At 67.8% G+C, this 113,931-nt stretch carries 102 protein-coding genes and 4 pseudogenes (1 of these 106 only partly in view); 49 read left to right on the top strand and 57 right to left on the bottom strand.

Annotated elements, in window-relative coordinates; genetic code table 11:
* Together ACFVJ3_RS18555 and ACFVJ3_RS18550 are read right to left on the bottom strand one after the other, a co-directional pair.
* Positions 1-381, bottom strand: the 5' portion of a protein-coding gene (locus ACFVJ3_RS18555) for a class I SAM-dependent methyltransferase (RefSeq protein WP_378453405.1). The gene continues 447 nt to the left of window position 1, outside the view; 381 of the gene's 828 nt are visible here — the first part of the coding sequence; its start codon is at positions 379-381; its stop codon lies beyond the left edge, outside the window.
* Positions 374-496, bottom strand: a complete 123-nt coding sequence (locus ACFVJ3_RS18550) for a hypothetical protein (RefSeq protein WP_378453404.1) — start codon at positions 494-496, stop codon at positions 374-376. Before ACFVJ3_RS18550 ends, ACFVJ3_RS18555 begins: the two co-directional genes overlap by 8 nt.
* Before the next feature lie 122 nt (positions 497-618).
* On the opposite strand from ACFVJ3_RS18550, the gene ACFVJ3_RS18545 reads away from it, so the two are divergent.
* The 5 genes from ACFVJ3_RS18545 to ACFVJ3_RS18525 are packed head-to-tail and all read left to right on the top strand — an operon-like array spanning position 619 to position 6,439.
* A complete protein-coding gene (locus ACFVJ3_RS18545; protein WP_378453403.1) occupies positions 619-825 on the top strand; it encodes a heavy-metal-associated domain-containing protein in 207 nt (68 codons plus the stop codon).
* 30 nt (positions 826-855) lie between these two features.
* Positions 856-1,746, top strand: coding sequence for a hypothetical protein (locus tag ACFVJ3_RS18540; protein ID WP_378453402.1), 891 nt, complete (start codon positions 856-858; stop codon positions 1,744-1,746).
* The gene (locus tag ACFVJ3_RS18535) at positions 1,746-4,016 is read left to right on the top strand and encodes a heavy metal translocating P-type ATPase (protein WP_378453401.1); all 2,271 of its coding nucleotides are present in this window, start codon (positions 1,746-1,748) and stop codon (positions 4,014-4,016) included. The genes ACFVJ3_RS18540 and ACFVJ3_RS18535 overlap by 1 nt, the downstream gene beginning before the upstream one ends.
* Complete coding sequence (locus ACFVJ3_RS18530) at positions 4,013-4,333, top strand: metal-sensitive transcriptional regulator (RefSeq protein WP_378453400.1); 321 nt, start codon at positions 4,013-4,015, stop codon at positions 4,331-4,333. Before ACFVJ3_RS18535 ends, ACFVJ3_RS18530 begins: the two co-directional genes overlap by 4 nt.
* A gap of 36 nt (positions 4,334-4,369) precedes the next feature.
* Positions 4,370-6,439 carry a heavy metal translocating P-type ATPase gene (locus tag ACFVJ3_RS18525; protein WP_378453399.1) on the top strand — a complete coding sequence of 690 codons (2,070 nt, stop codon included), beginning with the start codon at positions 4,370-4,372 and terminating at the stop codon, positions 6,437-6,439.
* Between the two features lie 33 nt (positions 6,440-6,472).
* On the opposite strand, the gene ACFVJ3_RS18520 is transcribed toward ACFVJ3_RS18525, so the two are convergent.
* Positions 6,473-7,687 carry a peptide MFS transporter gene (locus ACFVJ3_RS18520; protein ID WP_378453398.1) on the bottom strand — a complete coding sequence of 405 codons (1,215 nt, stop codon included), beginning with the start codon at positions 7,685-7,687 and terminating at the stop codon, positions 6,473-6,475.
* Positions 7,688-8,033: 346 nt separating this feature from the next.
* On the bottom strand, positions 8,034-8,357 hold the full coding sequence (locus tag ACFVJ3_RS18515; RefSeq protein ID WP_378453397.1) for a hypothetical protein: 324 nt from the start codon (positions 8,355-8,357) through the stop codon (positions 8,034-8,036).
* A gap of 49 nt (positions 8,358-8,406) precedes the next feature.
* On the opposite strand from ACFVJ3_RS18515, the gene ACFVJ3_RS18510 reads away from it, so the two are divergent.
* On the top strand, positions 8,407-8,736 hold the full coding sequence (locus ACFVJ3_RS18510; protein WP_378453396.1) for a cupin domain-containing protein: 330 nt from the start codon (positions 8,407-8,409) through the stop codon (positions 8,734-8,736).
* A gap of 39 nt (positions 8,737-8,775) precedes the next feature.
* Here the strand turns inward: ACFVJ3_RS18510 and ACFVJ3_RS18505 are convergent, their stop codons facing one another.
* The 3 genes from ACFVJ3_RS18505 to ACFVJ3_RS18495 form a co-directional block, all read right to left on the bottom strand.
* On the bottom strand, positions 8,776-10,428 hold the full coding sequence (locus ACFVJ3_RS18505) for an FAD-dependent monooxygenase (protein ID WP_378453395.1): 1,653 nt from the start codon (positions 10,426-10,428) through the stop codon (positions 8,776-8,778).
* A gap of 36 nt (positions 10,429-10,464) precedes the next feature.
* Positions 10,465-11,427 (bottom strand): MBL fold metallo-hydrolase, encoded by a 963-nt coding sequence (locus ACFVJ3_RS18500; protein WP_378453394.1) that lies wholly within the window; start codon positions 11,425-11,427, stop codon positions 10,465-10,467.
* A 199-nt stretch (positions 11,428-11,626) separates the two neighbouring features.
* Positions 11,627-12,682: a YeiH family protein gene (locus tag ACFVJ3_RS18495; protein WP_378453393.1), complete on the bottom strand. Its 1,056-nt coding sequence runs from the start codon at positions 12,680-12,682 to the stop codon at positions 11,627-11,629.
* A gap of 101 nt (positions 12,683-12,783) precedes the next feature.
* Here ACFVJ3_RS18495 and ACFVJ3_RS18490 point away from each other — a divergent pair, with 101 nt between their 5' ends.
* A complete protein-coding gene (locus ACFVJ3_RS18490) occupies positions 12,784-13,689 on the top strand; it encodes a LysR family transcriptional regulator (RefSeq protein ID WP_378453392.1) in 906 nt (301 codons plus the stop codon).
* 7 nt (positions 13,690-13,696) lie between these two features.
* On the opposite strand, the gene ACFVJ3_RS18485 is transcribed toward ACFVJ3_RS18490, so the two are convergent.
* The 3 genes from ACFVJ3_RS18485 to ACFVJ3_RS18475 form a co-directional block, all read right to left on the bottom strand.
* Positions 13,697-14,428 (bottom strand): sulfite exporter TauE/SafE family protein, encoded by a 732-nt coding sequence (locus tag ACFVJ3_RS18485; protein ID WP_378453391.1) that lies wholly within the window; start codon positions 14,426-14,428, stop codon positions 13,697-13,699.
* A 49-nt stretch (positions 14,429-14,477) separates the two neighbouring features.
* Positions 14,478-15,506: a phosphotransacetylase gene (locus ACFVJ3_RS18480; protein WP_378453390.1), complete on the bottom strand. Its 1,029-nt coding sequence runs from the start codon at positions 15,504-15,506 to the stop codon at positions 14,478-14,480.
* Between the two features lie 88 nt (positions 15,507-15,594).
* Positions 15,595-16,965, bottom strand: a complete 1,371-nt coding sequence (locus ACFVJ3_RS18475; protein WP_378453389.1) for an aspartate aminotransferase family protein — start codon at positions 16,963-16,965, stop codon at positions 15,595-15,597.
* A 220-nt stretch (positions 16,966-17,185) separates the two neighbouring features.
* On the opposite strand from ACFVJ3_RS18475, the gene ald reads away from it, so the two are divergent.
* Together ald and ACFVJ3_RS18465 are read left to right on the top strand one after the other, a co-directional pair.
* Entirely contained in the window at positions 17,186-18,307 is a 1,122-nt protein-coding gene (gene ald, locus ACFVJ3_RS18470; protein WP_378453388.1) for an alanine dehydrogenase, read from the top strand.
* A gap of 103 nt (positions 18,308-18,410) precedes the next feature.
* Positions 18,411-19,874, top strand: a complete 1,464-nt coding sequence (locus tag ACFVJ3_RS18465) for a PLP-dependent aminotransferase family protein (protein WP_182624174.1) — start codon at positions 18,411-18,413, stop codon at positions 19,872-19,874.
* A gap of 73 nt (positions 19,875-19,947) precedes the next feature.
* Here the strand turns inward: ACFVJ3_RS18465 and ACFVJ3_RS18460 are convergent, their stop codons facing one another.
* The 3 genes from ACFVJ3_RS18460 to ACFVJ3_RS18450 are packed head-to-tail and all read right to left on the bottom strand — an operon-like array spanning position 19,948 to position 23,302.
* The gene (locus ACFVJ3_RS18460) at positions 19,948-21,552 is read right to left on the bottom strand and encodes an amidohydrolase (protein ID WP_378453387.1); all 1,605 of its coding nucleotides are present in this window, start codon (positions 21,550-21,552) and stop codon (positions 19,948-19,950) included.
* On the bottom strand, positions 21,552-23,048 hold the full coding sequence (locus tag ACFVJ3_RS18455; protein WP_378453386.1) for a sodium:solute symporter: 1,497 nt from the start codon (positions 23,046-23,048) through the stop codon (positions 21,552-21,554). The genes ACFVJ3_RS18460 and ACFVJ3_RS18455 overlap by 1 nt, the downstream gene beginning before the upstream one ends.
* Positions 23,045-23,302, bottom strand: coding sequence for a DUF3311 domain-containing protein (locus tag ACFVJ3_RS18450; protein ID WP_378453385.1), 258 nt, complete (start codon positions 23,300-23,302; stop codon positions 23,045-23,047). The genes ACFVJ3_RS18455 and ACFVJ3_RS18450 overlap by 4 nt, the downstream gene beginning before the upstream one ends.
* Positions 23,303-23,481: 179 nt before the next feature.
* Here ACFVJ3_RS18450 and ACFVJ3_RS18445 point away from each other — a divergent pair, with 179 nt between their 5' ends.
* Positions 23,482-24,708, top strand: coding sequence for a PucR family transcriptional regulator (locus tag ACFVJ3_RS18445; protein ID WP_378453384.1), 1,227 nt, complete (start codon positions 23,482-23,484; stop codon positions 24,706-24,708).
* Here the strand turns inward: ACFVJ3_RS18445 and ACFVJ3_RS18440 are convergent.
* Positions 24,658-25,413: a TSUP family transporter gene (locus tag ACFVJ3_RS18440; protein ID WP_378453383.1), complete on the bottom strand. Its 756-nt coding sequence runs from the start codon at positions 25,411-25,413 to the stop codon at positions 24,658-24,660. The two genes, ACFVJ3_RS18445 and ACFVJ3_RS18440, sit on opposite strands and share 51 nt — an antisense overlap.
* A 162-nt stretch (positions 25,414-25,575) precedes the next feature.
* The gene (xsc, locus tag ACFVJ3_RS18435; RefSeq protein ID WP_378453382.1) at positions 25,576-27,384 is read right to left on the bottom strand and encodes a sulfoacetaldehyde acetyltransferase; all 1,809 of its coding nucleotides are present in this window, start codon (positions 27,382-27,384) and stop codon (positions 25,576-25,578) included.
* 199 nt (positions 27,385-27,583) lie between these two features.
* Between xsc and ACFVJ3_RS18430 the strand changes: the two genes are divergently transcribed.
* From ACFVJ3_RS18430 to ACFVJ3_RS18415, 4 genes are read left to right on the top strand one after another with little or no spacing between them, the layout of a single operon-like run.
* Positions 27,584-28,417: an IclR family transcriptional regulator gene (locus tag ACFVJ3_RS18430; protein WP_378453381.1), complete on the top strand. Its 834-nt coding sequence runs from the start codon at positions 27,584-27,586 to the stop codon at positions 28,415-28,417.
* A 10-nt stretch (positions 28,418-28,427) separates the two neighbouring features.
* Positions 28,428-29,396 carry an AAA family ATPase gene (locus ACFVJ3_RS18425; RefSeq protein WP_378453380.1) on the top strand — a complete coding sequence of 323 codons (969 nt, stop codon included), beginning with the start codon at positions 28,428-28,430 and terminating at the stop codon, positions 29,394-29,396.
* Between the two features lie 10 nt (positions 29,397-29,406).
* On the top strand, positions 29,407-31,113 hold the full coding sequence (locus tag ACFVJ3_RS18420) for a cobalt chelatase (protein WP_378453379.1): 1,707 nt from the start codon (positions 29,407-29,409) through the stop codon (positions 31,111-31,113).
* Between the two features lie 44 nt (positions 31,114-31,157).
* Positions 31,158-31,841 carry a phosphonatase-like hydrolase gene (locus tag ACFVJ3_RS18415; RefSeq protein ID WP_378453378.1) on the top strand — a complete coding sequence of 228 codons (684 nt, stop codon included), beginning with the start codon at positions 31,158-31,160 and terminating at the stop codon, positions 31,839-31,841.
* Positions 31,842-31,919: 78 nt separating this feature from the next.
* Here ACFVJ3_RS18415 and pdxS read toward each other — a convergent pair whose 3' ends face one another.
* Both pdxS and ACFVJ3_RS18405 read right to left on the bottom strand, forming a co-directional pair.
* Entirely contained in the window at positions 31,920-32,810 is an 891-nt protein-coding gene (gene pdxS / locus ACFVJ3_RS18410) for a pyridoxal 5'-phosphate synthase lyase subunit PdxS (protein WP_378453377.1), read from the bottom strand.
* The gene (locus tag ACFVJ3_RS18405) at positions 32,807-34,354 is read right to left on the bottom strand and encodes an amino acid permease (RefSeq protein ID WP_378453376.1); all 1,548 of its coding nucleotides are present in this window, start codon (positions 34,352-34,354) and stop codon (positions 32,807-32,809) included. The genes pdxS and ACFVJ3_RS18405 overlap by 4 nt, the downstream gene beginning before the upstream one ends.
* A gap of 647 nt (positions 34,355-35,001) precedes the next feature.
* Between ACFVJ3_RS18405 and ACFVJ3_RS18400 the strand changes: the two genes are divergently transcribed.
* The 4 genes from ACFVJ3_RS18400 to ACFVJ3_RS18385 all read left to right on the top strand — a co-directional run bounded on the left by ACFVJ3_RS18400 (position 35,002) and on the right by ACFVJ3_RS18385 (position 41,110).
* On the top strand, positions 35,002-36,405 hold the full coding sequence (locus tag ACFVJ3_RS18400; RefSeq protein WP_378453454.1) for an amino acid permease: 1,404 nt from the start codon (positions 35,002-35,004) through the stop codon (positions 36,403-36,405).
* 141 nt (positions 36,406-36,546) lie between these two features.
* On the top strand, positions 36,547-37,893 hold the full coding sequence (locus ACFVJ3_RS18395; protein WP_378453453.1) for a hypothetical protein: 1,347 nt from the start codon (positions 36,547-36,549) through the stop codon (positions 37,891-37,893).
* The gene (locus ACFVJ3_RS18390; RefSeq protein WP_378453375.1) at positions 37,893-38,903 is read left to right on the top strand and encodes a glutamate ABC transporter substrate-binding protein; all 1,011 of its coding nucleotides are present in this window, start codon (positions 37,893-37,895) and stop codon (positions 38,901-38,903) included. Before ACFVJ3_RS18395 ends, ACFVJ3_RS18390 begins: the two co-directional genes overlap by 1 nt.
* Positions 38,904-38,941: 38 nt before the next feature.
* Positions 38,942-41,110, top strand: a complete 2,169-nt coding sequence (locus ACFVJ3_RS18385; protein WP_378453452.1) for a tetratricopeptide repeat protein — start codon at positions 38,942-38,944, stop codon at positions 41,108-41,110.
* A gap of 20 nt (positions 41,111-41,130) precedes the next feature.
* On the opposite strand, the gene ACFVJ3_RS18380 is transcribed toward ACFVJ3_RS18385, so the two are convergent.
* Complete coding sequence (locus ACFVJ3_RS18380; RefSeq protein WP_378453374.1) at positions 41,131-41,340, bottom strand: hypothetical protein; 210 nt, start codon at positions 41,338-41,340, stop codon at positions 41,131-41,133.
* A gap of 199 nt (positions 41,341-41,539) precedes the next feature.
* Here ACFVJ3_RS18380 and ACFVJ3_RS18375 point away from each other — a divergent pair, with 199 nt between their 5' ends.
* Together ACFVJ3_RS18375 and ACFVJ3_RS18370 are read left to right on the top strand one after the other, a co-directional pair.
* The gene (locus ACFVJ3_RS18375) at positions 41,540-42,307 is read left to right on the top strand and encodes a thiazole synthase (protein WP_378453373.1); all 768 of its coding nucleotides are present in this window, start codon (positions 41,540-41,542) and stop codon (positions 42,305-42,307) included.
* Positions 42,308-42,348: 41 nt separating this feature from the next.
* The gene (locus ACFVJ3_RS18370; protein ID WP_378453372.1) at positions 42,349-43,158 is read left to right on the top strand and encodes an MBL fold metallo-hydrolase; all 810 of its coding nucleotides are present in this window, start codon (positions 42,349-42,351) and stop codon (positions 43,156-43,158) included.
* A gap of 2 nt (positions 43,159-43,160) precedes the next feature.
* Here the strand turns inward: ACFVJ3_RS18370 and ACFVJ3_RS18365 are convergent, their stop codons facing one another.
* Positions 43,161-44,039 carry an alpha/beta fold hydrolase gene (locus tag ACFVJ3_RS18365; protein WP_378453371.1) on the bottom strand — a complete coding sequence of 293 codons (879 nt, stop codon included), beginning with the start codon at positions 44,037-44,039 and terminating at the stop codon, positions 43,161-43,163.
* Between the two features lie 82 nt (positions 44,040-44,121).
* Here ACFVJ3_RS18365 and ACFVJ3_RS18360 point away from each other — a divergent pair, with 82 nt between their 5' ends.
* A complete protein-coding gene (locus tag ACFVJ3_RS18360) occupies positions 44,122-46,044 on the top strand; it encodes a BTAD domain-containing putative transcriptional regulator (protein ID WP_378453370.1) in 1,923 nt (640 codons plus the stop codon).
* Positions 46,045-46,077: 33 nt separating this feature from the next.
* Here the strand turns inward: ACFVJ3_RS18360 and ACFVJ3_RS18355 are convergent, their stop codons facing one another.
* Both ACFVJ3_RS18355 and ACFVJ3_RS18350 read right to left on the bottom strand, forming a co-directional pair.
* Positions 46,078-47,076 carry a PHP domain-containing protein gene (locus tag ACFVJ3_RS18355; protein ID WP_378453451.1) on the bottom strand — a complete coding sequence of 333 codons (999 nt, stop codon included), beginning with the start codon at positions 47,074-47,076 and terminating at the stop codon, positions 46,078-46,080.
* A gap of 45 nt (positions 47,077-47,121) precedes the next feature.
* Positions 47,122-47,997, bottom strand: a complete 876-nt coding sequence (locus ACFVJ3_RS18350; RefSeq protein ID WP_378453369.1) for a LysR family transcriptional regulator ArgP — start codon at positions 47,995-47,997, stop codon at positions 47,122-47,124.
* A 72-nt stretch (positions 47,998-48,069) separates the two neighbouring features.
* Here ACFVJ3_RS18350 and ACFVJ3_RS18345 point away from each other — a divergent pair, with 72 nt between their 5' ends.
* The 5 genes from ACFVJ3_RS18345 (at position 48,070) to ACFVJ3_RS18325 (ending at position 50,948) form a co-directional block, all read left to right on the top strand.
* Complete coding sequence (locus tag ACFVJ3_RS18345) at positions 48,070-48,690, top strand: LysE/ArgO family amino acid transporter (protein WP_378453368.1); 621 nt, start codon at positions 48,070-48,072, stop codon at positions 48,688-48,690.
* A 47-nt stretch (positions 48,691-48,737) separates the two neighbouring features.
* Positions 48,738-49,319 carry a hypothetical protein gene (locus ACFVJ3_RS18340; RefSeq protein ID WP_378453367.1) on the top strand — a complete coding sequence of 194 codons (582 nt, stop codon included), beginning with the start codon at positions 48,738-48,740 and terminating at the stop codon, positions 49,317-49,319.
* The gene (locus ACFVJ3_RS18335) at positions 49,319-49,729 is read left to right on the top strand and encodes a TIGR03668 family PPOX class F420-dependent oxidoreductase (protein ID WP_378453366.1); all 411 of its coding nucleotides are present in this window, start codon (positions 49,319-49,321) and stop codon (positions 49,727-49,729) included. The genes ACFVJ3_RS18340 and ACFVJ3_RS18335 overlap by 1 nt, the downstream gene beginning before the upstream one ends.
* A gap of 55 nt (positions 49,730-49,784) precedes the next feature.
* Positions 49,785-50,453: an SDR family oxidoreductase gene (locus tag ACFVJ3_RS18330; protein WP_378453365.1), complete on the top strand. Its 669-nt coding sequence runs from the start codon at positions 49,785-49,787 to the stop codon at positions 50,451-50,453.
* 153 nt (positions 50,454-50,606) lie between these two features.
* Positions 50,607-50,948 (top strand): hypothetical protein, encoded by a 342-nt coding sequence (locus tag ACFVJ3_RS18325; RefSeq protein WP_378453364.1) that lies wholly within the window; start codon positions 50,607-50,609, stop codon positions 50,946-50,948.
* 3 nt (positions 50,949-50,951) lie between these two features.
* Here the strand turns inward: ACFVJ3_RS18325 and ACFVJ3_RS18320 are convergent, their stop codons facing one another.
* Complete coding sequence (locus tag ACFVJ3_RS18320; RefSeq protein ID WP_378453363.1) at positions 50,952-51,602, bottom strand: maleylpyruvate isomerase N-terminal domain-containing protein; 651 nt, start codon at positions 51,600-51,602, stop codon at positions 50,952-50,954.
* A gap of 149 nt (positions 51,603-51,751) precedes the next feature.
* Between ACFVJ3_RS18320 and ACFVJ3_RS18315 the strand changes: the two genes are divergently transcribed.
* Positions 51,752-52,612: a TIGR04222 domain-containing membrane protein gene (locus tag ACFVJ3_RS18315; protein ID WP_378453362.1), complete on the top strand. Its 861-nt coding sequence runs from the start codon at positions 51,752-51,754 to the stop codon at positions 52,610-52,612.
* A complete protein-coding gene (locus ACFVJ3_RS18310; protein ID WP_378453361.1) occupies positions 52,609-53,454 on the top strand; it encodes a DUF692 domain-containing protein in 846 nt (281 codons plus the stop codon). Before ACFVJ3_RS18315 ends, ACFVJ3_RS18310 begins: the two co-directional genes overlap by 4 nt.
* A gap of 242 nt (positions 53,455-53,696) precedes the next feature.
* Here the strand turns inward: ACFVJ3_RS18310 and ACFVJ3_RS18305 are convergent.
* Positions 53,697-54,721, bottom strand: a pseudogene (locus ACFVJ3_RS18305) (alpha/beta fold hydrolase).
* Positions 54,722-54,843: 122 nt separating this feature from the next.
* Between ACFVJ3_RS18305 and ACFVJ3_RS18300 the strand changes: the two are divergent.
* Positions 54,844-55,599, top strand: coding sequence for a GntR family transcriptional regulator (locus ACFVJ3_RS18300; RefSeq protein ID WP_378453360.1), 756 nt, complete (start codon positions 54,844-54,846; stop codon positions 55,597-55,599).
* Between the two features lie 22 nt (positions 55,600-55,621).
* Here ACFVJ3_RS18300 and ACFVJ3_RS18295 read toward each other — a convergent pair whose 3' ends face one another.
* Both ACFVJ3_RS18295 and ACFVJ3_RS18290 read right to left on the bottom strand, forming a co-directional pair.
* Positions 55,622-56,323 carry a phosphonatase-like hydrolase gene (locus ACFVJ3_RS18295; RefSeq protein WP_378453359.1) on the bottom strand — a complete coding sequence of 234 codons (702 nt, stop codon included), beginning with the start codon at positions 56,321-56,323 and terminating at the stop codon, positions 55,622-55,624.
* A gap of 41 nt (positions 56,324-56,364) precedes the next feature.
* The gene (locus tag ACFVJ3_RS18290) at positions 56,365-57,510 is read right to left on the bottom strand and encodes a TIGR03364 family FAD-dependent oxidoreductase (RefSeq protein ID WP_378453358.1); all 1,146 of its coding nucleotides are present in this window, start codon (positions 57,508-57,510) and stop codon (positions 56,365-56,367) included.
* Between the two features lie 184 nt (positions 57,511-57,694).
* Between ACFVJ3_RS18290 and ACFVJ3_RS18285 the strand changes: the two genes are divergently transcribed.
* Complete coding sequence (locus ACFVJ3_RS18285; RefSeq protein WP_378453357.1) at positions 57,695-58,504, top strand: CPBP family intramembrane glutamic endopeptidase; 810 nt, start codon at positions 57,695-57,697, stop codon at positions 58,502-58,504.
* 22 nt (positions 58,505-58,526) lie between these two features.
* On the opposite strand, the gene ACFVJ3_RS18280 is transcribed toward ACFVJ3_RS18285, so the two are convergent.
* The 7 genes from ACFVJ3_RS18280 to ACFVJ3_RS18250 form a co-directional block, all read right to left on the bottom strand.
* Positions 58,527-59,624 (bottom strand): DUF6777 domain-containing protein, encoded by a 1,098-nt coding sequence (locus tag ACFVJ3_RS18280; RefSeq protein WP_378453356.1) that lies wholly within the window; start codon positions 59,622-59,624, stop codon positions 58,527-58,529.
* A gap of 68 nt (positions 59,625-59,692) precedes the next feature.
* A complete protein-coding gene (locus ACFVJ3_RS18275; protein WP_005262400.1) occupies positions 59,693-60,067 on the bottom strand; it encodes a nuclear transport factor 2 family protein in 375 nt (124 codons plus the stop codon).
* 159 nt (positions 60,068-60,226) lie between these two features.
* Complete coding sequence (locus ACFVJ3_RS18270) at positions 60,227-61,639, bottom strand: MFS transporter (RefSeq protein WP_378453355.1); 1,413 nt, start codon at positions 61,637-61,639, stop codon at positions 60,227-60,229.
* Between the two features lie 74 nt (positions 61,640-61,713).
* Positions 61,714-62,442: an enoyl-CoA hydratase/isomerase family protein gene (locus tag ACFVJ3_RS18265; RefSeq protein ID WP_378453354.1), complete on the bottom strand. Its 729-nt coding sequence runs from the start codon at positions 62,440-62,442 to the stop codon at positions 61,714-61,716.
* A gap of 4 nt (positions 62,443-62,446) precedes the next feature.
* A complete protein-coding gene (locus ACFVJ3_RS18260; protein ID WP_378453353.1) occupies positions 62,447-63,646 on the bottom strand; it encodes an acyl-CoA dehydrogenase family protein in 1,200 nt (399 codons plus the stop codon).
* Between the two features lie 21 nt (positions 63,647-63,667).
* Positions 63,668-65,740 (bottom strand): acetate--CoA ligase family protein, encoded by a 2,073-nt coding sequence (locus ACFVJ3_RS18255; RefSeq protein WP_378453352.1) that lies wholly within the window; start codon positions 65,738-65,740, stop codon positions 63,668-63,670.
* Positions 65,737-66,570 carry an SDR family NAD(P)-dependent oxidoreductase gene (locus tag ACFVJ3_RS18250; RefSeq protein WP_378453351.1) on the bottom strand — a complete coding sequence of 278 codons (834 nt, stop codon included), beginning with the start codon at positions 66,568-66,570 and terminating at the stop codon, positions 65,737-65,739. Before ACFVJ3_RS18250 ends, ACFVJ3_RS18255 begins: the two co-directional genes overlap by 4 nt.
* 254 nt (positions 66,571-66,824) lie before the next feature.
* Between ACFVJ3_RS18250 and ACFVJ3_RS18245 the strand changes: the two genes are divergently transcribed.
* Both ACFVJ3_RS18245 and ACFVJ3_RS18240 read left to right on the top strand, forming a co-directional pair.
* A complete protein-coding gene (locus tag ACFVJ3_RS18245; RefSeq protein WP_378453350.1) occupies positions 66,825-67,454 on the top strand; it encodes a TetR/AcrR family transcriptional regulator in 630 nt (209 codons plus the stop codon).
* Between the two features lie 36 nt (positions 67,455-67,490).
* Positions 67,491-68,438, top strand: a complete 948-nt coding sequence (locus tag ACFVJ3_RS18240) for a DMT family transporter (RefSeq protein WP_378453349.1) — start codon at positions 67,491-67,493, stop codon at positions 68,436-68,438.
* A 3-nt stretch (positions 68,439-68,441) separates the two neighbouring features.
* Here ACFVJ3_RS18240 and ACFVJ3_RS18235 read toward each other — a convergent pair whose 3' ends face one another.
* The 5 genes from ACFVJ3_RS18235 to leuS form a co-directional block, all read right to left on the bottom strand.
* Positions 68,442-68,900: a DUF5994 family protein gene (locus tag ACFVJ3_RS18235; protein WP_378453348.1), complete on the bottom strand. Its 459-nt coding sequence runs from the start codon at positions 68,898-68,900 to the stop codon at positions 68,442-68,444.
* Positions 68,897-69,406, bottom strand: a complete 510-nt coding sequence (locus ACFVJ3_RS18230; RefSeq protein ID WP_378453347.1) for a DUF5994 family protein — start codon at positions 69,404-69,406, stop codon at positions 68,897-68,899. Before ACFVJ3_RS18230 ends, ACFVJ3_RS18235 begins: the two co-directional genes overlap by 4 nt.
* 123 nt (positions 69,407-69,529) lie before the next feature.
* On the bottom strand, positions 69,530-69,979 hold the full coding sequence (locus ACFVJ3_RS18225; RefSeq protein ID WP_378453346.1) for a DUF5990 family protein: 450 nt from the start codon (positions 69,977-69,979) through the stop codon (positions 69,530-69,532).
* A gap of 54 nt (positions 69,980-70,033) precedes the next feature.
* Positions 70,034-70,417, bottom strand: coding sequence for a hypothetical protein (locus tag ACFVJ3_RS18220; RefSeq protein ID WP_378453345.1), 384 nt, complete (start codon positions 70,415-70,417; stop codon positions 70,034-70,036).
* 61 nt (positions 70,418-70,478) lie between these two features.
* On the bottom strand, positions 70,479-73,343 hold the full coding sequence (gene leuS / locus ACFVJ3_RS18215; protein ID WP_378453344.1) for a leucine--tRNA ligase: 2,865 nt from the start codon (positions 73,341-73,343) through the stop codon (positions 70,479-70,481).
* A 115-nt stretch (positions 73,344-73,458) separates the two neighbouring features.
* Here leuS and ACFVJ3_RS18210 point away from each other — a divergent pair, with 115 nt between their 5' ends.
* Positions 73,459-73,860: an SdpI family protein gene (locus ACFVJ3_RS18210; RefSeq protein ID WP_005249154.1), complete on the top strand. Its 402-nt coding sequence runs from the start codon at positions 73,459-73,461 to the stop codon at positions 73,858-73,860.
* Between the two features lie 22 nt (positions 73,861-73,882).
* Positions 73,883-74,854 carry a DUF1648 domain-containing protein gene (locus ACFVJ3_RS18205; RefSeq protein ID WP_378453343.1) on the top strand — a complete coding sequence of 324 codons (972 nt, stop codon included), beginning with the start codon at positions 73,883-73,885 and terminating at the stop codon, positions 74,852-74,854.
* A gap of 32 nt (positions 74,855-74,886) precedes the next feature.
* Here ACFVJ3_RS18205 and ACFVJ3_RS18200 read toward each other — a convergent pair whose 3' ends face one another.
* The gene (locus tag ACFVJ3_RS18200) at positions 74,887-75,564 is read right to left on the bottom strand and encodes a FadR/GntR family transcriptional regulator (protein WP_378453342.1); all 678 of its coding nucleotides are present in this window, start codon (positions 75,562-75,564) and stop codon (positions 74,887-74,889) included.
* A 68-nt stretch (positions 75,565-75,632) separates the two neighbouring features.
* Here ACFVJ3_RS18200 and ACFVJ3_RS18195 point away from each other — a divergent pair, with 68 nt between their 5' ends.
* Positions 75,633-76,919: an MFS transporter gene (locus ACFVJ3_RS18195; RefSeq protein WP_378453341.1), complete on the top strand. Its 1,287-nt coding sequence runs from the start codon at positions 75,633-75,635 to the stop codon at positions 76,917-76,919.
* Between the two features lie 9 nt (positions 76,920-76,928).
* Positions 76,929-77,711: a Mut7-C RNAse domain-containing protein gene (locus ACFVJ3_RS18190; protein WP_378453340.1), complete on the top strand. Its 783-nt coding sequence runs from the start codon at positions 76,929-76,931 to the stop codon at positions 77,709-77,711.
* Here ACFVJ3_RS18190 and ACFVJ3_RS18185 read toward each other — a convergent pair.
* The 3 genes from ACFVJ3_RS18185 to ACFVJ3_RS18175 all read right to left on the bottom strand — a co-directional run bounded on the left by ACFVJ3_RS18185 (position 77,699) and on the right by ACFVJ3_RS18175 (position 79,331).
* Positions 77,699-77,875, bottom strand: a complete 177-nt coding sequence (locus ACFVJ3_RS18185; protein ID WP_179220060.1) for a hypothetical protein — start codon at positions 77,873-77,875, stop codon at positions 77,699-77,701. The genes ACFVJ3_RS18190 and ACFVJ3_RS18185 overlap by 13 nt on opposite strands.
* A gap of 87 nt (positions 77,876-77,962) precedes the next feature.
* Positions 77,963-78,568: a YqgE/AlgH family protein gene (locus ACFVJ3_RS18180; RefSeq protein WP_009476712.1), complete on the bottom strand. Its 606-nt coding sequence runs from the start codon at positions 78,566-78,568 to the stop codon at positions 77,963-77,965.
* 67 nt (positions 78,569-78,635) lie between these two features.
* Positions 78,636-79,331, bottom strand: coding sequence for a TetR/AcrR family transcriptional regulator (locus ACFVJ3_RS18175; protein ID WP_378453339.1), 696 nt, complete (start codon positions 79,329-79,331; stop codon positions 78,636-78,638).
* 145 nt (positions 79,332-79,476) lie between these two features.
* Between ACFVJ3_RS18175 and ACFVJ3_RS18170 the strand changes: the two genes are divergently transcribed.
* A complete protein-coding gene (locus ACFVJ3_RS18170) occupies positions 79,477-80,418 on the top strand; it encodes an NAD-dependent epimerase/dehydratase family protein (protein ID WP_378453338.1) in 942 nt (313 codons plus the stop codon).
* 10 nt (positions 80,419-80,428) lie between these two features.
* Positions 80,429-81,727: an MFS transporter gene (locus ACFVJ3_RS18165; protein ID WP_378453337.1), complete on the top strand. Its 1,299-nt coding sequence runs from the start codon at positions 80,429-80,431 to the stop codon at positions 81,725-81,727.
* An 8-nt stretch (positions 81,728-81,735) separates the two neighbouring features.
* Here ACFVJ3_RS18165 and ACFVJ3_RS18160 read toward each other — a convergent pair whose 3' ends face one another.
* Both ACFVJ3_RS18160 and ACFVJ3_RS18155 read right to left on the bottom strand, forming a co-directional pair.
* On the bottom strand, positions 81,736-82,146 hold the full coding sequence (locus ACFVJ3_RS18160) for a PaaI family thioesterase (RefSeq protein WP_378453336.1): 411 nt from the start codon (positions 82,144-82,146) through the stop codon (positions 81,736-81,738).
* 164 nt (positions 82,147-82,310) lie between these two features.
* Positions 82,311-82,559, bottom strand: a pseudogene (locus ACFVJ3_RS18155) (hypothetical protein); the annotation flags it as partial.
* Between the two features lie 212 nt (positions 82,560-82,771).
* Between ACFVJ3_RS18155 and ACFVJ3_RS18150 the strand changes: the two are divergent.
* Entirely contained in the window at positions 82,772-84,307 is a 1,536-nt protein-coding gene (locus ACFVJ3_RS18150; protein WP_378453450.1) for a DUF4185 domain-containing protein, read from the top strand.
* A 21-nt stretch (positions 84,308-84,328) separates the two neighbouring features.
* Here ACFVJ3_RS18150 and ACFVJ3_RS18145 read toward each other — a convergent pair whose 3' ends face one another.
* The 6 genes from ACFVJ3_RS18145 to ACFVJ3_RS18120 all read right to left on the bottom strand — a co-directional run bounded on the left by ACFVJ3_RS18145 (position 84,329) and on the right by ACFVJ3_RS18120 (position 93,360).
* Positions 84,329-85,408 carry a sulfate/molybdate ABC transporter ATP-binding protein gene (locus ACFVJ3_RS18145; protein ID WP_378453335.1) on the bottom strand — a complete coding sequence of 360 codons (1,080 nt, stop codon included), beginning with the start codon at positions 85,406-85,408 and terminating at the stop codon, positions 84,329-84,331.
* On the bottom strand, positions 85,405-86,211 hold the full coding sequence (locus ACFVJ3_RS18140; RefSeq protein ID WP_005263520.1) for an ABC transporter permease: 807 nt from the start codon (positions 86,209-86,211) through the stop codon (positions 85,405-85,407). Before ACFVJ3_RS18140 ends, ACFVJ3_RS18145 begins: the two co-directional genes overlap by 4 nt.
* Positions 86,208-87,017 carry a molybdate ABC transporter substrate-binding protein gene (gene modA / locus ACFVJ3_RS18135; protein WP_378453334.1) on the bottom strand — a complete coding sequence of 270 codons (810 nt, stop codon included), beginning with the start codon at positions 87,015-87,017 and terminating at the stop codon, positions 86,208-86,210. The genes ACFVJ3_RS18140 and modA overlap by 4 nt, the downstream gene beginning before the upstream one ends.
* Positions 87,014-87,418, bottom strand: coding sequence for a molybdopterin-binding protein (locus ACFVJ3_RS18130; RefSeq protein WP_009476721.1), 405 nt, complete (start codon positions 87,416-87,418; stop codon positions 87,014-87,016). Before ACFVJ3_RS18130 ends, modA begins: the two co-directional genes overlap by 4 nt.
* Positions 87,419-87,504: 86 nt before the next feature.
* Positions 87,505-91,650 carry a molybdopterin-dependent oxidoreductase gene (locus tag ACFVJ3_RS18125; RefSeq protein ID WP_378453333.1) on the bottom strand — a complete coding sequence of 1,382 codons (4,146 nt, stop codon included), beginning with the start codon at positions 91,648-91,650 and terminating at the stop codon, positions 87,505-87,507.
* A gap of 258 nt (positions 91,651-91,908) precedes the next feature.
* Positions 91,909-93,360 (bottom strand): CCA tRNA nucleotidyltransferase, encoded by a 1,452-nt coding sequence (locus tag ACFVJ3_RS18120; RefSeq protein WP_378453332.1) that lies wholly within the window; start codon positions 93,358-93,360, stop codon positions 91,909-91,911.
* 149 nt (positions 93,361-93,509) lie between these two features.
* On the opposite strand from ACFVJ3_RS18120, the gene ACFVJ3_RS18115 reads away from it, so the two are divergent.
* From ACFVJ3_RS18115 to ACFVJ3_RS18095, 5 genes are all read left to right on the top strand, one after another.
* Positions 93,510-94,085 (top strand): NUDIX hydrolase, encoded by a 576-nt coding sequence (locus ACFVJ3_RS18115; RefSeq protein ID WP_005572816.1) that lies wholly within the window; start codon positions 93,510-93,512, stop codon positions 94,083-94,085.
* Between the two features lie 2 nt (positions 94,086-94,087).
* Positions 94,088-96,478, top strand: a complete 2,391-nt coding sequence (locus ACFVJ3_RS18110; RefSeq protein WP_378453331.1) for a DUF6049 family protein — start codon at positions 94,088-94,090, stop codon at positions 96,476-96,478.
* Positions 96,479-96,591: 113 nt separating this feature from the next.
* On the top strand, positions 96,592-100,470 hold the full coding sequence (gene murJ / locus ACFVJ3_RS18105; protein WP_378453449.1) for a murein biosynthesis integral membrane protein MurJ: 3,879 nt from the start codon (positions 96,592-96,594) through the stop codon (positions 100,468-100,470).
* Between the two features lie 47 nt (positions 100,471-100,517).
* Positions 100,518-101,099, top strand: coding sequence for an RNA polymerase sigma factor SigM (gene sigM / locus ACFVJ3_RS18100; protein WP_378453330.1), 582 nt, complete (start codon positions 100,518-100,520; stop codon positions 101,097-101,099).
* Positions 101,100-101,177: 78 nt separating this feature from the next.
* Complete coding sequence (locus ACFVJ3_RS18095; RefSeq protein ID WP_378453329.1) at positions 101,178-101,927, top strand: hypothetical protein; 750 nt, start codon at positions 101,178-101,180, stop codon at positions 101,925-101,927.
* A 3-nt stretch (positions 101,928-101,930) separates the two neighbouring features.
* Here ACFVJ3_RS18095 and ACFVJ3_RS18090 read toward each other — a convergent pair whose 3' ends face one another.
* A complete protein-coding gene (locus tag ACFVJ3_RS18090) occupies positions 101,931-102,506 on the bottom strand; it encodes a helix-turn-helix domain-containing protein (RefSeq protein WP_378453328.1) in 576 nt (191 codons plus the stop codon).
* A gap of 89 nt (positions 102,507-102,595) precedes the next feature.
* On the opposite strand from ACFVJ3_RS18090, the gene ACFVJ3_RS18085 reads away from it, so the two are divergent.
* The 5 genes from ACFVJ3_RS18085 (at position 102,596) to ACFVJ3_RS18065 (ending at position 107,613) form a co-directional block, all read left to right on the top strand.
* Entirely contained in the window at positions 102,596-103,567 is a 972-nt protein-coding gene (locus ACFVJ3_RS18085) for an NAD-dependent epimerase/dehydratase family protein (RefSeq protein WP_378453327.1), read from the top strand.
* 36 nt (positions 103,568-103,603) lie between these two features.
* Positions 103,604-104,791 (top strand): 4,4'-dithiodibutanoate disulfide reductase, encoded by a 1,188-nt coding sequence (gene nox, locus ACFVJ3_RS18080; protein ID WP_378453326.1) that lies wholly within the window; start codon positions 103,604-103,606, stop codon positions 104,789-104,791.
* Between the two features lie 111 nt (positions 104,792-104,902).
* Positions 104,903-105,886 carry a thioredoxin-disulfide reductase gene (trxB, locus tag ACFVJ3_RS18075; protein WP_378453325.1) on the top strand — a complete coding sequence of 328 codons (984 nt, stop codon included), beginning with the start codon at positions 104,903-104,905 and terminating at the stop codon, positions 105,884-105,886.
* 39 nt (positions 105,887-105,925) lie between these two features.
* On the top strand, positions 105,926-106,249 hold the full coding sequence (gene trxA / locus ACFVJ3_RS18070) for a thioredoxin (RefSeq protein WP_005249122.1): 324 nt from the start codon (positions 105,926-105,928) through the stop codon (positions 106,247-106,249).
* 164 nt (positions 106,250-106,413) lie between these two features.
* The gene (locus tag ACFVJ3_RS18065) at positions 106,414-107,613 is read left to right on the top strand and encodes an N-acetylmuramoyl-L-alanine amidase (protein WP_378453324.1); all 1,200 of its coding nucleotides are present in this window, start codon (positions 106,414-106,416) and stop codon (positions 107,611-107,613) included.
* An 18-nt stretch (positions 107,614-107,631) separates the two neighbouring features.
* On the opposite strand, the gene ACFVJ3_RS18060 is transcribed toward ACFVJ3_RS18065, so the two are convergent.
* The 7 genes and pseudogenes from ACFVJ3_RS18060 to ACFVJ3_RS18030 form a co-directional block, all read right to left on the bottom strand.
* On the bottom strand, positions 107,632-108,330 hold the full coding sequence (locus ACFVJ3_RS18060; protein ID WP_378453323.1) for a GNAT family N-acetyltransferase: 699 nt from the start codon (positions 108,328-108,330) through the stop codon (positions 107,632-107,634).
* 158 nt (positions 108,331-108,488) lie between these two features.
* Positions 108,489-109,586, bottom strand: a complete 1,098-nt coding sequence (locus ACFVJ3_RS18055) for a ParB/RepB/Spo0J family partition protein (protein WP_378453322.1) — start codon at positions 109,584-109,586, stop codon at positions 108,489-108,491.
* Entirely contained in the window at positions 109,583-110,596 is a 1,014-nt protein-coding gene (locus ACFVJ3_RS18050; protein ID WP_378453321.1) for a ParA family protein, read from the bottom strand. Before ACFVJ3_RS18050 ends, ACFVJ3_RS18055 begins: the two co-directional genes overlap by 4 nt.
* A gap of 68 nt (positions 110,597-110,664) precedes the next feature.
* Entirely contained in the window at positions 110,665-111,348 is a 684-nt protein-coding gene (rsmG, locus tag ACFVJ3_RS18045) for a 16S rRNA (guanine(527)-N(7))-methyltransferase RsmG (protein ID WP_378453320.1), read from the bottom strand.
* A 692-nt stretch (positions 111,349-112,040) separates the two neighbouring features.
* Positions 112,041-112,416, bottom strand: a pseudogene (locus tag ACFVJ3_RS18040) (nuclear transport factor 2 family protein).
* Positions 112,417-112,762: 346 nt separating this feature from the next.
* Positions 112,763-113,533, bottom strand: a complete 771-nt coding sequence (istB, locus tag ACFVJ3_RS18035) for an IS21-like element helper ATPase IstB (protein ID WP_319617780.1) — start codon at positions 113,531-113,533, stop codon at positions 112,763-112,765.
* A pseudogene (locus tag ACFVJ3_RS18030) lies at positions 113,530-113,931 on the bottom strand (IS21 family transposase); the annotation flags it as partial. The gene istB and the pseudogene ACFVJ3_RS18030, both read right to left, overlap by 4 nt.

The following is a 113,931-nucleotide window of genomic DNA, read 5'->3' as shown; positions in this document are numbered from 1 at the left end:
GTCCGGCAGGAGTTGTGTGCGCAGGGCGACCACCTCGGGCAGGTCGATCGACACCCACCGGACGTCGGGGTCGCCGATCCGCCAGTAGCTGGTCTGCAATCCTTCACCGAGGGCGACGACCGTTCCGCCGGGGTGGTCGGCGAGGAACGCCCGTATCTCGTCGTCGAAGGCCCGAGCGCGCAGTGCGTGGGATTGGCCCGGTTTCCCGAAGTTCTCGTACGGATAGTCGAGGGTCTCGTAGAGCGTCACTGCAAGCGGGTCGGCGAACGTGCTGCCCGGACGCGACGCCTCGACGGCACGGTTGCGGAGCGTCCACATCATCGTCGCGGGAACACCGGTCAGGGTGGTGGCATCCACCCGTTTCCGGCCGTCGTCAGGCATTCCGCACCAGGTCGGAGTTCTCGGTGAGCGGTTTGCGGCGCAGCATCAGGGTGCGCAACGTGTCCATCGACATTGCCAGGCTCCGTTTCCCGGTGAGATGCGGTACCTCACTCAATCACTTTTTTCGGGTCCGCGTGGGAGAGGAACGCGGACTCGGCACACGCTTGCGGGAATACGGTAGGGGGGTATGGTAGCTCTCAGAGAAGACATCGATACCCCGAAGAGAGGCGAACCCCCGTGAGCACCTCCAGCGTTACCGTCACCGGCATGACCTGCGACCACTGCGTGTCCTCGGTAACCGAGGAGATCAACGAACTCCCCGGCGTCACCGCCGTGAACGTCGATCTGGCCACCGGCAAGGTCGTCATCGAGAGCACCACCGACCTCGACCCGGGCGCCGTCGCGGATGCCGTCGCGGAAGCCGGATACTCAATCGCCGGCTGAGCCGGCAAACTCCAGCACAGGAGCCCCATCATGAACGCAACCGGCAAGTTCGCCGGATTCACCGTCGGACTCGTCGTGATCTTCGGTGCCGCGCTCGCCCTCGGGTCGGTTGTCGGCCCGGATGTGGCCGAGCCCGCCGCGCACACGGCCGAGGACGACGGACACGGGGCGGCAAGCCACGACGCCGCCGCCGACCCGACCCCGGGCGGACTGACGCCCACTGCGAACGGCTACACCCTCGAACTCGCATCCGACCAGGTCACCGCCGGTGCCGGGGTCCCGGTGCAGTTCCGGATCACGAACCCCTCGGGGGTACCCGTGACGGATTACGCCGTGGAGCACGAGAAGCTGCTGCACCTGATCGTCGTCCGCCGGGACCTCGCCGGATTCCAGCACGTGCACCCGACGCTCGACGCGGCCGGAACGTGGAGCATCCCCCTCGACCTCGCCCGCGGCGGCGACTACCGCGTGTTCGCGGACTTCACCCCGGCAGGCGGGGAAGGCGTCACCCTGGGCACGGACCTGCGCGTCGCGGGCACCTACGACCCGCAGGAACTGCCCGCTCCCGCACCGACCACCACCGTGGACGGGTACACCGTCACCCTCGACGGCACGCTCCGACCGGGAGAGACGTCGAACGTGACCCTCGCGGTGAGCCGCGACGGACAGCCCGTCACCGATCTGCAGCCCTACCTCGGCGCGTACGGTCACCTGGTGGCGCTGCGCACCACCGACCTCGGATACCTGCACGTGCACCCGGACGGACATCCCGGCGACGGCGTCACCGCGGCGGGTCCCGGGATCGATTTCGCCGTCACGGCGCCCGGCGCGGGCGACTACCGGTTGTTCCTGGACTTCCAGCACGCCGGCGCCGTCCACACCGCGGAGTTCACCGCCACCGCCGGACCGGAGGAGAAGTGATGACCCGCGGGGCCGACATCGCGGCACTGCCCGATTCCCAGATCGAACTGGCCATCGGCGGGATGACCTGCGCGTCGTGCGCCAACCGCATCGAGCGCAAGCTGAACAAACTCGACGGCGTCACCGCGACCGTCAACTATGCGACGGAGAAGGCCCGCGTCCATTACGACGCCGCCGACGTCTCGCCCGAAGACCTGGTCGCCACAGTCGAGCAGGCCGGGTACACGGCGCGACTGCCCGAGGTGAAGCCCCCGGCCCCGGAGGAAGAGGACCCAGCGGCGGCACTGCGGCAGCGGCTGCTCGTGTCGGCGGTGCTGACGGTCCCCGTCATCGCGATGGCGATGATCCCGGCGCTGCAATTCACCAACTGGCAGTGGCTCTCGCTCACCCTCGCGGCCCCGGTCGTGGTCTGGGGTGCGTGGCCGTTCCACAAGGCCGCCTGGACGAATCTGCGGCACGGCACCGCGACCATGGACACCCTGGTGTCGATGGGCACGCTGGCCGCGTTCGGGTGGTCACTGTACGCCCTGTTCTGGGGTACCGCCGGCATGCCGGGGATGACGCACCCGTTCGAGCTCACGATCGCGCGGGTCGACGGCACCGGCAATATCTATCTGGAGGCCGCGGCAGGCGTCACCACGTTCATCCTCGCCGGCCGTTACTTCGAGGCCCGCGCCAAACGCCGGGCGGGAGCGGCACTGCGGGCGCTACTCGAACTGGGCGCCAAGGAAGTGTCGGTGCTGCGGGACGGCACCGAACAGCTGATCGGCATCGACCGACTCGAGGTCGGCGACCTCTTCGTGGTCCGTCCCGGCGAGAAGATCGCCACCGACGGCGTCGTCGTCGAAGGTTCGTCGGCGGTGGACGCGTCGATGCTGACCGGTGAATCCGTTCCGGTCGAGGTGTCGCCGGACTCCGAGGTGGCGGGTGCGACGGTCAACGTCGGCGGCCGAATCGTGGTTCGCGCCAGCCGGATCGGAGCCGACACCCAGCTCGCGCAGATGGCATGGATGGTCGAGGACGCGCAGACCGGCAAGGCCGAGGTGCAACGCCTGGCCGACCGGATCTCCGGCATCTTCGTCCCGATCGTGATCGCATTGTCGGTCGCGACCCTCGGTTTCTGGATCGGGACCGGCGGTTCGGTCGCCGCCGCGTTCACCGCCGCGGTCGCCGTCCTGATCATCGCGTGCCCGTGTGCGCTCGGACTCGCCACCCCGACCGCCCTCATGGTCGGCACGGGACGCGGGGCCCAGCTGGGCATCCTGATCAAGGGACCCGAAGTTCTGGAATCGACGCGGCGAGTCGACACCGTGGTGGTCGACAAGACCGGCACCGTCACCACCGGCACGATGTCGCTGCACGATGTGGTCGCCGCGGACGGCCAGGACGAGGAGCAGGTTCTCCGGTTCGCCGGCGCGCTCGAGGACGCGTCCGAGCACCCCATCGCGCGGGCGATCACCCGCGGTGCGAAGGAGCGGCTGCACACGCTCCCCGACGTCGAACAGTTCACCAACATCGCGGGGCTCGGCGTCCAGGGCATGATCGGCGGACACGCGGTGGTCATCGGCCGCGCGAAACTGCTCCGCGACTGGTCGCTGCACCTCACCACGGAACTGCAGCGCGTCATCGACGCGGCCGAGTCCGAAGGCAAGACGGCCGTCGGGATCGGCTGGGACGGCAAGGCACGCGGCGTGCTCGTGGTCGCCGACACCGTGAAACCCACCTCCCGCGAGGCGGTGTCGCAGTTCCGCGAACTGGGTCTCACCCCGATCATGCTCACCGGCGACAACAAATCCGCGGCCCGGGCAATCGCCGCCCAGGTCGGCATCGACGAGGTGATCGCGGAGGTCCTGCCCCAGGACAAGGTCGACGTGATCAAGCGTCTGCAGGCCGAGGGCAAGGTGGTCGCGATGGTCGGCGACGGGGTCAACGACGCCGCCGCTCTCGCGCAGGCCGACCTCGGTCTCGCCATGGGAACCGGCACGGACGTGGCCATCGAGGCCAGCGACCTCACGCTCGTGCGCGGCGACCTCCGGGCCGCCGCCGACGCGATCCGGTTGTCGCGCAGGACGTTGAGCACGATCAAGGGCAACCTGTTCTGGGCCTTCGCCTACAACGTCGCGGCGTTGCCGCTGGCGGCGGCGGGCCTGCTCAACCCCATGCTGGCCGGCGCCGCCATGGCATTCTCATCGGTGTTCGTCGTGAGCAACAGCCTGCGACTGCGTCGCTTCCAGCCCCTGACCACTCCCACCCGAGGGGAACACTCATGACCGAGCAACCGACCACCGACCACGATCACACAACCGGTCACGGGTACATCAGCGCGAAGGACGACTACCTCAAGCGACTGCGCCGTATCGAGGGCCAGGCGCGGGGTCTGCAGCGGATGGTCGAGGACGAGAAGTACTGCATCGACATCCTCACCCAGGTCTCTGCCATGACCAAGGCGCTGCAGGCTGTGGCGCTTGGTCTGCTCGAAGACCACATCAGCCACTGCGTCGTCGACGCCGCCGTCGCGGGCGGCACCGAGGCGGACGCGAAGATCAAGGAAGCCACCGACGCCATCGCACGACTGGTGCGTTCCTGAAACCAGACCACGAGAGCAGCTTCCGAGGGAGCAGGCATGTCTCACGATCACCAGCAGCAGGAAGTGGAACAGGTTCGGCACACCGGACACACCGACAACGCCGATCGGCATGCCGGTCACGGGTCCCACGGTGAGGTGTTCCGGCAAAAATTCTGGATCAGTCTCGCACTGTCGGTGCCGGTGGTGGTGTTCAGCCACATGTTCGCCGACCTCCTCGGCTACACCGTCCCCGACTTCCCCGGTGCGTCGTGGATTCCGCCGGTGGTCGGCACCGCGATCTTCTTCTACGGCGGCGCGCCGTTCCTCACCGGCGCGTGGAGTGAGCTGAAGTCGCGGCGGCCCGGCATGATGCTGCTGATCGGCATGGCGATCACGGTCGCGTTCCTCGCGTCGTGGGTGACGACCCTGCAAATCGGCGGCTTCAACCTCGACTTCTGGTGGGAGCTGGCGCTTCTCATCGTCATCATGCTCCTCGGCCACTGGCTGGAGATGCGGGCGCTGGGGTCGGCGTCCGGCGCCCTCGACGCGCTCGCCGCGCTGCTCCCGGACACCGCCGACCGGGTCACCGACGACGGCGTCACCGAGGTGCCCGTCTCCGAACTCGCCACCGGCGACCTGGTGCTGGTACGGGCCGGTGGCCGCATCCCCGCCGACGGCACCGTCGAGGACGGCCGCGCGGAGGTGGACGAATCGATGATCACCGGCGAATCCAACCCTGTCCCACGGTCGGTCGGCGACACCGTGGTGGCCGGCACCGTCGCCACCGACAGCGCGCTGCGGATCCAGGTGGGCGCGGTGGGGGAGGACACCGCCCTCGCCGGGATCCAGCGACTGGTCGCCGACGCGCAGTCCTCCTCGTCCCGGGCGCAGGCCCTCGCCGACCGCGCCGCGGCGTTCCTGTTCTACTTCGCCTCGATCGCAGGGCTTCTCACGTTCGTGGTGTGGTCGCTGCTCGGCAACGTGGACGAGGCCGTGGTGCGGACCGTCACCGTTCTGGTGATCGCCTGCCCGCACGCGCTCGGCCTGGCGATACCCCTCGTGATCGCCATTTCCACCGAGCGCGCCGCGAAGGCCGGTGTCCTCGTGAAGGATCGACTGGCACTCGAACGCATGCGCAACGTCGACGTCGTCCTGTTCGACAAGACCGGCACCCTGACCCAGGGCAGGCACGTCGTCACCGGAGTGGTCACCACCGCGGGTGTCACCGAGAGCGAACTGCTCGCGCTCGCCGGCGCCGTGGAGGCCGACAGCGAGCACCCGGTCGCTCGGGCCATCGTCGCCGAGGCGGCGTCGAAGGTGCCCGCGGATGAGCGACGCACCGCATCCGACTTCCGGTCGTTGCCGGGCCGGGGAGTGCGCGCGAACGTCGACGGCGACGAAGTGACCGTCGGCGGACCGGCGATGCTCGCCGAACTGAACGTGACGGTCCCCGGCGACGTTGCCGCGCAAACGAAACGGTGGGTCGAACGCGGCGCCTCCGTCCTGCACGTTGTCCGCGACGGGCGGGTGCTCGGCGCGGTGGCGCTCGAGGACGCTGTCCGCGAGGAGTCCCGGCAGGCGATCGACGCCCTGCACAAGCGCGGCGTGAAGGTCGCGATGATCACCGGAGACGCCCGCCAGGTGGCCGACGCCGTCGCCGCCGATCTCGGCATCGACGAAGCGTTCGCCGACGTGCTGCCGGAGAACAAGGACGCCGAGGTCGCCGCACTCCAGACCCGTGGCCACCGGGTGGCGATGGTCGGCGACGGCGTCAACGACGCTCCCGCACTCGCCCGCGCGGATGTCGGCGTCGCGATCGGGGCCGGCACGGACGTCGCCATCGAATCGGCGGGTGTCGTGCTCGCTGCCGACGACCCCCGCGCCGTGCTCTCGATCATCGACCTGTCCCAGGCGAGCTACCGCAAGATGTGGCAGAACCTGGTGTGGGCCACCGGATACAACATCATCGCCGTCCCGTTGGCCGCCGGTGTCCTCGCGTTCGCCGGGGTCGCGATCTCACCCGCGGTGGCGGCGATCCTGATGTCCGTCTCCACGATCGTCGTCGCACTCAACGCGCAGCTGCTGCGACGACTCGATCTGGATCCGGAACGGCTGAGTCGACCCTGACCGCGGTCTGCGTCGCCCCTGCCGGAGCCCTCGCTATCTGCTGTCGGTCAGTGCTTCGATCGTGCGGGAGAGGACGAACAGCACCGCTCCCAGTAGGACGGCTCCGGACCCGACGACGAGGAAGAACGTTCCGGTGGAGATGGTGGTGAACAGTCCGCCGAGAAGGCCGGAGAGCGTCGATCCACCGGCGAGAGTCAGGAAGAGCAGTGCCACGGTTTGCGCCTTGAATCGATCGGGTGCGATGCGCGTGGCCAGTGCGAGTCCGACCGGTCCGACGAAGATTTCGGATGAACCGGCAACGGCCATGCTGACGAGAACCAGGAGCGGCGGCACGGTCTTGTCGGGAAAGAACTGCGAGAGCAGCAGCAGTAGGTAGGCGCAGCCGACCATGGTCAGGCCGATGGCGAACTTCGCGGACGTAGTCGGTTGGCGAGTACCGAGTTTCGTCCACAACATGGCGACGAGAGGGGTGAGCAGGACCGCGGAGACCGGGCTGATCGTGGTCAGCCAGGGGGCGGGTACCTGCCAGCCACCGACGTCGAGATCGACCCGATCCTTGATGAACACCGAGATGGTGGTGAACTTCTGGAACAGGAATCCGAAGTACAGCAGGCTTGCGATCCACAGGGGGATGAAGCCCCTCATACGACGCTTCTCCGCCGGTGTCACGTTCTGCGAACGCAGGATCACGGTAAAGTAGATGATCGCGGCGACGAGGATGACGGCCCCGACGAAGCGCGAGAGGTTGGTGTTGTCGACGAGCCCGAACTGCCAAAGGGCGACCACGAACGCCGTCACGGCGGCGACGGTAGCCAACGCGTAGGGCAACTGGGTGCGGGCGATGGGATTCTTGACGACGCCGGCCTCGGCGGGGAGGTCGCGCATCTTCCACGAGTACTGGATCAGCGCGCCGACCATTCCGACGGCGGCGAGGCTGAAGGCTGCGTGGAATCCCCATCTGCTCTGAGTGAATCCGGTGAGCAGCGGTCCGAATGCGGAGCCGGTGTTGATGGCCATGTAGAAGTACGAGAAACCGGCGTCGCGCGCGGGGCGATTGTCGGCATAGAGCATGCCCACTATCGAGGTGATGTTCGTCTTGAGCGCGCCGGTACCCAGGACGATGAGTGTGAGCCCGAAGGCCAGGCCCGAGAGGCCGTCGAGTACCGCGAGGGTGACGTGGCCGAGGGTGATGACGATGGCGCCGTAGAGGACCATTCGCCAGGCGCGATCAGCCGATCGGCGATCCATGCCCCGAGGATTTGAGACAGGTACACCGAGCCGCCGTAGGCGCCGACGATACTGACCGCGGTCGCCGGCGCGAGATCGAGTCCACCGTCGCTGAGCGAGTACAACAGATAGAAGCTGAGAACTCCTTGCAAGCCGTAAAAGCTGAAACGCTCCCACAGTTCGGTGAACGCCAGGTTCCATAGACCCCTGGGTTGCCCGAATGAGTCGGACCTCTTCCGCTCCACCGTGGGGTGGTACTCGGTTGCGACGCTCTTGTCGATCTCGGTCATGTCTCTCCCTGGGTTCGGGGAAGGGGATGTAGTTCGTACCGGCGCCTCGGCGCTGAGCGCGTGCTGGTGGTGAGAGATCAGCGCCCGGCGATCTTGTCGGCCATCAGCGCGAGTCGGGAGGTGCGAGGGCCGGCCGCTCGAGCCTCGAGAACGTCGGCGATCGAGTAGATGCGATAGAGGCCGTGTGCGCCGATCCACCGGAGCGGTTCGGGTTCCCAGCGTCTGGGCATCTGGCGAACCCAGGGCAACGTGGAGAGCTTGGTATCGCCCTGCAGGATCAGGTCGGAAGCGATGCGGCCGGCGAGATGGTCGGCCGTCAGACCTTGGCCGGCGTAGCCGCCCATGCGCAGGATCTTGCTGCTGGGGTCGTTGTCGATGACCGGTGACCAGTCGCGGGTCACCCCGAGCACACCGCACCACGCGTGAGCGGCGGCGAGGGGGACAACCGCTGTGCACCGGTACCGCACCGCCCATTTCAATGCCTTCGGCACCAACGCGCGCAAGGTCCGCATCACGCCGACCACCCATCGCCAGCTCGAATCGTTCATCGGGGAGTTCGACCCGTACGGAACCTCCGGCGACGAGCTGTACGCACACGGCGACTCCGAAGAAGTTCTGCTGGTCATCTCCGGCCGCATCGAGATCACCGTCGGTGAGCACACCGACGTGCTCAACGCACTCGACAGCGTCGCGTACGCGAGCGCCAGCCCGCACCGCGCCCGGGAGATCGACGGCAATCCGGCGGTAGCGCTCTGGATGATGTCGCTACCGAGCTACTGACGGCGATCCGTCGATACGGGAGCAGCCCGCGGCGCCCCTCTACGACGCCCGAGGCGCGGAGGTGATCACGTCGACGACGGATTCCGTTGCGGTGGCACCGGGTTCGGTGATCCGGCACAACGCGGACACCAGCCCGTCGACCGTGTCGGTGACCGCCGCGATGTAGGCGTCGGGGCGGATGACCCACACCTCGCCGGGCTTCGCGTCCAACGCGGCGGTGAGGGCGCCGGTGCCGTCGACCTCCGACAGCCGGACGAGGCGGAGCGGGGTATGCACCGCGCCGAGGGCCGCGCTGCGGATCTCGTCGACGTCCACGCCGTCACCCGCGAGAAGCAGGATTCCGTGCCGGGCGATGTCACGGAGACGGGTGCCGGCACCGCCGCGCAGCGTCACCGGCGTGTCCGGCACGAGGATTCCCGGCGCCGCAGCCGGGGTGCATCCACGCTCGGGGCGACCGGCGAAGGGTCTTTCCGGATCCATTGTGGTCAGGGCCGATTCGACGTACCAGAACGGCTCGGCGAGGCGACCGCTGTCGACCTGTGCCCGCGCCTGCGAGTCGGTGACCGCCGCGGTGAGCACGTCGCGCCGGTGCCGATGCTGGTCCTCGGACTGTGGGACGAGGAAATCCATCGTCGCCGTGGTGACCGCAATATTCTCGACGGCCGCCGCGTGCCGCTCGGTGTGATACGTCTCGAGCAGCGACTCGTCGGCCCAGCCCCGCAGGACGAACGCGAGCTTCCACGCCGCGTTCTCGGCGTCGGCGACACCGGAATTCAGGCCTCGCGCCCCGAACGGGGACACGACGTGCGCGGCGTCCCCGGAGAGCAGCACCCGGTCGACGCGCATCCGGTTCGCGACCCGGGAGTGGAAGCGGTACACCGATTTCCACACGATGCGGTAGTCGGTGTCGCCGATGATCTTCCGGATCCGCGCGTCCAGCGCGCCCGACTTCTCCTCGGCCTCGAGATCGTACTCGCCGGGCACCTGCCAGTCGATGCGGAACGTCGAGTCCGGGCACGGGTGGATGAGCACCTGCCTGCCCGGGTTCCACTCGGGGTCGAAGTAGAAGCGGCGCTCGTCGGCCCAGCCCGGGATGTCAGCGGCGATGTCGCAGATCAGGAACTTGTCGTCGAACGAGCGACCGTCGAACGTGACACCCAGCTGCCGCCGGATCGCGCTGCCCCGCGACCCCACGGCCACCACCGCGTAGTCCGAGGTGACGGTCTGCTCCCCGGAGCCGGTGCGGCAGGTGATGGTGACGCCGGTCTCGTCCTGATCCACGGACGTGGCCTCGTATCCCCACCGGACGTCGATCGACGACGTGGCCGCGATCCGCTCGTCGAGCAGTTCCTCGGTCCGGGCCTGGGAGATGTTGACGAACGGCGGGAACGACGAGATGCCGCGGTCGACGAACGTCTGCGCGAACAATTCGTGGTCGCGGTGGAACGTGCGGGCGCACCCCCACGTCACGCCCTCGTCGGCCAGCTGCCTGCCGACGCCGATCGCGTCCCACACCTCGAGGACATCCCGCTGCTGGCAGATGGCCTTCGATCCGATCGGGTCGCGTTCGGGCCGGGCGTCGAGCAACGTCACCGGTATGCCCCAGCGCGCCAGCAGCAACGCCGTCGTCTGCCCCACCGGGCCGTTGCCCACGACGGCGACCGTGCCGCCGCGGGTGTGTCGTCTTCCCATGATCCTCGCCTTGTCAGTGTGAAACGGTGACGGACTTCAGCCCTGCAACTGGTCCCAGACCTCGCGGTCACGCTCGGCGGTCCAGATGACGGGCCGTTCGATGCCCGACAGCTCGTCCCACACGCGGGAAACGTCGAACGGGAGGCAGTGTTCGAAGATCGGCCAGTGCCCGTACTGCTCGTTCAGTGCGGCGTGGGTGGCTTCGAACGCCTCCTTGAGGGTGCCGCCGCGCTGCTGCACCGCCCCGACCTCGGCCAGCATGACCTCGATGAAGTGGCGGGTCTGCTCGATCGCGGCATCGACGGCCTCCCGACCGTGGGAGACGGCGCCGCGTCCGCCGATCAGGATCTCCGCGCCGAGCGCCTTGATCCGGTCGAGTGTGCCGGTGGACCAGTCGCTGTGGAAGGCGTCGCCGGTGTAGAGCGCGGCCTGCGCCTCGACGAGGTCGCCGGCGAAGAGGATCTTCTGCTTCGGCAGCCACGCGGTGATGTCGCCCTCGGTGTGTCCGCGGCCGAAGTGCTGGAGCACGAGGTCGCCGCGTCCGCCGCCGAGATCGATGGTGAGTTTGTCGGCGAACGTCAGGGTGGGCCACGTCAGTCCGGGCACCGAGTCGGCAGCTTTGGCCAGCCGCGGCATGCGGCCGAATTCGCTTGCCCAGTCTTCCTTTCCACGCTCCTCGATGAGGGCGCGGGTGGTCTCGTGCGACACGATGGTCTCGGCGTCGAACGCGGACGCACCGAGCACGCGGACGGCGTGGTAGTGCGAGAGCACCAGGTACCGGACCGGCTTGTCGGTGTGCTCGCGCAGCTTGCGCAACCAGTCCTGAGCGGCCACCGGGGTGGCGAGCGCCTCGAAGCAGACGACGAAGTCCTCGCCCTCGATGGCGCCGATGTTGGGATCCCCCTCGGCCGTGAGGGCGTAGACACCGTCGGCGAGGACCTCGAGGGTCTGCTCCTTCTCACCAAGGTCGGCCGACGAAGCGAAGTTCGTGGGGCTCATGCGATCCACCTAACTAATCAAAGGTTTGATTGATGGTGGCCACAGTAGCCCGGATCACAAAATAATGAAAGCCTTGATCAAAAATTGGCCAGGGCTTCCACTGTCCCGACCGAACGAACGGGACGCTCGTTCGATCTGACGCAACGAGCGTCCCGTTCGTCGCGACGGGGGTGGGGTAGACGGCGGTGGGGTAGCGGTATCACCCCGCGAGCAACACCCCGACCAGCGCGATCGACGCGACCCAGACGGTGGAGATGCCTGCGAGCACGAAGGGTCGTGCGCCGACCTTCTTGATCGTCGCGATCTGGACGCCGGCGCCCAGGGCGAACATCGCGGCGGTAAGGAGGGCGGTCTGCACGATCTTGGCGTCGGCGAGCAGGCCGGCAGGCAGTAGGCCGGACGACCGCAGGCCGACGCAGGCGAGGAAGGCGAGGACGAAGAACGGGACGAGCGGCGGCCGCTTCACGTCGGCGTCGGTGCCGGCGAGCCTGCGCTGACGCACGCTGAGCACGGCCATGACCGGGGCGAGCATGAGGACGCGGGCGAGTTTGACCACCGCGGCGACGCCGAGGGCGGCACCGCCGATCGCGCCGCCCGCGGCGACGACCTGCGCGACCTCGTGGATCGACCCGCCCGCCCACAGGCCGGCGTCGGTGTCGGAGAGTCCCAGCGCCCGCGACAGCAGCGGGATCGCGGGGATCATGAGCGTGCCGAAGATGACGACGAGGGCGACCGCGGTGATCACCTCTTCCTCGTCGGCGTCCACGACACCGTCCACCGCCGCCACCGCGGCCGCACCGCAGATCGAGAATCCGCAGGCGATGAGCAGTCGCTGGGTCCAGCTGAGGCCGAGCAGCTTGCCCGCAAACATCGTTCCCACGATCCCCAGACAGACGATCGACACCACCACGACGATGACGCCCCAGCCCAGTCCGAGAATGTCGCTCAGCATCAACTGGAGTCCGAGGAGGGCGATACCCACCCGCAACAGCTTCTTGGCGGAGAACTGCAGTCCCGGGCGCAGGCGTTCGGGCAGATGCACGACGTTCGACAGCACGGCGCCGAGCACGATGGCGATGAGCAGCGGACTCACCGTCGGAAGGAACCGGCCGACACCCATCGCGACGGCGGTGGCGACGGCGCACAGCGCCAGACCCGGCAGGAGAGTGGCCGTGGCGGTCTGCAGTCGCGGCAGCGTTGCCGGGCTCTCGACGCGCTGTTCCCCGGACTTCGAATCGCTCAGTTGACTACTCATGGATCCACGGTCCGTCACCGCGGCCGTCTCCGGTAGCCGTCATCTCGACATGAACATATATCAGAGTGATATGTCTTGCGCGAGGGTCATATACTCAGTGCATGTCCCGCAGATGGCCCGAGTTCCCCGTTCTCGAGTTGCTCGTCGGCGTCGACGACCACGGAAGCCTCAGCGCTGCCGCCAGACTCGCCGGAATGGCGCAGCCGAATGCAAGTCGCGCCATCAAGCAACTCGAGCGTCAGTTCGGCATGACACTGTTGCAGCGCAGCCCGACGGGCTCGATACTGACACCGCAGGGAACCGTGATCGCGCACTGGGCACGTCGGGTGCTCTCCGACACACGCAGGCTGCTCGACGTGGCCGAGGGACTGCGCGCGGAACGCGCCGCCGAGTTGACGGTGGGTGCGAGCATGACGGTCGCGGAACACCTGATGCCGGGGTGGCTGGGCCAGTTTCGCCGCTTGCACTCCGACGTGACCATTCACCTGCAGGTGCACAACTCGACTCAGGTGTTCGAGCGGATCAACAGCAGGATCTGCGACGTCGGGTTCGTCGAATCGCCGACGGTGCCGCGACCGTTGAAGAGTCTCACAGTCGCGCGTGACCGGTTGGTCGTCGTCGTTCACCCCACCCACCCGTGGGCACGGCGACGGAAGGCGCTGTCCGTCGCCGAGTTGGCGCTGACACCGCTCCTGGTCCGCGAGCCGGGATCGGGCACGCGGACCACGCTCGACGTGGCACTACAGGAGTACGACCGGGCGGCACCACTTCTCGAGCTCGGCAGTGCCGCCGCGATTCGCACCAGCGTGCTGGCCGGAGTCGGTCCCGCGGTGATGAGCACCCTCGCGGTGGCGGAGCAGGTCGGCGCCGGAGAGCTGAAGGTGATCGACGTCGACGGTCTCGAGCTCGACAGGGTGCTGCGGGCCGTGTGGCGGGGCGCACGTCAGCTCGACGGTCCCGCAGGCGAACTGGTGCGTCTGGTCCGCCGGGTCGGCGTCGAGCCCTGAGCGGCTGTCATCCGAGAATGCAGGTGGCCGCACCGGCGGCGATCACCAGCACGATGACCGCGGAACGAAACACCCCCGGCGGGAGTCGGCGGGCGATCGCCAGCCCGGTGACGTTGCCGATCAGCGCGGCAATGACGAAAACCGGGAGTCGCGGCCAGAACATCGACTCCGTGATTTCGTCGCGGAACCACAGCACAGCGAGCGCCATGACGTTCGCGACGATGAAATAGCCTGCGAGATCGGCAATGAAAGCCAGCGGTGGCAACCGCGCTCGCATCAGCAACAGGACCGGTGGCGGTCCGTTGAGCGATGTTGTTGTTCCGAGGTAGCCACCCACGGAGCCGGTGAGGACGTGCGCGGTCGTGGACGGCGCACGCGTGCCTTCCGCCCGGGTCGGGAGCGCCATCGCAAGCCCGCACAGCATCACCACGGCTCCCGCTGCCGGCTTCAGATACTGCTCCGGCATCAGACCGAGAGTGACCGCGCCCAGCCAGGCGCCGGGCAGGCTGCCACCACCGAGCAGTGCCACTCGTCCCCAACTGATGTGTTCTCGCAACTGATACGCGGCGCCGATCCGGGTGATCAGCCCCGCCACAAGATTGACGAATACCACTTCGGGAACGGCGAATCCGACCATCAGCATCACCGGCGTCGCGATCAGTGCCGTCCCGAACCCGGTGGCGCCTCCGATGACCGACGCGATGCCGATGCACAGGGCGCCCACGAGGAGCATCGTCATCGCGACTCCCTTCTCGATCCGGTGGCACGTTCCCGCGCAGGTCTGATGTTCAGGTGGCCAGGGACTGGACTGCGCTCACCAGCGCCATCAGTTCGATGTCGCTGCCGGTGCATCCGCGGGACAGGTCGTTCCACGGTGCGGCCAAGCCTTGCAGGATAGGCCCCAAGGCTATTGCACCCCCGAGCCGCTGGGCAATTTTGTACCCGATGTTACCGGCATCGAGATTGGGGAAGACCAGCACATTCGCCCGGCCGGCGACCCGCGAACCGGGCGCCTTGGACGCGCCGATCTCGGCGACCAGCGCGGCATCGAATTGCAGGTCACCGTCCACGTGCAACTGCGGATCCCGGACGCGCACCAGTTCAGCGGCCTCGCGGACCTTCTCCACTCGCGGGTGGCTGGCGCTGCCCTGGGTGCTGAACGACAACATCGCCGCGATCGGAGTCTGCTCGGTGAGCTGGAAGTGGGTGGCGCTGGCGGCCAGCGCGATGTCGACCAGTTCCTCGACTGTCGGGTCGGGTACGACGGCGCAGTCGGAGAACGTCAGCTGCCTGCCGTCCGGCAGCAACATCAGGATCGAGCTGGAAAGGGTGCTCGAACCCGGTGCGAGCCCCACGATGCGCAGTCCGGCCCGCAGCACGTCGGACGTCGGCCTGCTCGCACCCGCGACGCAGGCATCGACCACCCCGGCCCGCAGTGCCGCCGCGGCGAGGCACACCGGGTCGGACAGCGCCGACTCGATCCGATCGGGGTATTTGGCGAACCCCGATTCGACGGCGTCACGGATCGCGGGGTCGGCAGCCGCGTCGGCGAGGTCGACGACGAGTTCCTCGGCCAGGGGGATCCCCGCGGCGTCGGCGATACGCCGGATGACGTCCCGCCGCCCGAACAGCCGCGGCGAGACGACACATTTGTGGTGCAGATGGTGGGCCGCACGGATCGCGCGTTCGTCTTCTCCGTCCGCGAGACCGACGATCCGATTCTCCCCGCGCAGGGAGGCGATCCAGTGGTCGATCAGCGACGAATCATTCAGTCGTGCAGCATCGGTGGGTGGTACAGCGGTGACGCCCGGGGCCATGGCCTCGCTCTCCCATCACTACGAAAAGGGGTGGCGGTCGTCGATCTCGACGACCGCCACCCGCTGGAAATCGGGGAACTGTCGTTCCCTACGGCTGGATTGCCTTCTCGATGTCGGTGAGCATGCTGTCGATGCCGTGGAGCAGTTCCGAGAGCACCTCGTCGTCGGCGACGAGTGGCGGCGAGATCATCAGCATCGTGGCACCGCGGTCGTCGCCGCGGAGAATCACCTTGGTGCGGGCGAACGCCTCCGGCAGCACCTTGCGCAACACCGTCAGCGACTCCTGCTCGGTGAACTCGCGGCCGCTGTCGCTGTCGGCCATCAATTCGATCGCGTAGAAGAATCCGGTGCCGCGCACGTCCTTGACGCAGCGGTGCGCGCTCATCAGGGAGTCGAGTGCCGACCGCAACTTCGGGCCGCGCGCGGTGACGTTGCCCAGCACGTTCTCGTCGCGCATCGCGGTGATGTTCGCGACCGCCACCGCCGTCGACACCGGGTGTCCGCCCCACGTCGCGCCGTGCGTGAACACGCCGCCCTTGGGCGAGTCGTAGAGCTCGCGAACCAGCTGCTCACGCACGATCAGGCCGCCGAGCGGGGCGTATCCGGAGGTGGAGCCCTTCGCGAATGTGATCATGTCCGGCACCACACCGGTCAGTCCGTGCCCGAACCAGTGGCCGAGGCGGCCGAACGAGCAGATCACCTCGTCGGAGACCAGCAGGATCCCGTGCTTGTCGCACAGCGCGCGCAGCGCAGCCCAGTATCCGTCCGGCGGGACGAGGGCGCCGCGCCCGTTCTGAACGGGCTCGGCGAACACGGCGGCGATGGTCTCGGCGCCCTCTTCTTCGATGACGGCTTCGATCGCGGCGATGCAGTCGAGTTCGTTCGCCAGGCCGCAGTCGCCGAGGTAACCAAGGGTGTTGGGTACGGAGCGAACCCCGGGCAGCAGCGGGCCGAACGGGTCTTTGATCTTCGGCAGCTGTGTTACCGACAGCGCACCGAGAGTAGTTCCGTGGTAGGCCATCTCGCGGCTGATGATCTTGGTTCGCTGAGGGTTGCCCTGGCTGCGGTGGTACTGCCGGGCGAACTTGACGGCCGTCTCCACGGCCTCGGATCCCGAGTTGACGAAGAAGGTCGTCCCCAGATCACCAGGCGCGAGGTCGGCGATCAGCGCGGACGCCTCGATCGCGGGAATGTGCGCGCTGCCCCAGTTCGAGGCGTACGCCAGCGTCCCGATCTGCTCGCTCGCCGCCTTCGCGATGTCGTCGCGGCCGTGACCGATGTTCACGCAGAACAGGCCTGCCAGACCGTCGAGGAAACGGTCCCCCTCGGTGTCGATCAGATAGCTTCCCTCGCCACGAACGAACACCGGGAAGTCGCTTTCCCAGGTGTCCTTGCGGGTGAAATGAGGTCCGAGGTGCCGGCGGGCCCGTGCTCGCAATTCGGTGACGTCCACGACCATCTCCTTCGTTGTCGAATGGCTGTGATCCACAACATACCGACGAGGCAGAGCGCAGGTCAGGGCCAGAAGAGCGGTATTCGACGGGTCCAGTCTGGTCCCCGTAGACGGCGCTCAACTGGTCCTTCTGGTCCCATGCCAGAGTGATCCAGACTTCGGTATCGCTCGGGGACCACGACGTGTGGTCGGAGCGGCGAACAGCCCCAGCTAACGGAGGTCTCAGATGAGGATCGGTATCCCCAAGGAAGTCAAGAACCACGAGTACCGGGTGGCGGCCACTCCCGCCGGTGTCCACGAAATGGTCGCCAACGGGCACGACGTGTTCGTGGAACGCGGTGCGGGGGAGGGCTCGTCGATCGGCGACGACGCCTACGGTGCCGCCGGCGCGAAGATCCTCGACTCCGCCGATGCGGTGTGGCAGAGCGCGGAACTGCTGCTCAAGGTCAAGGAGCCCATCGCCGAGGAATACCACCGGATGCGTTCGGACCTCACGTTGTTCACCTACCTGCACCTCGCCGCGGGTGAGGAGTGCACCCGGGCACTGCTCGCCGCCGGCACCAATTCCGTTGCGTACGAGACCGTTCAGCTTCCCGACGGTTCCCTGCCGCTGCTGTTCCCGATGAGCGAGGTCGCCGGCCGGCTCGCACCGCTCGTCGGTGCGCAGGCACTCATGCGCCCCGAGGGTGGCCGCGGCGTATTGATCGGCGGCGTGTCCGGTGTGTCCCCGGCTCGCGTCGTCGTGATCGGTGCGGGCGTATCGGGCATGAACGCTGTCGCCGTCGCCGCAGGCACCTGGGCCGACGTCGTCCTGTTCGACAAGAACGTCGACAAGCTGCGCGCCGCCGACCGGATGTACCAGGGCCGGATCCGCACCCTCGCCGCGAACGCCTACTCGATCGAGCAGGAGGTCATGCAGGCCGACCTCGTCATCGGTGCCGTGCTCGTCCCGGGCGCCAAGGCCCCGAAGATCATCTCGAACTCGCTGGTCTCGCGGATGAAGCCGGGCAGCGTCCTCGTCGACATCGCGATCGACCAGGGCGGTTGCTTCGAGGATTCGCGTCCCACCACCCACGCGGAGCCCACGTTCAAGGTCCACGACTCGGTGTTCTACTGCGTGGCCAACATGCCGGGAGCGGTGCCCCACACGTCGACGTACGCACTCACCAACGTGACCTTGCCGTACACCCTCCAGATCGCCGAGAAGGGCCTCGCGCGCGCGGCCAGGGAGAATGCCGCACTCCGCGCCGGTGTCAGCACCGTCGCCGGGCGCCTGACGAACGATGCGGTCGGTGCCGCACTCGGGATCGAGTCGGTCGGCGTCGACGACGCGCTCAACCTGGTTTGATTTCGCCGCCGGCCCGGCATACTGAGAAGTGCTCGTTCGAGAACTTCTCGGCGTGCCGGGTCGGCCTACATCTGGCCACTCTTGGATCCACAGGAGGCGATGCGTGCCGAGAACACTGATCGAGGTCGACCGCAATTCCGCCGAACCGCTCTACCGCCAGGTTCGACGGGCGATCGAACACGGCATCGCCAACGGACTGTTCGATCCACGCCACCGCCTTCCGAGTTCGCGTGAACTCGCGGTCGATCTCGCGATCTCACGGAACACGATCAACCTCGCGTATCAGGAATTGATCGCCGAGGGACTCGTTCAAAGCCACCAGCGCTCGGGCATGTTCGTGAATCCCGACATGATCGAGACGCTTGCAACGGACGCCCGCGCGACCATTCCGCGCATCGACTGGTCGTCCCGTATCCGGCGTTACCCCGACGCCGACGTTCCGCACATCGAGAAGAACGTCGACTGGCACAGCTATCCGTACCCGTTCCTGGCCGGGCAGATCGACATCCGCAGCTTCCCCGCCCGCGCGTGGGTGCGCTGTCTCCGCGACGCGCTGTATCAACCCCACGCCTACGCGAGCCTCCAGGACAGCGTCGGTGCGGACGACCCGATGCTGATCGACATGATCCGCCAGCATCTGCTGCCCTCCCGCGGCATCGAGGCAAGTGCGGACGAGGTTCTCGTGACGGTCGGTTCCCAGCAGGGGCTGGACCTCGTCGGACGGGTTCTGCTCGGACCCGAACATCGGGTTGCCATCGAAAACCCCGGCTACCTCGATGCGCGACACATCTTCCTGCGCACCGGTGCCCAGGTGTACGGCATCGACGTCGACGATCGCGGCCTGCGCCCGCCGGAGACTCTGCGCGGCACGGACCTGATGTATCTGACACCGAGCCATCACCATCCGACCAACGCGACGCTCGGCATCGACCGTCGTCAGCGTCTGCTGCAGCTCGCCGCGGAGTCCGGCACCGTGATCGTGGAGGACGACTACGACAGCGAGTTCCGCTATCACGGCAGTCCCAGCCCGGCGCTGAAGGCGCTCGATTCCAGCGGCGACGCCGTGTATCTCGGCACGTTCTCGAAGTTCCTGGCCCCGGGTCTGCGTCTGGGCTACCTCGTCGGACCTGCGGACCTGGTGCGCGAACTGCGGAAGGCCCGACGATACGTGCTGCGTCATCCACCGGGTCACCAGCAACGGGCCCTGGCCATGCTCATCGACAGCGGGGAGTACCACCGCGCGCTGCGCCACCACCGCACCCAGATGAAACACAAATGGGAGCGGCTGTGTGCGGCCGTCGACAAGTACCTCCCGTGGCCGCAGGAGCCGTATCCGCCCGGTGGCGTCAGCTTGTGGATGACCGGTCCGGAGAACCTCGACTGCCGGGTGCTCGTGCGCGAGGCGGAGGCGCGCGGCGTCCTCATCGAGCGGGGCGACATCTTCTTCACGCAGCCGGTCCCGCCCCGCAACCACTTCCGTATCGGCTACGGCGCGATCCCGCTGCGTTCCATCGAAGAAGGCATCGCGCTCCTCGGCCAGGCGTGCCAGGCGAGTTTCCGCCGGTAGCCCGGAACCCGCCCTCACCTGATCGGCGGGGACGGGTTCCAGTTCCGTTTCAGCTGAGGCACTTACGTTTGGGCTACCGCAAGTCCGCCGACTCTCCGTCGATCATGACCATTGCGGGACGGGGTATTTCGGTGGTGCCGTCCGCGAGATCCGCGAGGCTGCCGTCGAGCGCCACCAGGTCCGCACGGCGGCCCGCCGTCAGGGTGCCGACACGGGTCTCGTCGTGCACCAGGTACGCGCTGTCGATGGTCATGGCCCGGATCGCGCGATCCACTCCGATCCGCTGGTTCCCACCGAGCACCGTGCCGCCCCTCGTCATCCTGGTGACCGCGGTCCTGATGGTCGCGAGCGGATCCATCGGGGTGATCGGGCAGTCCGAATGCAGTCCGAATCGAAGACCCAGGTCGTCGGCGCAGGCGAGGGGATCCATCTCGGCGGCGCGCTCGGGACCGAGGAACCGGTCGCGGTGGCGGTCGCCCCAGTAGAAGACGTGGTTGACGAAGAAACTCACCCCGAGTTCGGCTTCCCGGATCGCGGCCAGGTCGCTGGGTGCGCTCACCTGGCAGTGCTCGATGCGGTGCCGTCCCACCCGGCCGTCGGTGGCTTGCGCCCTCCTCAGCGACGTGATCGCGGCACCGACCGCCGCGTCGCCGTTGGCGTGCACGGCGACCTGGCCACCCGCACGATGCACCCGCAGGATCATCTCGTCCAGTTGCGGTTGCGGGTAGAGCAGGTCGCCGTGATGGCTGGGGTCGCACGCGTACGGCGTGCGGAGTGCGGCAGACAGCCCCTGGATCGACCCGTCGGCCCAGAACTTCGCGCCGGCCAGCCGGAAGCGTGCGCCGGCCCCGGGAGCGTGCTCGAACGTGACTCCGCGGTCGTCGAGGGCCTCGAGCGCCATGTCACCGCGCAGGAACCCGACGACGTGCACCGGTAGCTCACCCGAGGCGTCCAGCGAGCGGTAGGCGGTCAGCTCCTGCTCGCCCGCCGAGAGACCCACCCCGAGATCGTGGATGGTGGTGATGCCCCGCGACCGCGCCGACAGCAGGCTGCGAAGCAGGGCGCCGTTGACCTCCTGCTCGGTCAGCGCGGGAACCGCCGCGGTGAGCCTCGCCACCGCATCGATTTCCCACGCCATCCCGGTCAGTCGACCGTCGGCCCCGCGGGGGAACAGCGGGTCGTCCACCGGCACCGTGGATTCGTCGATGCCTGCGGCCGCGAGTGCGGCGGTGTTGGCGACGGCGAAGTGCCCGCAGATATGCAGCACGATGACCGGACGATCGGTGCTGACCGCGTCGAGATCCGTCCTGGTCGGATGCCGTCCCTCGGCGATCTGGGTGTCGTCGTAACCCCACCCCCTGATCCATCCGCTGCCGGTGGCCGCGGCTCGCAACGCCTGCTGGATGTCGGCGATCGACCGGCACGGTGGTGTCCGGCAGTCCGCCCAGCCGTCGGTGAGGCCGGCGTAGGTGGGGTGGATGTGCGATTCGATCAGTCCCGGGATCACCGTGGCGCCGGGCAGGTCGAGGCGGCGGGCCCCGCTGCCGGCGCGGTCGGCCATGTCCTTCCTGGTGCCGGTGGCGACCACGTCGGCTCCGTCGATGACCAGCGCTTCGACGGTCGGCGACGACGGGTCCTGGGTATGAATCGACTCGGCGGTGAGCAGTGTCCTGGACATCAGGCACCCACTTCGCTGCGTGCGGCCACGGATCCCGCGACAGTGCCGGACGTTCGACCGTCGGCGCGAAGGCCACGGACGGGATCGGTGGGTGGCCAGAACACCCGCGTCGACACCACGAAGAGGATGTTGAGGACCAGGGCGGCCGCACCGAGGTTGACTCCGTGCTCGGCGAGCCACACCGACACTGGGCCGTGCTTGTCGAGATACAGCCACAGCACCACGACGTCGCCGAGGACCACGCCCATGGCGAGGGCAGCGGGCCGCAATTTCCATCCGAAGACCATCGTCGCGAAGACCACCGCGGCCTGGGTGACGCCGTAGTACGCGGTGTTGACCAGGGTGAGCAGGAGCTGAGGTGTCGCGAGGGTGAGCAGGAGCGAGATCCCGAGGTACGCCACGACGACTCCGCGCACCCAGACCCGTTGGCGGGATTCCGGGATCCCGGGAATGATGTTGCGCGACACGATCGCGCCGATTCCGAGGGCCGCCCCGCACAGCACCACGATCGCGCAGAGGGCCGCGCCGCCTGCGACGACGCCGGTCAGCCAGTCGGGCAGCAGTTGTCGCGACAACTGCAGGAGCACCTGGTCGGATTCCGTGCCCTCGAGCTTGGTGGGCAGCAGCGTGATCGCCCCGAAGGCGGCGGCGACGAGGAACGGGTACATGAGCATGTACAGGGGATTGAACTTGGCGACCCGCTTGATCGTCGCCTCGGACTTCGCGGCGAGCACGGCCTGCACGATGATCGGGAAGATGAAGAACCCGACCGATTGGAACACGATCGTCGTCAGTACGAAGGTCAGTGACGACCCGGTGACCGTGGAGTGTGAGGCCGCGCCGCCACCACTGGCTGCCGCGGCGGCGAACAGCTTCTCGGTACCACCTGTCTCGACCACTGCCGCCAGTCCGATCAGGACGGCACCGAGCAACAGGGCGGTGTCCTTGACGTAGGACACGAATGCGGGGGCGCGCACCCCGGACAACATGAGGAACAGCAGCGCGAGGGCTGCGCCTGCGAATACCGCGACGGTGGGGTCGATGGAGATACCCAGACCGGTCAGCGCGATCTGCAGTCCGGCGAGCTGAAGCTGGCCCCACGGGATGAGGAATACGACCGATGCGATGGCGATCGTCAATTCCAGCCCACGCGACCGGAAGTGGCGTCCGGCCACATCGGGCAACGTCATGGCGCCGTATCTCTTACCGGCGCGCCAGAGGTAGGGCGCGAAGAAGTATCCGATCGGGTAGGCCAGCAGGATGTACCCGATGAACCAGACGCCGTAGCTCGCCCCGTGCGCGTACACGCCGCCGGGGAACCCGATCAGGGTGCCGATGCTGTACGCCTCGCCCGCTCCCAGGATGAAGACCAGCAGCGGACCGAACGACCGGCCGCCCACCAGGTAGTCGGAGATCTCCTTCTTGCTGCCGCGCCGCGACAGCACGCCGGCCCCGAGGGCGAGGACGAGCACGAGGGTGAAGAAGGCTGCGGTCATGACTGGTCTCCCGTCCGAGCGCTCGCAGCGGCCGATTCGGCGCGCTCGGCAGCTTCGAAGTCCTTGCGGTCGAAAAGCTTCCAGGCGAGGTGGAGGCACAGCGAGGTGAGCGGCATCCACAGGAACAACCACGCGAACAGGATGGGGACTCCGAAGACCGTGGCCGTGGATCCGGACAGGGCGACGATGCCGCCCAGAACCCCGGTGAACGGGACACCTATCGCGAGTAAGGCGCTTTTTGCCTCGTTGGACATGATTGTTTTGTCTCCTATTCCGACTGCGTCCACCGGCGTCGCGGATTGGGTCCGGTGCCGGTCGACGTGCACTCTGGCACTAGTGTGGTCTGAATCACTCCCCTCGGGCCATGGGCGAATCCCGGAAAACGCCGAGCCGGTTCGTGAATTTCACGGGAGTGTGGAAAACGAGGGAGAGGGTGCCCGAGTCCGTGGGTGAAGACACGATCCAGCGGTTGTGCCGGCAGGTCTCGGAGGAGATCGAGTCGGTAACCGACCGGGCGGTGGGTCAGATTCGCGCCGAGTTGCAGTCGTACGCCGCCGTACCGATCGACGAGCAGCGCGGATACATCAGTCGGCAACTCGCGGCGACGTTGCGCGCCCTCGCGGACAGCGAACCTCTCGCCGACGACGTCCTCGAGCGTTCGCGTCAGCTCGGCCGGCGCCGGGCCATGCAGGGATTGCCACTGTCCGACGTCATCGAGACGTACCACATCGCGTCCCGCGAACTGTGGAACACGATGGTGGCCACGGCCGCCGAGCCGACAACCGACCTGCTGCGCGCAGGCGGCATGATGTGGGACCTCGTCCACACCGCCACCAGCGCGGTCGCCGTCGGGCACACCGACGCGACCCGAAGCGAACAGGCCATCCGCGCGGGGGTGCGATACCGGTTCTTCGAGGCCCTCGCGAGGTCGGCCGACGGCGACCACCGTGATGTGCGCGAGCTGGCAGAGGCGCTGGGTTTCACACAGCAGCACGAGTTCCAAGCGGTGTGCGTTGCCGCGGAGGAGTGGTCGGAAGCGCAGCTCGAACGGCTGCAACGCACCCTCGACACGATCCCCGGCACCACTCAATGCAGCGGGCACGGCACCGTCATCATCGCCCTGAGCCAGCGCGCACCGGTCGACGACATCATCCGCGAGGTTCGGCTCGGTCACCCGGGCACCACGGTCGGAGTCGGATTGGGCCGCCCCGGGCTGGCCGGCGCCGCGATGAGCATCATGGACGCGCGTCGGGTCCTGCATCTGGCTTCGCCTACCGGCGAGGTGGTCCGTTTCGCCGACGAATGGGTTGCCGCCACCCTGGCAGACCATCGCGACGAGCTCGCCACGCTGCTGGAGCCGGGTGCCACCGTCGCCGCGGACCATCCGCACCTCGTCGAGGCGGTATTGGCATTCGCCCGCAACGAGTTCTCCATCAGCGCGGCCGGGCGGGACATCCACCTGCATGCGAACTCGATCACCTACCGGCTCGACCGCTGGCAACAGCTGACCGGCTGGGATCCCCGGACTCTCGACGGCCTGCAACGGTCGGTGTCGAGTCTCTCACTGTTCCAGCGCGATTCGGGCTATTCGAGTTCCCGGGAAACGCGGTCAGCGCAACGCCACCTGCACGAGAACGGCGGCGCCGAGGAAGCCGAGTAGCCACAGCACGCGTTGACGGACCTGCTGGGCGGTGGTGCGGTCGAACAGCCATTTCCCCGCGGCGGCGCCGAACATACAGAGCGGCGTGAACAGGGCGATCTGCGCGAGGACGGGCACCGTGAGGAGACCACCGGCAGCCGACCCCGCGGCGCCGAACGCGTCGATGACGAGGAAGAACACGACGAGCGAGGCGCGCCCGGCCGCCACGTGGGAGGACGCGGAGAAATACATCAGGACGGCGGGCGGGCCACCGAGGGCGAAGCCGCCGTTGAGGAGACCGGACGCCACTCCCGTCACAGTCGTCACCCCGGGGCCGGGCAGCGACTGCCGGTCGGGGACGGCGGCCATGGCGACGGCGGACCCGATGATCGCGACGCCCAGCAGCACGCGCACCAGGTCGCCGGACAGTTGCGTGAGCGCCCACATCCCCAGCGGCATTCCGATCAGGGTTCCGGCGAACAACCAGCGCAACGACTTCCAGTGCACCTGCCGCCACACCTGGGGCAGCATCGCGGCACTCGCGACGACCTCGAGGACGAACACGGCGGGGATCACCGACGTCGGCGGGAGCAGGACGACGAGTCCCGCGACCCACACCATCGCGCCACCGAACCCACCGAAACCGCGGACGACACCGCCGGCCACCACGACGCCGAGCGCGAAGAGAAGGGCAGGCAACGACAGATCCCACACCGTTGCCGCCATACCTTGTTGCACCGCTTCCGTTCGCCGTTGTCTCCGTCAGAAGTGTGGGGGTCGCGGCGGCGAAGCGACAGGTCCAGACGACGTCGAATCGTCGGTACCAGGAACGCACGGGACGTGGCCCCCGGCGTGTGCGCCGGGGGCCACGTGCTCGCAGGGAGCGGACTACACGTAGTCCTTGTACTTGTCGAGCAGCCGAACCGGCTTCGCCAGCGCGTCGCGGCGGAAGGGGTCGCCGAGTTCGCGGGTGCACATGATCTCGATGACCGTCGTCTTGCCCTCGTTCATCTGTGCGGCGACCGCGCGCTGCAGTGCGGGACCGACCTCTTCGAGCTTGTCCACGACGATGCCCTCGGCGCCCATCGCCTGTGCGATCCCGGCGAAGGACTCGCTTTCGAGCTCACCGGCGACGAAGCGGCGGTTGTAGAAGTCGACCTGGTTCTTCTTCTCCGCACCCCACTGCCGGTTGTGGAACACGACGGCGGTGACCGGGATGTCGTGCCGGACAGCCGTCATGACCTCGCCCAGGCTCATCCCCCAGGCACCGTCGCCCGCGTACGCGATGGCGGGGCGTTCCGGTGCCGCCGCCTTCGCGCCGATGACGGTCGGCAGTGCGTAACCGCAGTTACCGAAGCTCATCGGGGCGAGGAAGCTGCGTGGCTTCTCGAACCGCAGGTAGCTGTTGGCGACGGAGTTGATGTTGCCGATATCGGTGGACACCATCACGTCCTCCGGCATCGCCTTCTCCAGCTCCCGCAGCACCTGACGCGGGTGCAGCCAGTTGCCGTCCTCGCCTTCCTGTTCGGCGATCATGTCGAGGCTGAACGGATCGCGCTCGTGCGTCCATTCGTCGAGTTCCTTCTCCCACGCGGCCTTCTCGGCGTCGATCGTCTCGCCGCGTGCCGCACGGTTGGCGTCGCAGACGAGGGCCTTGCCCTCGAGCCGCTCGGTGAGCGCGACAGCAGCGGCCTTCGCGTCGCCGCAGATCCCGACGGAGATCTTCTTGACCAGACCGAGCATCTTGTGGTCCGCGTCGATCTGGATGATCTTGGCATTCTTCGGCCAGTAGTCCATTCCGTGCTGCGGGAGCGTCCCGAAGGGGCCCAGGCGGGTGCCGAGGGCGAGCACCACGTCCGCCTTGCTGATCAGCTTCATCGCGGCCTTGGAACCCTGGTAGCCGAGCGGTCCGGTCCACAGCGGGTGGCTGGCGGGGAACGAGTCGTTGTGCAGGTAGCTGTTGACGACGGGGGCGCCGAGACGCTCGGCGAGTGCCTTGCACTCGTCGACACCGTCGGCCATCACCACGCCGCCGCCGGAAACGATCACCGGGAACTCGGCCTGTGCCAGCAGTTCGGCCGCCTCGTTCAGGCTCGTCTCGCCACCGGGACCGCGGTCGAGGCGGGTGGGCTGCGGGATCTCCGTCTCGATCTCGCCGTAGAAGAAGTCGCGCGGAATGTTGAGCTGCGTCGGGCCCATTTCGGACATCGCGCGGTCGAAGCAGCGGCCCGTGAACTCGGCCATGCGCTTCGGGTTGTTGACGTGCCCCTGGTACTTCGTGAATTCCTGGAACATCGGCAGCTGGTTGGCTTCCTGGAAGCCGCCCAGGCCCGTTCCCATGGTGCCGGCCTCGGGAGTGACGATGACGACGGGGCTGTGCGCCCAGAACGCGGCGGCGATCGCGGTGACACAGTTGCTGATACCCGGACCGTTCTGCCCGATCACCATGCCGTGCCGCCCGCTGACCCGGGCATATCCGTCGGCCATGTGCCCCGCGCCCTGCTCGTGCACGACTGGGACGAGTCGAATCCCGGCGGGAGCGAAGATGTCCATCGCATCCATGAAGGCGGATCCCATGATGCCGAACATGTCGGTGACGCCGTTGGCGACCATCGTCTCGACGAACGCCTCCGACGGTGTCATCTTCTGTACACCGGAGACAGCGGTGCGATCGGCACCGTTCTTCTTCTTGCTCATGTGTGATCCTCCTTCAGGGAAGCGCCGGAACCGGCAGAGAATGTCAAAAATCGGAACGTTTCGTTCGTGATTTTGTGATCTGCAGTGACAGTAGGCCACGTCACACACTTCGTCAATGAATGTTCCTAAAACTGGAACGAGATGTATGATTTTTCGATACACGATGCGAATGCGTCGCCGTTTCGGCCAAGGAGGAACCGTGGGTGAGATTCACCGGATCGACGAGTCGAACGGACACCCGACAACGGAGCTACCCGGAGACACACCGACGCTCCGCCTGTTCGCACTGCTCGAGATGGTCGCGTCCAAGGACCAGCTGTTCACGTTGCAGGGGCTCGTCGAGGAGACGGGCATGGCCAAGCCGACCCTGCACCGCATGCTCCAGCAACTCGAGGGCGCCGGACTCCTCACCCGGCAGAACAACGGCAGGCATTACGGCACCGGCGTGCGCCTGCGACGCTTCGCCGAGAATCTGCTGCTCAACGACACCCACCACGGCGCGCGGCACGCCATCCTCCGGAACCTCGTCGCGGAACTCGGCGAGAGCTGCAACGTGACCACCCTGTCGGGTAGCGAAGTGGTGTATCTCGACCGGGTGGAAACCTCCGAGCCCCTTCGCTTTACACTCCATGCTGGTTCGCGGGTGCCCGCGCACTGCTCGGCCAGCGGCAAGATGATCCTGTCGCAGCTCAGCCCCGCCCAGCGCCGGCGACTTCTCGGGCGGATGCCGCTCGAGAGGTACACCAACAAGACGGTCACCGATGTCGAGCTGATCGAGACCGAACTCAAGCAGGTACGCCGCGACGGCTACGCCATCGATGACGAAGAGTTCCTCCCCGGCCTCGTGTGCGCTGCGGTGCTCGTCCCTTGCGCCACAGGCAATTCCAATCTATGCATCGCAGTCCAGGCCCCGGTCATGCGACTCACCCCCGACAAGGCGCTCAAGCTTCTGCCTGCACTCCGGCGGGCAGCCGACGCCATCGGTGAGATCGAGAACGAGGTCACGGACGACGGTTCGTCAGACATGAACTGAAGGAGGGCGCATGCCCGAAATGACCACTGCGACACCCAGCCACGTGGTGTCCGCACGCGTGCTGTTCGGACTCGACACCAACCTGACGGTGCGCGCCTTCCGCGAACCCGTCGACCACGTCCCCGACGTCGACCCCGCGTACCGGTTCGATCACGCGGTGACCACGGCCCTGCTCGCCGGGTTCGGCCGCAACCGCCGGGTGATGGTGCAGGGTCTGCACGGCACCGGCAAGTCCACGCACATCGAACAGGTCGCGGCGCGGCTCAACTGGCCGTGTGTGCGGGTCAACCTCGACGGACATCTCAGCCGGCTGGACCTGATAGGCCGGGACGCGGTGGTGCTGCGAGACGGCAAGCAGGTCACCGAATTCCAGGAAGGCATCCTGCCCTGGGCACTGCAGCGACCCGTCGCCCTCATCCTCGACGAATACGACGCCGGCCGCCCCGATGTCATGTTCGTCATCCAGCGTCTCCTCGAACGCGACGGGAAACTCACCCTGCTCGATCAGAACCGGGTCCTGACTCCGCATCCGGCCTTCCGGTTGTTCGCCACCGCCAACACCGTCGGCCTGGGCAATCTCAACGGGTTGTATCACGGTGTGCAGCGGCTCAATCACGCGCAGATCGATCGCTGGAACATCGTGGCGACGCTCGATCACCTCCCCGCGGAACAGGAAGTCGAGATCGTGTCCGCGCGGGTGCCGTCGCTGAGCCGGGATCTCATCGGGTCGATGGTCGCCGTGGCCAACCTGACCCGGAGTGGTTTTCGGGTCGGTGACCTGTCGACGCTGATGTCGCCGCGCACGGTGATCACCTGGGCCGAGAACATCGAGATCTTCCACGACCCGGCGCTGGCATTCCGGTTGTCGTTCGTCAACAAGTGCGACGAGGCCGAGCGGCCCGTCGTCGCCGAGTACTTCCAGCGGTGCTTCGCCTCGGAACTGGAGCGGTCGGCGATGCTCGCGACGAGCACGGCCTGAGCGGGCAGTCATGACAGAACTGCCTGTGCGCCCCGCGTCGGTCCGCCGTCAGCAGGAGGTGCACGAACTCTGTGCGAGCACGATCCGCGCCCTCGCTGGCCAGGGTGAGTTGCACTTTCGCGGACCGGAACTCCATCGCGGACATCGGCGCGTGCCGATGCCCGCCCCGCACCTGCACCCGTCGTTCGAAAGCGCCGACTTCGCGTCCTTCCGCGGCGCGGCGGACGGCATGGCGTCGCGCCTCCTCCACACCGACCCCGTCCTGCATCGCAGCCTGTGCCCGGAGGACACGGCGGGTCGGCTGATCTTCGAGATCCTGGAACAGGTCCGCGTCGAGTCGCTGGCCGCCGACGCGTGGGGCGGCGTGCGAGCCAACCTCTCCCACCGCTTCACGCAGTGGTCACAGGACTACGTGGCGTCCGGGCTGACCGAGACCGTGCACGGGATGCTGCTGTTCACCGTGACGCAGATGTGCCGGGCCCGGATCACCGCCGAGCCGATACCCGAGGCCACCGAGGACCTGATCGAATCGACCCGGTTCGCTCTCGCCTCCGTCCTCGGCGACCACCTCCCGTGGCTGCGGCGAACCCGTCTCTCGCAAACCGACTTCGGGGTCCACGCACAGGCAGTCGCCGGGCTGATCGGCCGCCGCCTGGAGTCACCCGCCGATCCGGACGCGTCGGCCGACGACCGGAGCGACGGCCGGGCGGCGTTCTCCCTCCTGTTCGACTTCGACCCCGACGACGACGAGACGGTTCCGACCGCGGTGTCGGGACGCAGTCGCGCGCTGGGGGAGGGCGGAGACGGATACCGCGTGTTCACCCGCGCCTACGACGAGACCCGGCAGATCGCGTCCCTCGTCCGGCCCGCGTTGCTCCAGGACTACCGCCGGCGACTCGACCTCATTATCGACACGCAGCGCCTCGACGTCCGGAAACTCGGACGGCAACTGAAGGCGCTGCTCGCGGAACCGGTCCCCGACGGATGGGAAGGCGGCCGGGAAGAGGGGTACCTCGACGGTCGCCGGCTCGCCCAGCTGGTCACCTCGCCCACCGAGCGCAGACTCTTCCGGGCCGAACGCACCGAGCCGCACACCGACACGACCGTGACCTTCCTCATCGACTGCTCCGGTTCGATGAAGGAGTTCGGTGAACCGGTTGCGGTCCTGGTCGACGTGTTCGCCCGGGCACTCGAACTGGCCGACGCCCGGTGCGAGATCCTCGGTTTCACGACCGCCGCATGGAACGGGGGACGAGCCCGCCGAGACTGGCTCCGGTCCGGCCGTCCGCGCAGCCCGGGACGCCTCAACGAGGTCCGGCAGCTGGTGTTCAAGGACGCCGAGACCTCCTGGCGCCGAGCCCGCCCCGCGATCGCCGGGCTGCTGAAGAACGACCTGTTCAAAGAGGGCGTCGACGGTGAGGCGGTCAACTGGGCGTGCTCCCGGATGCGGGACCCCCAGGGCCGCAGGCTCCTGTTCGTGATCTCGGACGGAAGCCCACTGGACGGCGCCACCGCACTGGCCAACGACGAGTTCTACCTGGACCACCACCTGCAGGACGTGGTCGAGCGACACGAGGGCGAGCGGGCCGTCGAGGTGTACGGACTGGGAGTCGGGCTGGATCTGAGCCCGTACTACGACCGCTGCCGGACGCTCGATCTGTCGCACGGTACCAACAGCGACGTCATTGCCGACGTGCTGTCGATGATCGCCCACTGACAGCCATCACTTGCCAGTGGCGTAACAGTGAAGGAGTCACACCCATGGCCGCACACGGGGTTTCCCTGGTCACCTTGGACATTGCCGGAACGAGCGTCGACGAAGGCGGTGCCGTGTACGTCGCGTTGCGCGACACCGTCGAGAAGCACCTCGGCGAGCCGATTCCGGACGATCGGTTCGACCGGTGGAAGGGCACGGGCAAACGCCAGGCCATCGAGGGACTGCTACGGGAGAGCGGGGTGCCGGCCGAGAAGAATGTTCTGAACGCCGTCGAATCCGATTTCACCGCAATGCTTCTGGACGCGTACCGGAAGACACCGCCCACCGCACTGCCCGGGGTTCACGACGCCTTCGGCGCGTTGCGGCAGCGCGGCATCAAGATCGTTCTCCAGACCGGCTATTCACGCGAGATCGCGGAACCGCTGCTCGAGCAGGTCGGGTGGGAGATCGGGCGGGACATCGACGGTGTGATCACGAGCGATCAGGTGCGGATGAGCAGGCCGTCGCCCTATCTCATCTTCCGCGCCATGGAGCTCGCCGGGGTGCAGAGCGTCGACGAGGTGCTGGTGGGTGGTGACACCCCGAACGATCTCCGGGCCGGGACGAACGCCGGGGCGCGGTACGTGGTGGGTGTCCTGACCGGCGCACACGACGCGGCGACGCTGCGTCCGGAGCCCCACACGCACATCCTGGAGAGCGCGGCGAAGATCCCCGAACTGCTGGGCTGAACGACGACTGTGGGCCGGTTCTGCTGCACGACAGCGGAACCGGCCCACAGTGGTTTCGGAGGAGCAGGGTTCAGAACGTCACCAGCCGCGTTCGGCGAGCCGGTGCGGGACGGGGATGTCGTCGACGTTGATCCCGACCATCGCCTCACCCAGACCGCGGGACACCTTCGCCAGCACGTCCGGGTCGTCGAAGAACGTGGTCGCCTTCACGATCGCCGCGGCCCGCTCCGCCGGGTTACCGGACTTGAAGATCCCCGACCCGACGAACACACCCTCCGCACCGAGCTGCATCATCATCGCCGCATCCGCCGGGGTCGCGATGCCACCGGCGGTGAACATCGTGACCGGCAACTTCCCGGCCTTGGCGACCTCGACGACCAGGTCGTACGGGGCCTGCAGCTCCTTCGCCGCCACATACAGCTCGTCCTCGCTCAGCGACGTCAACCGGCGGATCTCCCCACCGATCGTCCGCATGTGCGTGGTCGCATTGGACACGTCGCCGGTGCCGGCCTCACCCTTGGACCGGATCATCGCCGCACCCTCGGTGATCCGGCGCAGTGCCTCACCGAGGTTGGTCGCACCACAGACGAACGGGATGGTGAACTTCCACTTGTCGATGTGGTTCGCGTAGTCGGCGGGGGTGAGGACCTCGGACTCGTCGATGTAGTCGACACCGAGGGACTGCAGGATCTGCGCCTCCACGAAGTGCCCGATCCGGGCCTTGGCCATCACCGGGATGGAGACGGCGGAGATGATGCCGTCGATCATGTCCGGATCGCTCATCCGGGACACCCCACCCTGCGCGCGGATGTCCGCGGGCACCCGCTCGAGCGCCATCACCGCGACCGCACCGGCGTCCTCGGCGATCTTCGCCTGGTCGGGGGTGACGACGTCCATGATGACCCCGCCCTTCAACATCTCGGCCATGCCACGCTTGACGCGTGCCGTACCGACGGCGGAATTGTTCACGACTGTCTCCTCTGGTGACGATGGGTATTCGGCTTCCGTTGCGCCGCGGCCAGCAGTTCGATGTCCGAGCCGCCGAGCGTCTCCACGGACTCGATGCGTTTCTCGGCCTCCGCGACCGACTCGTCCGCGGAACCGATCGGGGGAGCACCGGACAGTGCTTCGTCGTCGCGACCGCCCTTGCCGAGCAACTTCCGAACCTCGTAGCTGATCAGGATGACGATCAACGTCAGACCGCTCATGAGGAACTGGGAGCGGGTGGTCGGCAGGAACGCCATCGCGAGGATGACGGTGGCCATCAGGGCGATGGTGGCGTAGCTGAGCCACGGGAACAACCACATCCGCAGTTGCAGTGCGGCGGGGTCTTCGCGCTCGAGTCGACGTCGGAGCACCACCTGGGAGATGGCGATCAGGAGGTACACGAAGAGCGCGACGGCGCCGTACGAGTTGACGAGGAATCCGAAGACGACGTCGCCCCACACGTAGGTGCAGGCGACGGACACGTATCCGACGGTGGTGCCGAGCAGGATCGCACGGCGCGGCACGCCGTTGCGGGACAGTGTCGTGAAGAACTTCGGGGCGTCGCCGTTGCGGGTGAGCGCGAACAACATTCGGGACGTGGTGTACAGCGCCGAGTTCAGGCAGGAGAGGACCGCCGTGAGGACGATGAAGTTCATGATCGTCGCGACACCGGGAATTCCCAGGACCTCGAGCACCGCGGCGTACGGGCTCACACCCACGCTCTCGGTGTTCCACGGTTGGATCGTGACGACCACGAGAATCGAACCGACGTAGAACGTCACGATCCGCACCACGATCGACCGCATGGCATGGGCGACAGCACGCTTCGGCTCCTCCGACTCGGCAGCGGCGATCGTCACGATCTCGGCGCCCGTGTAGAAGGCGACGCAGGGGACGACCGCCGCGAGCACCGCGCCCCAGCCGAGCGGGGTGAATCCACCGTGGTTCACGAGGTTGCCGAGTCCGGGCGTCGAATCGGGCCACAGCCCGGTGATCCAGAGGGCGCCCATCCCGAGAAACAGAACGATCGCCACGACCTTGATCGACGAGAACCAGTACTCGAACTCGCCGTAGGAGCGGGCGGACACCATGTTGGTGGCCGTCAGCAGGAGCATCAGCCCCAGGCTCAGGAGCCACAGCGGGATCATCGGCAGCCATAGTTGCAGGATCCGGCCACCGGCGATGGCCTCGACCGCGACCACGATGACGAAGAAGTACCAGTACATCCACCCCGTCGCGAAGCCGGCGCGGCGCCCCAAAGCCTGGCGGGCGTAGACGTAGAACGATCCGACCACCGGCCTGGCCACCGCCATCTCGGCCAGCATCCGCATGATCAGCAACGTGATGATGCCCGCGATGAGGAAGGAGATGATCGCGCCGGGACCGGCGCCGCCGATGACGACACCGCTGCCCACGAAGAGACCGGCGCCGATCACCCCGCCCAGGGCGATGAGATTCATGTGCCTGCGTTTCAGGCCCTTACCCAGGCCTGAACTGTCGGTGTGTCCGGGAACGGTACTGTCCACATTTCCTCCAGAAGGCGCTGCCGGGGCCCTCACCTGACACGACCTCGTCGGTCGTACGTCGATGCGGACACCCACCGGTTCAGCAACCCAATCGTGTGTGATCCACATCACTTATTCGAGTGTTCACCTCACACTACGACTGGTCCCGGAGCTCGCCCAGAGCCAGTTACCTCGCAAGCGAAGGGGCCAGTTCGACAGCGGAATCGCCGGCCGAGAATGCCCTCTGAACTGGGATGACGGCGAAATTCCCCAGAAGGGCGACGTCCGCACACGCCGGCGGCGCGGTTTCGCGGCACATCTGGATCCCCCGGCCCTGCTGCGCACCTTCGCGGCCGTGCGAGCACCCCTACCCTGTGACCAGTGGTAACGAACTGGTCCTCAGACGTGCCGTCGAACTGGCACTGTGCTGCCCACCGGACCCTCCATACAGTGTTGTGCATCACATCAACAGTTCAGTTCGCGGTGGATCGTCTCCCGTATCTCCGCCGGCACTGTTCTCCGTTCCAACCGCCCGACGATCCGACCCCGGATCGCGATGGCGACCTGACGATTCCGGTCAGCGCACAGTGGAGGAAAACGTGACTTCAACACCACCCCCGGTTCAATCCGAGGACACCGGCCTCGGAAAGGGCCTGAAGAAACGGCACATGAACCTCATCGCCCTGGGCGGCGTGATCGGTGCCGGATTGTTCGTCGGCAGCGGCGTCGTCATCGAGAGCGCAGGCCCGGCGGCGATCGTGTCGTTTCTCATCGCCGGGGTCATCACCCTCCTGATCATGCGGATGCTGGCAGAGATGGCGGTGGCCAGGCCGGTGGTCGGATCGTTCTACGTATACGCCAGGGAAGCGCTCGGCAATCGCGCCGGCTTCTCGGTCGGCTGGATGTACTGGTACTTCTTCGTCATCGTCGTCGCCGTCGAAGCCATCGCCGGCGGCCGAATACTCCAGCTCTACCTCCCGTCCGCGCCGCTGTGGATCCTCAGCCTCGGCCTTCTCGTGATCCTGACCTGCACCAATCTCGTTTCGGCACGTTCATTCGGCGAATTCGAGTACTGGTTCTCGTCGATCAAGGTGATCGCGATCGTCCTCTTCCTCGGGTTGGGCGCACTGTGGATCACCGGACTGTGGCCGGACTCGACCCCCGGAGTGGCGAATCTCGTCAGCCACGGCGGATTCGCTCCGCTCGGCTGGGGCGCGGTGCTCGCCGCGGTCGTCCCCTGCGTGGCCTTCTTCACCGGTGCCGAGATCGTGACCATCGCGGCCGCCGAGTCCGCGGAACCCAAGAAAGCGGTCGCCCGGGCGATGCGCTCCATCGTGGTCCGGATCATCACCTTCTACGTCGGTTCCATCTTCGTGGTCGTCGCAATCGTGCCGTGGAGTACGGAGGCCGTCGGAGTCAGCCCCTACGCGGCAGCCCTCTCCGCCCTGCACATTCCCGGTGTCGCCACGATCATGAACGTCGTCATCCTCACCGCGGTGCTGTCCTGCCTGAACTCGGCGCTGTACACCTCCTCGCGGATGCTCTTCGCGCTCACCCGCAACGGCGACGCCCCGCACATGTTCACCCGCCTGTCCGGCGGTGGCGTACCGCGGCGGGCGATCCTCGCCGGAACGGTGATCGGCTACGCGTCGGTGATCGCGGCGTTCGTCTCCCCGGATCTCGTGTTCTCGTTCCTGGTCAACTCGTACGGCGCCGTGGCGCTCTTCGTCTACCTCATGATCGCGATCTCCCAGGTCGCGCTCCGCAGGAAACTGGAGGCGCGAGATCCCGAGGCCCTCAGCCTGAAGATGTGGCTGTTCCCCTGGCTCAGCTACGCGACCATCGCCCTGATGGGAGCCGTGATCGCCGCCATGGCCGTACTCCCCACCACCCGTTCGCAGTTCTGGCTGAGTGTGGTGACTCTGGCCTTCATCCTGATCGGGTACGAGGTGCGCCGACGCAGTCGGACCAGCGCCGAACGCCTCGACACCGTCACCCCGCCCGCAGCCTCGCCCGCCGACGGATCCGACGCGGAACAACTCGTCGGAGTGGTCACCCGCGAGCAGCCCTGACGCATCCGCCGTACCAAAGGACAGGGACCGCACCAGCGGTCCCTGTCCTTCTGTGTGGTCCCGATGCGACATCGGCTTTTCCGGCACGACCCGCCGGGAATCGGGGCACACTTGCAGAAGACCTCGGCGGAGGAGGACACCGTGTTCCACCGCGGAGACGATGCCGTCACCGAAGAACACTCGCTGGACGAGTCCCTGCTCGTCGAGCCCGAATCCCGAAGCCGGCCGTGGCGGGAATTCCTCGTCTCGACCCCGGGACGACTGTCCGTGCTGGGGATCGCCCTCGTGACCGCCGCGCTCGCGACCGGGGCGATCACCTCGGCGGCGATCGGCGCCCGGCAACAGCGGATCGAGACCCTGCGGACGCACACCGAACCCCTCACCTACGCGGCCGAACGGCTCTACAGTTCGCTGTCCATCGCCGACGCCGCGGCCGCCACGTCCTTCATCTCGGGCGGTGTCGAGCCGATCGCCGTCCGTAATCGGTACAACCAGGCGATCGGGGACGCGTCGAACGCGCTGGTCACCGCGTCGAACGGCGTCGCCTCGACAGACGCCGCGGCCCTCGCGCTGCTGTCCGAGGTGTCGCGGAACCTCGCCGACTACACCAGCCTGATCGCCACGGCCCGCGCCAACAATCGGTCGGGCAACCCGGTCGGCGTCGCCTATCTCAGCGACGCCTCCTCGATGATGCAGGACACGATCCTGCCCGCAGCCGAGAGTCTCTACTCGGAGCAGTCGAGGTCCGTCGCCGACACCCAGGTCCTCACCGGGCGGCTCCCGAGAGCCGCGTTCGCCGTCGCCGTCGCCCTGCTCGTCGCGCTCGTCCTCGCGCAGGTGTACCTGGCGCGCAAGAGCAAACGTCGCGTCAATCCCGGCCTCGTCCTCGCCTCCCTCCTCGCCGCTACCCTCCTGATCTGGCTGGCCGCCGCCACCCTGGTCTCCACCGCGGCCACGGACCGGGCGAGAACCGAAGGGGCGCAACCACTCGGCACGATCACTCAGGCGCGGATCCTCGCCCAGCAGGCCCGGGCGGATGAGACCCTCGCGTTGCTGCAGCGCGGCTCCGACGAAGAGTCCGAGGCCGACTACGCCCGGCGGTCGGCCGAACTCGCCGACATCCTCGGGGGGCTGCAGGACGGCGATCACGGTCCGGCGACGACACCGCCGATCGATGCCGCCGTGACCGCACTCGGCGACTGGCGGCGCGCGCACATCATGCTGCAGGAGAAGCTCGACGTGGGGGACTACCCGGGGGCGACGGCCATCGCGATCGGCCCCGCGGACTCGGCGTCTCCCGCCACCTTCGCAGCGCTCGACAAGTCGTTGCAGGACGGCATCGACCGGTTCCGCAGCGAGGAACTCGACGGGATGGCCGACGCATATCGCTCGTTGTCGCTGCTCGCGGTGGGTAGCATGGTGATCGGCGTGCTCTGCGGGTTCGCCGTCGGTGGGGGGATCTGGCCCAGACTGAACGAGTACCACTGATGACGCGGGTGATTCGACCGAGACGGCGGACGCGCCCGCGCGCCCTCCTTTTCTCCGCTGCCGTGGTCGCCGTCCTCGCGGCCGGATGCGCCACCCCGCAGCCCCTCACTCCCACCGTCCGCGGCGACTACTCGGAAGTGCCGTTGACGAGTGGGGCCGAGATCCTTCTGCCCACCGGCGACGTGCCCGAGGAGCCACCCGCACCCGGCTCCTGCGGCGCGCTCGCCAGTCTCCGCCCCGCCGCCACACCGGACGTAAGGGCGCCGGGGAGCTCGCTGGCCGCGATCACCGCCCGCGGCCGCCTCGTCGTCGGAATCGATCAGAACACCAACCTCTTCAGTTTCCGGGATCCGACCACCGGCATGCTGATGGGGTTCGACGTCGACGTTGCGGGGGAGATGGCGCGGGACCTGTTCGGCGACCCCTCCAGGGTCGAATTCCGACTGCTCACGTCCGGTGACCGCTTCGACGCCCTCGAGAACGAGGACGTGGATCTCGTGGTCAAGAGCACGTCGATCACGTGTGAACGGTCCGAGCGTGTCGCCTTCTCCACCGTGTACTTCCAGGCCTATCAACGGCTGCTGGTGCCGAAGGGATCCGGTATCTCCGGCCCGGAAGATTTGGCGGGCAAGCGCGTCTGCTCCGTCGGCGACACCACCTCACTGGACACCGTTCGCCGAGTGCAGCCCGAGGCCACGATCGTGGCGGTACCCGACTGGGACGACTGCCTCGTGGTCCTCCAGCAGCGGCAGGCGGACGCCGCGAGCACCGACGACTCCATCCTCGCCGGGCTCGCCGCCCAGGATCCGAACCTGGAGATCGTCGGCCCGCCGCTCGAGTCGGAGCCGTACGGCATCGGGGTCAACAAGAACAATGACGATCTGGTGCGCTTCGTGAACGGCACGCTGGATCGGATGCGTGCGGACGGAACCTGGACGAGGATCTACGACAACTGGCTGACGGTTCTCGGCCCTGCCGCCGGACCACCCGCCCCTACCTACCGGGACTGAGGTGACACCGAGTGAGCGACGAAACCGGGCGAACACCGATGGACGACCCGCAATCCACCAGGGGTGTGCGGTTCGATCCGTTCGCGGACGACGAAGAGGACGACGTCCCGTCGTCACGTACGGTGCCGGACGCCGTCCACACCTCCGACCTGTCGAAGCTCCTGACCAATCCCGTTCTGGCGGAGAACAAACGCTACTGCGACCGCTGCAAGCGCCCCGTCGGGCGTTCCACCGCCGCGCGGCCGGGAGACACGGAGGGGGTCTGCACCCACTGCGGCACCGTCTTCTCGTTCGCCCCGCAACTCGAGGCGGGCGAACTGGTCGCGGGTCAGTACGAGGTCCTGGGGTGCCTCGCCCACGGCGGCGTCGGCTGGATCTACCTCGCGCTCGACCACAACGTCAGCGACCGCTGGGTGGTCCTCAAGGGCCTGCTGCACTCGGGCGACCCCGTGGCCCAGGAGGTGGCTCTCGCCGAGCGCCGGTTCCTCGCCGAGGTGACGCATCCGAGCATCGTCAAGATCTACAACTTCGTCGAACACCCCGGGATGGACGGCAATCCCGTCGGCTACATCGTCATGGAGTACGTCCGGGGCAGAACCCTCCGCGACCTGCTCACCGAACTGAAGGAGGACGCCGGGCCCGACGAACCGAAGCCGATGCTGCAGGTGGAGCACGCCATCCGCTACCTCCTCGAGGTCACGCCCGCGCTCGGATACCTGCACTCGATGGGGTTGGTGTACAACGACCTCAAACCCGAGAACATCATGATCGGCGACGACTACGACCAGCTCAAGCTCATCGACATGGGCGCGGTCGCCAGGATCGGGGACCACGGATACATCTACGGCACACAGGGTTACCAAGCCCCCGAGATCGCCACCACCGGTCCCACGATCGCCTCCGACATCTACACCGTGGGGCGCACGCTCGCCGTGCTGACCCTCGACATGCCCACCGCCGGGGGCTGTTACGTCGACGGCCTGCCGACACCCGAGGAGGCGCCGCTGCTGGCGGAGTACGAGTTCTACCACCGGCTGCTGCTCCGGTCCATCCACCCCGATCCGGCCCGGCGCTTCAACTCGGCCGAGGAGATGTCGACGCAACTCGACGGCGTGCTGCGCGAGGTGCGGGCCCAGCAGACCGGAAGCCCACATCCGGGATTGTCCCACCGGTTCAGTCCGCAGCGCACGACGTTCGGGACCGACCTCACGATCAGTCGCACCGACGTCTACGTCGACGGGCACCGTCGCGACGAGTGCATCAGTGCGATGAGTATCGTGCGGGCACTGCCGATTCCGTTGGTGGACCCCGACGATCCGGCGGCCCCGCTGCTCTCCGTCGTGCACAGCAGACCGAGGGAGCTCCTCGATTCACTGCACAGGGCGAAGGAGGCGGCGGACGACGGTGTGGCGTCGACGAGCATCGAGATCCCGCTCGCCGAGGTACGCGCGCACCTCGATCTCGGGCAGCCCCGTGATGCCGCCACCATTCTCGAATCCCTCGACCACCAACGTGAGGATACGTGGCGCGTCGACTGGCACACGGGACTGTGTGCGCTGGTGGGCGGCGACTTCGAGGGGGCCTTCGCCCGATTCGATTCCGTCCTGACCGCGCTACCGGGCGAGGAAGCCCCGAAGCTCGCCCTCGCGGCGACGGCCGAGATGTGGTGCGAATACCGCTCCGGCGAGGACGTCGGGCGGTGGCGCCGGACCGCCGAAAAGTACTACTGCACAGTGTGGCGCACGGATCACGGCGCGGTCAGTGCGGCGTTCGGACTGTCGCGGCAACTCGAGCACCGCGACGACCGGGCGGCCGCGGTGGAGGCACTCGACGAGGTTCCCCCGACATCACGGCACTATGCCGAGGCCCGGTTGACGAGTGTGCTGATGCTCGTCCACGATCGGCCGCTCGCCGAGGTGAGTGAACGGGATCTGCAGGAGGCGGCCCGGCGAGTCGAACTGCTCGCCCACGACGAGCGACGCGCACTCCAGACGCGCGTACTCGTCCTCGGCGTGGCCGTGGACTGGCTGCACGCCGGCGGCGTCCCCGAGACGACGAGGATCCTCAGCGTGCCGTTCACCGAACGCGGTCTGCGCACCGGGGCGGAGTCGGCGCTCCGGGCCCTGGCCCGGAAGGCACCCGAGCGCCGGCATCGGTACACGCTGGTGGATCTCGCCAACCTGATCCGCCCGACCACGTGGCTGTGATGTGAGTTCCGAAACTCCTGTCACAACAGGCCGAGGTGCTCGCGGCCCCACCGGGCATTCCACGCCATCACCTGCATACGGTCGCTCAAAGCATCACGGCTGCGGACCGTTTCGGCCAGCTGGCCCATGAGTTCGATGATGCGGCGCCGAGCGTCCTCCAGTTCCGTTGCCAGGCGCTCCTCCTCCCTCCACCTCGCGGTGCGGTTTCTGCGCGCGACCATGGTGTTCATCTCTACTCCGATCGTGACGACGTGGTGTTCGGCTCCTCGCACAACTCTGGGCCGTCTGGTACGGGTCCAGAAGATCCAGAAAGACAGCGAGTCAGGGGTCCAATCTGGACCTATGACGTAGCGCACAAGTGGTTCTGACGTCGGAGACGATTCGATCGTAGGGTTCGAGTGCTCGCTGAAATCTCGACCGGAGGTACCCATGCGCATTCACACCGACGCACTCACGATCGCGGGCCGGGACTTCTCGTCCCGACTCGTCATGGGCACGGGCGGTGCGGCCAACCTCTCGGTACTGGAAGACGCACTCGTCGCCTCGGGCACCGAACTGACGACGGTGGCAATGCGCCGAGTGGACGCCGCAGGAAGAACCGGGCTGCTCGAACTGCTGGATCGACTGGGCATCGCGTTGTTGCCGAACACCGCCGGCTGCCGAGGCGCCACGGAGGCCGTGCTGACTGCGCGCCTGGCCCGCGAGGCCCTGGGCACCGACTGGGTAAAGCTCGAAGTGATCGCCGACGAGCGCACGCTCCTGCCCGACGGGATCGAACTCGTCGCGGCAGCAGAACAACTCGTGGACGACGGATTCGTCGTGCTGCCGTACACCAACGACGACCCCGTGCTCGCACAGCGCCTGGTCGATGCCGGGTGCGCCGCCGTGATGCCGCTCGGGTCGCCGATCGGCACCGGGCTCGGCATCTCCAACCCCCGCAACATCGAGATGATCGTCGCGCGCACCGACGTCCCGGTCATTCTCGACGCCGGGATCGGCACCGCGAGCGATGCGGCGCTGGCGATGGAACTCGGCTGCGACGCCGTGCTGCTCGCCTCGGCAGTGACGAGGGCTTCGGACCCTCCGCTGATGGCCGCGGCGATGGCCGGAGCAGTCGCGGCCGGGCGCCGCGCCCGGAATGCCGGGCGAATACCGAAACGGTTCTGGGCGCAGGCGTCGTCTCCGGTCGCGGTGTAATCGGGCGTCGGCGAACGTCGACTCGGCTAGCGTGAACGCCCATGCGGGTACACCACCTCAATTGCGGCTCGTTCTCCTCGGCGCTCATCGGACGGTTGGTGTGCCACGTGCTGGCGTGTGAAACCGACGCGGGCATCGTGCTCGTCGACTCCGGCTTCGGGCTGGCGGATGTCGCCGACCCCACCGGACGCGTCGGCCGGTTCGCGAACCTGACGGGCGCCCGGTTCCGGGAGTCGGAGACGGCGGTCCGCCGGCTCGAGAAGCTGGGCCTCAATCCTGCGGACGTGACCCACATCGTGGCGACCCACCTCGACTTCGACCACATCGGCGGTGTCGCCGACTTCCCGAACGCCACCCTGCACACCACTGCGGCGGAACGAACTGCGTCGGAAGGGCGTTCGTCGTTCCGGGAGAAGGTCCGGTACCGTCCCGCCCAGCTCACCCCGGTACCCACGCTGCACACCTACTCGGGGCCGGGCGAATCCGTGCTCGGTTTCTCCGACACCTACCCGATCGCCGGCGTCGGCGACCGCATCGTCCTCGTCCCGATGCCCGGCCACACCCGCGGTCACGCGGCGGTGGCCGTCGACACCGGCGAGAAGGGCTGGCTGCTGCACGCGGGCGACGCGTTCTACCACCGCAGCACCGTCGCCGCCCCCGGACAGGTGTCGCCGGGAACCGAGGGTCGCGCCCTGCGGGTGATGGAAGAGCTGATCGCGGTGGACCGTTCGAAGATCCGCGGCAATCATTCTCGGCTCCGGGAACTGAACAATCAGGTGGCGCCACGGGTGCGCGTCTTCTCCGCCCACGACCCGACCCTGTTCGAGGAACTGGCCGGTGAGCGGGGCTAGCGCTACCTCATCACGAGGGCGCGCAGCGCGTCGACGATCTCCCCGGGTGCTTCCTCGGCCATGAAATGCCCTGCGGTGAGGGTGTCGTGCACGAGGTCGGGGGCCCAGGCCCGCCAGAGGCCGGCGGCGTCGTAACCGAGCACGCTGCCCCAGTCCTGCTGGACGACGGTGACGGGCATCTGCAGGTGGTTTCCGGCCGCCCGGTCCGCCCGGTCGTGTTCGACGTCGATGCCCGCGGACGCCCGGTAGTCGGCGACGATGGACGGCACGGCCTCACGGGACGCCCGGAGGTACTCGGCGCGCACGTCGGCAGGGATCGCGTCGGGGTTGCGGGTCCAGACGTCGAGGAAGTGGCCGAAGAAGGCGTCGGCGCTCGCACCGATCATCTGTTCCGGCAGCCCGGGCGGCTGCGCCATCAGGTACAGGTGGAACGCGACCGCGGCGTCCGCTCCGTGCAGGATGTCCCACATGTCCAGCGTCGGCAGCACGTCGAGCGACGCGAGATGCGTGATCGCCCCGGGGTGATCGAGGCCGGCGCGGATGGCGACCAGCGCGCCGCGGTCGTGCCCGGCCAGGGCGAACCGCTCGTGGCCTAGTGCCTTCGCGAGTGCGACGACGTCGGCGGCCATCGTCCGTTTCGAATAGACGGCGCCGTCCGTCTCGACCGGCTTGTCGCTCGCGCCGTAACCGCGCAGGTCCGGGCAGATGACGGTGTGGCCGGCAGCCAGCTCGGCGGCGACGTGCCGCCACATGAGGTGGGTCTGGGGGAAGCCGTGCAGCAGGACGATCGGGCTGCCGGAACCGCCCACCGCGACGTGTAGTTCCACGTCGTCGGCGACGGTCACGCGCTGGTAGTCGAATCCGGGAATGACAGGGGTCACGGGTGGTCCTTCGAGGTGGGGCTGCTCTCGTCCAGTCTCGGGGCGGTCGATGAGCATCCGATGAGCGCTATACCGTGGCGGAGTGACTCCTACGTACGGTGTGCTCGGGCCGGTGGTCGCGTGGGACGGGGCGGGCGATCCCGTCGATCTGAAGGGTCCGCGTCATCGGGCGGTGCTCGCCCGCCTGATCGTCGCCCGGGGACGGGTCGTCCCGGTGAGCGTCGTCGTCGACGACCTCTGGGTCGACCCACCCGCCGGGGCCAAGGGCGCGGTCCGCACGTTCGTCTCGGCGCTGCGGCGCGCACTCGAACCGCAGCGCACAGCCCGTACCGCCGCGAAACTGCTCGTCACCGACGGTCCCGGATACGCGCTGCGCGTCGACCCGGAATCCGTGGACGCGTGGCGGTTCGAGCACGCGGTCGCGGCGGCGGCGACGGCCGCTCCGAGGCAGGCGATCGATCTGCTGGAGGAATCGCTGAAGTGGTGGCGCGGCCCGGCGTACGCGGAGTTCGCCGAGGAGTCGTGGGCTCGCGCCGAACGGGCACGTCTCGAGGAACTGCGACTGTCCGCGGTGGAGCGGCAGGCGGAGGCCCGGGTGGCCCTCGGGCTCGCCGCCGAGGCCGTGCCGGATCTCGACGCCCATGTGGCCGAACATCCTTGGCGGGAAGGGGCGTGGCGGCTGCTGGCTCTCGCCCTCTACCGGTCCGGCCGTCAGGGTGATGCGCTGGCCGTGTTGCGCCGGGCGCGTGAGCTTCTCGCCGAGGAACTGGGGATCGACCCGAGCGCACAGCTGACGGCCCTCGAGACCGACATCCTGCGCCGCGACGACCGGCTCGAACTCGACCCCGGCCGGATGTGGGAGCGGGCCGCCGCCGCCTACGACCGCACCGTGGCGTCCGGTGCCCGGGCCAGACTCGAGTCGACGGTCGGGTTGCTGCGCAGCCTCGCCGTGACCGGCGGCAGCGGTCTCGTGGCGGCTCGGGAGCAACGGCTCGCGACGATCGCCGCGGCCGAACAACTGGGCGACCCCGAGCTCACCGCCCGCGTGATCGGGAACTACGACGTCCCGGGCATCTGGACCCGCTCCGACGACCCGGCGCAGGCCGCCCTCGTCGTCGCGGCGGCCGAACGCGTCCTCGCGCAGCTTCCCCCCGGTGACCACGACACCGCCCGGGCCCGGCTGCTGGCCACGATCGCACTGGAATCCCGCGGAACCCGCGGCGACCGCGGGTTGCGGGCCGCCCGGGAGTCCGAGGAGATCGCCCGCACGCTCGACGATCCGGCGTTGCTCGCGTCCGCGCTGAACGGTGTCTTCATGCACACCTTCTACCGCTCGGGCCTCGCCCCCGAGCGGGACGCGATCGGCCGGGAACTGATCGCGCTCTCGGCACGGCACGGGTTCGTGAACTTCGAGGTGCTCGGACATCTCGTTCGCCTTCAGGCGCTCGGGGCGCTCGGGGACTTCGCCGGCGCCGACGAGCACGCCGCCGCAGCGGATGTCCTGGCCGCACGGCACGAGCGACCACTGGTGGCCGTGTTCACCACCTGGTATCGGGCGATGCGCGCTGCGGCGACAGGTGCGTCCGACGCGGACGCCGAGGACGGCTACCGCTCGGCGGCGAAGCTACTCACCGACAGCGGGATGCCCGGGCTCGAACGCGGAATCCTCCCGCTGGCGCTGCTGTGCCTGCGGGTGTCGCGGGGCCGGCCGGCGACATTCGGCGCCGACACCGACTGGGGACCGTACGAACCGTGGGCGCGGCCCCACCTCCTGCTGGCGGACGGTCGCCCGGACGAGGCGGCGGCCGCCCTGCGCCGGGCACCCGAACCGCCGCGCGATCTCCTCCTCGAGGCGCTGTGGTGCCTGATCGCCCACGCCGCGGCCGCCGTCGGCGACCACCGGCTGACGGAACGGGCCCGAGCCGAATTGGCGCCTGCGGCAGGGGAAATAGCGGGGGCGGGCAGCGGGATGCTCACGGTGGGCCTTCGGCCCGTGCGCGGTTGACGAGTCCCTGCACTCGTCAGCCACGCACGAGCATCACTTTGCCCACTCCAGCAGGTCGTCGGCGGACCACGTGTTCACGACGCGGTCGGCCTCGACGCCGCACCGCATCGCCCGCTCGCATCCGTACCCCTGCCAGGCGAGTTGCCCGGGAGCGTGCGCGTCGGTGTCGATCGAGAACAGGCACCCCACGTCCATGGCCAGATCGATGAGACGGCTCGGGGGGTCGCGGCGTTCGGGACGGCTGTTGATCTCGACGGCGGTGCCGTTGTCGCGGCAGGCGGTGAACACCTGCTCCGCGTCGAACGTCGACTCCGGCCTGGTCCCGCGCCCGCCTTCGACGAGGCGGCCCGTGCAGTGTCCCAGCACGTCCACCAGCGGATTCTCCACCGCCCGGACCATCCGGCGGGTCATCGCCCCGCGCTCTGCCCGCAACTTGGAGTGCACGCTGGCGACGACGATGTCCAGTTCGTCGAGAAGGTCCGGATCCTGGTCGAGTGAACCGTCGTCGAGGATGTCGACCTCGATACCGGTGAGGATGCGGAACGGTGCCAGTTCCTCGTTCAGCTCGGCGATCACCTCCAGCTGAGAACGCAGACGCTCCGCCGACAACCCGTTCGCGACCGTCAGACGCGGGGAATGGTCTGTCAGAGCACAGTATTCGTGACCCAGAGCGGCCGCGCTGCGCATCATCTCGTCGATGGGGCTGCCGCCGTCCGACCAGTCCGAATGCGTGTGCAGGTCGCCCTTCAACGCCGCCCGCAGCGCACCGCCGCCGATCGGCTCCGCGTTCTCCCGTAGTTCCGCGAGATAGACGGGCACGCCGTCGAGCGACTCGCGGATCACCATCGCTGTCTTGGGTCCGATGCCCGGCAGATCCTTCCAGCTGTCGGTGCGCTGGCGGACGCCCCGCTGCTCCTCGGACAGTTCGGCCACCACGTCGGCCGCGCGCCGGTACGCCTTCACGCGATGCGTCTCCGCACGCGATCGTTCGAGCCAGAACGCTGTCTCTCGTAGGGCCTGCACCGGGTCCATCGGGCTGTCGGCGTCCATGACTCCAGTGTTGCGCCCGCCCCGACGTCACCGCAACGCTTCGCGTGCCCCGTCCCGGACCGCGGTGGTGAGCGCCGCGAGGATCGGCGAATCCAGCTTCCACCGCTGCCAGTACAGCGGGACGTCGATCGGGCGGGACGGGTCGAGTTCGACGAGCCCGTGGTCGTCGCCGGTGTGTAATTCCGGCAGCAGTCCCCAGCCCAGTCCGTGACGGACGGCGTCGGAGAACGCCGAAGACCCGGGAACGAAGTGCCGTGGCGGCTGGAGCCGGCGCCGCGTGAAACCGCGCAGGAACCGGGACTGCAGTTCGTCCTTGCGGTCGAAGTCGAGCATCGGTGCCACCGCGAGGGCGTCCGCCGTCGGGCCGTCGGGGAGCCAGCGTTCGGCGTAGTCGCTGCTGCAGAGCGCGCGGTACCGCATCGACCCCAGCTTTTCCACGGTGCAGCCCTGCACCGCCTCCGGAACGGACGTCACCGCGGCCATCACCGTGCCCTCCCGCAGCAGGGTCGTCGAGTGGAATTCGTCTTCCCGATGCAGATCGAACAGCGCCCGATGCTCCGGGGCCAGGCGGGCGAGGGCCGGAATCATCCACGTGGACAGCGAATCCGCGTTGACGACCAGCGACAGCGTGCTCGTCGTCGCCTCCTCGGGATTGAGGGACGACATGGCCTCGCGCTCGAGGTGGGCCATCTGGCGGGCGAGCGTGAGCACGACGTGTCCGGACTCGGTGGCCCGGACCGGCTTGGCCCGCTGCACCAGGACGCGTCCCACCTGCTGCTCGAGTGCCTTGATCCGTTGGCTCACCGCGGACGGCGTGATGTGCAGTACCCGGGCCGCGGCGTCGAAGGTGCCTTCGTCGATGACGGTGGCGAACGTGCGGAGCGAAGCCAGGTCCAGATCCATATGAAGCAATGGTAATGGCAATGAAGGATAATTAGCTGGATTGATGGTCGCGGGGTTCGTAGCGTGGATCTCATGCACCTCACCCCTGCCTTGTTCACGGCGGCCGCCGGCTTCGGTACCGGCCTGTCGCTGATCGTCGCGATCGGCGCGCAGAACGCGTTCGTCCTGCGACAGGGGATCGTGCGCAGGCACGTCCTGCCGGTGGTCGTGCTGTGCGCGGTATCGGACGCCGTGCTCATCGTCGTCGGGATCAGCGGGATCGGTGCCGTACTCGCGCACGCACCGGCTGCCATCACCGTGATCCGCTGGGCGGGAGCGGCATTCCTCGTCTCCTACGCGGTGCTGGCCGCCCGTCGCGCCCTTCGCCCCGGAACGCTCGACGCCACACCGGACGTCGGATCGGCGACCCTCGCGACGTCGATCCTCACCTGCCTCGCACTCACGTGGCTCAACCCGCACGTGTACCTCGACACTGTGCTGATGCTCGGCTCGGTGGCCAACAACCAGGGCGATTCGGGCCGGTGGCTGTTCGGCCTCGGCGCCGCCACCTCGAGCGTCGTCTGGTTCCTCGCGCTCGGCTACGGCGCCCAGTTCCTGCACGGTGTGTTCGCCCGCCCCGGCGCGTGGCGTGTGCTCGACGCCGGGATCGCCGCGCTGATGCTCACCCTCGGCATCACCCTCGTCACCAGCTAGTCAACATTTGGTTGACAATGTGACTCTTGTCAACCAATACTTGACACATGTCGGATGCCGCGCTCACCCAACTGCTGTCGGACGCGATCGCCAAGGCGGACCCCGAGATCGACCCGGGGCTGGACCACGACCCCGCCGCCTACCTGGCCCTCGTCCGGCTCACCTCGCAGGCACGGGAGTCGGTCGACGAACTGCTGGTCTCCTCGATCGCCGCCGCGCGCTCCGCCGGACACAGCTGGGACACGGTCGGCGCCGCACTCGGCATGTCGCGGCAAGCGGCGCAACAGCGCTTCGGCAAACGGATCGGCGACGCCCCCGACACCGACTCCGACGGCCGGACCCGCCGGCTCACCCCGCTGACCGCGTTCAACGAGATGCGCATCCTCAACCACGCCGGCATGTACGGCTGGCACTCCGTCGGGTTCGGCACCCTGTTCCACACCGTCTACAAGTCCGAGGAACGGTGGGAGCACACCCGCGTGTCGGCGCTGGCGAGCCGCCAGAAACTCGAGGCCGACGGCTGGCAGAAGGTCGGGACATTGTGGTTCCCGTGGGCATACTTCAAGCGCCCGTTGGGTATTCCCGCCCTCCCCGAACCGGTGAGCGGCGACTACCTGATGGAACCGTGATGGACGCCGTCGCGCGATTCGCGGCCGCCCGCATCGCGCGGCTCGCCACGGTCGGGGCCGACGGTGTGCCGCACCTCGTCCCGCTCGTCTTCGCGCTCGACTCCGACACGATCTATTCCTGCGTCGACCACAAACCGAAGCGCAGCAATGTATTACGGCGCCTGACGAACATCGCGGCCAATCCCGCGGTCACCCTGCTCGTGGACCACTACGACGAGAACTGGGACCACCTGTGGTGGGTCCGGGTCGACGGTCGGGCCGAGGTGCTGGCCCCCGACTCCCCGGAGGGCGGCGCCGCGATCGACGTTCTCGCCGCGAAGTATCCGCAGTACGTCGACCGCCGCCCCGACGGTCCGGTGATCGCGATCCACGACCTGACGTGGCACCACTGGAGTGCCTTCGGCCCGTGAGTACTTATTAACCGCGGGACGTTAACAAGTACTCACGGGCGATAGCCTCGACAGCATGCCCACAGCCCTGATCACCGGAGCGAGCCGTGGCCTCGGAGCCGCCATCGCCCGCGAACTCGCATCGACCCACGACCTCCTGCTCGGCGCCCGGTCGGCCGCGGCGCTGACCGACATCCTCGACGAACTGCCGGGCGCCACGCCCTGGCCGGTCGAGCTGACGGACTATGACGCGCTGGCGGCTGCGTGTGCCCCGATCGAGCGGCTCGACGTGCTCGTCCACAACGCCGGCGTCGCCGACCTCGCGACCGTCGGGGAGTCGACCGTCGAACAGTGGCGGCACACGCTCGAGGCGAACGTGATCGCGGTGGCCGAACTGACACGGCTGCTGCTGCCCGCCCTCCGCGCCGCGGGTGGGCACGTCGTCCTGATCAACTCGGGTGCCGGGCTCCGCGCGAACGCCGGCTGGGCGTCGTATGCGGCGAGCAAGTTCGCCCTGCGGGCGTTCGGTGACGCACTACGCCTCGAGGAGCCGTTACTGCGCGTCACGTCAATTCACCCCGGGCGGATCGACACCGATATGCAGCGCGCCATCGTGGCCGGCGAGGGCGACGAGTACCGGCCGGAGAAGTATCTGCAGCCGTCGACCGTCGCAAAAGCCCTGCGCAACGCGGTGGAGACACCGGGTGATGCGCACCCCACAGAAGTCGTGCTGAGGGTGCGCTGACAGCGAAGAAACCTGCGTGAGATACATCACAGATTGATCTCACAGAAAGGCTTTAAGCTGCTCACAATTAGTCGCCCTACAGTTCTTCTCATCAGCAGAGGTCGCAAACGTGAGTCAGGTTCAACGAGCTGACTCCCAGGAGGTATCCCCACGATGAACACCGACCAGCGTATGCACAGCGACACCGTCGTCGCGGTCGACGGCGACGTCTTCGCGACGATGTTCACTCTCGATCTCGGTGACGGCGAGGTCGATCGCGAAGCAGTCGAGCGGATTCACGGCGGCGACTTCGACGAGTGGATCGAGGCGGCAGCGCGGTCCGGTCTGTTCACGCCGCAGGCGGTCGCGGGCCTGGTTCAGACATGGCAGGACAGCCCGAAGTCCTTGTTCGACGCCCTGCTCGCCGATGCCGACGAGATGACCCACAAGCGCTACGCGATCATCTGGGACGCGCTCGACGACGCCGACACGTTCGAGAACGTCGAGTACGCCTGACGATCAGAACGGCCACGCGGGCACGGGCGGCAGACCCTCCCGCGTGGGGCGCCCGATAACCCACGCCAGCAGTTCGGTGCGCGGAAGTTCCGGCACCCCGACATCCGGATGCCGGGCCGCCAGCTCGGGCAGCTCCGACTCCAGCGTGTGCTCCACGAAGAGTTCCGGCCAGTCGGCCGCCGAGTAGTCGAGACCCAGGTCGAGGTGGTGGATCTCGAGCTCGCGCCACCGCAGTACCGGCACCCGCCGCGCAGGCACCCGCTGACGCCAGTTCACCGGCGTCTCGTACAGATCTTCGGTGATCCGGCGTAGCGACTCGATCACCCGCCGCCCCGCGAAGCGGAAATCGGCCACCAGCAGTTCGGCCGGACGTCCGGCCCCCTCCTCGATCGCCGCGGCCCGCGCGGCCGGACCGCCCGGGTACATTTCGGGCGCGGCCTCGCCGGTGATCACCCCGACGGCGAACCGGTTGAGCGCGTCCGCGTTCCTCGCCAGGTGCGTGACGACGTGCCCCCGGCTCCACCCCGGCAGCAACGACGGCTCCCGCGCCTGATCGTCGGTCAACCCCTCCAGCGTCGCCTCCACCGTCCGGTGCGATGCGGCAACCGCATCGAGCAGTTCGGCATACGACAGTGCGGCACGCGGCGACGTCATGTTGACGATGCTAGGCGATGCCCCCGACCGCGAATCCGCAGGATCTCGATAACGGAACGATGACGATCGGCTTCCGGCGGGTGCAAATCGGACAATCGTACTGATACTGAGATCGACTGTCGGACAACGCGGTTGAAAGGTGGTGTGTGATGTACAACGAATCCGCTACGTGGGGGATACCGAGCGAGACCTTTCTGGTGATCTACGTCGCCGCCGCCGTGCTTGCAGTCGGGCTGGCGGTATTCCTCCGGTCCCGAGGCACCGGGCCCGCCCCAACAGCCGGTGTTCGCCTCGATCCGGTGCAGGCCGGGATGCTGACCAGCGACGATCGCGCCATCGCCGCATCTCTGACCCTGCTGCGGGGAGCAGACCTCATCTCCGTCGACGGGACGATCCTGCGGGCGTGGGGAGTCGCCGACAACGCCCTCGGATCGTTCACGCGCACCGTCTACGACGAACTCGTCTCCGGGCGCAGCGCCCTCGGCAACCTTCGGCTCCCGGGCCGGTTGCAGGCCCCACTCGACCAGCTGCGGGCCACCCTGGTCGCACAGGGGCTGCTCGCCGGACCGGAACAGAAGGCGTGGAATCGCCGGGCGACCCTCCCGATCCTCGTCGTCCTGGCCGTCGGCGTCGCACGCCTCGTCGCCGGATTCGCCGCGGGCAAGCCGATCGGCTTCCTGCTGGTCGCGGTGGTGCTGCTCTCGGCCGCACGCGAGCTGATTCGACGGACCGGCCGCAGGACGCGCCAGGGGACGGCGGAGCTGCATCGCCTGCGCCGCGAACACTCGTCCCTCGCGCCGCGGATGCGCCCTTCGCTCACCGCATACGGTCCGACGCCGATCGCGCTGTCGACGGCACTATTCGGGATGGGGGCCGTCGGCTTGTTCTCCCCCGGGTTCGCGAACGCGGCGGGTATCGCCGACGGCGGCAGCGGTGACGGTGGCAGCAGTGGGGGCGACAGTTCCTGCGGAGGCGGCGGTGGGTGTGGTGGTGGGGGGTGCGGGGGATGACCGCCCTGATCGAGCCGGGCCTCGGCATCGGCTGGCGGCCGGAGATCTGCGGGATCATCGACCGACTCGACGGCCTGCGGTTCTGCGAGGTGATCGCCGAATCGCTGCCCGCCCGCCGACGCGGGGTCGGCGTTCCGGACGAACTGCGGTCGCTGGGCGTTCCCCTCGTCCCGCACGGCATCTCGCTGTCATTGGGTGGCGCCGACGCCGTCGAGCGGCACCGGATCGACCATCTCGCGCGGTGCGCCGACGCGCTCGGTGCACCGCTCGTCAGCGAGCACGTCGCGTTCGTGCGGGCGGGCGGCCTCGAGGCCGGGCACCTGCTGCCGGTGCCGCGCTCCGCGGAAGCGCTGGACGTGCTGGTGCGCAACATCCACCGCACGCAGGAGTGCCTGCCGGTGCCCCTGGCCGTGGAGAACATCGCAGCCCTGTTCGACTGGCCGGACGACGAATACTCCGAGGGTGAGTTCCTCGCCGAACTCGTCGAACGCACCGGCGTCCACCTGCTGCTGGACGTCGCCAACGTCTACGCGAACGCCCGCAACCGCGGGCGCGACGCCGGCGAGGAACTCCGGCGCCTCCCCCTCGAACGTGTGGCGTACTGCCACGTCGCCGGGGGATCCGAACGGGACGGCGCGTATCACGACACCCACACCGACCCGGTGCCCGGCGAGGTGCTGGACCTGGTCCGGCAGTGGGCATCCGAGGGTGCCCCCGCGATGATGCTCGAGCGCGACGGGAACTACCCGCCCGCCCGGGAGTTGTTCGACGAGTTGGATGCGATCGCGGATGCGGCCGGCTTCGACCGGGTCACCGGGGACGCCGTGTGGAGTTTGCCGTGACGGGGCTGGCGGAGCGGCAGGCGGCATTGGTCCGGGCTCTCGTCGCGGCGGGGGACTGCCGGAGGGATTCGACCGCGACGCGATCGACACCGCATCGAAGGCCTTGCTCCGCAAGCGTTCCGGGGAAGTGGGCGGTCACCTTCCCCACGTCCGCAGGGCCCTCGGCGACCGATTCTTCGCGCTGTTCGCCGCCTGGGCCGAGGGCAGGCCGAAGGTGAACACCCACGCGGACGCCGAGGCATTCACCGCGTACCTCGCGGCGATCGGTGAACTGCCTGCGCGGAGTCGCCGTCGTCGCCGTCTGTTCGGCCCGCGACGAACCTGAGCAGCAGCTCGTTCACCTCTTCTGGCCGTTCCTGCTGGACGAAGTGCCCGGCGCCCTCGACGAGATGGAGTCCGCGCAGGTCGGGGACGGTGTCGCGCATCCGATCGAGGGCCTGCGCACCACTCATCGCGATGACCGGATCGTGCGCACCGGCCACGAACAGCGTCGGCACCTCGATGTGGGCTCCGGCAAGATTCCCGGAGCGTTCCCAGTTCGCGTCGTACGCCCGGTACCAGTTCAGGCCGCCGGTGAACCCCGTCCGGGTGAAGACCTCCACGTAATGGTCGAACTCGGCCTCCGTCAGCCACGACCACGGCAGGGGTGGGCGTCGGGCAGCACGTCCAGGTACCCGTTGCCCTCCGAGGGATGCTGCCAGATGTCCAGATAGCGATAGTCGCCCGACAACGCGTAGAACAGCCGCTGCAGGAATCCGCGGGGATCGGCGTCGAGTTCACGGTCGGCGACACCCGGTTCCTGGAAGTAGTGGATGTGCAGGAAGTGCTTGCGCGCCATCGACGCATAGAGCTCCGACGGTCGCAGCGGGAACCGGTCGGGCGCGTAGGGGACGGCCAGTAGCACCAGCCCGGACACGCGCGTGCGGTGTCGCAGTGCGACGGTCCAGGCGACCGGTGCGCCGAAGTCGTGGCCGACGAACACGGCACGCTCGTGACCGAGCGCGTCGAGCAGAGCGATCAGCGCGTCCGACACCCGCTCGTTCGTGTAGTCGTCGATGTCGCGGGGCACGTCGGTGCCGCCGTAGCCGGGCATGTCCGGGGCGATCGCGCGGTACCCGGCAGCCGCGAGGGCACGCATCTGATGCCGGTAGCTGTAGCCGAGGCCCGGGAACCCGTGGCACAGGACGACGGGCGGTCCGTCACCCAGTTCCGAAATCTGCCAACGGAATCCGTCGACCGTGATCACCCGCTCCGTCGACGACGCCATGCTCCGCATCCCTCCACCGGCCGGAACGTGTTCTCGCAATGTAGCGTAGCGACGACACCATTAGAATGCACCTGACTCGCAGTGGCGACCGTCGACCGACCGGGGAAGTGGAGTGATGCGCAATGGTGGAGGCACGCTCCCGCCATGAGTTCGTCGCACTCCAGCTCCGGCAGCGCATCATGCAGCGGCAGTACGCGGTGGGTGAGTCGCTGCCCAGCGAGAGCATGCTGTGCGCGGAGTTCGAGGTGTCGCGCGGTCCCGTGCGCCAGGCTCTGGCGACGTTGAAGAACGAGGGGCTCATCTTGCTGTCCCAAGGGAAACCGGCTGTGGTGCGGAGCCACGACATCACGCAGACCCTGGACACGTTCACACCGTTCTCCCAGTGGGCGCGTCGCACCGGCCGCGCCGCGGGGAGCCGCACGCTCGAGATCTCACGTCGCCGCGTGTCCGAACCTGCCGCCAGCGCACTGGGATCGACCCCGGACGACTTCGTCGTCGAGGTGCTCCGCGTCCGACTGCTGGACGGCGAACCGACGATGATCGAGCGGAGCACGTTCACCGAACGCGTCGGCTCCCTGCTGTTCGACTTCGACATCGACACCGGATCGATCACCGACTACCTCACCTCCCGCGGCGTCCGCTTCGAATCGATGGAGCACGTGCTCGACGCCGTCGCCGCAACCGAGGTCGACGCCGAAAATCTCGGCATAGACCCCGGCAGCCCGTTGCTTCGGGAACGTCGGACTTCGCGGGATCAGAACGGCGACACATTCGAGTACGCGGACGATCGGTACCGTCCCGACCTCGTCGCTTTCAGCATCGTGAACGCCCGCACCATCGACCCCCGTCTTCCGTCGGACGACGGCAACGGAGCCTGACCGGCCGCCGGCATCCGATCGATCAGGCGTTGCGCAGTTCGGCGAGCAGACCGGGCAGGTCCGCGACGCTGTCGAGAACGTGGGTGGCCCCGGCCTCGGACAGCTGGGTGGCGTCGTGGGCGCCGGTGAGCACTCCCACGGAGGCGAATGCTCCGGCGCGGAGGCCGGTGGTGACGTCCGACGTGGTGTCGCCGAGCACCACCATGGACTGCACGGACGGGGCGCCGGTTCGCATCAACGCGGTCAGCGCCAGGTCCGGGAAGGGGCGGCCGCGGACGCCGTCTCCGGGGCACAACACGACGTCGGCGACGTCCTGCCAGCCGAGCGCGCGGACGATCGACATCTGCGTCTCGTGCGCGAACCCGGTGGTGAGCGCCGTCTTGATGCCCTGCTCCCGCAGCGAGCCGAAGAGTTCCTCGGCGCCGGGGATCGCGCTGCACCGGCCGTCGTCGACGAGTTGCGAGTAGCAGCGCTCGAATTCCTTGTTCGCAGCTTGCGCCTGCTCCTCGTTTCCGCCACTGAGATGGCGGAACACGACGATCTTGGACTGGCCCATGGTGTCGGAGACGTATTCGAGCATCCGCCGGCGGTCTTCGTCGGTCTTCGACAGTCCGGCATGCGCGTCCGCGGCGAGGAAGGACTGCTGGACCAGCCCGCTGTCCTCCACGGTGGTGCCTGCCATGTCGAAGACCACGAGGCTGATGTCCCGGTGATGTGTTCCCATTGTCGTGTTCCCCTCGGTGTTCGGTGAGTGCGGTTGTGCTGCTATGCCATTACGGGCACGGTGTCGCGGCCGAAGATGTGGTCGATGCGGTCCTTCGCCAGGCCCATGCCGGTGGTCATGCCGATCCCGGTGGTCACGGTGACGATGTGCACGCCGTCGATCGGCTCCTCGATCAGGAACTCGGAATCGGGGGCCGAGCTGTACACGCCCTGCCAGCGTTCGGTGACGGTGACGTCCGAGACTCCGAAGAGGGCGGCGGCTTCACGGATCAGCACCTCGAACCCCTTCTCCGACTGGAACGGCTCCGCCGAGACCTCGCGGATGTGCGTGTCGCCCAGCAGGATCGAACCGTCGGGCTGCGGTGTGTACATCTGGTGGAGGTCGAGGTCGACGTAGTCGGGGTACTCGTCGCGCAGCCTCGCGGCGAGCGCCGCCGCCGCGGGAAGATTCTCGAAACCGCTGTACCGCACGAGCGACCAGCCGGTGAACAGCGGCGCGGGCAACGGCGCGGACAGCGGGATTCTCGCGCGCATCATGTGGAGCCGGCACCGCAGGAGCCCCCTGCGCTCGGCCGGCTCCGGAAACAGGCGGTCGATGTCGTAGTTGACGGTGACGAACACCGTCCCCGCGTGAAGATCGCCCCGTGAGGTGCCGACGACTCCGGTCTCGAATCCGGTTGCGGCGGTGCGCCAGAAGAAGTCGACACCCGACGCTTCGAGCCACTGCGCGATGGCGGGGGCCGCCTCCCGCGGGTTCACCTGCAGGTCGTCGGCCATGTACATGCCCCCGACGACCCGGTCGCCGACGATGGGTAACGCGCCGAGGATCCGGTCTCGGGACAGCAGTTCCACTTCGGCCGGTCCGCGTATGTCCGCGAACTCGGTCATGACTGCCAGCTCGTCGTCATGCCGTGCCACGCAGTATGTTCCGGACTCGGCGGACCAGAACCCGGCCTTGCGTGCCAGGTCGAGCCAGTGCTCCCGGCCCGCTCGGGCGTAGACGCGGGCGACACCCGACTGGGCGGTGATGCAGGCGTGGCCGAAGTTCTGGACCGAAGCGCCCGCAACTCGGTCGGCATGGTCGATCACCGCCACGGACAGGCCTCGATGGAATGCGTGGTATGCGTGCGCGAGGCCGACGATTCCGGCACCGACAACCACCACGTCGTAGCGTCGTTGATTTGTCACGAATCCCACTGTGAACGCACCCACCCAACATGTCAATACAAGTAGGTGGAATTTACTACACGTATATATAAGTTTCCGTCCGTTAACCGTCCGTTGCGCGTTCCGGCGCGCGTCTGGTGATCGCGGCCGGGGGTTACTGCGACGATTACCGCCTGAGTCCACCCACCCGCAGAGGAGCGAATCGATGAGTGGTGCTTCCGGCCCGAGTGCCGTTCCCGTCCACGAACCGGCGTCGTCGAACGACCGCTTCGGCCCCCTGATCGAGCGCCGCGACGACGCCGACTTCCCGTTCTACAACGGGACGCCCACCACGCTGTCGGTGCGGCAGTGGATCCTGGCCTGGGCCTCGGTCGCAGTCGGCTTCGCGGCCCTGATCCTCATCCCGCAGCCCGGCAACATCGTCGCGCTGATTCCGCGCATCCTGTTCGTCGGTATCCCGATCGTCGTGCTGGCGATGGTGACGCGCGGGCACTGGACAGCGTTGTTCCGAAAGGTGCACGGCCGGGACGTCCTCACGATGATCGGCTTCGCCGTGCTCAACCTCGTCGTCACGTCCGTGCTGGCATTGATCGTGCAGGCCCTGTTCGGGGTGGCGTCCAACGAGGCCGTCGAGGGTGCGGGCAAGGGTGGCGTGCTCGACACAGTCGCGTTCTACGTGGGAACCGGGATCCAGTTGGTCGGTGAAGAAGTCTTCACCATCGTCCCGTTCCTCGCGTTGATGTATTTCCTGTTCGCCAAGGCGGAACTGTCCCGCAAGACCGCGATCGTCCTGGCCTGGCTGCTCAGTGCGGTGTGGTTCGGCGCCGCCCATCTGCAAACCTACGACTGGAACTTCGCTCAGTCCTTCATCGTGATCGGCGGGGCACGACTCATCCTCACCCTTGCCTACATCCGGACCAAGAACCTGTGGGTCTCGACGGGTGCGCACATCATCAACGACTGGACTCTCTTCACCCAGGCCATCGTGCTCAACGCCGCGCTCGTCACCCTGTAGCCGAGTTCTCCGCGGCCGACCCTCAGTTGGGAATCGGGATGACGATCGGCGGCAGACCCGGTATCTGCACCTGAATCTGCTGCGGCGGTGCGGGCACCGGCGCAGGGGCAGGCGGCGGGTAGTTCACCTGCGGCTCGGGTGCGGGCGGCGGGGGAGGTGGCGGCGGGGGAGGCGGTGGCGGCGGCGGGGGCGGAGGCAGAGGTTCCGGGGACGGAGCCGGCGCGGGACGGGGAGCAGCTTGCTGCACCACCGCGGGCGGCGAATCCACTACCGGCGCCTGGGCTTCCACGGGTGCCACCGGATTCGGGCGCTCCACCGGCTGCTGCGGGCCGGAACCGATCGGCACCGGCGACAGTCCACCGGTCATCAGATCCACCACGGTCACTTCGGTCATCGCCAGGTTGGAGGGCTGCACGACGTACAACCTGTCCTGCTGGAAGCCCGGCCACGGATCGCCCTGCACTTCCGCGTCCTGATTCACCACCGGGGAGAGCAATGGGCTTCCGCGCACACATCGGACGCGGGGAACGCCGTGGTCGTCGATCAGCACGATGGTCCCCGCCTCGAGCACGGACTGGAATGCGGTGGCATGGCCGTCGTCGAAGCCGTGACTGGTGACGCGGGTATCCGCACGGAGCAGCACAGGCGTCAGGGTGCGGACGTAATTCCGCACGTCGTCGACCTGGAACACACTCGACCAGGCCTGCAGCCTCGCCGGATCCTGCTCGAGGTCGTCGACGAGCCGCTGCCGGTCGCAGAGCACCCGGTCGGGGCTTCCGCCGTAGAGGCCGGCACGGTCGCCGATCACCCGGATCCCGGCGGCGCGGGGCTCGCTCGGCAGGTCGGTGCCGGGCGGACCGAACGGAACCGTCGTCGGCGTCTGCGGCGGAAGCAGTACTTCCGTCCACGGAAGCTGCCCGTTGTCGGTGGCCCGGTCCAGGTCGACCGGATCGGGGTGGGCCCCGGAACCCGAGGAACACGCCACGAGCACCGTGGCGGTCAGGGCGCCGGCGACCGCCAGCCAGCTACGCGGTGCGCGCCCGGGGCGCGTACCGGCTCGAACGACTGCGCTGCGTCGGGCACGCCGTGCGACCTGCCCGGCGACGTCGGTGGCCACCACGCCATGGTAAGCACAGTCGCTGATCAGCCGGGCCGAATTGCGGTGTGGTTGCCGGGCCCGGCAGTCGGTCAGCTCGTGATCATGTCTTCCTGCGACCAGAAGGCCCTCATAGACGTGATCTTGCCGTCGTCGTCGAACGTCATGACGTCGATCGGCGCGATCTCGAGCTTCTGCTCACCCAGGTCGGTGACGAGGGAGAAGTGGAACGCGGCCGAGTTGCCGGCGATCTTCAGCGTCAGGAGCTCGCCGGTCTGCTTCAGCGGTTCGATCACCCCGTAGAACTCCCGCAACGATTCCACCGTGGTCCGCGGCTCGGTACCCACCGGATCCTCCACGGTGGCACCCTCGGCGTACAGCGCGACGACGTCGTCGGCGGTCCCGGTGGCCACCGCCTCGATGTACCTCTCGACGGTCTTGCGGATGTCTTCTGCGGACGGTGCCATGATGCGAACTCCTCAGTTGAATAGAACGTGTTCTAGCCGTGAGAGTAACGCAGCACCTGCCCGGTGGGGAGCCCCTTCTCCCAGGCAGCGGGACATGTCCGCACAGGGGTCCGCCCCTGCCGACGTGGAAGTCGGCAGGGGCGGGGAGGGAACAGTTCGTCAGGTTCGCGGCGCGGCCGCCTCCTCCAGCTTCGCCAGCCGGGGAGCGGTCGTCCCCATCGCCGGTGCAGCAGCGGTTACGGAGGACACCTCTTCCAGCGACTTCCCCTTCGTCTCCGGAGACATGAAGAAGCAGATCCCGAAGGCGATCGCCGTCAGCACCGCACCGAAGAGCATCGTGGTGCCCGTGCCCAGCGCCGAGATACTCAGCGGCAGCAGGTACGTGCCCGTCGCGGCGCCGAACCGGCTCACCGCAGTGGCGATTCCCACCGCAGTCGCCCTGAACTCGGTGGGGAAGAGTTCGTTGGGGTAGATCCACACCAGGATGCTCGGACCGCCGGAGATGAACGCGTACGCGCAGAAGGCGGCGACGACGAACCACAGGGGACCGTCCGCCCACAACCACAGCCCGGCCAGCGGAATCACCATCAGTGCCAGCGGGACCACTGCGATCGGGCGCCGGCCCCACTTCTCGACCAGGAACAGCGCGGGGATGGATCCGGCGACGATGAGCCCGATGATGACGGTTTCGACGATGAGCCCCGCGGAACCGTCACCGGAGATCGAGAAGCCCGACAGGATCGTGGGCAGGAACGTCAGCAACGCGTAGAGCGGGGTGACGACCGCCAGATACAAAGCGCTGCACATGATCAGCCGGGCAAGGTACTGACCCCGGAAGTAGATCCGGATGTCGGCCTTCGGCCTCTCCGCCGTGTCCTCGACCGTGACCTTGCTCAGGTCGAGTTTCTCCCCGTAGATCTTCTCGACCACGGCCTCGGCGTCGGCCACCCGGCCGTTCTTCAGGAGCCAGCGCGGCGACTCCGGGATTCCGCGGCGCACGAGAATCACGATCAGACCCAGAACCGCACTGGACGCGAGTAGCAGGCGCCAGTGGTCGTTGCCGCCGGAGATACCGACGACGAGCGCACCGACCACGTACGCGGCAACCGCGCCCGCCGACCACGCGACGGCCGACATCCCGACCATGGCGCCGCGCTTCTTGGTGGGGGTGAACTCGGTGAGCAGCGAGGTGGCGATGGGGTAGTCGGCACCGATGGCCGCGCCGATGACGAAGCGCAGGACTATGAGCTGCCACGGCAATTGGACGAACACCGACAGAACACACGCGACGACCAGCACCACCAGGTCGAGGGCGTACATCTTCTCCCGGCCGATCCGGTCGGTGAGGAAGCCGAACACGGTGGCGCCGAAGAAGATACCGATCAGCGAGGCCGCACCGATCAATCCTGCCTCGGCTGTCGTCGGGTGAAGTTGCTCGGTCACCCCGAGCAGGGCCACGCCGATGATGCTCATGACGTACCCGTCCAGGAATGGTCCGCCACAGCACGCGATCAGGAGCTTGGTGTGGAACCCGCGTTTGGCGGGTCTGTCCATCACGTCGAAGGAACTCATGTCGTCTCCACTACGTAGATTGGTGCCGTCACCCCGGGGGTGGCGGTCGAGTCGGCCGCACTCGGCCGGTACCGCTAAGAGGTTGTCTTGTTCAGCGCCGCGTAGGCGAGCTGTTCGAGCAGCAGCGAGGCGTGGTGCGGGGCGTCGACGCTGACGTCCAGTACCTGCTTGGTGATGCTCAGCGCCAGTGGCGAATACGCCGCGAGTTCGTGCGCGATGCTCAGCGACTGCTTCACGTGCTCGGAGGGAGGCGCGATCTCACTGACCACGCCCCAGCGTTCGGCGTCCGTGTGATCGAAGCGCCGTCCGCGCAGGACGAGGTCGCGGGCACGGCCGGCCCCGACGATGCGGGTGATGCGGGTGACCCCACCGGAGCTGGGGAGGATCCCGATTCCGATCTCCGGGAACCCGAACACCGCGGCCGGATCGGCGACGCGGATGTCGGTGGCGAGAGCCAGTTCGAGCCCGCCGCCGAGGCAGTAGCCGGTGATCGCGGACACGGTGGGCTGCGGGAGAGCCGCGAGCGCCTCGTACACCGACCCGGACGTCCGGTAGTACTCGGCGATCGCCTCCGGGGTCATCTCCCGCAGTTCGGTGACGTCCGCGCCGGCCGAGAACACCGAGTCACCGCCGGTGAGGACCACCGCACGACTGGATTTCACCTCGGGTGACCCCAGTGCGCCGAGCAGTTCGGCTTCCATGTGCGTGGACAGCGCGTTCCGCTTCTGTTCCCGCCTCAGCGTGACGACGGCGACGTCGCCGTCGCGGTGCACATCGACGGTCCCGGCGTTCTCGGTCGGCATCGTGCTACTTCTCCCCGGCCTCGTAGCGGAACGACAGCAGGTTGTCGAGACCCCGCTTGTTGGCCTCGTTCGCGATGACCAGGCGCTGGATCTCCGACGTGCCCTCCCAGATGCGGTCGACGCGCAGTTCGCGCCACAGCCGCTCGACGGGGTAGTCGCGGATGTAGCCGCGCCCACCGAAGATCTGGACGGCCCGGTCGGCCACCCGGTTCGACGCCTCGGAGGCGGCCAGCTTCACGGTCGCGGCCTTGGCGTGCAGCGTCTTTCGCAGGTCGGCGTCATTCGGATCGGCCTGGTCGAATTCCCACGCCACCTGATGGGTGAGTGCCCGGTTGGTGGTGATGTCCACGACGGAGTCGGCGATCATGCCCTGGATCAGCTGACGATTGATCAGTGGCTCGCCGCCCTGGACCCGCTCCCGCGCCCAGTCGACGGCCAGGGTCAGCGCCCGCTCGGCGGCACCGATCGTGCGTGCGCCGATCATCAGCCGCTCCTCTGTGAACCAGTCGCGGGTGAGGTCGTGACCCTGTCCGATACCACCGAGCACGGCGTCCGCTCCGACGCGCACGTTCTCGAACGTGAACTCGGGGTGCTCGTAGACGAAGGTGTGCGTGTAGCGCGGGATGTGCTTGATCTTCACACCCGGTGTGTCGACGTCGATCAGGAAGATCGTTGCGGCGTGGTCGGGTTCGACGTTGGCCAGCACGATGAGGTAGTCGGCGACGTCACCGACCGTGACGAACCACTTCTCTCCGTTGATGATGTACCCGCCGTTGCCGTCGGGTGTCGCGGTGGTGCACGCCGCGGAGAAGTCCGAGCCCGCGTTGGCCTCGGAGATCGCGACGGCGTCGCGGCGGTCGCCGCGGGCACCGGGAATCAGGTAGCGCTCCCGCTGTTCGGGGGTCGCGTGGGTCAGGGGGTTGGCGGGCCGCCACACCGTGTCCCACAGCGCGTTGGTGAGCTTACCGAGTTCGTCCTGCACGACGGCCTGCTCGAGCACCGTCAGTCCGGCCCCGCCGTATTCGACGGGGGTGTTGATCGCCTGCAGTCCCGATGCGAGGACGGCCGCCTTGATGGTGGCGTGGGATTCGTCGGAAATTCCGTTGTTTCTTTCGCACTCGTCCTCGAACTGCATGATCGTGTCGGTCAGGGCGCGTGCGCGCTCCTTGAGGTCGGCGAGGCGGGGGCTGTATGCGAATTCCATGATGAAAAGAACTTCCTTGTGTCAGTTGGTGTTCGATGAGCTGAGGACGATGCGTGCGTCGAGTCCGAGGGCTTGCTTCGGAGTGACGAACAGTGGGTTGATCTCGAGTTCCGCGATCTCGGGGTGTGCGGTGGCCACGGCCGTGACGGCGGCGATGGCGTCCGCAGCCGCGTCGAAATTGATCGGGGGCCTGCCGCGAACCCCTCGGAGAAGAGCGGACGCCCGCAGGTTGTCGAGCAGGCCGTGTGCGGTCTCCGCATCGACGGGCGCCAGCGCGAACGCGACGTCGGCGAGGACCTCGGTGAAGATGCCGCCGAGACCCACCATCGCCACGGGACCGAACCGCGGGTCGGTCTGGACTCCCACGATGAGTTCGACCCCCTCACTCAGGTCCGCCATGCCCTCCACGCAGTAGGCGGGCGCCGCGAGCGAGTCGTCCATCCGCGTGAAAGCGTCGGCGAGTTGCTGCGCGGTTTCCAAGCCGAGTGCCACTCCGCCGGAGTCGGACTTGTGCAGCAGACCCATCGCCTTCAGAACCACGGGGTACCCCACGGTGTCGGCGGCTGCCACCGCCTCGGCGCAGGTCCGCACAAGTTGCGCTTCGGGGAATTCGACGCCCGCAGTGCGGAAGAGTTCGCGCGCATCCCAGTACGCGTCGCTGGTGACCGGCTCGGCCGGCTCGCTCGAGGGGCCCGCATGATGCTGCGGTGCAGCGGTTTCGGCGATGACTCCGAGCGCACCGGCGGCGTCCTCCACCGCCCGGAAGACCGGGACCCCGCCGTCGGCCAGGACGCGGGCCGCGGCGCTGTCGGGATGCATCGTGTGCACGACGACCGGCTTGCCGTGGGTGCGCGCCGTCTCCGCCATCGCACGGGCGGTGTCGATCTCCGATCGCGCGAGGTTCTCGCCGTAACTTCCGTAGCCGCCGAAGTATCCGGTAAGCAGGACGGAGTCGACGGCCGGACTCTGCAGGATGGTGTCGAGGACCGAGACGAACGAGGTGATGTCCTGTTCCCCGGCGCCGGCGAGGTCGACCGGGTTGGTCACCCCGGCGGACGGTGGCAACAGGGCGCGCAGTGCGCTGCTGATGTCGGCGGTGAACTCCGGTACCGCGAGACCGGCTGCCTCGACCACGTCGGACGCGACGCCTGCGTGCCCGCCGCCGTCCGCGATGACACCGACCCGGCGCACCTCCGCAGGTCCGTAGCCGAGGAGAGTGGCCGCCACGTCCGCGAGCTGCCGTGGACTCGACACCCGGTACACCCCCGCGGCCCGGCAGGCCGCGTCGATGACCGCGCTGTCGGACGTCAGCGATCCCGTGTGCGACTGCGCCCCGCGGATGGATGCCTCGCTGCCACCCACTGTCAGCAGCAGAACCGGCTTACCGGCCCGCGAAGCCTGGGCGGCGGCGTCGACGAACGCCCGCCCGTCACCGAAGTCCTCGCAGTACACGGCGATGAGATCGGTGTCGTCGTGCTCGACGCAGGAGCGGATGAGGTCGGCGGCGCCGAGGTCGGCCTGGTTCCCGAGCGAGGCGAACCGGGAGAACCCGTGTCCGCGGGACTCGAGGAACTGGCTGAGTTCGAGTGCCATGTTGCCGCTCTGGGAGAGCAGCGCGACCCGGCCGGCGGGAAGCGGGTTCGAGGCCAGCGTCAGCGCGGTGCTCGAATCCAGCACACCCAGGCAGTTCGGCCCGAGCAGGACGGCTCCGGCTGCCCGCACCCGCTCCACGACCCGATCCTGCACAGCCTTTCCGGCAGCGCCGAGTTCGGCGAAACCGGCGGTGACACCGACGATCGCGGTGGCGCCCGCAGCGAGGGCGTCGTCCACGGCCTCCTCGAAACCCTGTGCCGGAACGGTGATGACGACGAGATCGACTCGTTCGTCGAGTTCCGACAGGCTCCGGAGCGAGGGGTGTCCCAGGATGCGCTCGCCGCGCCGGTTGACGAGGTGGACCGACCGGTTGCCCTTCATGCGGAGCGCCTGGACGCTGATCCAGTTGCCGTACTTCGTCTCGTCGTTGCTGGCACCGAGGACGGCGACCGACCGGGGATCGAACAGGGCCGTGAGGTCGCGGTCGGCGATCGTGCTCATCGCGTCTCCTCGACCTTCGGAGCGGGATGACCCGTACCCCAGGCGTCGGCACCGCCGTCGATCACCAGCGTGGTCCCGGTGACGTAACCGCCTGCGGGCGAGGCGAGGAACGTGACGACTCCGGAAACATCCTCGGCCGTACCCAGACGTCCGAGCGGAACCGCGGACGTCCATTGCGCGCGGGCCTCTTCGGTGTAGTTGCCCTCCATGCCCTCCGTCGCGATGGTGCCGGGGGCGATGCAGATCGACCGAATTCCGTACCGGCTCCACTCCAGCGACAGTCCGGAAGCGAGGTTCTCGAGGGCCGCGCGGGCCGAGGTGGCATGGACCATCGATGCGATTCCGCGACGCGGCGAGAACGCCATGAAGAAGATGCAGCCCGACCGCTGCGGAATCATCGCGCGAACGGCTACCTCCCGGGTTACCGCCCAGGTGGCATCGACCGCGAGGCGGTGAACGGCGCGCCAACCCTTGCTCGTGATGTCCTCGGCCGGCGCCGCGAACTGGCCGCCGGCGTTGTTGACCAGGATGTCGATCCGGCCGAACGTGTCGAGGGCGCGGTCGACCAGATCGGTCACCTGCTGTTCTTCGCGAATGTCGGCGGGCACGGCGAGCACCCGGGCACCCAGCGACTCGATCTCGGCGGCGGTCTTCTCGAGGGGCTCGGACCGGCGGCCGCTGATGACGACGTCGGCTCCACACCTCGCCATGTCCAGTGCGATCGCGCGTCCGATCCCGGTGCCTCCACCGGTGATCAGTGCCACCCGCCCGCGATGGACGTCGGGGCGCAGCACCTGCCCGGCGCCTCCACCTGGGTTCTCACATTCCATCGAGCGTTCGCCTCTCGTCGCTGCCGTTCCGACCACGTGGGTCTGACTGATGCATCAGTTATACCGTGATGCAGCCCACATATGTCAAGAGTTTGCCGGAAACTGACTCGACGTCCGAATGCCCTCCCGGCTGATCTAGGCGCCTTGAACTGGTGTTATGTGTGAAAATATCCGGAGTCGCCCGTTTTCGATCGAGGTTTGGCGGGTCTGACTGATGCGTCAGTTTGAAGCGTATGATTTGATGGATCAGTCAGATGGCTATCGAAGGAGGGACAGTGACCGCTCAACTCACCGAGGACGCGCGCCGAACGGCGATACTCGATGCCGCGGCGCAGCTGATCGCCGAGCGCGGATACCACTCGGTCCGCATCTCCGACATCGCACAGGTCGTCGGCACCAGCACCGGGGCGGTGCACTACTACTTCCCCGGCAAGAGCGACGTCCTGACCGCGGCCCTCCGCCACGCCATCGACAACGCATTCGACCGGCAGAGCCGCGAACTCAAGGCGATCGACAACGCCCACGAGCGGCTGCTCCGCCTGATCGACATGCAGTTGCCCCGCGTCGGGCCGCTGCGCGACGAGTGGTCCATCTGGCTGCAGTTCTGGGCCGAGGCCACGCTTCGACCCGAACTCCGCCCGTTCCACAACACGTACTATGCGCGCTGGCACGAGACCGTCGTCAAGATCGTCCGGCGCGGACAACGCCAGGAGATCTTCCGCACCGACGTCGACCCGGAGACCATCGCGCAGCGGCTGACCGCGCTCACCGACGGGACCGCCATACAGGTACTCACCGGCGCACCGAACATGACCGTCGCCGCCATGAAAGAGGTTCTCGTGCAGTTCGTTCACGACGAACTCGTCGCGCCGCGGACATGGTGACCCGACCACTGCAGACCGCTCGGCAGCTTCGGCTCGATGGGCGATAGCACCACCGCACGGCGCCCGCGCGGCGGCAGTGCCGTTGCCTGGGGATGCGGCGCGGCCTCGGCGGTCGCGTACGGACTCACCCCGACGTTCGCCGCGATCGGCTACGCCGGTGGCGTGTCCCCGGCCGTCCTCGTCTGCCTCCGCAGCCTGGTCGGTGCCGCACTCCTGCTACTCCTGGCCTGGTCCACCGGACGATTGACGGGCGTGACCTGGAAGTCCGCCGTCGGACTGTGCTGCGTCTGCGGCCCGCTGTTCGGTATCCAGCTGCTGTGTTTCTTTGCCGCAGTGCGGGTTACCGGCGCTCAGATCGCGGTCGTGATCGTCCACATCTACCCACTCTTCGTGATGGCGCTGGTATGGGTGCTCACCCGGAACAGGATCCACCGCGGGCAGCTGGTGCTGGCCCTCGCCATGTCCGGCGGCATCGCCCTCGTCGCAGGCGCGGGCAGCTCCACCGTCGCCCTGAACGGGGCGATACTCGCCCTCCTCAGTGCGGCCGGGTACGCCCTGTATCTGGTGGTCGGGGAACGATGGGTACACCAGGTCAGCCCCGTCGCCGCGGGTGGACTGGCGTCACTCGGCGCCGGAATCGCCACCGGCACGATCGCCGTCGTCGACGGACAGTCCTGGACCTTCGCACCCAGCGGGTGGGGGTCCATCCTGTTCCAGGGGCTCCTGCTGATGCCCATCGGGATCGGCTGCTCCTTCATCGCGGTGCGAGCACTCGGTGCGGCCTCGGTCAGCCTCCTCGGACTGCTCGAACCGGTGGTCGGGGTGCTGGCCGCGCAGATCCTGCTGGGCGAGCAACTGTCCCCGGTGCAGTGGGCGGGGATGGCCGTCGTCCTGATCGCGTCCGCAGCGCTGCCGTGGATGCGGGAGAAGCGTCCCCGTCACGTCGATCGGCCGCCGGCCCTACACGGGGCCGAGAGCCGATAGCATTTACTGATCCGGAGCGAGACCCACTGCCCTCTGCATCGCCTCGAAAGCGTTGTCGGCGTCGGTGTTGGGTCCGACGATCAAGATGTCGAGCCGACGTCCGTCGGTACCGAAGACGTACATGATGTCGAGCGGCTGGTCCGGATCCGGCCCGGACACCTGAATTCCGTCGCGGCGATCGATGCCACGTTGCGAGATGCTCAGTGAGTTCCAGTCGAAGGCGACGCGTTCGGTCGTTCCGACTCGCTCCGTCAGCGCGCTGATCAGGTCGTGCAATTCGGTGGTGAGGTTGGTGGTTCGAGGCCACCACGCTCCGTCGACGCCTTCCGACACCTCGCCGCGAGCGCGCAGGAGCAGTCTCGGAGTCCGGGTGGGAGCGTCGAAAGGCTGCTCACCGTCGGGCGTCGGCTGAGACAGTCCCAGCCCACGGCCGGAGTGCGTGATGTTTTCGTCGTGCGTCATCGTCCACGTCCCTTCGCGCTCGAGGTGCTGTCGAGGCCGCCCCTGATGCCCGACATCAGCAGCTCGTCGGCGGTCAGGGCACTGTTGGGATTGGCCGCCGTGTGCATCGTCGAGTCGGCATAGCCGGCGTCGGCCCCGGGGGGCACCACCAGAAGCGTCAGCCTCGTCCGCTTCAGACCGCTGACGTACAGGGTGTTGAGCGGCTGGTAGTCGTAGCCGTCGAGATGCACCGATCGCCCCGCGACCGTGATCCGGCGCGGAGCAGGAAGCCAGGCCTTGATGTCGTACACGACCCGATCGACGATACCCACTCGAATCGACACCAGCGCAACCAGATCCGGAATCTCCACGGCGAGGTCGCGGGACCGGGGCCACCAGGCACCGTCCACTGTGCCCGCACCGGGCGCTTCGGGCTTCAACCGTAGTCGCGGCGACTGACCCGGGCCGCCACGCGTATGGGCACCGTGAAGACGACCGGGAAAGTTGCGATCCTGTTGTAGCGTCATGACGACGCTCCCGCCTCGACCGCGGGCGGTCGATATCTCTGTCGGCGGCGACGCGATCTTGGGCGTTCGCGTGCGAAGTGCCGCCGATACCCTCACCCTACGCGCAGGGGTTACGACGATCGGCTACGCCGACCACTCGATCAACGGCGGACGGACCGCAGCACACAGTGGATTCCCCCGGGCATCGGTGAGCCCGAGTCGCGCCGTGATGCGACCGGCCGCCGACGCCGCTTCCGCAGTCGCCGGATCCACCGCGTCCCACATCAACTTCGCCCGGCGGAACATGTCGAATCCGCCGTCGGCGTCGACCGTCCCCCACGACAGGTAGACGAATCGCGCCCCCGGACGGCCCTGCACGTACGGTCCGGTGATGTCGAGACCCGTCGGCGTCGGGGTGGTCTTGCAGTCGAGAACCCAGCGCGCGGTGGTCGTGTCCCCCGGATGCAGACCGAGCAGATCTCCGGGTGCACCCCGGCGTTGGACGGCCACGTGAATGTTGTCGTAGCCGGGGAAATTCGCCCCCGGCGGACACAACGATCCGGGAAGGTCGGTTGCCTCGATCACGAGTTGCACCCATGTATCAAACCACCCGTGAGTACTTATTAACCGCCCGTCGTTAATAAGTACTCACGGGCGCGGAGCGCTTGCGCCGGGCATGAATCCGGACCCGTGGTGGTACACGGGGTCCATCGTGGCCACGAGCAGCCGTCCCGCGGTGGTCTCGTCGATGAAGAGGATCGAGCCGTCGCGCTTCCCGTCCTCGGTGTGCAGATCGACCAGGCTCACCGCGCCGTCCGGCGGCTCCAGGACGCCGTGGTAGTGCCAGATCACCGCGCGTTCGAAGAGGTAGTTCCACGCCGGATGGTCGGGGGAGCGCAGGCGAAGTCGGTGATCTTCGCCGGTGCGCCACCACCAGAAGACGGTCGGGAGGCGGTCCTCGCGGACACCGGGCAGCCAGTCCCCGCAGTTGGTCTCGCCGAAGACAGCCATCACAGCTTTGAGAACGGTCATACGACGATCTTGCCGTGAGTACTTGTTAACCACGGGCGGTTAATAAGTACTCACGGGCGCGTCAGCGCACTATGTTGACCATCTTGCCGGGGACGACGATCACCTTGCGGGGCTCCTGGCCGTCGAGGAGCGCCACGATCTTCTCGTCGGCCAGCGCGATCTTCTCGATCTCCTCGCGCGGGGCATCGGCGGCGACGGTCACGCGGCTGCGGACCTTGCCGTTGACCTGGATCGGATACTCGACGGTGTCTTCCACCAGCCACTTCTCCTCCGCCACCGGGAAGGGGCCGTGGGCCAGGGACTTCTCGTGCCCGAGCCGCGACCACAGCTCCTCCGCGAGGTGCGGGGCCAGCGGTGCCAACATCAGCACCAGCGGCTCCACCACCGAGCGGGGCGCACCGCCGGGGCACGCCTTGGTGAGATGATTGGTGTACTCGATCAGCTTGGCCGCGGCCGTGTTGTCGCGCAGGGCCGTGTAGTCCTCGCCGACACCGGCGATCGCCTTGTTCAGCGCACGCAGCGTGTCCTCCGTCGGGGCGTCGTCGGTGACGCGCAGTGCACCGGACTCCTCGTCGACCACCACACGCCAGGCGCGCTGCAGGAACCGCTGCGCACCGACGACGTCCTTCGTCGCCCACGGACGGGACGTGTCCAGCGGGCCCATCGACATCTCGTACACGCGGAGCGTGTCGGCGCCGTACTCCTCGCAGATCTCGTCCGGCGAGACGGAGTTCTTGAGGCTCTTGCCCATCTTCCCGTACTCGCGGTTGACCTCGGCGCCCTGGTAGAAGAACTTGCCGTCCTTCTCCTCCACCTCGTCGGCAGGCACGTACACGCCGCGCGCATCGGTGTACGCGTACGCCTGGATGTAGCCCTGGTTGTACAGGCGGCGGTACGGCTCGCTCGAGCTGACGTAGCCGAGGTCGAACAGCACCTTGTGCCAGAACCGCGAGTACAGCAGGTGCAGCACCGCATGCTCGACACCACCGACGTACAGGTCGACGCCGCCGGGATCGTTGGGTCCGTGAATCTCCGGACGCGGACCCGTCCAGTACCGCTCGTTCTCCTTGTCGCAGAACACGTCCGGGTTGGTGGGGTCGATGTACCGCAGCTGGTACCACGAGCTGCCCGCCCACTGCGGCATCACGTTGGTGTCGCGGCGGTACGTCTGCAGTCCGTCACCGAGATCGAGCTCGACGTTGACCCAGTCGACGGCCTTGGCCAGCGGGGGAGAGGGCTCCGAGGACGCGTCGTCGGGGTCGAACGACACGGGTGCGTAGTCCTCGACCTCCGGGAGCTCCACCGGCAGAGATGATTCCGGCAGGCCATGGGCGTTGCCCTCGGCGTCGTACACGATCGGGAACGGCTCGCCCCAGTACCGCTGGCGCGCGAACAGCCAGTCGCGCAGCTTGTACTGGATGGTGCCCTTGCCGGTGCCGTCCGCTTCCAGACGCTCGGTGATCGCCTTCTTCGCGTCGGCGACGCTCATCCCGTTCAGGAAATCGGAGTTCACGATGGTGCCGTCGCCGGTGTACGCGTCCTTGGTGAGGTCGCCGCCGGAGATCACCTCGACGATGTCGAGACCGAACTCGGTCGCGAACTCGTAGTCACGGTGGTCGTGACCCGGGACGGCCATGATGGCGCCCGTGCCGTACCCGGTGAGGACGTAGTCGGCGATGAACACCGGCAACTCGAGCCCGTTCACCGGATTCACGGCGTAGGTGCCGAGGAAGACACCCGTCTTCTCCTTGTATTCCTGACGCTCGAGATCCGACTTGGCCGCGATCGACTTCCGATATGCCGCAACCGCTTCGGCGGGAGTTGCGGCACCGCCGGTCCAGCGCGCATCCACACCCTCGGGCCATTCGGCCGCGACGAGTTCGTCCACCAGTTCGTGCTCCGGCGCCAGCGTCACGTACGTCGCGCCGAACAGCGTGTCCGGCCGCGTCGTGAACACCTCGATCTCATGAGCAGCAGATTCACCCTCGCTTCGCTCGACCGCTGCCCGGAACTGCACCTGCGCACCGTGCGAGCGCCCGATCCAGTTGCGCTGCATGGTCTTGACCTTCTCGGGCCAGTCCAGGTACTCCAGGTCGTCCACCAGGCGGTCCGAGTACGCGGTGATGCGCATCATCCACTGCTGCAGGTGCTTACGGAACACGGGGAAATTGCCGCGGTCGCTGCGACCGTCGGCGGTGACCTCTTCGTTCGCAAGCACGGTGCCCAGACCGGGGCACCAGTTGACCATCGAATCGGAGTGGTAGACGAGGCGGTAGGAGTCGAGGACGGCCTCCCTCTCGGACACGGACAGCGACGCCCAGTCCCGTCCGTCCTCCAACGACCGCTCACCCGACACGAACTCGGCCTCGAGCTCCGAGATACGCCGGGCCTTGCCCGCCTCCTTGTCGAACCACGCATCGTGGATCTGCAGGAAGATCCACTGCGTCCAGTGGTAGAAGTCGGTGTCGGTGGTCGCGAACGTCCGGCGTTCGTCGTGGCCGAGCCCGAGGCGGCGCAGCTGCCGCTTCATGTTGCCGATGTTGGCCTCGGTGGTGGTCCGCGGGTGCGTGCCCGTCTGCACCGCGTACTGCTCGGCGGGCAGACCGAACGCATCGTAGCCGAGGGTGTGCAGCACGTTGTGGCCCTGCATGCGGTGATAGCGGGCGAACACGTCGGTGGCGATGTAGCCGAGCGGGTGGCCGACGTGCAGACCCGTCCCCGACGGGTACGGGAACATGTCCTGCACGAACAACTTGTCCGCCGGAACGTCGCCGGCGAGGGGACCGACCGGGTTGGGCGCGTTGAACGTGCCCTCCTCGCTCCACCGGTCCTGCCAGCGCTGCTCGATCTGGCCGGCGAGCTCCGCGGTGTAGCGGTGCTGCGGGGTCGCGTCGGACGGGTTGGCGGGCTGCACGTGCTCGGTCACTGTGGTCGCTATCTACTTGGCTGACATTCTGAATTAGGGGGATACCGTCAACCAGGGTAGAGCCTCACCCCACCCGGGCTCACCTGCGCGTCCGGGTCCGCCGTATCCTGGTCTCGTGTTGATTGCCTCCGTCGTGCTGTTCGTGCTCGCCGTCGCTGTCTCCGGTGTCGCCGTTGCAGGCCTCGCCGAGCGCCTCCCGCGCAACCGGTGGGCGGGTGTCCGTACCCCCGAGACGATGCGCGACGATCAGACGTTTGCGCTGGCCAACAAGGTCGCAGGGCCCACCCTGCTCGCCGCGGCCGGCCTCCTCGTCATCGGCGGAATCGCCGGAATCCTGATCGGCGGAGTCTTCGGAATCGGCGCCGTCCTCGTCAGCGTCGTGGCTGCCGCTCTCACCGCGGCGACGGGCGGATCGCTCGGTGCCCGTGCCGCCGCGGCGGTGCCCGCTGCCGACACCGGCGGGTGCGGCAGTTCCTGCGGTGCGTGCTCGTTGAAGGGCGCCTGCCAGCCGTCCTGACCGGCTGGCGACGGCCCGTCCGGTGAAGTCCTCGCGCGTCGTCGACCCCGCAGGCGCGGTCTTCGGTCTCCTGCTGCCGGTGGTCGCCGCCTTGTCCGGGGTGATCCTGACGAAGGTCTGGGAACCGCGACTTCCGGCGGAGATCGCAACCCACTGGACCACGACTTCACCCGACGGCTTCGCCACCCCGATGTCCAGCGCCTGGACGTTTGCCCTGGTGACGGTCCTGTTCGGTGGCGGATGTGCCGCGATCGCCGCCCTGGCCCAGGCGATGCTGATGATGCGCCGCACGATGCTCGTCGTCGGACTGTCCGTGGTCGGTCTGATCCTGACGGTGCAGGTGGTGATGCTCTACGTCCAACTCGACGTCACCGACGCCTCGGACACCGAGCTTCCGTTGTGGTCGCTCGGCCTCGGCGTCGTGATCGGCGCGGTTATCGGCCTGCTCGGCGCCGCCCTGCTGCGCGACTACCGACCCCGGGTCTCCGCCACCAGTCCGCCCGACCCCCGGTTGCCGCGCGCCGACGATCCGGCGACGGTCGCGGACACGGTCGGTTTCGGCACCGTCGGCTCGCTGGTGCTGGTCCTGCTGCTCGGTGTCGCACCTGCTCTCGCGGTCTGCCAGCTCGTCGACGGGTGGTGGCCGCTCGCGGTGTTCGTTCCGGTCGGGCTGCTGATCGTGAGCCTGCTCCGCTTCCGGGTGATCGTCGATCGGTCCGGCATCCGGGTGGTGAACATGGGCATGACCGCCCTGCGGTACGGCGTCGACGAGATCGAGGGCGCCCGCGTCGACGTGATCAAGCCGTTCGACGACTTCGGCGGCTGGGGACTCAAGGTGAAGGGCCGACGGAACTACGGCGTCGTGACGAGAACTGGTCCCGCCGTGATCGTCACGACCGCGTGCGGCGACCGGCTGACCGTCACCAGCGCACGGGCCGAGGAAATGGCCGGTGCGCTCAACACGTTCGCCGACAGGCGGCTCCGCCGCCCGTGAGTGGCCCGGGAGTGCAGGGATTCGCTAACCACTCACGGACGGGAGGCCTGGTGCACCGCATCGAGCACGCGATCGAGGTAGCCGAGTGCGGCCCGGACCGCGGCGTCCTCGTCGCGGGCGGCGATCGCGTCGACGACGGCACGATGGTCGTCGGTCGTCAGCGACGGGGGGTGGACGCCCTCGGTGAAGTCGTAGGTGGCCCGGGTGGGTTCGAGGATCCCGGCGAACAGGTCGGACAGCACCGGATTGTGCGCGGCCTCCACGACCCCGAGGTGGAACGCGAGGTCGGCGTCCGCGAACCGGGACGGCTGATCCGTCGTCCGCTGCCGCTCGTCGAGTAGCGCGGACAGGGATCGCAGGTCGTCGTCGGTGCGGCGACCGCACGCCAGCCGGACGGCCTCCGTCTCGAGCGCCCGCCGGACCTCGAAGACGTTCAGCATCTCGGCGACCGCAACCTGCCGCCCGAGCAGCCCGCCGATGTCGGTGCGTGCCCGCACGAACGTCCCGGACCCCCGCCGGATCTCGAGGATGCCCGTCGACGTCAGCGTCTTGATGGCCTCGCGGACGGTGTTGCGGCCGACCCCGAGCAGCGTCATCAGCTCGGGTTCCGTCGGGATGCGCTCGCCCACCTTCCAGTCGCCCTGGGCGATCCGACCACGCATCCAGTCCAGGGACTGCTGATACGCGGACTCGCGCCGAACCACTGTCATGTACTCATCCTCACACCTCACCGGCTCGCGCCTCACGACCGGCCCGCCTAAACTACGTAGGACGTCCTATGTATTCGGACAGCCCGAGGAGGCGACCCCACACGTCCACGTCAACCGCTCACGCCGACACCGTCCCGACCTCCACCGCCCGCACCACCAGCCGCCACTTCCACGGCCTGAACTATCTCCTCGTCGTGCTGCTCCTCGGCGCCAACATCCCCACGGCGCTGTATTCGCTCTACCGCCACGAGTTCGGATTCACCCCGCTGGTCCAGACGCTGATCTTCGCCGTCTACGTCGCCGGACTGCTTCCCTCGCTGCTGTTCTTCGGCCCGCTGTCCGACGCATTGGGACGCCGTTTCGTGTTGCTGGCCGCCATCTCCTTCAGCCTGCTGGGCGCCGTGGTCCTCGCGTTTGCCGATTCGACCATCTGGCTGTTCTTCGGCCGAATCGCCCAGGGCATCGCCGTCGGTGCGTGTTCGGCCGCTGGGTCCGCCGCCCTCATCGAGCACGAACCGGCCCGAAACCTCCGCCGCGCTGGTCTTGCCGCCACCCTCACCACCGCGCTCGGAGCCTCGCTGGGCCCACTGTTCGGCGGGGCCGTCGCGCAGTACCTGCCGCACGCCCTGGTCCTGCCGTACGTGCTGTTCGCGCTGGCGCTCCTGCCTGCGCTGATCATGGTTCTGCTGCTCCCCGCACCCACCGCCGGGCAGTCACGACCCACCCAGCTGTTCCAGGTCCCGCACGTCCCCGCCCCCATCCGTCAGGTGTTCTGGCTGTCCTCCCTCGGCGTCGCGCTGGCGTGGGGCGCCGTCGGCCTGTTCCAGTCGGTGGTCCCGACGTGGATCATCGGCCTGCTCGGCGTGAGCAACCTCGTGGTCGCCGGCGGTGCCGCCGCACTGGTCATGATCTGCTCGGTGACAGCGCAACTCGTGGCCAACCGGCTCGGAACCGTACTCTGCAGAACCCTGGGCATCGGCGCCGTCGGCGCAGGCATGATCGGATTGCTCGTCGTCGACTTCGTGCCGTCCCTCGCCCTGCTGTGCGTCGTGACGGTCATCGTTGGTGTGGGACACGGACTCTCGTTCGCCGGAGCGATGCGCGCCGTGGGTGCCGCCGCCGCGGAGCACGCCCCCGACGCCCAGGGCGGGACTCTCGCCGCGTTCTTCACCGTCGGCTACGTCGGTCTCGCCGTGCCGTCCATCTGCGCGGGCATCGCCATCACCGTGCAGGGCATGCACGTTGCCATCATCGAACTCGCGATCATCGGCGCCGTCCTGTGCGGTGTCCTCGCGGTGCTGAGCGTCCGCACGAAGGGTGGGGACCGGGCCGAGGCAGCCAGTACTGTGGCATGAGGACGTGAAATGCCGATGCCCGAGCCACTTCGTCACTGCGAGTTCCGCTTCTACGAGGAGCTGAACGACTTTCTGCCGCCGGTGCGGCGCAAGCACACCTTCGAGCACGAGTTCGACGGCACCCCGTCGGTGAAGGACCGGATCGAGGCGCTGGGCGTCCCGCACACCGAGGTGGATCTGATCCTCGTCGACGAGGTGTCGGTCGATTTCGCGCACCTGCTGCGCGGCGGCGAACGCGTCGCGGTGTACCCGATGTTCGAGCGACTCGATCTGACCGGTGTCACGAAACTGCGCCCCCGACCGCTGCGGGACCCGACGTTCGTCCTCGACGTGCATCTCGGCCGACTTGCCCGTTACCTCCGCCTGCTGGGCTTCGACACCCGCTACCGCAACGACTTCGCCGACCCGGAACTGGTGGACATCTCCCTATCCGAGCATCGCATCGTCCTGACCCGGGACACGGGCCTACTCAAGAGGTCGGCGCTCACCCACGGCGCGTTCCTGCACGAAACAGACCCACGTCGGCAGTTGCGGGAAGTGCTGGACCGCTTCGACCTTCGGTCGCGGATCTCGCCGTTCACGCGGTGCGCGCGCTGCAACGGACTTCTCGCGCCGGTTCCCCGTGCCGAGGCGCTCGCCGAGGCGCCGCCGGGCGTCGCGGGCAACGAACACGAGTTCAGCCGGTGCCGGGACTGTGCGCAGCTGTACTGGCCGGGCAGTCATCTTCCGAAGCTGCGCCGACGCCTGTCGGAGGTCGGGGTGAGGCTCGAGGTGGATTCTCAGGATGCGTGACGCAGCTGCTCGGCGAACTCCGCCGAGCACGCGCAATCGCCGAATTCGTCGCAGTCGATGATCAGTGCGTGCCGGACCTCGGACAACTCGACGCACGACTCGTCCGTGCATTCTGCCCCGTAGAGCGTGTGCACGATCAATGTTCCGTGGCAGGTGTCGATCACGTGTGCTGTCCTCCTCACTTCTCGTTCCCCACCTCTGTTGATACCACCCGTCCCCGACAGTCCAGGGACGTGCGCGGGGTGTGTCGGCTAGTTCCGCTCGACGTCGATCGGGTGAGTCGCGAGCAGGGCGAGCGGGAGCGGCTGCCGGCGCAGCACCTGCGCCCACACGTCGACTCGGGCGGGAGCGACCACGTCCGACGCGAGCGCCGAGATGACGATCCAGTCGTCGCGCTGGAGTTCCGAGTCGAGCTGGCCGTACGTCCAACCCGAGTAGCCGGCGAAGATCCGGACGCCCTCCACCAGCGGGGCGATGACCTCGGGGTCGGAGTCGAGATCCACCATCACCACGCGGCCGTGGACCCGGCGCAGACCCGCGACCCCGTCGGCCTGCGCGCCGGTGCGCAGCGTCGCCAGGCACAGTGCGGCGTCCCGTTTGACAGGACCGCCGACGTACAGCGCGGACGGGCGCGCGGCGAGCGGCGCCCACTGTGGCAGCACGTCGTGCACCGCGGTTTCGCTGGGACGGTTGATGACCACGCCGAGGCTGCCGGCGTCGTTGTGCTCGATCACATAGATCACGGTGCGACGGAATGCGGGTTCGACGAGATCTGTGGACGAGACCAACAGGCTGCCGGGCCGGACCACCGGTTCCGTCGACGCCGTTCGATCTTCGGGTTCTTCTGCGTGCGCCACCTGAACATCATCCCACCGCGGCGGATGCGATGTGACGGAGGACGCGACCTGCGTCCGGTTCGCCGCTTTACGCCGCGGGCAGGCCCGCCGTCTCGGCCAGAACCGCTAGGTGATGCTCGAACATTGCCCCCGGTGTGGTGAACGTATCGGCGCCGTACTGCCCGAACACCTCGAAGTTCACCGCCCCGAACAGAGCCGACCAGACCAGCACCCCGCGGGCGAGCAGATGGTCGGGGGTGGTGAGTCCGAGTTCGGCGCGGATGCGGTCGAGGTCTGCCGCGAGCTCGTCGTCGATGGGCGCCGCCGCGGCCGCCTCGAGTTTGCCCGCCCGGAACGCGTTGTCGAAGATCCCGACAAGGGCGTAGATCACGCGAGTCCCCGGCGTCGTGGTCTGCTCGCCGGGCGCGTGGTAGCCGGGAACGGGGCTGCCGAACAGCAATCCGTAGCGGGCGGGCTCGCGCAGCGCCCAGTCGCGCACCGCGCGGCCGAGCGCCAGGAACTGTTCCCGCGGTTCGGCTGCGGACGCCACGGCCGCCTCCACGGCGTCACCGAGTTCGTTGTACCCGTCGACGACGAGCAACGTCAGCAGCTCGTCGCGGCTCTTGACGTACCGGTAGACGGCGGACGACACGACGCCGAGGTCGCGGGCGACGGCCCGCAGCGACAGGGCCGCGGCACCGACCGCGGCCAGCTGTTCGCGTCCGATCCTCGTGATGTCCTGCAGCGTCTGCTCGCGGGCGCGCTCTCGTGGTGTTCCTGGCATGGGGTCCAGCGTGGCAATTTCAGAGAGCGGTGTCAACAAACGAGAGCATTGCTCTTGACAATGCGGTCAAAGGGGAGCATTCTCGAATCGGACAGAGAGCAGTGCTCTCGAATCACCGATATCGACTCATACAGCAGGAGCGGAAATGTCGAACATCGAGATCGTCACCGGAGCAGGACCCGTCGGCTGGACCGTCGCCCGGCAGCTCGCCGAACAGGGACGGCAGGTGCGGGTCCTCACGCGCTCGGGCAGCGGCCCGGACCATCCCCTGATCGAGCGGCGGAAGGCCGACGTCTCCGACGCCGACGCGCTGCGTGAGGCATTCGACGGAGCCGTCGCCGTCTACCACTGCATCCATGCCGCCTACAGCGCCGACGCGTGGGAGCGCGAACTCCCCGCCGCCGAGCAGACCGTGCTCGAGGCCGCCGGGCACGTCGGCGCCGTCGTCGTGTTCCCCGAGAGCCTCTACTCGTACGACACGTCGCAGCAGCCGATGACCGAGCACACTCCGCGGTCGGCCGATTCCGGCAAGCGCGGCATCCGGACCCGGTTGCTGAAGGCCCGCGCCGAGTCCTCGACTCCCACCGTGAGCGTCGTCGCGTCCGACTTCTTCGGACCGCAGGTGCTGAACGCGCACGCAGGCGAGCGCATGGTGCCCGTCGTCCTCGCGGGCAAGACGATGCGCGTCCTCGGCTCCGCCGACCTGCCCCACTCGTTCACGTACGTTCCCGACTTCGCGGCCGCGATGATCGCCGCCGCCCACGACCCCGCGCTGTGGAACTCGGTGCTGCACGCACCGACCGTCCCGGCCGTCACCCAGCGGCAGATGGTCGAGGCCTACGCCAAGGCCGCCGGGGTTCCCGTCCCGAAGGTCGGCACCCTGCCCGGCTGGGTGATCCGCGGCGGCGGGCTCGTGCACCAGGGGAGCCGCGAGCTGGCGGAGATGCTGTACCAGTTCGAGGAGCCGTTCGTGATGGACTCCTCCGAGAGCGAGGCCCGGCTCGGACTGGCCCCGACCCCGCTGGACCGGGCCGCCGAGGAGACCGTCCGGTGGTGGCAGGACAGGTCGGTCGCGGCCGCCGGATAGGGTCCTGTGAATGGCGAAACAGCTCGGCGACCGGCGCGAGGCGTGGCGCAGAACGGCGTACACCCTCCGGCGGTCGCCCGGGCTGGCCCGTCTCGCGACGGTGCGATTCGCCAGTCAGCTGGGCGACGGCATGTTCCAGACGGCACTCGGCGGCGCGATTCTGTTCAACCCGGAGCGCGCAACGGATCCCGTCACGATCGCCGCCGGTTTCGCGGTACTGCTGCTCCCGTACTCGGTGATCGGACCGTACGCGGGCGCGCTCCTCGACCGCTGGGACCGCCGCGCCGTGCTGCTGTGGGCGAATGTTCTGCGCGGACTGCTGATTCTGCTGACCGCCGTATTGCTGGAGACCGGAATCGGCGAGTCCGCTCTCCTCCTCCTCGCCCTCGCCGCCATCGGCGTGAGCCGGTTCGTTCTCGCGGGAGTCTCGGCGGCGCTGCCGCGAGTGGTGCACCGGTCCTGGCTCGTGGCCACCAATTCGGTGCTCGCCACCGCCGGCTCCGTCGTCGCCGCACTCGGAGCCGCGACATCGGTCGCCATCATCTCCCTCGTGGGCGCAGGCGACCGCGGCTCCGGCATCGCCGTCGCGACAGCCGCCTGCGGTTCCGCGGTGGCCGCATTCGCGGCGTCGCGCTTCCACCATCGGCTGCTCGGCCCGCACGCCGACGAGAAGCCCACATATGGGGCGGTTCGCGCCGTCGCCGCCGGATTGCGCAACGGGGCGGTCGCCGTGTGGCAGTCACCGGGTGTCACGACCGCGATGATCGGAATAGGCACGCACCGGATCGTTTTCGGTGTCAATACGTTGATCATGGTTCTGGTGCTCCGCGACACCGCCACCGTCAGCGCCCTGCCGGGCGGTCTGGCCGGTTTCGGCGTCGCCGTCGGCGCCACCGCCGCGGGCATGCTGCTGGCCGCGATCTCGACACCGTTCCTGATCCCGCGCGTCGGACGGTCCCGCACCATCGTCGGTGGCCTGATCCTCGCCCTCGTCGTGCAGTGCACGCTCGTCGCGACGCTGACGCAGGCGTCGCTGCTGTGCGGCGCGCTGCTCCTCGGATTCGCCGGGCAGTCCATCAAACTCACCGGAGACGCGGCGATGCAGATCGAGATCGAGGACGACCGCCGGGGACAGGTGTTCGCACTGCAGGACACGGTGTTCAATGTGGCCTTCATCGCATCGATCGCCGCGGCGTCCCTGGTGATCGCCCCCGACGGCCGATCACTCGGGCTGGTGCTCGCGGGTGGCGCGGTCTACGGCCTCGGACTGCTCGGCGTCCTGTTCAACTCCCGACGCGAACCCGCCTGAGAGTCAGCCTATTTCGATCCCGGCATGGGCACGTTCTGCAGTCGGACCTGACCGCGAGCCACCTCCTTGCCGGTGTCGGCCGCGGTGATCACCACCGACCACAACTGCTGCACCCGGCCCTGCTGGATGGGCACCGCGACCACGTCGACCCGCCCCTCGGTGCGGGCCCGCAGGAAGTCGGTGCCGTTGTGCACACCCACCGCGAACTCACCACGGTCGGCGACGGCAGTGCTCGCACCGATGCTCGCGGCCGACTCGACCGCCGTCGTGTAGACGCCGCCGTGCACGACCCCCCACGGTGTGTGGTGGTCGGCGGACAGGTCGATGTGGCCGACGACCTTCGTCCCCGACACCTCGTCGAGTTCCAGGCCGGCAGCGGCGACGAAGGCGCTCGCCGCCTCCCGGGTCAGATCGGTCATGATGCGTTCCCCTCGTCGAACACTCGGTCAGTTTGAAATCCCAACCCACCTTGCCCGGCTTCGGCCCTGACGTCAATGGTTCCGGCGGTCCCGATCACCGGATCGGGACGCCACGTGTGCACCGCCGCGATCACCGGTGGTTCGGCCATCGTCATCTCGACATTCCACGTCCCGTTGCCGGAAGGGTCGGTGAAGTAGCGGGCCTCCTCGTCGGCGTCGTAGTCGAGCACCGACCGATCGGCCACGCCGTCTCCGTCCGAATCCCACATCGCGTCGTCGAGGAGGCCGTCGCCGTCGAAATCCAACCGCACGGCGTCGACACCGCCGGACGGCCCCAGGTCGAGATCGGCGGGTGACGTCCACGCCGTCGGGGCGTCGGCACCGGTTCCGAACGAATACTCGAGAGGATCCATATAGAGGTAGGACGCAGCGGAATCGGATCCGGTTCCACCTGCGCCCGATTTTCTCTTCTGCGCCAGTGAGACCGCACTGTGACCGGACGGGCCGGGCTCGTGCGCTGAGGATGCAGTCGCCGGGTGTTATCTTCAACCCGAACGTGCAGGTCGGTCCACCATTACTCCGACCACCGATCTGGAGGGGTCCCGTGGTCGAGAAGTCATGGTCTGTGGCCGGAGTGCCGCTGTGCGTCGCCGCCGTCGTGGCCGCGACCATCGGCTTCGCCGCCGCCCCCGCCGCGGCCGAGACCACTCCGTGGCTGCCCGTGAACGCCTGCGGCGAGACCGGGTTCAACCCGGCCAAGGAGCCTCCGAGTCCTGGCGGCGGCCCACTGCTTCCGCCCATTCCCCCGACCGTGAGCATCCCGATCCCGTACCCCGACTTCGTGCCGGTGCCGGTCCCCGGACCGACCGCCGATCAGACGCGTGTCGCCCAGGACCTTCCCGCCGACCCGTGCGCGGACCCGTGCCCCGACCTCACCGATCCGGTCGACGAACCGGAGGCCGAGCCCGGGTCCTCGGGTTCTGCAGGCTCTTCCGGCTCCGCGGGGTCTTCGGATTCGTCCGGCTCGAGTGCGCTGGCCATCCCGAAGATTTCGATCGATCCGCGTCCCGAAACCATTCCCATCCCCGTTCCCGGCGGCCCCGGACCCGAACCGCAGGCGGCGCCACCCGTCGAGATCAACCCGGCCGCACGTGGTTCCCTCACTGCAGCCGTCGCGAAGCCGGAGGTCGGCGACGTCCGGTTGGTGTCGCAGCTGACGGGCCGTGGTTCGGAGAACCGCACGGACAAGCGCTGGCAGGTCGACGGCACCGACCTCGGCATCACCTGGGAGACGAAGCCCGGCGAAGTCGCGGTCGCGTTCGGCGACACGTTCGGCAAGGACTGGGCTCCGCCGGGCGCCTTCGGCGAGGACTGGCGGAGCAACGTTCTCGGCCACAGCACCGACACCGACCTGTCCGACGGCATGACCATCGACAGCATGGTCCAGGACAGCCGGTGCCATGCCGCCGAGATCATCGACAGCAGGCACATCAACAACTTCGAGACCACCACCATCCCCACATCGGGGTTCGCGATCGGTGACCGTCAGTACCTCAGCTACATGTCGGTGAAGCGCTGGAGCATGGTCCCCGGCATGTGGTACACGAACTACGGCGGCATCGCCTACTCCGACGACAACGGGCAGACCTGGACCAAGGACCAGCACGCCAAGTGGGACAACATCTTCGGCGCCCGCTTCCAAGTGTCCGCGATGGTGCCGCAGGGCGACTACGTGTACATGTTCGGCACCCCCAACGGGCGCATCGGCACCATCGGACTGGCCCGGGTGCCGGTCGATCAGGTCCTCAACACCACGTCGTACCAGTACTGGTCGGACGGCACGTGGACCCCGGTGTCCCAGCACCTCGCGACCCCCATCGTCGGTGGAGTGGCCAGTGAACTGTCGGTCCGCTACGACGCGGCCGCCGGCACCTGGCTGATGAGCTACCTCGAGCCGATCGGCGGCTCGATCATCCTGCGGCAGTCGTCGAGCCCGCAGGGTGCGTGGTCGGACGGTGCGACGCTCGTCGACACGGCCGAGTACCCGATGGCGTACGGCGGCTTCATGCATCCGTGGTCGACGGACAAGGATCTGTATTTCACGATCTCGGAGTGGGACAGCTACAACGTCTACCTGATGCACGCGTCCCTGCACCCGTGAGTACTTGTTAGCCGCCCGCGGTTAACAAGTACGCACGGCATGGAGGGCGACCTCGGTGGCCTTGACGACGAAGAACACGTCCAGCCCCGGCACCAGATCGAGTTCCGCGACGGACGCCGCCGTCACGTCGGCGCTGAGTTCGAACCGGCCTCCGGCTTCGGCGGCGCGCACCCGGACCGTCGGCCCCCGTACCTCGATCTCCGAGATGGACACCTGGAAGACGTTGCGCGGACTACCTTCCGGAGAGCGCCGATGGACGGCCACCGAATGGGGAGCGAACACCGCGACCGCCGGCGCACCCGGCACGAAATCTGCGTCGGGCAGACCGTGCAGCCGAACACCGGTCTCGGTCTCGAAGCCGTCCTGCGCCCCGAACACGGGAACGAGGTTGAGCCCGGCGATCCGCGCGGCGAACGCACTGCGGGGACGCGTCAGCACGTCCCGCACCGAACCGAATTCGACGACCTGCCCGCCCTCCATGACGATCACACGGTCGGCCAGCGCCAGCGCGTCGAGGATGTCGTGGGTGACCACGACCGCGGTCCGGTCGCCTTCCCGCAGCACCCGCCGGAGCAGCACGCGCAGGGCGGGCGCCGCGGCAACATCGAGGGCTGACATGGGTTCGTCGAGCAGAAGGGCTCGAGGTTCGGCCGCGAGGGCCCGCGCCACCGCGACCCGCTGAGCCTGCCCCCCGGACAGTTCGTGCGGACGGCGGTCCGCGAACTGCGTCGCATCCACTGCGTCCAGCCATTTCTCGGCGATCGCCCGCGCCTCCCGACGTCCCCGGCCTGCACTGCGCGGGGCGAACGCCACATTGGCGGCCACCGTCAGATGCGGGAACAACAGCGCCTGCTGCGCGAGCAGCGCGATACCCCGCCGGTGCGGGGGGACTGCGACGCCCCGGGTGGTGTCGGTGAGCACGCGACCGTTCAGTTCGACCCGACCGGCATCCGGGCGCACCAGGCCGGCGACCACCGAGAGTGCCGTCGATTTGCCGGCGCCGTTCGGCCCGAGCACCGCCAGCACCTCACCCTCGCCGAGGTCGAACCCCACCTCCACGCCATGCGCATCCACCCGCGCCTCGACGCTCAGGCCGGTCACAGCGCGGCCCTCGACGCCCAGCCCCGCGAGCCGACCACGATGAGCACCGCGACCACGACCAGCACCAGCGACAACGCGACGGCCGCATCGGCATCGGTCTCACGCTGCAGGTAGATCTCGAGCGGCAGAGTTCGCGTGACGCCCTGCAGACTGCCCGCGAACGTCAGCGTGGCACCGAACTCGCCCAGCGCCCGCGCGAACGACAACACCGCCCCGGACACCAGGCCGGGCAGCACCAGCGGAAGCGTCACCCGCCGGAAGACCGTGGTGGGGCTCGCACCGAGCGTCGCGGCGGCGTGCTCGTACCGGCTGCCCGCCGTCCGGAGCGAACCCTCGAGGCTCACCACCAGGAACGGCAGCGCGACGAACGTCTGCGCGAGCACCACGGCCGTGGTGGTGAACGCGATGTGGATGCCCGCGACCTCGAGGTGCTGCCCGATCAGGCCCTTCCGGCCGAACGTGTACAGCAGGGCGATGCCCCCGACCACCGGTGGAAGCACCAGCGGCAGGAGCACCAGCGACCGCAGCACGTGCAGTCCTCGAAAACTGCTGCGCGACAGCACCGCCGCCATCGGAACACCCAGCAGGACGCACAGCACGGTGCTCAGGGCGGCGGTCCGCAGGCTCAGTTCCAGTGCCGCGAGCGAGGATTCCGACGTGACCAGCTGGAAGAACCGCGACCAGTCGACGCTCGCCAGCATCGCGAACAGCGGCAGGACGACGAACAGTCCGCCCAACGCCGCCGGAACGAAGATCCAGCCCGGAAGCCCGGACGGGACTCTGACGCGCGCCGCCCGGATCACGGCTGGGCGAATCCTGCCTTCGCCAGCACTGCCTGACCGTCGGGTCCCGTGACGAGGTCGACGAAGCCCTGCGCCGCGTCCGGTGCCTTCGAAGCGGACAGCGTCGCAATGGGATAGGTGTTCACTGCCTGCGCGGCCTCGGGGAAGGCCACGGCCGTCACCTTGTCGCCCGCGCCCGCCGCGTCCGTGACGTACACGAGTCCGGCGTCGGCCTGACCGGCCGTCACCTTGTTCAGCACGTCGGTGACCGACGACTCCTCGCTGACCGGGGTGAGGTCGACACCCGACGCGGTCTCGACCTTCTGCGTCGCGGAACCACACGGAACCTGCGGGGCACACGTGACCACCAGCGTCCCCTCACGGTTCAGGTCCGCGAAGGACGTGATGCCCTTGGGATTTCCGGGTGCCGTGACGATGGTCAGCGTGTTGGTGGCGAAGTCGACGGGAGTGCCCTCGACGAGGCCGGCGTCGACCACCTTCGTCATGTTTTTGGTGTCGGCGGACGCGAACACGTCGGCCGAGGCGCCCTGGTCGAGTTGTGCGGCGAGGTCGGAGGAACCCGCGAAGCTGAACTCCACGTGGGATCCGGGGTTCGCGGTCTCGTACATCTGGCCGAGTTCCGTGAACGTGCCCTTCAGTGACGCCGCGGCGAACACCGTGATGTCGCCACCCGACGCGGAGGCGGACGTCGACTCGGCCGAACCCGAGGCGCTGCTGTCGTCGTTCGAACCGCAGCCGGTGAGAAGACCGAGACCGAGTGCAGCCGCAGCAGCCCCCGTCGTGGCCCGCCGCCAGGACATCTTCATGAAATTCCTCCAGGTGTTTCGACGATCACCGTGGTCGACTTGACGACGGCTACCGCGACCTTGCCGGGCTCGAGCCCGAGGTCGCGGACGGCTTCACTGCTCATCAGGGAGACGACGCGGAAAGGCCCGCACTGCATCTCGACCTGGGCCATCACCTTGTCCATCACCACCGCGGTCACGATGCCGGTGAATCGGTTACGCGCCGAGGACTCCGATCCGAGCAGGTCGGGCGACTTCGACGCGTTGGCGCGCGCGAACTCGGCGAGGGCGGGGCCGTCGACGACCTTGCGGCCCGACTCGTCCTTCTCCGCTGCGAGGCTGCCGTTGTCGATCCACCGCCGGACCGTGTCGTCGCTGACGCCGAGCAGTTCTGCGGCCTGTCGTATCCGGATGCCCGTCATCCGACCATTGCCCGCGCATGCGTCATGACCGACATCCTATGTCGGCAAATACGGACCGATCAAGTGGATGTTTCCGCAGATGCGGATCAGTACACGTCCCGCACGTAACGCTTGTCGGTCGCGAGCTGCTTCATGTACAGCTCGGTGTCCTCCTCATCCAGGCGCCCGTGGGTGCGGACGACCTCACGGACCGTCTCGTCCACGTCCTTCGCCATGCGGCTGGCGTCGCCGCAGACGTACAGGGACGCGCCCTCCTGCATCCAGCCCCAGAGCTTGGCGCCGTGCTCGCGAATGCGGTCCTGCACATAGATCTTCTGCCGCTGGTCCCGGGAGAACGCTGCATCGAGGTGGGTGAGAAATCCGTCGCGGTGCATAGCTTCCATCTCCTCGCGGTAGTAGAAGTCGGTAGCCTCGTGCTGCTCACCGAAGAACATCCAGTTCTTGCCCGTGTGACCCAATTCCCGGCGTTCGTGCAGGAATCCGCGGAACGGAGCGATGCCGGTGCCGGGACCGACCATGATCATCGGCGCATCGGCGGCCTGCGGGGGACGGAAGTGCGCCGACTTCTGCACGAAGATCGGCACGTCGGCCTCGTCGCAGTGATCGGCGAGGAACGTCGAGCAGACCCCGGAGCGGTTCTTGCCCTCGTGGTCGTAGCGCACCGCGGAGACGGTCAGCTGCACCTCACCCGGGTCGACCTTGGGGCTCGACGAGATCGAGTACAACCGCGGCTGGAGGCGCTTGAGGACGCTCAGCCACTCGTCGGCGTCGGCGTCGACCCCGTACTCCGCCAGCACGTCCATCGACTGCCGCCCCCACAGCCACTGCTGGAGCGCGATCTTGTTCTGCGGGCGCAGTAGCCGCGCCAGCTCGGTGTCCTGGGTGCGGCTCTGCACGAACCGGAGCAGCTCTGGGGTCACCTTCGTGATCTCGAGCTTCGTGCGCAACGCCTCGCGCAGCGTCATCTCCGGCAGGTCCGACAATGTGACGGGCGTGTCCGGGATCGACCGGGTGACCTTCAGCCACTCGTCGACGACGGCGTCGCTGTTGGTCGGCCAGACACCGAGAGCGTCGCCCGCATCATAAGAGAACTCCGGATCGCTCACCTCGAAACCGAACTGCCGCACGTCCTTCGACGATCCCGCCGCGCTGAGCGGAATGTTCTTCGTCAAGCGCGTGACCAACGGGGACTTCCGCGTGAACGTCGCCGCCTTCTTCGCGGCGGGCCTCGCCGGCGCGGATGCGGCCGCCGCCACGGTCGCACCGCCGGCCGCCGCACGCTCCCGGACCAGCTTCTGGACCTGGGTCAGCCACTGGCGTGCCTGATCCTCGTAGTCCGGTTCGCAATCGACACGCTCGGTGAGGCGCTTCGCCTCCAGCTGCTCCAGCCGGGCGTCGATCCGCCTACCGTGCCCGCAGAAGTCGTCGTAGTTGGAATCGCCGAAAGCCAGTACGGCGTACCGGGTCTGCGACAGCGTCGGGGCCTCGTCGCTGCTGAGCGCGGACCAGAAGCTGCTGCCGTTGTCGGGGGCGTCGCCGTCCCCGAACGTGCTGGTGATGATCAGGAGGTCGCGGACGTCGGCGAGGCCCGCGACGTCGTAGTCGTCCATGCTCATCAGGCGGGTGCCGTGCCCGGCCGCCTCGAGTTGTTCGGCACATTCGGCGGCGAACTCCTCGGCGTTTCCGGTCTGCGACGCCCACACCACCACCACGGGGTGCTGGACCGATTCAGCGTTCGCGGAACTCGCGTCCGGCACCACGGCACTCTGCGGAACATGGGAACGGGAGAACAGCCCCGCCATCAGACCGTCCAGCCACACCCGTTTGGACCCGGAGATCGGTGCGCTTCGCGGAAGGACCGGAACGCCCTGGATCTCGGTGGACTGCAGCCCCGACAGCAGCCCGGCGAGGTACGTGCGTTCGTGTTCGTCGAAGGTGGGGGAGGCGGAGTCGTCCAGGCCCAGGATGCGACTCATCTCGGCGGCGGGCGAACCCTGCGCCAGGGTGAGCGCCCCACCGGTTTCCGGGATCTCCGGCACCGACACCGGGGCCACCCGAGACAGGGACACGGCGCACGCCTTGAACTCCGGCTGGAAGGACGTCGGATCGACGGCGTCGTTGGTGACGGCGTTGATGCTGAGGTACTCGCCGAACGAGTCGTTCCAGTGGAACGGGGCGAAACAGCCTCCGGCGAGGACGCGGTCGCTGACGACGGCGGGAAGTACCGCGCGGCCGCGCCGGGACGCCACCTCCACCTTGTCGCCGTCGGCGATCGAAAGCTTCTGCGCATCAGCGGGATTGATCTCGACGAACGGGCCTGAGTTCAGCTTGTTGAGCTTGGCCACCTTGCCCGTCTTCGTCATAGTGTGCCACTGGTGCTGCAGGCGACCGGTGTTGAGGACGAAGGGGTAGTCGTCGTCGGGCATCTCGGCGGGCAGCATGTGCGGGCGCGGGAAGAACGCGGCCTTACCGCTCGCGGTGGCGAACGCGAGCCGGGGGAGTGAACCGTCGGGAGCCGACAGCAGGTTCTGGCTCACGCCGTCGTTGAGGTAGCGGAGGGGGTTGCGATCGGTGCGGTTGCCGGGCGGGCTCGGCCACTGCACCGGTGTCTCACGCAGACGGTCGTAGCTGATGCCGCGAAGGTCGTAGCCGGTCTTGGGATTCCAGGTGCGCTTGATCTCCTCGAACACGTCTTCCGAGGACTCGTAGGTGAACGCGTCCGCGTATCCCATCTCGCAGGCGACGCGGGCGATGATCTGCCAGTCGGGCAGTGCTTGGCCGACCGGATCGACGGCCTGCTGCAGCAGGGTGAGGTTGCGCTCGGAGTTGATCATCACCGAATCCGACTCCGCCCAGAGCGCCCCGGGCAGCAGGATGTCGGCGTAACCGTTCGTCTCGGTGTCGAGGAAGACATCCTGGGTGATCACGAGGTCGGCGGCCTCGAGGCCCTCGATCACCGTCCTCCGGTTCGCGACGGTGGCAACGGGGTTGGTGCAGATGATCCAGCAGGCCTTGATCTCGCCCGCCACCATCCGCTCGAACATGTCGACGGTTCCGGTACCGACCTCCGTGCGGATGCTGCCCTCCGGCAGCTCCCACAGATCCTCGATGAACGCCCGGTCGTCGGCGGCGAGCACCGACCGCTGCCCCGGCAGGCCAGGACCCATGTACCCCATCTCGCGGCCACCCATGGCGTTGGGCTGACCGGTGAGGGAGAACGGGCCGCTGCCCGGCCTGCAGATCGCACCGGTGGCCAGGTGCAGGTTGCAGATCGCGTTGGTGTTCCAGGTGCCGTGGGTGCTCTGGTTGAGTCCCATCGTCCAGCAGCTCATCCAGTTCTCGGCCTCACCGATCCACTGGGCGGCCTGACGGATGTCGGATTCGGGGATGCCGGTGATCTCCGCGACCTTCTCGGGCGTGTACTCCTCGAGGAACTCCGGCATCACCTCCCAGCCCTCGGTGAACTCGGCGATGAACTCGGGATCGGTGTGCCCGTTCTTCACGAGCAGGTGCAGCAGGCCGTTGAGTAGCGCGAGGTCGGTGCCCGGCGCGATCTGCATGAACAGGTTCGACTTGTCGGCGGTCGCGTTGCGGCGCGGGTCGACGACGATCAGCTTGGCGCCGGCCTTGACGCGGTCCATCATCCGCAGGAACAGGATGGGGTGACAGTCCGCCATGTTGGCGCCGATCACGAAGAACACGTCGGCCTTGTCGAAGTCCTGGTACGACCCGGGCGGGCCGTCGGCGCCGAGGGACTGCTTGTAGCCGGTGCCCGCACTGGCCATGCACAGCCGCGAGTTGGACTCGATCTGGTTGGTGCCGACGAAGCCCTTCGCGAGCTTGGTGATCAGGTATTGCGCCTCGATGGACATCTGACCGGAGACGTAGAACGACAGGGCGTCCGGTCCGTGCTTGTCGAGCTGTTCCTTCAGCCGGCGCGCGGTCTCGCTGATGGCGGCGCCGACATCGATCGAGGTGGGTGCCTCCCCACGCTGGTCGCGGACGTACCCGGTTCCCATGCGGCCACCGGCCACCAGCATCTCGGCGCTCGTCGCACCCTTGGTGCACAGCCGCCCGAAGTTGGTGGGATGGTCCTTGTCGCCGGACGCCTTGAGCACGCGGCGCGCACCGGTCTCGGGATCGATCCCGACCTCGAGCACCATGCCGCAGCCGACACCGCAGTACGAGCAGGCGGTCTTCACTGTGGAAGTCCCGGCTTTCTGCTGCTGCATCGACTAGCTCCTCACCTGCACGGTCGCCGCGTGTCCACCTGGCTCACGACCTGTATCAATGCTGCCGTGAACCGTGTTTCGTCGGGATTAACCCCCGTGAGCGTTCGATGACGTCTCTCGCACCCGGCCCCGGGCACGGTGGTGATGTCGGCACCGCAGAAGCGACCAGGTCATATGACCGTCGTCACTTCGGATGGGTGGCCGCCCGAAAGCGGAGTAAAGAGATGACGACGTCGACCCGAGCGGATCGACGATCGGTCAGCCCTGCTGCGTGGCCCACCACGACAGCAGTTCGGCCTCGGCCTCGTCGCGGCTGAGGGGGCCGCGATCGAGCCGGAGCTCCTTGAGGAACTTCCACGCCTTCCCGACGTCGGGCCCCGCCGGAATGCCGAGCAGGTCCATGATCGCGTTGCCGTCGAGGTCGGGGCGCACCCGCGCGAGGTCTTCCTGCTCGGCGATCCGAGCGATCCGCTCCTCGATGTCGTCGTACGTCGCCTGCAGAGCGGCCGCCCGCCGCTTGTTGCGGGTGGTGCAATCGGCGCGGACCAGCTTGTGCAGCCGCGGCAGCAGCGGCCCGGCATCCGTGACGTAACGACGCACGGCGGAATCGGTCCACTGGCCCTTGCCGTAGCCGTGGAACCGCAGGTGGAGGAAGACGAGCTGCGAGACGTCGTCGATCATCTGCTTCGAATACTTCAGAGCCCGCATCCGCTTGCGGACCATTTTCGCGCCGACCACCTCGTGGTGGTGGAAGCTCACGCCGCCGCCCGGCTCGTTGCGCTTCGTGTCCGGTTTGCCGATGTCGTGCAGCAGCGCCGCCCACCGCAACACCAGGTCGGGGTCGCCGTCCTCCAGGTCGACGGCCTGCTTCAGCACGGTCAGCGAGTGCCAGTACACGTCCTTGTGCTGGTGGTGCTCGTCGATCTCGAGCTTCATCTGCGGCACCTCGGGCAGCACGAAGTCGGCGAGACCCGTCTCGCACATCACGTTCATGCCGTCGATGGGGAACTCGCCGAGGATCAGCTTGTCGAGTTCGGCCCGCACGCGTTCGGCCGTGATCCGCTCGATCTGCGGCGCCATGTCGACGATGGCCTGATGCACGCGCTCGTGCAGGGTGAATCCCAGCTGGGACACGAACCGGGCGGCCCGCAGCATGCGCAGCGGGTCGTCGTTGAAGGAGTTCTCCGGCGCCGAAGGCGTGTCCAGCATCCCGGCCAGCAGCGCGTTCATGCCGCCGAGGGGGTCGACGAAGTCCTGCGAGCCGTCCGCACCGATCCGCACTGCCATCGCGTTGACCGTGAAATCGCGCCGCACCAGGTCGTCCTCGAGTTTCGTCCCGAACTGGACGACGGGATTGCGCGACACCCGGTCGTAGGCGTCGGCCCGATACGTCGTGATCTCGATCTGCTGGCCCGCCTTGGCGGCACTGATCGTCCCGAACTCGATGCCCGTGTCCCACTGGTTGTCGGCCCAGCCGGACAGCAGTTTCTGCACCTGCTCCGGGCGGGCGTCGGTGGTGAAGTCGAGGTCGGTGCCGAGGCGGCCCAGGATCGCGTCCCGGACACTGCCCCCCACCAGGTACAACTCGTGACCGGCGGCAGCGAACCTCTCACCGAGCGGCGTCAGGACTTCGGACAGCTCGCGCAGCGTCACCGCGGCGCCGGCAAGCAGTCGCGTACGGCGCTCGTCGTCGAGAGAAGGGGCAGTCACGTCCAGGAAGCTTACCGAGGTGCGCAAATAGCGAGATACGCATACACGCTGTCACCTCGCCGTTCGGTTCACCACAGGTGTGTCACGAAGCGTCTCGGTTCGGGTGCGGCGTTCCGGTGGAGACGGCAAAGCCAACTACTATCGATGGGGTGTCTGCTGCCGAACGTGCGAACAGGAGTCGCCGCAACTCGCGGCGGCGCGGCGCCGTCGGCAAACCCGCGAAACCCCACATGAGGACGGTTCGCGAAACCTCGGCGGGCGGGCTCGTCGTCAACGGTCTCGGCGGACCGCGGGAGAATCTGTGCGCCGCGCTGATCGGACGCACCGACCGACGCGGGCGGCTGCTGTGGTCGCTGCCCAAGGGACACATCGAGCAAGGTGAGACCGCCGAACAGACCGCGATGCGTGAGGTCGAGGAAGAGACCGGCATCCAGGGCACCGTCCTCGCGTCGCTCGGCAGCATCGACTACTGGTTCGTCACCGAGGGCCGACGGGTCCACAAGACCGTCCACCACTATCTGCTGAGATGCCTCGGTGGGGAACTGTCGGACGAAGACGTGGAAGTCACCGAGGTAGCGTGGGTGCCGCTCGCCGAGCTGGGATCACGCCTGGCCTACGCAGACGAACGGAAACTCGCAGAAATCGCCGGTGACTTGATCTCCAAGATGACTACCACCCCGACCGCCCCCGACCTGAAGCTCCAGAAGGGGCCAGACGCCGGATGAGGATGGCTTTGCGTCGGGTCGGTGCCGTGACGTTGACCGCACTCGCGGTCGTTCTGGCTCCCACCAGCACCGTGGTGGCGGCGGCCCAGGACCCTGTGCCGCCCGAGAGCGCCGGCACCCAGACCGTCGACGAGGACCCCGAGTTCCTCGAGCTGCACATCGACAACGTCACCCCGTCCACGGTCACCACCACCAGCGACCCGTTCGTCACCGTCTCGGGCTCGGTGAAGAACATCGGCGACCGCACGGTCCGCGACGTCAGCGTCCGAATGCAGCGCGCTCCCGCCGTCGCGAGCAGCGAGGGCCTCCGAACATCGCTCACCCTCGATCAGTCCCGGTACGACACGGTCGGCATGTTCGACACGGTCGCGGGCCGCCTCGACGAGGGACAGAGCAAGCAGTTCACGCTGTCGCTGCCACTACGGTCCGACACCGACATCTCCCTCGACATCACCGAACCCGGCGTGTATCCGCTGATGGTGAACGTGAACGGCACCCCCGAATACGGCGGGGCCGCGCGTCTCGACGACGCCCGTTTCCTGCTCCCCGTGTTCGGGGTCCCCGGCACTCCGGCCGTGCCCCCGGACATCTCCAGTCCCGTCGCCGTCACCATGCTGTGGCCGCTCGCCGACCGGCCCCGGCTCGCGGCGGGGGTGCCCGGCTCCGTCACCGAACCGGTCCGTCTCGTCGACGACGACCTCGCGACCTCGCTCGCCGACGGCGGCCGGCTCGACGAACTGCTGGGCGCGGCGGAGTTCGCCACCCGGGAGAGCGTCGACCGTGACCACACGCTCCGGGACAGTCTCTGCCTGGCCGTCGACCCGGACCTGCTGATCACCGTCGAGAACATGACGCGCGGATATCTGGTGGTGGACGACCCGTCCGATCCCACCGGTTCCGCGCACGAGGGCGCAGGTAAGGATGCCGCGTCGGCGTGGCTCGACCGGGCCCGGTCGCTGGCCGCGTCCATGTGCACCACATCGGTGCCGTTCGCGCAGGCCGACCTGTCCGCGATCACCGAGGTCGCGAACCCGGACCTCACCGCGACCGCCGTCGACGCCCCCGCGGACATCGTCGACAACGTTCTGGGTGTCACGTCGCTGCGCAATTTCGTGTGGAGCGACGCCGGGGTGCTCGACGACGCGACGGCGCAGATGCTCCGCGGAGACGAGGCGACCACCACGCTCGTGGCCGCGAATTCCATCGACACGACGACGCCCCGCGACAGCGCCCACGTCATCGAGGCGACACCGCCGCCCGCTCCCGTTCCCGCGAACGGCGATACGACCCCGGCGGCCACCGAGGCGCCTGCGGCCATCGGAAGCGTCGACGCCCTGTTGTTCGATCCCTCGGTCGGCACGGCGCTCGCCGCCATGGGGACGACGCCGCAAACTCCCTCCTATACCCCCGAACGCGCCCGGTACGACCTCTCGGACGATTCCCAGACCGCGCGACTCCAGGACGCGCTCGGTGCAGTGTCGTGGTCTGCGCTCGAACCCGAGACCGCACGGACCGCAGGTACCCCCCGATCGCTGATGGTGGTGCCGCCGCAGCTGTGGACGGCCGGCGCCGAGGACGCGAAGACACTGCTGTCCACGGTGTCCTCACTGATGCGCTCGGGGCTGGCGACGCCCCAGCCGCTGACCGCGCTGCTGGGACGTCAGCCCGGCTCACCCGAGATCGCAACCCTGGACTACCCGGATCAGGCCGCCGAGGACGGCGTCCCCGCCCATATCCGTGACGCCGCCGCCACGCAGACGCCCCGCATCGAGGCGCTGAACGCCGCGCTGGTCGACGACCCGCAGGCCCCGCTCACCCCGGAACGCTTCACGGCACCGCTGCGCGAGGACCTCCTGCGCTCGATGAGCCTCGCGCACCGCCGCGACGACGAACGGCGGTCCGCGGAGGAGGCGTCCGACACGCGCGCCGACGAGGTGGCCGAAACCATGGACGACCTGTTCGGGGCCGTCACCGTCGTGTCGCCGGGCGGGGTCTACACGCTGGCGTCGGAACAGAGCCCGCTGCTGCTGGTGGCCAGGAACGACCTGCCGGTCGGGATCACGGTCCGTCTCCAGGTGGATGCGCCTTCGGGGATGACCATCACCGACATCGGCCCCACCACGCTGCCCCCGCGCGGCAGTCGCACCCTCACCGTTCCCACCGAGGCCAACGACTCCCGCAAGCTTGTCGTCAAATTCTCTCTGACCACCGCCGATGGACAGCAACTGGGAGAGCCGACCAGCGTGACGGTACGGTCCAACGCGTACGGGCAGGCGTTGGCGATACTGACAGCATGCGCGGGTGCTCTGCTGCTGTTCCTCGCCGGCCGCCGGCTGTGGCATCGATTCCGCGGCCAGCCGGATCCAGCTGACGAAGGGTACGAACGTTCATGACCGGGAACTTGCCCAGTAGGGGCCAGAGGCTTCCCGATCGCTCCCATCCCCGGGTCGCGCCGTGGGAGCGGGACCACTGGGCTCGCGAAATACGGCCGGACGAAGCGCCGACGGTGCAGTTCGCGGCCATCCGCGTCGACCCCTCGCCGCCTCCGGTCCGCGACTCCGGGCCCTCGACCGCGCCGCAGAAGCAGAGCAACTCCCGACTTCTGGCGTCCACCGGTTCGATCGCGGTGGCGACGCTCGTCAGCCGCATTACCGGATTCGCCAAGCAGCTCCTCGTCCTGACGCTGCTGGGTGGCTCGGTGGCCAGCTCGTTCACGGTCGCCAGCCAGATCCCGAACATGATCTCCGAGCTCGTGCTGGGAGCGGTGCTCACCGCGATCGTGGTGCCCGTCCTGGTGCGCGCCGAACGCGAGGACCCCGACCAGGGTGCGGCGTTCGTGCGACGACTGTTCACCGCCACGTGCGTGCTGCTCGGCACGGCGGCGGTGCTGGCGACCGCCGCGGCACCCGTGCTCACCACCCACGTCTTCCTGTCGGCCGACGGCAAGGTGAACACGTCCCTCACCACAGCTCTGTCCTATCTCCTCCTTCCCGCGATCCTGTTCTACGGACTGTCGGCGCTGCTCACGGCCATTCTCAACACCCGGCAGGTGTTCAAACCCGGCGCCTGGGCTCCGGTGCTGAACAACGTCGTGATGCTCACCGTGCTGGTGATCTACTACGCGACGCCGGGGGAGATCACCCTCGATCCGGTGCGGATGAGCGACCCGAAACTGCTGGTCCTCGGTGTGGGCGTCACGCTCGGTGTCGTGGTGCAGGCGCTCAGCCTGGTGCCTGCGATCCGGCGCGAGGGCATCTCGCTGAAACCGCTGTGGGGCCTCGACGACCGGCTCAAGCAGTTCGGCGGCATGGCCGTCGCGATCATCCTGTACGTGCTGATCAGCCAGGCGGGCATGATCGTCGCCACCCGCATCTCGTCACACGCGGACGCGTCGGGTCCCGCGATCTACAACAACGCGTGGCTCCTGCTGCAGCTGCCGTACGGCGTGCTCGGCGTGACGGTGCTGACCGCGATCATGCCGCGACTCAGCCGCAACGCCGCCGCCGACGACACCCCGGCCGTCGTGGACGACCTGTCCGTCGCCACCCGTCTCACGATGATCTCCCTCATCCCGATCATCACGTTCCTCACCTTCGCCGGCCCCGAGATCGGCCAGGCACTGTACGGGTACGGCAACTTCGGGTCCGGTGACGCCGAACGCCTCGGTCAGGCCGTCAGCTGGTCGGCCTTCACGCTCATTCCCTATTCCCTGGTGCTGATCCAGCTCCGCGTGTTCTACGCCCGCGAGCAGGCCTGGACTCCCACGTGGATCGTCCTCGGAATCACCGCGGTGAAGATCGCGCTGTCGGCGCTCACCCCGCTCGTCGCCTCCAGCGACGACCAGGTGGTCATCCTGCTCGGCGCCGCGAACGGCCTCGGCTACATCACCGGCGCGCTCGTCGGGGGCTGGCTGCTGCACCGCAGTCTCGGCAACCTGCAGATGGCGAACGTCGGCAAGACGGTGTGGGTGGTGGTGCTCGCGTCGATGGCGGGTGCGCTCGTCATGCTCGGCGCCGACCGCCTCCTCGGGCTCGACCGTCTCACCAGTTTGTTCGGCGGTCCGGGCTCGATGGTCCGGGTCATGATCAGCGGCGTGCTGATGCTCGTCGTCACCTTCGTGATCCTCTGGTTCGCGAAGATCCCCGAAATCGTGTCCATCACCGTCGCCGTCGCCCGCAAGGTTCGTGCCCTGCGCGGTCGCGGCGCCGCACCGGAACCGGAGGTCGACCCGCTCGCAGAGGCCGAAACTGAACTGATTCCCGTGGTCCGCGCCACACCGCACGACTTCGGGGGACAGCCGCGTGGTATCGAACGACCCGGTGGACTCCCGTACCCTGGACACGAGCGGGTCGGATCGCCGCCCGGTACTGGTCGGAGTTGGGCATTCGAGAATGAAGGAGTGAGGGTGAGCGACGACGACGTGGCCGGCAGCAAGAGAGCCGGAGGTTCTACGGTGCAAGCGTCCGAACGCGATTCGGCCGCCGCCCCCAACGGCGTCGACGCCCCGACCACCCGGATCTCGTCCGAGTCGGCCTCCACCGACTCCGCGAAGACCGACAAGCCGGCCGGCGCCGACGCACCGCAGAAGAAGGACGCAAACACGTCCGCGGGCTCCGCAGACACTCCGAAAACGGGGCAGAGCAAGGAGACCGGCGATCGTGCGGATGCCGAGACGAAGGCTGCGCCGACGACTCCCGCCAACGATGCAGGCGAGTCGCGCGGAGACACACGTCACATGGGCGCGGCCCCCGCACGAGATCTCAGTTACGACACTGGCGTGATCCCGATCACACCTGCGCCCGGACGTGAGCCCGGCGCAGGCCCGCGTCGTACTCCCCGTGGCCCCAAGCTCATTCCCGGTGCGTCCGTCGCGGGCGGTCGGTACCGCCTGCTGACACCGCACGGCGGTTCGCGGGGACTGCAGTTCTGGCAGGCGCTGGACGTCAAGCTCGACCGCGAGGTGGCCCTGACGTTCGTGGACGCCGAACAGCGCTCCACGTCGGCCGGTCCCGAAGGCCCGCAAGCCATTCTGTCGCGCACCCTGCGACTGGGCCGGATCAACTCGCCCGGACTCGCCCGCGTGCTCGACGTGGTCCGCGGTAGCTCCGGCGGCATCGTCGTCGCCGAGTGGACCCCGGGCCGCTCGCTGCGGGAGATGGCCGACACCAAGCCGTCTCCGATCGGCGCCGCCAGTGCCATCCGCGCGCTCGCCGCGGCCGCCGAGACCGCGCACCGGGCCGGTGGGGCACTGTCCATCGACCACCCCGACCGCGTCCGCATCAGCATCAACGGCGATGCCGTGCTGGCGTTCCCGGCCACGCTCGCCGACTCCGACTCGAGTTCCGACGTGCGCGGACTGGGCGCCATGCTCTACGCCCTCATCACCGCGCGCTGGCCGCTGGGCGACCCGTCCGCTCCCGCGGGTGATCCGTCGGGTTCGCACCGTCCGGGCAGCGTCGGCGGTATGCGACTGGCCGACCGCGACTCGAGCGGGCAGCCCATCGGGCCGCGTGTGATCCGGCCGGAGGTTCCGTTCGAGATCTCCGCGGTGGCACTGCGCTCGCTCGAGCCGAACGGGGGAATCCGCACCGCGGCCACCGTGCAGCACATTCTCGACCAGGCGTCCGTCGTCAACGACAAGACCGAATTCATCCCCGTTCTGCGGCTCGGGCAGCGGGGCCCCGGCACGACCGGTCACGCTCTCGCCGACCCGGAAGCGCTGGAGGCGGAGAAGAAGAAGTCCAACCGGATGATCGCGGCGCTCGTGGGTCTCGCTGTCGTGACGATCATCGTGCTGGCGCTCCTGGGCTTCTGGCTCGCGACGTTCCTCACGGGCAGCAGTTCCGACGCGCCGCTCACCGAACAGGACTTCGGGCTCACCACTTCGGCCGAGGCTCCGCCCAACCCCGAGTCGCCCGCACCCGCGCCCGCCCCGGCGGCGAACGTCGCACCGGTCACACCCTCGGGGGCAACGGTGTTCTCGCCGCAGGGCACACCCGACTCCGCCGCGAACGCCCGGCTGGCCGTCGACGGCAACACATCCACCGTGTGGAGCACCGACTCGTACTTCCAGCCCTTCCCCGCGTTGAAGAACGGTGTGGGCCTGATGGTCACGCTGGACGAGCCGACGACCCTGTCGAGCGTGTGGATCAACTCGCCGACGCCGGGCACCAACGTCGAGATCCGCAGCGCGCCGTCGGAGAACCCGACCCTCGACCAGACGCAGGTGCTCGGCTCGAAGGTCCTCGGCAACGGTGTCACCGAGATCCCGGTGAAGTCGGAGGGACCCACCAAGAACGTCCTGGTGTGGATCACCGGCCTGAGTAATTCCGGCGGCAAGAACCAATCGTCCATCGCCGACATCGGTTTCAACGCCGCGACGTAGGCGGTACCCGGTGCTCGCGGACCGGAGAACTGAGCTAACATCCGCCGGTGCGAATCTTCCGGGGGGATTCCGAGGGCGAGCCCTCGGACGTCGACCTGTTGGCTGCGCACGTCGCCGGCGATCGGCACGCATTCGAGACACTGCTCGGACGGCACTACGACCATCTGTGGCACGTCGCCAAACGCACCAGCTACACCACCGAGGATGCGGCGGACGCCCTGCAGGAGGCGCTGCTGTCCGCGCATCGCAACGCGGCCTCGTTCCGCCGGGACGCCGCGGTCCGGAGCTGGCTGCACACGATCGTGGTCAACGCCTGCCTCGACCGCATCCGCCGGAACAAGGCTCGTCCGGCTGTGTCCCTGTCCGCCGACGAGGACGACGAACCGCGCGACGCCCGCGATTACGTTTCCGAGGTGGAGCTGAGCCTGGTGGTCGAGCGCGCACTGGCGCAGCTCCCACCGGATCAGCGGACCGCGATCGTCGCCGTCGACCTCGAGGGCCGTTCGACCAGCGAGGCAGCCACCCTGCTCGGCATTCCGGAAGGCACCGTGAAGAGCCGCTGCGCCCGCGGCCGGAAGAAGCTGGCCGCCTCCCTCGAATATTTTCGGGTGGAGGGGAACCGATCATGACTCCGGGACGTCAAAACGTAGTAGGAGCGGGGAAGTGTCCTGATGTCCCGGACCACAATGAATCGGTGAGGAGGTGCCATGGCCGACCGTGAACCCGACCCGTCCGGTGCCGCGCTGCCTGCACCGCCGTACTCCGAGGACCTGCTGGCCGATCTCCACGCCGGGGTGCTGCCGGAGTCGGTCAGCGATCGCCTGTGGCCGCTCGTCCGGAAAGACCCGCAGGCCATGGCTGTCATCGACGCCCTCGACCGGGTCACCGATCAGCTGGGCGCGCTCGGCCGCGATCATTCCGTCTCGACCCCGATTCCCGCCGACGTCGCCGACCGCATCAACCGCGCCCTCGCCGCGGAACGGGACGCGCCTGCCGAGGCCACCGTGGTGCCGCTCGCCCGGCGACGGAAGTGGGCGACCGCGGCCGCGGGGACCTTCGCGGCGGCGGCAGCGGTCGTGGTGGCGGTCGCGGTCGTCACGCCGGACAGCCGGGAACCCGAGACCCCGACCGTCGCCCTGCCCAGTTCCGAAACCCCGCCGACACCAGCCGTTCTCGATCTGGGTACCGATCTCGACTCCGGACGCCTGCTCACCGTGATCGGTTCGCGGCAGCTCGGACCACTCGAAGATCCCGCACAACTGTCAGAATGCCTGAGCGCCAACGGGATCGAACCGTCTCGCCCTCTACTCGGTTCCGGCGAGGTTCGCCTCGACGGTGTTCCCGGGGTACTGCTGCTGCTGGCCGGGCCACGTCCGCCGCAGATCACGGCCCTGGTCGTCGGCAGCGCGTGCGGCACGGGAGATCCGGCGACGATCGCCGTCACCGAGATCGGTTGATCCTCAGGGGCGTTCCCGCTCCGAACGGGCGACCGGCATCAGCAGCTCGAGGATCTTCGCACGCAGCTCCGGAGTGTCGTCCTCGACGGCGATCAGGCTCGTGAACAGTGCGGCGCCGGCGGCGAGCACCAGAACGGCCGTCGCGGTGATCGACCCCCCGTCCTCGGATTCCTCGTTCCCGAACAGCTGAGTGCTCGGCCCGCTGAATCCCCGCCAGAGCGCGGTGCGGAGATCGTCGTGGTCCCGGATCGCGGCCAGCAAACCCGGCGTGGCCGCTCGCACCTCCGGTCGTGAGAACAGTTCGGCGCTGCCGGTCACCACCCAGCGGATCCAGCCTTCGCGATCGGTGCCCTCGAACGGTGTCAGGTCGGGTGTCGCACCGAGGATGGCGTCGAGAACCAGATGAGCCTTCGACGGCCACCGTCTGGTGATGGACGCCCTGCTCACCCCGGAGCGCGTCGCGATGGCCCGGATGCTCAGTTGTTCCCAACCCGATTCCACGAGCATCGCACGGGTTACCCCGAGGACGTCGGTGTCGATCCGCGGGTCGCGGGGGCGGCCGGTTCCGGTTGCATTCATTGGTTCGAATTGTGGGACAGAAGTGCCTTCCGCGCTATATCGTACCTATTACGAGTCCAGTGGCATCGTAATTCGAACAGGACGGGCACATGAAGATCGCGGTCACCGGCGGCACCGGATACATCGGCGCCCACACCACGCTGGCGCTCCTCGCCGCCGGCCACACGGTTCGACTGCTGGTGCTGCCCACCGAATCTCCCGACACCCTGCTCGCGGCGGCGGGGGACGACGCCGCGCGGATCGAGCAGGTGGTCGGCGACATCCGCGACGCCCAGGTGCTCGCACGCCTTCTCGACGGCTGCGACTCCCTACTCCACGCCGCCGGGGTAGTGGGCACCGACGACCGCCGCGAACAGCTGATGTGGGAGATCAACACGCAGGCCACCGCCGCGATCCTCACCCGGGCGGCCTTCCTCGGACTCGACCCGATCATCCACGTCGCGAGTTTCAGCGCCCTGTTTCCGTCGCCCGACGCCGTCATCGGACCGGACAGTCCGACGGCCTCGGGCCGCAGCGCGTACGGCCGGACAAAGGCCGCGGCCGATCGCATCGCCCGCGCACTCCAGGACGCGGGCGCCCCCGTGGTCATCACCTACCCGACGAGCGTCGTCGGTCCCGGGCTCGGAACCGCGAAGGGCGTCACCGAACAGGGCTGGGCCGCAATCGTCAGCGGCAGGGTGGCACCCCGATTCGACGGCGGAATGCAGATGATCGACGTGCGCGACGTGGCCGCGGTCCACGCCGCCGCGATGCACCCCGGCCGCGGTCCACGGCGATACGTCTGCGGCGGCGAACTCGTCGAGTTCAACCAGCTCATCGACGTCCTCGAGCACTCCTCGGGCCGTCGCCTTCGGCGCATCCCGCTGTCGGGCAGAACTTTTCGCACGATCGGGCGGTTTGCCGACGTGATCGGCAAGTTCACACCCCTCAGTGCCGGGCTCAGTTACGAGGCCGCCTGGCTACTCACTTCGGCGACCCCGACCGACGACTCGCGAACCCGCGACGAGCTCGGGCTCACCTGGCGGCCTGCCCGCGCGGCGCTGGCCGCGACGTTCGCCTGAACGCCCTCACACCACCACCCTCGAAGGCAGACCACCATGAGCGTTCCACCAACGCACCCCGATATCTGGGAGCCGGCCCGCCTGGGTCCCCTGACACTGCGCAACCGCATCGTGAAGGCCGCCACGTTCGAGGGCGTCATGCCGCGCGGCCGGGTCACCGAACAGCTCATCGACTTCCACGCCGAGGTCGCTCGCGGCGGCGCGGCACTGACGACCGTCGCGTACTGCGCCGTCTCACCCGGCGGACGCGTCCACGCCAACACCCTGGTGCTCGATGGCGCCCGCGTCCCCGATCTGCGCCGGCTCACCGACGCCGTCCACGCCGAAGGCGGGTTGGTCGCGGCGCAGATCGGTCATGCCGGTCTGGTCGCGAACACACTGTCCAACCGCACCAAGACCCTCGCGCCGTCCACCCGCCTCAGCCCGCCCGCCATGGGTCTGGTGAAGGGTGCCACCCGGGAAGAACTCGACCAGGTCACCCGCGACTTCGAGGATGCAGCCCGCAATGCCGTCGAGGCCGGATTCGATGCGATCGAGGTCCACCTCGGGCACAACTACCTCCTCAGCTCGTTCATGAGCCCCAACCTCAACAGGCGGACCGACGAGTACGGGGGCAGCCTGGAGCGGCGGGCGGCGTTCCCCAGGCGGGTGGTCGAGAGGGTGCGCCACGCCGTCGGCGACTCGGTGGCCGTCACGGCCAAATTCAACATGACAGACGGTGTTCCGAAGGGGCTGTGGCTCGACGACAGTCTCCGCATCGCGCAGCTCCTCGAAGCCGACGGGCACCTCGACGCGCTGCAGCTCACCGGCGGTAGCTCGTTGCTCAACGGGATGTACTTCTTCCGCGGCGAGGTTCCGATGGCCGAATTCATTGCGTCACAGCCCAAGCTGGTGGGCTGGGGCCTGAAGGTCTACGGGCCGCGCATCTTTCCGACCTACCCGTTCGAGGAAGCCTTCTTCCTCCCGATGGCCCGGCAGTTCCGCGAGGCCCTGTCGATGCCGCTCATCCTCCTCGGCGGCATCAACAGACTCGACACCATCGAGAACGCACTCGGCGAAGGGTTCGAATTCGTCGCGATGGCGCGCGCCCTGCTCCGCGACCCGGACCTCGTCAACAAGTTCCGCGACCGGCACGTGCCCGAGGGACTCTGCATCCACTGCAACAAATGCATGCCCACCATCTACACGGGCACCCGCTGCGTCATCCGGGAGACTCTGCGCTGATCAGGGCGCCTGCGAGGGGAGCGACCGGTATCACCTGCAGTCGGGGAACAACACCCTTTAGTCTTGTGTTGATCCATACGACTGAGCACCCCTCACTACTGGAAGGCCCGCATGACCACTCCATCGACGGTTCATGAACTCATCATCGTTGGTTCGGGACCTGCCGGATACACCGCTGCCGTCTACGCGGCGCGCGCGGAACTCGAACCGCTGCAGTTCGAGGGGACCCAGTTCGGTGGCGCCCTCATGACCACCACCGACGTCGAGAACTTCCCCGGATTCCGTGAGGGAATCATGGGACCCGACCTGATGGACCAGATGCGCGAGCAGGCCAAGCGCTTCGGCACCGACATCCGCACCGAGGACGTCGAGGAACTCGACCTCACCGGCCCGATCAAGAAGGTCGTCGTGAACGGCGAGACCTACCAGGCCCACGCGGTCGTGCTGGCAATGGGCGCCGCAGCCCGTTACCTGGGGATTCCGGGTGAAGAGAAGTTGCTCGGCCGCGGCGTCAGCGCCTGCGCCACGTGCGACGGATTCTTCTTCAAGGATCAGGACATCGTCGTGGTCGGCGGCGGCGACTCCGCCATGGAGGAGGCCACCTTCCTCACCCGCTTCGCCCGCAGCGTCACCGTGGTGCACCGCCGCGAGGAGTTCCGCGCGTCCCGCATCATGCTCGAGCGCGCCAAGGCGAACGCGAAGATCCGGTTCGTGACCAACGCGGCGCCCGTCGAGGTCCTCGGCGAGAACAGCGTCACCGGCCTCGTGATCCGCGACACCGTCACCGGTGAGACGTCCACGCTGGACGTCACCGGCATGTTCGTCGCCATCGGTCACGACCCGCGCAGCGAACTGGTCAAGGGACAGGTCGACCTCGACGACGCCGGATATGTGCTCGTCAAGAACCCGTCCACCGCCACGTCGCTGGATGGGGTCTTCGCCGCCGGCGATCTGGTGGATCACATCTACCAGCAGGCGATCACCGCCGCCGGCACCGGATGTTCCGCGGCGATGGATGCCGAGCGCTGGCTTGCCGAGCGCGGCGACATCACCGCCAACACCGTCGCCGCCGCCGGCTCACCGGTCGACGCCTGAGCACCCCACAAACACCCACCTCGAGTAAGGGAAATCCCCGTGTCGAATACCGTCACCATCACCGATGATTCGTTCCAGCAGGACGTCATTTCCAGCGACAAGCCTGTCCTCGTCGACTTCTGGGCCACCTGGTGCGGCCCGTGCAAGATGATCGCCCCCGTCCTGGAGGAGATCGCCGGTGAGCACAGCGACAAGCTGACCATCGCGAAGCTCGACATCGACGCCAACCCGGGCGCTGCCCGCGACTTCCAGGTCATGTCGATTCCCACGCTGATCCTGTTCAAGGACGGCAAGCCGATCAACACGATCGTCGGCACCAAGGGCAAGGCTGCGCTGCTGAAAGAGCTCGCCGACGTTCTCTGATCGACACCCGAACACCCGGCGCGATTCCCGATTTTGTGGGAATCTCTGAGACAATCGATCGATGTGCTCCAGTCGCACAGCTAGACCGACCGGAACACATCGATCGTTTTGTTTGTACCGAGACTCGTATGTACTCGTTGATTCGGACTGAGAGGCCCTGAAAAATGCACCGACTCCGTCACGGCGACCATGGTCCGGCCGTCGCTGAGATTCGGGGCACTCTGGCCGGTCTCGGTTTCCTGCACAACGGCGTCGCCGACACCCGGCGCGAGGGCACCAACGGTTCGCACTGGATCGCTCCCGACGCCGTGTTCGATCATCACCTGGACAGCGCCGTACGGGCCTTCCAGCAGCAGCGTGGGCTTCTCGTCGACGGAATCGTGGGTCCTGCCACCTACCGGTCCATGAAAGAGGCGTCGTACCGCCTGGGCGCGCGCACGCTGATTTACCAGCTGTCCGCACCGCTCTACGGGGACGACGTCGCCACCCTGCAGACCCGCCTGCAGGATCTCGGCTTCTACGTCGGTCGCGTCGACGGGTTCTTCGGCCCGCAGACCCACGACTCCCTGTCCTCGTTCCAGCGGGAGATCGGGATCGCCGCCGACGGCATCTGCGGTCCGGCCACCCTGCGGTCGCTCGAGTTGCTCGGCACCCGCGTCACCGGTGGGTCACCCCATGCGATGAGCGAAGAAGAAATGGTTCGCAGCTCCGGCCCCCAGCTGAGCGGCAAGCGGATCGTCATCGACCCGGGCCTCGGCGGCGACACCTACGGGACCATCGTGCGGTCTCCGTACGGCACGATCTCGGAGTCCGACATCCTGTGGGACCTCGCCAGCCGCCTCGAGGGCCGCATGGCCGCGACGGGCATGGAGACGTTCCTGTCCCGCCCGCACCACGCGAACCCCAACGACATCGAACGGGCGTCCACGTCGAACGCCTTCGACGCCGATCTGATGATCTCGTTGCGGTGCGACGGAAACACCAGCCCGTCCGCCAACGGAGTCGCGAGCTTCCACTTCGGTAACTCGCACGGTTCGACGTCGATGATCGGTCAGGTTCTCACCGGATTCATCCAGCGGGAGATCGTGGCACGCACGCCGCTGCAGGACTGCCGGACCCACGGCCGCACCTGGGACCTGCTGCGTCTGACGAACATGCCGACCGTGCAGATCGACCTCGGCTACCTCACCAACGACCTCGATGCCGCGGTGCTGTCCAACCCGCGGGCCCGCGACGCCATCGCCGAAGCGATCCTCATTTCCGTCAAGCGTCTGTACCTGCTCGGTCAGGACGATCAGCCGACCGGAACGTTCACGTTCGCCGAGTTGCTCGCCGAAGAGCTGTCTTCCTCCGAACGTTCCTGACTTCTCGTTCCCGAGCGGTCAGTGCGCACCGACAGGTGTGCGCTCCCCGATGTCGACCATGCTCACCGACGCGGTGTGGATCAGACGCTCCAGGGCAGCCTCCACGTCTTCCTTCCACCCGTGATCCCGGTTCAGTTCGAGCCGCAGGCGCGGGAACCGATGGTGGGGCGCGACGATTTCGAAACCGTTGTCCTCGAGGAAATCGGCCGGGATCATGCACTCCTCGGGGGAGCACTCGCGGGCCGCGGTGGCCGACGCCATCCCGTGCGTGTCGATCGGACCGGTTCCGTCGGCGTTGCGGATACCGAACGCCTCGAGCGCGCGAACCCCGCGGCGCACCAAATCGGCCACCACGGCTTGGATCAACGTGGTCCCGAGATTCTGTTCTTCCCCGGCCGGCTCGAGCCGGAGGCTGGTGAGGAGGACGGCGTCGGCACCGACCGGAGCGGTCGGGAGAAGCTGCGCGCGCGGCACGGTTCGCGGGGGAGCGTAGAGGGCGCTGCCGACCGGCTTCCCGTCCATGACGGCAACCTGACCGCACGATCCCCATTCGAGCATGACCATGGAGAGCCAGGCTTCCTTCTCGAACTCCTGGTCGCAGAATCCGCGCGAACTGTGGATCGCCGCCGGATCCATTTCCCAGAAGACACAGCGACGAGCGTGGGCGGAGAGCTTATCCAAGCCGTCGAGAGTGAGCGATGTGACGTGAGTCGACACTGGCTAGCTCAGCCTCCATATGTCACTACCGCAGATCATTCGACATCCTCTGGTATTCAACGTTTTTCGCCCCCGATAATTCTGCTGGAGTCGGTCCGTCAGCGGCCACTGTCACAGTGACGGATCACCCGCGGGTAACTTCTACCTCTGTCAGGCGCTCACGAATCGGCCTTCTGTGCCTCCATCATCCCAACGATCCTCTGAAGATCGTCCACCGAACCGAACTCGACCACAATCTTGCCCTTGCGCTTGCCGAGGCTGACCGTAACCCTCGTGTCGAACGAATCCGACAGCCGTTCGGCGACGTCCTGCAGGCCCGGCATCTGGATGGGCTTGCGACGCTGGGCGGGCTGCGACGCCTGGTCGTCGCTGCGGTTGGCGAGGGTCACCGCCTCCTCCGTCGCGCGAACAGACATGCCCTCCGCGACGATGCGTGCCGCCATCACTTCTTGCGCGTCGGCTCCTGCCTCCAGCGACAACAGGGCGCGAGCGTGACCGGCGGACAGCACACCCGCCGCGACGCGGCGTTGCACGGGAATCGGCAACTTCAGCAGTCGGATCATGTTCGTCACGACGGGACGCGAGCGGCCGATCTTCGCCGCCAGTTCCTCGTGGGTCACCTCGAACTCTTCGAGCAACTGCTGATACGCCGCGGCCTCTTCGAGAGGGTTCAGCTGCACGCGGTGGATGTTCTCCAGGAGCGCGTCGCGGAGCATGGCGTCGTCGCCGGTCTCGCGGACTATCGCCGGGATCGTCTCCAGCTCGGCTTCCTGGCTGGCACGCCACCGACGCTCGCCCATGACGAGCTGGAACTTGCCGTCGTCGAGCGGACGCACCACGATCGGCTGCATCAGCCCGAACTCGCGGATCGAGTGGACGAGCTCGGCGAGAGCGTCGTCGTCGAACACCTGACGCGGCTGCTTGGGGTTCCGCTCGATCAGGTCGGGAGCGATCTCCCTGTACACCGCTCCGGTGGGGGAGGGGAGGGGTTGAGCACCGTTCCCGGATGCGCCGTCGGCGCCGTTGCTCCCTCCGTTGTTTCCCGTGGACGTGTTTCCCGTGGACGCGGGAGCGGTCTTGTTGTCAGTCACAGAGTCCGATGAGTTCGGTGCGGGAGCGGTCAGTACGTTGCGCCGGTCCGTCCCGATCACGACGTCGGCGGCGGCGTTGCCCAGCCCCGGTCCCGTCGTCGTCGGTCCCGTAGGAATGAGCGCAGCCAGTCCACGGCCAAGTCCACCCTTACGCGTCTGACTCATCGCTGCTCCTGCTTCGTGATGTGTGCGGTGCGTGCTGCGAGTTCACGTCCCGCGTCGAGGTAACTCATGGCTCCCCGCGAACCGGGGTCGTAATCGAGCACGGTCATCCCGTACCCGGGAGCTTCGGACACCTTGACGCTGCGGGGAATGACAGCGCGGAGGACCGCGTCACCGAAGTGGTTGCGGACCTCTTCTGCCACCTGGTCGGCCAACTTGGTGCGCCCGTCGTACATCGTGAGAAGGACCGTCGATACGTGGAGGTCCGGGTTGAGGTGCGCCTGCACCAGTTCGATATTCCGCAGCAGCTGTCCCACACCCTCGAGGGCGTAGTACTCGCACTGGATCGGAATGAGCACTTCCTTGGCAGCGACCATCGCGTTCACCGTGAGCAGTCCGAGCGACGGTGGGCAGTCGATCAGGATGAAGTCGGCATCCACCTCGCCCAGAGCCTTCTCCGAGAGCGCGCCCTTCAGCCGCCCCTCGCGGGCGACCATGGAGACCAATTCGATCTCGGCGCCGGCGAGGTCGATCGTGGCGGGAATGCAGAACAGCCGGTCGTTGTGCGGGCTCGTCTGGATCGCTTCCGCAGCGGTCACCTCACCGAGGAGGAGCTCGTAGCTGGACGGCACGCCGGAGTGGTGGGCGACGCCCAATGCAGTGCTGGCGTTACCCTGCGGGTCGAGGTCGATCACCAGAACGGTGAGTCCCTGAATCGCGAGCGCGGATGCGAGGTTGACCGCACTCGTCGTCTTGCCGACGCCGCCCTTCTGATTGGCGATCGTGAGGATCCGGCGTTCGGGTGGCTTCGGCAGGGAAACTGAGTGGGGGTGCAGCACCTGGCTTGCGCGGTGCGCGGCGGCACCGATCGGAGTCTCCTCGACGGAAATTCCGTTGTAGGGGGCCGTGAATCCGTCGTCTCCATTCCCGGAGCTCGTCGCCTGGTCGGATCGATGGTCGGTTTCACGTGAAACTGTTTCACGTGAAACGGCGGATTCAGGCCCACCCGACATTGACTACTCCTTCGATTGGGAATCGCTCGTTACTCGACATACTCACTCCCTAGTCACCGTGCACATCGTCATCGACGCTGACGGCGTTTCGGTACACGTTCTGCCCGAACGACAACGGTGGGGACAGGAAGCAGGCCCACTCCGCATTCCACGATATCCAGCTTGCCAGCACCCAACCGAGTCAGGGAAGCGCGATCACGGGAAATCTCTTCAGCGGCGCTCGAACCTTTCAATGCGAGCATTCTCCCATGCTCGTGGATAAGCGGCAGCGACCACTTGGCCAACTTCTCCAACGGTGCCACCGCACGGGAAGTGACAACGTCTGCGCCGCCGGCTTCCTTCACCACACCCGACTCCTCCGCGCGGCCCCGGACCACGAGCACGTCCAGACCGTTCGACTCGACGAACTCGGCGAGGTACACCGACCGTCGCAGCAGCGGCTCCACCAACGTGATCCGGAGATCGGGACGGGCGATCGCGAGAGGGATACCAGGCAACCCGGCACCGCTTCCGACGTCGACGACCGACTCACCCTCGGCGATCAACTCACCGACGACGGCACAGTTGAGGAGATGACGTTCCCAGAGTCGCGGAACCTCTCGCGGTCCGATCAACCCCCGCTCGACACCGTCGGTCGCTAGCGACTTGAAGTAGCGCTCCGCAATATCGAATCGCTCACCGAACACCTGGCGTGCCGCCGCTTGTTCGTCCCATTCGGCCGGCTCTCCACCATTCGGTTCCACGTGAAACATCCTCCCGCGAACAACGCGAAATCAACAAACACAGCTTCTTCATTATCCGCCCTCGCTCACGACTATGTCCCTTAACTCGGACGCGCAACGCCGGAACAGTGTCGAGCCGCACCCTTCCGGTGGGGGAGGGGAGCGGTGGGTCGGTCCACACTCAGTGAGTGCGGTCGCCCCTCTCGGGCGTCGATTTCGCACACATCGCCGTCAGCGAGTTTTCTGCGGATCCATGATGGTGCAATCGTCGCGAGGATGTTTCACGTGGAACAGGCCGCCTCGTCCGCGGACATGTCACGGGACCGTGCGTGTCCAGCTTGGTTCATCCTTGCGCCGGTCCCCGCCCGACAACTCCGCGGGTCCGTGCCCGGTGCCGCGGCACCCTCTCCGTGCTGTCCCGTCGCGCGGTGCGGTCCGTCGCGAGCTTTACCCCACGCCGGCTAGCCGAACTTCATCGCGTTTGGCGCGAGCAGTTTCACGTGGAACAACTGGCCTGTGTTTCACGCGGAACAGACGGCGGTCACTGACTCCATCGGAGCTCACTCGACCGCTACCTCGCCGCAGTTACACGCGCCGACGAATCCCGTTTCTTAATCATCACAGTGACGAAACTCCCGGGTGTGGTTGGGTGGGTGAAACTACAACCTTAAATCCTTCGAAAAAGTCCAAACGACGGCCCAAGGAACCCCATCAGCAACACGTCAGACACTGGTGTCAGGGAAGGAGTGTTGCTTGTGAGCGACGAGCCAACAACCATCCTCCTTCCGCAACCCCACTGTGAGGCGGAGCCGCTCCTCCGGATTGTCGGCGAACTACGCTTCCATTCCACAGCGGAGGAGCGCGTGGGCGAACGCGACATCTTCGCCGGCAGTCACCTCCAATGACACCAACTCGAACCTCGCACCCTGCGACTGCCATTCGAAGAACGGCGGCAAGTCTCGCGATACGCATCAATTCCGCGAGCACGAACATCACGATGTCGTCGGAGTGGTCCGCGAGAACCCCGGCCATGTCGCCACTGTGCACAGCCCCGATCCGACGTTCGATCAGTCGACGGCACGGTTTCGGTCGCCTCAATGGTGTGGACCTCGAGAAGCGTCGAAACTCATCGCGTGGACTCAGCGTCAGCGTGAATGGTATGTCTCAGGACATCGCAAACCCCTACGGTCCCGGTGACCCTCACCGGACGAACGGAACAGGGCATCGATGGAATGAGCACTTGTCGCCACGATCTCAGCAGCGGGCGGCGGCAGGAGGCAGGAGGGTTAGGTAGGTCGATCGGTTTACCCCCGAAGGCGCCGACGGATTCACGTGTAGACGGTGTCAAGGGACATGTGGACGTCCCTGTAGGCGGACAGGTGGTGTCCCTGTGCGCGGACAGCTGATCTCCCTGTCGGCGGTCAGCTGATCTCCCGCGTTCGGCTCAGGTCAACGGCATCACCCCGCGTCCGGCGGTGGCGTCCTGCAACCGCAGCGAGGTGCCTTCGGTGATCACGACATGCGCATGGTGGAGCAGTCGGTCGACCGCGGCGGTCGCGAGCGTTTTCGGCATGATCGTGTCGAACCCGGACGGGTGCAGGTTGCTGGTCACGACAACACTGCGGCGCTCATAGGCAGCGTCGACGAGACGGTAGAACGCTTCGGCGGCGGCCTGACCGGACGGCAGCATCCCGATGTCATCGACCACGATCAACTCGGCGCGGGTGATCTTGGTGATGGTCTTGGTGATCGACCCGTCCACCGCCGCCCTCCCGATCGCCGCGGTCAACGATTCGAGCGTGAACCACGACACCCGCATTCCCGCGTCGATCACCGCATGCGCGAGCGCCTCGACGAAATGGGTCTTGCCGGTCCCCGACGGTCCGCTGACCGCCAGGTTCTCGGCGCGCTGCACCCACTCCAACGTGCTCAGGGCTTGCTGGGTAGGAGCCGGGATCGATGAATCCTGTTCCCGCCATGAGGAAAACGTCTTTCCGGCGGGAAGCCCGGCGGTTTTGCGGCGCATCGCCTTCGTTGCCTCGTCCCGCCCGCGGACCTCCTCGTCGAGAAGGACCTTGAGGACCTCGGTGGGATCCCACCGCTGCGCTTTCGCGGTGGCGAGCACCTCCGGTGCGGCAGCCCGCAGGTAGGGCAGGCGCATCCGTTTGAGGACGGCGATGAGGTCGTCGGGTAACGGTGGCGCGGTGGGGTTCACGAGCTTGCCTCCGCACTCGTGCTGCCGAATCCGGCCCAGGCGGCGGTGCCGGGTTGGACCGAATGCCTCTCGTCGGCGACGACGAGCCCGGTCTCGGCTGAGGTGGCGGTGTGGTGCGCGACGATCGCCGGCAGGTCCCCCTCGGCGAACCGACCCGATTCGGCTGCTCTCGACAAAGCCGAGTCGACGGTGGCGGTGCCGACGAATGCGGCCAACTCGACCGCGGCGGTCATCTTCGCCCGGATCCGGACCGTGCCGGCCGCCGACGCGGCGACCAACCAGGCGTGCGCGCCGGGCCCGAGTTCGAGGAAGCGGGCTTCGGCCGCGGAGCGGGCCTTCGGGACCGGTGGCTTCGGTGCCCCGCCCGGTTCCTGCGGATGATCTTCGATAATGCGCCG

Source organism: Rhodococcus sp. NPDC127593, assembly GCF_042671975.1.
Classification (GTDB): domain Bacteria; phylum Actinomycetota; class Actinomycetes; order Mycobacteriales; family Mycobacteriaceae; genus Rhodococcus_F.
The sequence above is the reverse complement of the archived record's forward strand: the minus strand, read 5'-3'. Positions and strand labels throughout refer to the sequence as shown.

Excerpts from the sequence above, each read along its gene's own strand:
- ACFVJ3_RS18355 (WP_378453451.1), bottom strand. The coding sequence starts at position 47,076 with ATGGACCCGGTGCAGGCCCTACGAGAGACAGCGTTCTGGCTCGAACGA.
- ACFVJ3_RS18090 (WP_378453328.1), bottom strand. The coding sequence starts at position 102,506 with ATGAATGCAACCGGAACCGGCCGCCCCCGCGACCCGCGGATCGACACC.
- ACFVJ3_RS18320 (WP_378453363.1), bottom strand. The coding sequence starts at position 51,602 with ATGACGTCGCCGCGTGCCGCACTGTCGTATGCCGAACTGCTCGATGCG.
- ACFVJ3_RS18325 (WP_378453364.1), top strand. The coding sequence starts at position 50,607 with ATGAACACCGACCAGCGTATGCACAGCGACACCGTCGTCGCGGTCGAC.
- ACFVJ3_RS18245 (WP_378453350.1), top strand. The coding sequence starts at position 66,825 with ATGGCTATCGAAGGAGGGACAGTGACCGCTCAACTCACCGAGGACGCG.
- ACFVJ3_RS18095 (WP_378453329.1), top strand. The coding sequence starts at position 101,178 with ATGGCCGACCGTGAACCCGACCCGTCCGGTGCCGCGCTGCCTGCACCG.
- ACFVJ3_RS18370 (WP_378453372.1), top strand. The coding sequence starts at position 42,349 with ATGCGGGTACACCACCTCAATTGCGGCTCGTTCTCCTCGGCGCTCATC.
- ACFVJ3_RS18065 (WP_378453324.1), top strand. The coding sequence starts at position 106,414 with ATGCACCGACTCCGTCACGGCGACCATGGTCCGGCCGTCGCTGAGATT.
- ACFVJ3_RS18490 (WP_378453392.1), top strand. The coding sequence starts at position 12,784 with ATGTCCCGCAGATGGCCCGAGTTCCCCGTTCTCGAGTTGCTCGTCGGC.
- ACFVJ3_RS18330 (WP_378453365.1), top strand. The coding sequence starts at position 49,785 with ATGCCCACAGCCCTGATCACCGGAGCGAGCCGTGGCCTCGGAGCCGCC.
- ACFVJ3_RS18170 (WP_378453338.1), top strand. The coding sequence starts at position 79,477 with ATGTCGAACATCGAGATCGTCACCGGAGCAGGACCCGTCGGCTGGACC.
- ACFVJ3_RS18315 (WP_378453362.1), top strand. The coding sequence starts at position 51,752 with ATGTACAACGAATCCGCTACGTGGGGGATACCGAGCGAGACCTTTCTG.
- ACFVJ3_RS18345 (WP_378453368.1), top strand. The coding sequence starts at position 48,070 with ATGCACCTCACCCCTGCCTTGTTCACGGCGGCCGCCGGCTTCGGTACC.
- ACFVJ3_RS18540 (WP_378453402.1), top strand. The coding sequence starts at position 856 with ATGAACGCAACCGGCAAGTTCGCCGGATTCACCGTCGGACTCGTCGTG.
- ACFVJ3_RS18485 (WP_378453391.1), bottom strand. The coding sequence starts at position 14,428 with ATGACGATGCTCCTCGTGGGCGCCCTGTGCATCGGCATCGCGTCGGTC.
- ACFVJ3_RS18495 (WP_378453393.1), bottom strand. The coding sequence starts at position 12,682 with ATGAGTAGTCAACTGAGCGATTCGAAGTCCGGGGAACAGCGCGTCGAG.
- ACFVJ3_RS18500 (WP_378453394.1), bottom strand. The coding sequence starts at position 11,427 with ATGAGCCCCACGAACTTCGCTTCGTCGGCCGACCTTGGTGAGAAGGAG.
- ACFVJ3_RS18050 (WP_378453321.1), bottom strand. The coding sequence starts at position 110,596 with ATGTCGGGTGGGCCTGAATCCGCCGTTTCACGTGAAACAGTTTCACGT.
- ACFVJ3_RS18340 (WP_378453367.1), top strand. The coding sequence starts at position 48,738 with ATGTCGGATGCCGCGCTCACCCAACTGCTGTCGGACGCGATCGCCAAG.
- ACFVJ3_RS18300 (WP_378453360.1), top strand. The coding sequence starts at position 54,844 with ATGGTGGAGGCACGCTCCCGCCATGAGTTCGTCGCACTCCAGCTCCGG.
- ACFVJ3_RS18085 (WP_378453327.1), top strand. The coding sequence starts at position 102,596 with ATGAAGATCGCGGTCACCGGCGGCACCGGATACATCGGCGCCCACACC.
- ACFVJ3_RS18425 (WP_378453380.1), top strand. The coding sequence starts at position 28,428 with ATGCCCGAAATGACCACTGCGACACCCAGCCACGTGGTGTCCGCACGC.
- ACFVJ3_RS18460 (WP_378453387.1), bottom strand. The coding sequence starts at position 21,552 with ATGTCCAGGACACTGCTCACCGCCGAGTCGATTCATACCCAGGACCCG.
- ACFVJ3_RS18310 (WP_378453361.1), top strand. The coding sequence starts at position 52,609 with ATGACCGCCCTGATCGAGCCGGGCCTCGGCATCGGCTGGCGGCCGGAG.
- ACFVJ3_RS18265 (WP_378453354.1), bottom strand. The coding sequence starts at position 62,442 with ATGCCGACCGAGAACGCCGGGACCGTCGATGTGCACCGCGACGGCGAC.
- ACFVJ3_RS18285 (WP_378453357.1), top strand. The coding sequence starts at position 57,695 with ATGAGTGGTGCTTCCGGCCCGAGTGCCGTTCCCGTCCACGAACCGGCG.
- xsc (WP_378453382.1), bottom strand. The coding sequence starts at position 27,384 with ATGAGCAAGAAGAAGAACGGTGCCGATCGCACCGCTGTCTCCGGTGTA.
- ACFVJ3_RS18525 (WP_378453399.1), top strand. The coding sequence starts at position 4,370 with ATGTCTCACGATCACCAGCAGCAGGAAGTGGAACAGGTTCGGCACACC.
- ACFVJ3_RS18455 (WP_378453386.1), bottom strand. The coding sequence starts at position 23,048 with ATGACCGCAGCCTTCTTCACCCTCGTGCTCGTCCTCGCCCTCGGGGCC.
- ACFVJ3_RS18230 (WP_378453347.1), bottom strand. The coding sequence starts at position 69,406 with ATGACGCTACAACAGGATCGCAACTTTCCCGGTCGTCTTCACGGTGCC.
- ACFVJ3_RS18165 (WP_378453337.1), top strand. The coding sequence starts at position 80,429 with ATGGCGAAACAGCTCGGCGACCGGCGCGAGGCGTGGCGCAGAACGGCG.
- ACFVJ3_RS18260 (WP_378453353.1), bottom strand. The coding sequence starts at position 63,646 with ATGGAATTCGCATACAGCCCCCGCCTCGCCGACCTCAAGGAGCGCGCA.
- ACFVJ3_RS18400 (WP_378453454.1), top strand. The coding sequence starts at position 35,002 with ATGAACCTCATCGCCCTGGGCGGCGTGATCGGTGCCGGATTGTTCGTC.
- ACFVJ3_RS18390 (WP_378453375.1), top strand. The coding sequence starts at position 37,893 with ATGACGCGGGTGATTCGACCGAGACGGCGGACGCGCCCGCGCGCCCTC.
- ACFVJ3_RS18175 (WP_378453339.1), bottom strand. The coding sequence starts at position 79,331 with ATGCCAGGAACACCACGAGAGCGCGCCCGCGAGCAGACGCTGCAGGAC.
- trxB (WP_378453325.1), top strand. The coding sequence starts at position 104,903 with ATGACCACTCCATCGACGGTTCATGAACTCATCATCGTTGGTTCGGGA.
- ACFVJ3_RS18220 (WP_378453345.1), bottom strand. The coding sequence starts at position 70,417 with ATGACCGTTCTCAAAGCTGTGATGGCTGTCTTCGGCGAGACCAACTGC.
- ACFVJ3_RS18255 (WP_378453352.1), bottom strand. The coding sequence starts at position 65,740 with ATGAGCACGATCGCCGACCGCGACCTCACGGCCCTGTTCGATCCCCGG.
- ACFVJ3_RS18270 (WP_378453355.1), bottom strand. The coding sequence starts at position 61,639 with ATGAGTTCCTTCGACGTGATGGACAGACCCGCCAAACGCGGGTTCCAC.
- ACFVJ3_RS18375 (WP_378453373.1), top strand. The coding sequence starts at position 41,540 with ATGCGCATTCACACCGACGCACTCACGATCGCGGGCCGGGACTTCTCG.
- ACFVJ3_RS18240 (WP_378453349.1), top strand. The coding sequence starts at position 67,491 with ATGGGCGATAGCACCACCGCACGGCGCCCGCGCGGCGGCAGTGCCGTT.
- ACFVJ3_RS18480 (WP_378453390.1), bottom strand. The coding sequence starts at position 15,506 with ATGGCCCCGGGCGTCACCGCTGTACCACCCACCGATGCTGCACGACTG.
- ACFVJ3_RS18160 (WP_378453336.1), bottom strand. The coding sequence starts at position 82,146 with ATGACCGATCTGACCCGGGAGGCGGCGAGCGCCTTCGTCGCCGCTGCC.
- rsmG (WP_378453320.1), bottom strand. The coding sequence starts at position 111,348 with ATGTTTCACGTGGAACCGAATGGTGGAGAGCCGGCCGAATGGGACGAA.
- ACFVJ3_RS18190 (WP_378453340.1), top strand. The coding sequence starts at position 76,929 with ATGCCGATGCCCGAGCCACTTCGTCACTGCGAGTTCCGCTTCTACGAG.
- nox (WP_378453326.1), top strand. The coding sequence starts at position 103,604 with ATGAGCGTTCCACCAACGCACCCCGATATCTGGGAGCCGGCCCGCCTG.
- ACFVJ3_RS18505 (WP_378453395.1), bottom strand. The coding sequence starts at position 10,428 with ATGGGAAGACGACACACCCGCGGCGGCACGGTCGCCGTCGTGGGCAAC.
- ACFVJ3_RS18130 (WP_009476721.1), bottom strand. The coding sequence starts at position 87,418 with ATGACGGGCATCCGGATACGACAGGCCGCAGAACTGCTCGGCGTCAGC.
- ACFVJ3_RS18450 (WP_378453385.1), bottom strand. The coding sequence starts at position 23,302 with ATGTCCAACGAGGCAAAAAGCGCCTTACTCGCGATAGGTGTCCCGTTC.
- ACFVJ3_RS18420 (WP_378453379.1), top strand. The coding sequence starts at position 29,407 with ATGACAGAACTGCCTGTGCGCCCCGCGTCGGTCCGCCGTCAGCAGGAG.
- ACFVJ3_RS18535 (WP_378453401.1), top strand. The coding sequence starts at position 1,746 with ATGACCCGCGGGGCCGACATCGCGGCACTGCCCGATTCCCAGATCGAA.
- ACFVJ3_RS18250 (WP_378453351.1), bottom strand. The coding sequence starts at position 66,570 with ATGGAATGTGAGAACCCAGGTGGAGGCGCCGGGCAGGTGCTGCGCCCC.
- ACFVJ3_RS18200 (WP_378453342.1), bottom strand. The coding sequence starts at position 75,564 with ATGACAGTGGTTCGGCGCGAGTCCGCGTATCAGCAGTCCCTGGACTGG.
- ald (WP_378453388.1), top strand. The coding sequence starts at position 17,186 with ATGAGGATCGGTATCCCCAAGGAAGTCAAGAACCACGAGTACCGGGTG.
- ACFVJ3_RS18415 (WP_378453378.1), top strand. The coding sequence starts at position 31,158 with ATGGCCGCACACGGGGTTTCCCTGGTCACCTTGGACATTGCCGGAACG.
- ACFVJ3_RS18125 (WP_378453333.1), bottom strand. The coding sequence starts at position 91,650 with ATGCAGCAGCAGAAAGCCGGGACTTCCACAGTGAAGACCGCCTGCTCG.
- ACFVJ3_RS18235 (WP_378453348.1), bottom strand. The coding sequence starts at position 68,900 with ATGACGCACGACGAAAACATCACGCACTCCGGCCGTGGGCTGGGACTG.
- ACFVJ3_RS18440 (WP_378453383.1), bottom strand. The coding sequence starts at position 25,413 with ATGGCGGCAACGGTGTGGGATCTGTCGTTGCCTGCCCTTCTCTTCGCG.
- ACFVJ3_RS18385 (WP_378453452.1), top strand. The coding sequence starts at position 38,942 with ATGGACGACCCGCAATCCACCAGGGGTGTGCGGTTCGATCCGTTCGCG.
- ACFVJ3_RS18520 (WP_378453398.1), bottom strand. The coding sequence starts at position 7,687 with ATGGATCGCCGATCGGCTGATCGCGCCTGGCGAATGGTCCTCTACGGC.
- ACFVJ3_RS18475 (WP_378453389.1), bottom strand. The coding sequence starts at position 16,965 with ATGGTCGTGGACGTCACCGAATTGCGAGCACGGGCCCGCCGGCACCTC.
- modA (WP_378453334.1), bottom strand. The coding sequence starts at position 87,017 with ATGAAGATGTCCTGGCGGCGGGCCACGACGGGGGCTGCTGCGGCTGCA.
- ACFVJ3_RS18295 (WP_378453359.1), bottom strand. The coding sequence starts at position 56,323 with ATGGGAACACATCACCGGGACATCAGCCTCGTGGTCTTCGACATGGCA.
- ACFVJ3_RS18055 (WP_378453322.1), bottom strand. The coding sequence starts at position 109,586 with ATGAGTCAGACGCGTAAGGGTGGACTTGGCCGTGGACTGGCTGCGCTC.
- ACFVJ3_RS18335 (WP_378453366.1), top strand. The coding sequence starts at position 49,319 with ATGGACGCCGTCGCGCGATTCGCGGCCGCCCGCATCGCGCGGCTCGCC.
- ACFVJ3_RS18110 (WP_378453331.1), top strand. The coding sequence starts at position 94,088 with ATGGCTTTGCGTCGGGTCGGTGCCGTGACGTTGACCGCACTCGCGGTC.
- ACFVJ3_RS18275 (WP_005262400.1), bottom strand. The coding sequence starts at position 60,067 with ATGGCACCGTCCGCAGAAGACATCCGCAAGACCGTCGAGAGGTACATC.
- ACFVJ3_RS18350 (WP_378453369.1), bottom strand. The coding sequence starts at position 47,997 with ATGGATCTGGACCTGGCTTCGCTCCGCACGTTCGCCACCGTCATCGAC.
- ACFVJ3_RS18530 (WP_378453400.1), top strand. The coding sequence starts at position 4,013 with ATGACCGAGCAACCGACCACCGACCACGATCACACAACCGGTCACGGG.
- ACFVJ3_RS18195 (WP_378453341.1), top strand. The coding sequence starts at position 75,633 with ATGTATTCGGACAGCCCGAGGAGGCGACCCCACACGTCCACGTCAACC.
- ACFVJ3_RS18380 (WP_378453374.1), bottom strand. The coding sequence starts at position 41,340 with ATGAACACCATGGTCGCGCGCAGAAACCGCACCGCGAGGTGGAGGGAG.